Raw genomic sequence first — 114,137 nt, forward strand, 5'->3', positions numbered from 1 at the left:
ATGCGCTGCAGCGGCGTATCTTCCTCGAACCAGGTCACCAGCGTGACCGATTCCAGTGCGGCGATGACCGCCAGACGATCAGGCAAATCATTCACCGGACGATCGATGCCCTTTCCCAGGCGCTTGACCGACGCATCGGAGTTGAGCGCAACAATCAGCGCGGCGCCGAGGGCGCGGGCTTCGGCAAGGAGGGTGACATGACCGCGGTGCAGGATGTCGAAGCAGCCGTTGGTAAATACCAGGGGCGAAGGCAACCCGAGGACCCGCCCAGCGAGTTCAGCGGGCGCACTGATCTTGCTTTCAAAAGCCGGGCGCGGGACTGGCGATTGGCGTGTTGCGTCAGGCATCGGTCACTCCATCTAGGGCCTTTATCGTACAGGCTTTTCGCAATGGGCGCGAAGGCCACCCCCGACTGCTCGGGCGACGCGCCAGGATTCTCGCTAGGCCTGCGGGGCACCTCGTGAAACCCCGGCCACCCACGAAGGTCCGGATTTTCGGTATCGTTAGGTCACTCCAGACCGCCACGAGGCCAAGTCCATGCGCCGCCATTATCCATTGCATATCCACATCTCGACGCTGTTTCTGACGCTGATTCTTCTCGTCTGCGGCGTTCTCGGGAGCATTGGTTACAAACTCAGCACTGGTCTGCTGGAGGAGTCCGCCGCCGACCTGACGGCGGGATTCGGCCGCGAGGCGCTGCTCGAGATGCGCCGGATCATCGAACCGGCCGAGGTGGCCACCCGTCTGTTGAGCCTGCAACCGGTGACGACTGCCAGTTCGCTCGGGGAACGTCTCGACAGCCTGCAGTTCCTGCGTCAGGCGCTTGACAGTTCGCCGGCGCTATCGTCGCTCTACATTGGTTACGATAGCGGCGATTTCTTCCTGATCGGGCGCATCGGCCACGGTAGTGCGGCCGAAGCCTCGAGAGCACCGGATCGGGCGACCTACGTCGTGCAGAGCATCGAGCGGGCCGGGCCCGAGCCGCGTGGCCGCTTCATCTATCTCGACGCGGATCTGAAGGTCGTGCGCGAGGACGAGCGGCCCGACTATGCCGTGGCCTACGATCCGCGGCAGCGGCCGTGGTTCAAACAGGGATCGGCCTCGCCGACGCAGGTGAAGACGGCGCCCTACCTTTTCTACTCGAGCCGGAAGGTCGGCACCACGCTGGCCAACCGCGCCAGCAACCGGCGTGCCGTGGTGGGAGCGGACATCCTCCTGCACACGCTTGGCGAGACTCTGGCGAGACAAGCAGTGACGCCGGGGAGCGAGATGGTCCTGGTCAATCCAGAGGGCTATGTGCTGGCATACGGCGACGCCTCGAGGATGGTGCTGGCGCCTCCTGAAGGCGACGGTAGCCCCGCGCTGGCGCGAGTCGACGAGCTGGGCGTGCCGGCGCTGGTGCCGCTATTGCCAACGGTCATGAGCATGAGAGGCAAAGTGACGCAAACGCTGCGCGTCAAGGTCGGGGACGATGACTGGCGAGCCTCGGTCACCCCGCTGCTGCTCGAAGGCGTGCCGCCGCTGTACATCGTCACCGCGATTCCCGAACGCGAGTTGATGGCCGGGGCCCTGCAATTGATCCACCACTCGGCGATCAGTACGCTGCTCGTTCTGCTGTTGACGATTCCCCTCACCTGGCTGCTGGCGCACAGCATTTCACGATCGCTGGGTAGTCTGGCCAGCGAAGCGGAGGCGATCCGCCACTTCGAATTCTCGCAGCCGATAGTGATCGAGTCTTCGATCAGGGAAGTCACCGAGCTTGCGCAAACGATGGACGGGATGAAGCGCACGATCCACCGTTTTCTCGAGATCAGCCAGGCGGTCGCTGCCGAGCAGAATTTCGACCAGCTCCTGCCGCGGCTGCTCGACGACACCCTCACGGCCTCCGGTGCCCGTGCCGGTGTGCTCTATCTGGCCGAGGAAAGACAACTCAACCCGGCTGCGGCTCGAGACAATACCGGCTTGGCATTGGCCGGCGAGTTACCCTCTTTCAACCTTGGCCACGCCGGTCCTTTGCTCGGCGCAGCGCTTGCCGCTGGCCTGCCGCGTGTCGGCTGCCTGCAGCCCGAGGATGTGGTTGCCCTCGGGCTGGCGACTGCTGGCATGGCGGCGGCGAGCCACGCCATCGCCGTTCCGCTGCTCAACCGACAGGGCGAGCTGGTCGGGGCCATGCTTCTCATCGGTGACAGTGAAACCGACAGCCGCCGCCTGAGCTTCGTCAAGGCACTTTCCGCCTCGGCGGCGGTATCGCTGGAAAGCAAGGCGCTGATCAAGGCGCAGAAGGACCTCTTTGAAGCCTTCATCAAGCTGATTGCTGCGGCGATCGATGCCAAGAGTCCCTATACCGGCGGCCATTGCAAACGCGTGCCTGAACTGACCAAGATGCTGGCCGAAGCTGCCTGTGCGGCGACCAGCGGTCCTTACCAGGACTTCACGATGACCAGCGATGACCGGGATGCGGTGCACGTCGCTGCCTGGCTGCATGACTGCGGCAAGGTCACGACGCCCGAGTACGTGGTGGACAAGGCGACTAAGCTGGAAACTATTTACGACCGGATCCATGAAGTGCGGATGCGCTTCGAAGTGCTCAAGCGTGACGCCGAAATAAGCTGTCTGAAGGCCATTGCCAGCGGCGAGATCGAGGAAACTGCGCGCGCCCGCCTGGCTGCCGAGTGGCAGCAGATCGACGCGGATTTCGCTTTCGTCGCCAGTTGCAATGAGGGTGGCGAATTGATGGCTCCGCAAAGGATCGAGCGCCTGCAATCGATCGCCCGGCGAACCTGGTTGCGCACCCTTGACGACCGCATCGGCATTGCGCAGGAGGAGAAATTGCGCAAGGCGCGAGCACCTGGTACCTCATTGCCGGTGGTCGAAGCTTTGCTGGCCGACAAGCCGGAACACCTCTTGCCGCGACGGGCGCAGGATCAGATGCCCGAAGACAATCGCTGGGGCTTCCGGATGAATATCCCGGTACTGCTCTATAACCGCGGCGAACTTTACAATCTCGCCATAGGACGTGGGACGCTGACTGACGAGGAGCGTTACAAGATCAACGAACACATCGTACAGACGCTTATCATGCTTCAGGATCTCCCCTTCCCCAAGCCGCTGCGGGCAGTGCCGGAAATCGCTGGCGGTCACCACGAGAAGATGGATGGCAGCGGCTATCCGCGCGGACTCAGGTGCGAAGAAATGAGCCCGCTGGCGCGCATGATGGCGATCGCCGACATTTTCGAAGCGCTGACCGCGATTGATCGGCCTTACAAGCAGGGGAAGACCCTGTCGGAGGCTGTTGCCATCATGTCCCGAATGCAACAGGAACAGCACATCGATGGCGACCTGTTTGCTCTCTTCCTGCGCTCGGGGGTGCATCTCGAATACGCTCGACAATTCATGAAGCCTGAGCAGATTGACGCAGTGGACGTCGATGGCCTGCTCGAAGCCACGCTTCGCCCGGGTTCTCCAGGCTGATTCGGTGCGTCGCCATCGCGCAGCGCGGTTCGGCCAAAGCGCCCGGACCCGGATTGGCGTTCCTTTCCCATGCCCAACACTGTCAGGATTCTTTACAGCCAACGCCCCTTGACCGGCAAGTCCACCGACCCCCACGAGCTAAGCCGTTGAGAAATAAAGACAGCTTATATCAAGGCATAGTCTTTGCTTATGTCTTATTTACTTGTCGGGTGTTCTTTCAAGCAGGGCGAATCCAATGCCGAGCCGAATAAAGGCGCTTGCGGGTGCTCCCGGTTAGCTGCGCAACATCCTCAGACAGCTTCTGGTTTGCCGATGAAGTCCGCATCAACTAATTGATTTTCTATCAGTCTATGGATTTCGGTCACTTGCTGTAACGCTTGGGAATTGATCTGCGGGAAGCATGACACCCGAACGCTAGCCGCGCTGAGAGGACAACAGTCACTCGGGCCATTCGCCGGAATTACCGATCAATAGTCTTGCTCGCTTATCGAATAAATTGTTTATATTCTCATGAACACGAAAATCTGCGTCAAGTGCAAGCAACAGAAATCCGTACTCGAGTTTCACAAGAACTCACGCAGTGCGGATGGCTTGCATTCCTATTGCAAGGAGTGCAACAAGGCTCAGGCCCTTGCCCACATTCGCGCTGAGAAAGCCAGGAAAGCCCTGCTGAGGGCTGCCCGGAAAGCCGCCAGTACCACCGCTGGGTAAGCGGCAGGCAGGCGGATGCCTGCAGTTTCGGGTTCAGTCGCCAATTTCCCAGTACTGCGAATCACCAAAGGTGGTCTTGAGCTGATCGATGAACAAGCGAACACGCAACGGCAGATGCCGGCGCTGGGGAAAGACGGCATAGATACCCACCGCTGGCGCGGCATGGTCTTCCAGCAGAGAAACAAGCCGACCGCTTCGTAGATCATCACCCACTTCCCACATCGATCGCCAGGCCAGGCCCTTGCCGGCCAAAGCCCATTCGTGCAAAACTGCGCCATCGTTACACTCAAAGGTGCCCGATACCTTGCGGCTCGCCACTTCGCCACCGGGTGTCTGGCGCAGCGTCCAGCCACGCTGCTGGCCCAGCGACAAGCAGTTGTGGGCTGCCAGTTCGGCTGGGTTCTTCGGCATCCCGTAGCGTGCGATGTAGTCGGGACTGGCCACCACCAGTCGACGCATTTCCCCGAGCTTGCTGACCGCCAGACTTGAATCGGCCATTTCGCCGATACGCACCGCACAATCCACGCCCTCGTTGAGCAAATCGACCAGTCGGTCGGTCAGATCGAGGCGCACGGTCACGTCGGGATTAGCCTGCATGAAGGCAGCCACCTGCGGCGCCACATGACGGCGCCCGAAGCCGGCCGGGGCCGATACTCTGAGGTGACCGCTGGCGCGGATCCCTCCCAGAGAAACAGCCGCCTCTGCGTTCGAGAGGTCGTTGAGTATACGCTGACAGTCTTCCAGAAAAGCCTGCCCTTCGAAAGTCAGGGACAGCTTGCGGGTTGTGCGCAGCAAAAGCTTGACGCCAAGGCGCGCCTCGAGCGCATCGAGCCGGCGCCCGATCACTGCCGGGGTGACGCTTTCCACCTGTGCCGCCGCCGACATGCTGCCGCGGGTTGCCGAATGGACAAAAGCTTCGATTTGTTTGATATGGTCCATCGTGCCGATTCGATACCAATAGTAAAAAATAATTTGATTTTATTCGCTCTTATCTTTCGCAGAAGCATCGAATAGAATTCGTGCACTGCATCATAACCTACCGACAGGAGCCATAGCATGAGTCTCAACCTGCCCGCCGGCATGCAAATCAACGCGCCGATCCAAGCTGCTTACGAAACCATCCTTACTGCTGAGGCGCTGGCTCTGGTGGCCAAATTGCACCGCGCCTTCGAAGGTCGCCGCCAGGAATTGCTGCAGGCCCGTATTGCGCGTCAGGCACGAATCGACGCTGGCGAGATGCCCGACTTCCTGCCTGAGACGCGACTTATCCGTGAAGGCGACTGGAAGATTTCTCCACTGCCCAAGGCGCTTGAGCGTCGCCGGACCGAAATCACCGGCCCGGTCGAAGCCAAGATGATCATCAACGCCTTCAACTCGGGCGCCGACTCGTACATGAGCGACTTCGAGGACTCGAACAGCCCGAAGTGGGACAACCAGATCCAGGGGCAGGTCAACCTCTATCAGGCCATTCGGCGCCAGCTGTCCTTCACCAATGAAGCCGGCAAGGAATACACGCTCAACGACAGGATCGCCACCTTGCAGATCCGTCCGCGTGGCTGGCACCTTGATGAAAAGCACGTCACCGTCGACGGTCAGCGTGTTTCCGGCGGCATCTTCGACTTCGGACTCGTCTTCTTCCACAATGCGAAGGAGCAGATCGCGCGCGGTGCCGGCCCCTTCTACTACCTGCCAAAGATGGAATCGCATCTCGAGGCACGGCTGTGGAACGATATCTTCATCATGGCGCAGGAGCACATCGGTCTGCCGAGGGGCACGATCAAGGCAACGGTGCTGGTCGAGACGATTCTCGCCACCTTTGAGATGGAGGAAATCCTCTACGAACTGCGTGAGCACTCGGCGGGCCTGAACGCCGGCCGTTGGGACTACATCTTCTCCTGCATCAAGAAGTTCAAGAAGAATCCAGACTTCTGTCTTGCAAACCGCGGTGCGATCACCATGGAGGTTCCCTTCATGCGCAGCTATGCGCTGCAACTGGTTAAGATCTGCCACAAGCGCGGTGCGCCTGCGATGGGCGGCATGAGCGCACTGATTCCGATCAAGAACGATCCGGTCGCCAACGAGAAGGCGCTGGCGGGCATCCGTCACGACAAGACGCGCGACGCCAACGACGGGTTCGATGGCGGCTGGGTGGCCCACCCCGGCCTAGTGTCGATCGCCGGTGAAGAGTTTCAGAAGGTGCTGGGTGATCGCCCCAATCAGTGGGAGAAGCAGCGCGACGAAACCTTTACGGCCGCTGACTTCCTCAACTTCCAACCCGCGCAACCGATTACCGAAGCAGGGGTGCGTAACAACATCAATGTCGGCATTCATTACCTCGGCAGCTGGCTTGCGGGTAATGGCTGCGTACCGATTCACAACCTGATGGAAGACGCAGCGACGGCCGAGATCTCTCGTTCGCAGGTGTGGCAATGGGTGGTTTCCCCGAAAGGCGTACTCGACGATGGTCGGAAGGTGACCGCCGAGATGGTGCGCGGCATGATCGCCGACGAACTGCTCAAGGTCAAAGCCACGGTCAGCGCCCAGGGTGAAGATACGGCTACCTATGATCAGGCCGCGGCTATTTTCGACAAGATGTCTTTGACGCCCGAGTATCCCGAGTTCCTGACCCTGCCGCTGTACGAAGCGATGGATTAAGGTCTGTCGCCTGCTGGCGTGTTGGCGCCGGCAGGCGCAGAAGCGCATTGGCCGGTGGCAAACGACGCCAGAATGATCCGCTGCGCCGCTTTGACGGTGGTCAACCCACTACTTTGATGCTGAACACCATCGGGTATCCCAGCGAATCGCCCCAGCGCGTCAGGACGACGCTCCCAGGGCGCGTGCGCGCAGGGCGCTGAGTTCCAGACTGGCCGGGTCGGGCGCCTCTCGCGTTGGCCAGCCCTGAAGGTGACTGGCGGCAAGTTCGGTCAGGGCTCGTATCCAGTCATCACGCTCATTGAGGCAGGGAATGTAGAGGTACTCCCCGCCGCCAGCCTGAAGGAACTCGGCTTTGCCTTCGATGGCAATTTCTTCGAGAGTCTCAAGGCAGTCTGCGGGAAACCCCGGGCAGATCACATCGACCCGCTGTAGTCCCTGTTTGCCAAGCCCCTCGAGAGTTGCCGCAGTATAAGGCTGCAGCCATTCAGCACGGCCGAAACGCGACTGAAAACAGATCTGGTAGTGTTCCTGATCCAGGCCCAGCGCCTCGGCAAGCAAGCGACCGCTCTTGTGACATTCGCAGTGATAAGGGTCGCCCTCGTCCAGCGTGTAGCGTGGCAAGCCGTGAAAGCTCATCACCAGACGATACGAACTCGTGGGTCGACCATGGGTCATCCAGTGCTCGCGCACACTGGCGGCCAGCGCTTGGATGTAGCCCGGGTGATCGGCAAAACTCCTGACGCTGCGGATTTCGGGCTGGTTGCGGATGCCCTTCAGCCAGGCGCCGACCGCATCGAAGGCGGTGGCCGTCGTGCTGGCAGCATATTGCGGGTAGAGGGGTAGCAGGAGAATGCGTGTGCAGCCCTCGGCCTTGAGGCGCGAGAGCGTCGCGGCAATCGACGGCTGACCGTAACGCATGGCGTAGTCAACCCGCACCCGATGTCCGGCCTGACCAAGGAAACCGCGCAGCAGTTTTGACTGACGTTCGACATGAACCTTCAGCGGTGAACCTTCGGTGGTCCAGACCGACGCATACTTCTCTGCCGACCGTCGCGGCCTGACCTGGAGGATGATGCCGTTCAGAATTAGCCACCAGAGCGGGCGTGGGATCTCGACGACCCGCGGGTCGGAGAGGAACTCGCGAAGGTAGCTGCGTACGGCCTTTGCCGTCGGCGCGGCTGGTGTCCCCAGATTGATCAGCAGAACGGCGGTCAGCGTCGGCGAACCATGGCGGTAGACTGGCTCCGGGAGATAGCGTGGCATCAGCACTTGGCCTGGTAAGTCAGTGCGGACGAAAGCAGTTTGGCGGTGATGTCCACGATCGGGATGACGCGCTCGTAGGCCATTCGGGTGGGACCGATGACGCCAACCGAGCCAACGACCTGACCATCCACTTCATAAGGCGCTGTAACGACGCTGCATTCATCCAGTGGGGCCAGTCCCGATTCGCCACCAATGAAGATCTGCACGCCGTCGGCACGCTGCGAGAGATCAAGTAACTGCATCAGCGAGGTGCGCTGTTCGAAAAGGTCGAACAACTCGCGCAGACGCTTCATGTTTGATGAAAACTCCTCAACCTCCAGGAGGTTGCGCTCACCCGAGATGACATATCTTTCGCCGGGGCCCTTCATGGCCTCGTCGCCGGCGGCCAGCGCCGCGGCCATCAGCGCCTGCAGATCACCTCGCAGCTCATGCAGCTCTTCCTGAACGCGGGAGTGAATGTGCTCGAAATCGTGGCCGACAAAATGCTGGTTGAGGTAGTTGGTTGCAGTGACCAGTTCCGATGAGGAATAGGCGCGTGCAGTGAACAGCAGTCGATTCTGCACGTCGCCGTCTGAAGTGACCAGGATCAGCAGAACGCGCCGCTCGGAAAGACTGACGAACTCCATCTGGCGAATTTTCGGTGTCAGGCGGCGAGGTGTCAGCACGATGCCCGCAAAACGGGTCAGCCCCGACAGCAGATACGACGCATTGCTGATCAACTGCCGCGGCTGCGAGGGGAGCAATTGCCCCTCGATGGCATCGAGCTTCTCTTGCTCGATTGGCTTGACGGTCAGAAGGCTGTCGACGAAAAAACGGTAGCCACGTGCCGTAGGGATCCGTCCGGCCGAAGTGTGCGGACTCGCGATGAGGCCAATGTCTTCGAGGTCGGCCATGACATTGCGCACGGTGGCGGCCGACAGGTCCAGGCACGAGTACTTTGACAGCGCGCGCGACCCTACTGGCTGTCCTTCCGCAATGTAGCGTTCGATCAGGGTTTTCAGGAGGGTTCTGGCACGGTCGTCGAGCATGGGTCCGATTCTACAAAAAATCCTTCACGCACGGGGCGCCATGGAAAGCAAGCTGAATTGTGGTTTAATTCGCCTCATGAACAACGCGTTTCCCCAAGAGTCGGCTGATTGCGCGCCACCACCCCGGACGATCGCGCTGATTGGAAAGTACCACAGTCGGGAGATCGCTGAGTCAATTCGCTTGCTGGCCAGATACCTTCATGAGCGTGGCATGACGGTTCTGATCGAGGAGGAGACGGCGTCCAACGTGGTCTCCGGGCTTGGCCTGGGAAGTTGGGCAAGCGGCAGTTTCTCGTGGCTCGGTGCGCACGCGGATCTGGCGATCGTCGTCGGCGGCGACGGCACCATGCTCAATGCCGCACGGCAACTGGCACGTTATCGAGTACCCCTGGTTGGCGTCAACCAGGGGCGCCTTGGCTTCATGACGGATATCGCGCGCGCCGACATGCTGCCTTGTATGGATGACCTGCTCGACGGCAAGTTCGTCCCCGAAACGCGCATGCTCCTGGACGCTGAAATCGTGCGCGGCGAGCGCAGCGTCGTTTCGAATCTCGCGCTTAACGATGTTGTCGTTGATAAGGGTGCGATCGGACGGATGATCGAGTTCGAGCTTTTCATCGACGGCGAGTTTATCTATCACCTGCGCTCGGATGGCTTGATCGTAGCCACGTCTACCGGTTCGACGGCCTACGCTCTTTCGGCCAATGGCCCGATCCTGCATCCGCAGGTAGCAGCCATCGCCCTAGTACCGCTTTGCCCGCACGCGCTGACCAACCGGCCGATCCTGGTGGGTGACCGCAACGAGATCGAGATCCGAATCGTCCACGCTACAGACTCGCGCGCCCATTTCGATGGTCAGGTGACGGTCGATCTAAGGAACGAAGATTCCGTACGTATCCGGCGTTCCGAATACTCGATCTGCCTGTTGCACCCGCCAGGCTACAGCTATTTTGCCATGCTCCGTGAAAAGCTGCATTGGAGCGAACGGCCCAAGGAACACTAGACCCTCCTCGTGGTGACGATATTGAGTTCCCTCGCATGCTGTGCCGTTTGACGATTCGCGATTTCGTGCTGGTTGACCGACTTGAACTCGATTTTCAGGCTGGATTTGGCACGCTGACCGGCGAAACTGGCGCTGGCAAGTCGATTCTGGTCGATGCACTGGCCTTCGCTCTCGGTGAGCGGGCTGATGCTGGTCTCATACGGACGGGTTGCGAACGCGCTGAAGTCAATGCCGAGTTCGATCTCGAAGGGGCGCCCGCGGCTGCGGATTGGTTGCTTGCGCACGATATGGATGGCCAGGGCGCCTTGTTGCTGCGGCGAGTGGTCGACGCCAACGGTCGTTCGCGGGCCTATCTGAATGGTTCGCCAGTGACCGTTCAGCAACTGCGTGAGGTGGCTGAATCATTGGTTGATATTCACGGCCAGCACGCGCATCAGTCGCTGCTGCGGGGCGAAGCGCAGCGCGCACTGCTGGATGCGCACGCCAGACTGCAGCCGCTGCTGGCGGACGTCGCCGCCGCGTGGCGTAGCTGGCGTGAAGCCAGGACGATGCTTGACACCGCCAGCAGCGGACTTGAGGCCTTGGCTATCGAGCGAGAGCAACTGGACTGGCAGGTACGCGAACTGCATGCTCTCGGTTTTTCGGCCGAGGAATGGCTGGTGCTTAACGAGGAGCACAAGCGTCTGGCCCACGCCACAAGCCTTGTCGAAGGTGCCCAATTCTCCTTGCAGGTGCTCGCCGAGGGCGATGCTGCCTGTGAGGCTCAGGTTGCTGCCGTAGCCAATCGCCTTGAGGGCCTCTCCGAGTACGACCCGGCCTTGTCAGAAGTTGCCATTCTCGTGGAGTCAGCCCGGACAGAACTAAGCGAGGCGATCTCCGCGCTGCGTCGTTACGCCGACCGCGTCGAGCTGGATCCGCGTCGCCTGGCAGAACTCGATCGCCGAATCGAAGCGGTCCTGGGCGTCGCACGGAAGTTTCGCTGCGGCCCCGAAGACTTGCCCGGTTTGCTGACGCGCTGGCAGGAGAGGCTGGCCGTTCTCGGTGACGCGGCAGATATCGCCGGTCTGACGGCGCGCGTGGCCAGCACGCGGCAGCAATACGAACAACTCGCGCAGCGTCTATCGGGCAGTCGCGCCATGGCAGCCGACGGGCTTGGCCGAGAGGTCAGCCAGGTCATGCAGCAACTGGCGCTCGGTGGCGGTCGCTTCGAGGTCGGCTTGCTGCCGGTTGACGGCGGTAATGCTGCCGGGTTCGAGCAGGTGGAGTTCCGCATTGCCGGACTGGCGGGCAGCGAACCGCGGCCCTTGGCCAAGGTCGCGTCCGGTGGCGAGATCTCGCGCATCAGTCTTGCCATTCAGGTGGTCACCAGTCAAGCGGCACGAGTACCAACGCTTATCTTTGACGAGGTCGATGTCGGTATCGGTGGCGGCGTGGCCGAGGTTGTCGGTCGTTTGCTGCGTGAGCTGGGAGCCGAACGGCAGGTCCTCTGCGTCACGCATCTGCCACAGGTGGCTGCACGTGCCAACTGGCAATGGCAGGTCAGCAAGATTTCCAAAGTCGGGTACGTTCACAGCCAAGTTGCCGTGCTTGATGCCGAGGCGCGGGTCGAAGAAATCGCCCGCATGCTTGGCGGCATCGAGATTACGGCACTCACCCGTCAGCACGCGAGGGAAATGCTGAGGCTCTCTTGATCGCTTGATCGACGCCAACGCTGGAGCCTCGTCGGGTCCTCCCGCCGCGCGCACCGATCCTGCAGCCGAAAGGCCACTCGTCTGGATCCGAGGGGAATGTTCGACGACGCGGGGTTGTTGCGCGGTCTTCCTTGGACGTGGGCGAGCGCCTGTTTGCCACTACTCACCCATTTCCAGCACCACAGGATAAACGCCGTCGCGCAATTTCAAAAAAGCACTGCGCGTTTCAGGCCATGGAACCCGGAGTGGTGTTGAGGCGCAAGCAGATCGCTCACAAGCCCTTTGGAATACTTGTACCCGCTCAAGCAGGCTTCTTGAGCTTGCTCTTGGCAGCCTTCCTGAGGGTCTTGAAAAGCTCTGGGTCTTCCGCTTTGAGGTATTCGACAACCTCGAAGTCTTCCCGTTTGAGCCGCTGAATGTCGATCTGTTCAACATGCACGAGGCGTAGCAACTCACGCACCGGCTTGGGCATGTTGCGGCCGCTTTCATAGCGTGAGCCGCCGCTCTGAGTTACACCGATCTTCGACCAGAACTGCTGCTGATTCAAACCAAGCTTGCGGCGAATCTCGCGGGGATCAACCCTTTCGACAACTTTGACGGTGCTCATGAGTGTCCTTTCTTGCAAATACGCCACGCGAACCGACAGGAATCCGGCTTCCTGCGACAGATCGACACGATATGACTTTGGTAAAACACGGCACACTATAAGCGATTCGTCCAGAATTGCAAGTGGCATTCCAATAGAACATCAGTCTAATGCCGACAGGCTTGGCACTGTTCGACGCCTTTTGCTCTTGCGTCGGTTGTTGCTTTAGAATGCGAGCGTTTTGGTCTTTATTCTGGATAGGGAATGGCACTGATAGTTCAGAAGTTTGGCGGTACTTCTGTTGGGTCAATCGATCGTATCAAGAACGTGGCAAAGCGCGTCGCCCGCTGGCGGGCGCAAGGGCACGAAATCATTCTGGTTCCGTCGGCCATGGCCGGGGAAACCAATCGCCTGATCGGCCTGGCCAAGGAGATTTCGCCGCTACCTGACCCGCGTGAACTGGATGTCATTGCCTCCACCGGGGAACAAGTGACCATCGCGTTGCTGGCCATGGCCATGCATGCCGAGGGTATCAAGGCGAAGAGCTTTACCGGTTCGCAGGTTGGAGTGTTAACTGACAGTACTTTCACCAAGGCGCGGATTCTGAAGATCGACCAGGAACGAATACGCAAGGCACTGGCCGATGGCAACGTGGTGGTTGTCGCCGGTTTTCAGGGAGCCGACGAGGACGGCAACATCACCACGCTTGGCCGTGGAGGCTCAGACACCTCGGCAGTGGCGCTGGCCGCTGCGATGAAGGCCGACGAGTGCCAGATTTACACTGATGTAGACGGTGTCTACACTACCGACCCGCGTGTCGTTCCGGAAGCGCGCAAACTCGACACGATCACCTTCGAAGAGATGCTGGAGATGGCCAGTCTCGGCTCCAAGGTGCTCCAGATCCGATCGGTCGAGTTCGCCGGCAAATACCAGGTCAAGCTCCGTGTGCTTTCCAGTTTCGAGGATGAGGGCGAAGGCACATTGATCACTGTTGAGGAAAAAGGGAACATGGAACAACCGATCATCTCCGGGATCGCTTTCAATCGTGACGAAGCCAAACTTACCGTCCTGGGTGTCCCGGACCGCCCCGGTATTGCTTACCAGATCCTGGGGCCGATCGCCGAAGCGAACATTGACGTCGACATGATCATCCAGAATATTGGCCGCGACGGGACGACCGATTTTTCCTTCACGGTCAATCGCAACGACTACGGCAAAGCGCTCGGCATTCTCGAAGGCGTCAAGGAGAAAATCGGCGCTCGAGATCTCACCGGAGACAACACGACCTGCAAGATTTCTGCTGTCGGAGTCGGGATGCGCTCCCACCCGGGGGTTGCGAGCAAGATGTTCGGAGCACTGGCGAAGGAGAACATCAACCTGCAGATGATCTCTACCTCGGAAATCAAGATCTCGGTGGTCATCGAGGAGAAGTACCTGGAACTCGCCGTGCGCGTCCTGCACAAGGCCTTTGGCCTGGAGAAGCCCGCGAAGGCCAAGTTGGGTTTGACCGGTCGTGGCGAAACCGATATCATCACGCCGTCTTAGGAGACGTGGCCGAGAGGTCGAAGGCACTCCCCTGCTAAGGGAGCATGCGGGCATAAACCTGCATCAAGGGTTCGAATCCCTTCGTCTCCGCCAGTAACATCATCAAAGCCCATGATTCTGTGGGCTTTTTTGTTTTTACGGCATTTGCGACTATCAAAACCACTATCGATTAGTGGCTCGGTTGGAGTGTTGTACGCCGTCTCGCCAGCGCCGACTTTCTGCATTTTGCGAAACAGATTTAGCGGTCGTCGAGCAGGTCATCGAGACCCACTCCCAACCTTCCGAACTTGCGCATCATCCCCGCCAGCGACGCATTGACGAAATCGTTGTGCTCGGCGTGTAGCCGATTGAAGGTGCGCCAGTGCATCCCTTTGGGCTTGTCGCCTTCGCCGTTCAGGATGCCCGCCTCCCAGCCAAGGCGATCCCTGATCCTGTCGGCTCGTCGTGCTGCACGATCATCGCCGGTTTCCCGCTGACTGGCATAGGCCAGCTTGTAGCAGTGCCGACACGCGAAGATGCCGGAGCCACCGATATACAGCAGGGCCACGCGCCGCCCACATCCTCGTGCCGGGCAGAGTAACCAGGCACGTCGCCCGCCCAGCGTGCAATCCGTCCATGCCAGTCGCACCGGGTAGTCCATCGGTTGCCAGTCGCTGCCGCCGCTTTTGTGACGGTAGTTCAGAATGATCCGGTCGGTCTCCGCCCGCACCTGGATAGAAGCCACCGTTTCGCCGTCGCGTGTCCAGTTCCAGCCGAATGACCGCCCCGGTGTCAGCAGGCCATCGCGTTGCAGCCGTCGCACATCGAGCGCACGGTAATCGCTGGTGGTGTCTCTGCCGCTCTGCCCGCGTCCGCTTCCCCATCCGCCCATTTCTTTTCTCCCCAGGATTTGCCGAAATCATCAGGCAAGTTTGCAATAGTGTTTTCATTGAAACTAGCCGAAAGCCACAGCCTGACTGGCTTTGCGCCAGTTCAAGCGATATTGCATTCACCCGCCACGAAGCGATTTCAGCTTCAAAAGCATCGCCAATGTGCGCTCGAACTTGCGATCCAGATGCGTTTCGTAGCGGTTCAGCTTCTCCAGCATGTGCGCTCGCAGCCCTTCGCCCACGGTTTGTGCCTTGATCGCCGGGGTAAACCGCGCCTCTTGAACCATGCGATAGCAGATCGGTTCCAGCGAAACGCGGATGAACTCGGCCAGCCCTTCGGCGGTGGCCGGGTGTTCCTCATCGGCGACATGCTCATCCCACCAATCCCGCGACTCTGGAATCAGCGCCCGGCGGGCTTTCTCGTAGGCATTCGCGCCGCCCTTGCGCAGGATCGCCGCCGCCTTCTGACCCGCAGCAAGATCAAGCTCGGCGCTCTTCAAACTCTCGGCATTGTCTTCCGGCGTGGAATCGAACAGATCGCGCAGGTCGGTGTTCTCACCCGACAGGCCACGCTGAAACGGTGCCGCCGACGGCATCACGGACTTCGGACTGCTCAAGGTGCTTTTCAGCCCCTCGTTGATCTTCGCCCCTTCGGCCAGCAACACCCGCCGCTTGCGCCAGATGATCGTGGCAAGCTCTTCGATCAGGTGCCGCTCGGTCATGCCTGCCGGTTGATGTTCATCCAGTAGCGCGGCCAGCAGGTCACTGAACTCGGTCTGATCTTCATGCGCCAATACCGCCAGGCGGGAAAGAATGCCGTGCTTCATGGCGTTGAAGCGCACGGCCTCGTAACTGGCGCTCGGCGCTCGCTGTCGGCGCTCACGCAGGCCACCGCTGTGGAATCGTGTTCAAGCGTTTGCATGTTCATCTCCTGTATGTTTTTCAATCAGTTCCAGCAGCGCAAAGGCGTCGTAGTACGCCTGCGGAATGTTCATCTCGAAGGTGGCGACGTTGCGGATGCCGATGGAGACGATGACCGGGTCGGTGTTCGCATCCACCACCTCGATGGCGTAGCGGACGCCGGGGTTATCGCGCAACATCGCCAGCACCTTGGCGCGGCGACGTTCAAGCTGCAACTCGGCGATGATCGCGGCCTTGCTTTGCTTGATCGCCGGCAGCCAGCGGTCAATGGCTGACTGATCGCCCTTTGCGGAAATGCTGCCCGAGGGCGAGAGCGCGAGCAGCACACCCTCCTCGGTTGCCCGTTCGATGATCTCGGCGGGACTCATATTTCCACCTCGACTTCTGTTTCCGCTGTGGCGTGACAGTTTTCTCAACCGGCGGGGTGAAAGGCGGTGAAGGCGTTAAAGGAGGGTGATTTCACCGCCATCACACGCCAGGCCGTGCGACCATCGGCCTCCGCTTGCTGAAACTCAAGCCGCCGACAATCCGGTTCGCATTCTTTTTCAGCAGCCAGCCCAGCTTCGAGCGATTGATCTCGCCGCGTTCTTCCACGGGAAATTCGCGCATCGCATCGAGCAGGTTGGGCTGGTTGTAGTCGGCCGTCTCAACGGCCTTGCGCACCGTCGTCGGTGTCGAGCCAAATGCACGCTGCCACTCGGTCATCAAGCCGCTGAGTGCATCGCCATCGGGGTCATGGCGGACCTGCTCCAGCAGCGCCGTAGCCGGGTCAGGCTGCCCCAGCCACATCAACGGATACCGGCAATAGTCCGACCACGCGCCGCCGAAGGTGACAATGCTGTCCGCCGCGCGCGGGCATCCCGGCCTTGCGCCATGCCTGGATGATGGTCAGCACCGCCGCCACATAACCCCCGGCGCTGGCGCACCTTATCCACCGGAAAGCCCTTGTAGGTCATCGTCGCCGGTGTCGCACAGCGCGGGTCGATATGGATCGTCAGCACGCGCCGCAGCAGATCGCGTATCGGCCCGACGTTATTGCCCGAACCCAGAAACAAGGTGCGCGTGCTCACCGTCGCCGTCTTGCTCACGCCCAGAATCCGGTCGGTGATCTGCTCCGCCGTCAGCATCCGCTTGATGGTGCCGTGCGGTATCCAGTCGGTGTCCATGTCGTCGAACTCGATGACTGCGGGCTGGTCAGCAGCAAGGACAGAATCACCTTGGTGGCTTCCTCCGAAGTCGTCGGATAACTCACCTTGGCATTGCCGGCCGGCCCGGCAAAGGCACCGATCAGTTCGCACAGATAGGTCTTGCCGCTGCCGAACACCGGCGCTCGCACATGAAACCCCGGCGCATGCGGCAGCGACGGCCGCACCACGGCGGTGAAGATCGCCGACAGCGCAGCCGCTTTATCGGAGGCCGCGACGAAGTGGAACTCGGTGAGCAGGTCTTCCAGCAAGGCCAGCGCCGCCCGTGCCGCATCCGGTGTCGGGTCAGGGATAACAAACTGCCGCGCATCGAACACGCCGAAACGCTGCGCCGTCTTGTCGTAACCGGCCTGCGTGATGAGTTCGCCGTCCGACTCGCGGAAGTACGGTTGCCGCGCCACGCCGGCCAGCGGTGGCAGGTAGCGAAAGCTCTGCGCATCGTAAAGAATCGCCGCGTGCCGCGTCGGCGGATCGCAGCGCACCCAGTCTTCCGCCCGCCCGTCGTATTTCTCCCAGGTCGCCGCCACCGACAGTTCCCGCGTCAGCGCCGGTGCGCTGGTTGGCACAATCGACGGATCGCCGCTGGTCGGGTCGGTCGAGACCGAGACGATCAAGCCGCCCGCCTGATAGTGCCGCCCACGGTTCGCCAATTCTTTCTCCGCCGCATCCACCACGCGGTGCAAGTCACCGGCCACCACGCGGATCACCGGCTTGTGCCGCGCCTCGGCATTGCGCACACCAAGGAATTCGAGCAAGGCCGGATGTGGTACTTGTCGCGGTGCGAGTGCTGGCAGCAGAAGCCGCCCACCGAATAGAACTCGTCCGGCTCGAAGTAGGCCGCACCGGTATCCAGTCCGTCGGTATGCTCCTGCACCCACGGGCAGGTCATGTCGTGCTTGCCGGAACCCAGCGGCGTCTTGTACAACCCACGCGCCTTGAGTGCCGCGACCACCGGGTTCTCCGCCGCTCTGGGTGTCAGTACATCGTCGGCGTCATTGCCGATGCTGCGCGAGATAGTCATCGGCAGCAACGCGTGCCGAGGGCTTGGCAGTTTTCTTCGGTCGCCCAGCCGGAGCAAGTTCCAATTGCAGGCGATCCACAATCTCTTGTGGCGTATAGCGGGCGTCAGGTCGCCATTCGATCAGGCGACACTGAAACGGTGCACCGGCTTCGTCCGCATATTTTGGTTTGCCATTGATCGCCACCGGCAGCCGCGCCCAGCGACTCAATGGCCCGGTCGCCCCCGCATCGCACAGCCCCGAGTCGATCACCGCGTTGAGCAGTCGCACGGCCAGCCGAACCATCGGTCAGCGGTTCGGCGAGGATGATCCCGCCCTGATGATTGCCGGGGCTGGTCTCGATCAGCCAGGACAATTCAAAACCGGCCAGCCGCTCCAGCGGTACCTTGGTGCCCAAGTCATCGAGCATCAAGAAATGGCAGGCGGCAAACTGCGTCTTGCGCGCCTTGAATGAACCATCGTCGCCGGGATAGAAGCTCGCACACCCGATGTAGTTGTTGTTCGCGGCAGAAAGATTGGCTGGCCACCTGATCGGCGCGACTGGCTGACCATCCGCCCAGGCCGGGGTCGCCGCTCTTTGAGCACACCGCCGCGAACGCGCCCTCGGGCAGAGCGGAAACACCGCCGCCACAAAATCGGCATTGGTTATCTGAAAATCACCGCCTTCGCCGCCTTTACCGGCTTCCAGCGGTTCGGTTATGGAATCTGTCAGCACATTGGGAGTCATGGCCGCCGCTCCTCAAGATGCTGCTTTGCGATTCTTGAAGTCGCCGGCAATGCGCGCTGCCTGCCAATCCGCGATGGCCGCTGAATCCCACGCTACGGCACGCGCGCCCAATGGAGATGGGTGCAGGAAATTCGCCCCGACGGATTGCCTCGTAAAGCCAGCTACGAGACATACCGGTGGCGGACTTGACTTGCTTGAGACGGAGAAAAGATCGGAGTTGCTCAGCCATGTTCATTTCCTTACGAACAAGGCCGGGTGCTCCGCGTTGCTAGAGCGGATCACCTGGCAAGTATTTTGCGCGGGCAAAAAAACAGGCGTAAGCCGAATGGCCCCGCCTTAATCATTGAAAAACAATAGGTTAGATGGGCAAAAAAGGCAGTCGGGCAGCCGTCCCGACAATCACCACTGCTTGCGGATCCGCCGCTTAACGGTCCCCACGTCCATGTTCTCCTTTGGGGCCAGAATACCCGCCACCCTATCGCGCGTAACGAAAGAGCGGCGATTCTTCTTCAGCATGTCCTGAGCAATCGCATTGGCCTTCGCCTGCAAAACGGGGTCATGGTTCAAGTGGTCAGCAGGTTTGGCATCGGGCACCGGCGGCGTGCCGATCCCAAAATCCTCCGCTTCGATCTCCTTCACGTGCGAGAGCGCGAACAAACCACTCTCCAAAGGATCAGAGGATTCCTGCACGAGCCAGGTCGGTCGCGTTCGCCCCCAACCGGGGTGCAGGTCGAGCAAGCGCGACTCTCGGATCTTCGCCAGCACGAAGGCCCTGGGGTCGATGTCCGGATGCTGGCCCCATCGTTCAATCAAGACCCTGCCGGTGATGTAGCGCTCATCGGGCTCAAATGCTTCAATGTCGCCCCGCCGAAACCAGCATGCCATCAACGGGGATACGTAGTCGTCGCCCTCCGTGTCGCTGAATCCAAACTTCGGTGGTGGATCCAGTTCGTTCGCATTGGTATACGCGACCAGACCACCCGGCATCTCGCCCCAGAACACCCACGCGGCGACTTCTTCCGGCTTTGCGCCCAATCGCTCGCGCAGTCGCTTCATGGCCAGCGGGTACGCGATGTACTCAGAACCCTCATCTGTGGCCGCCGACTCGTCTGGAAGATCGCCTCGCCTCACTGTTCCACTGCGTTTAATGCCGAACATGCGCTTCTCCGCCAGATCGATCGTCGCAAACCTCTTCTCTCAGTTCGGCCAGTCGCGCCTCTTTCGTAGCCAGGTCCCCTGCCGTCCCTGCGCCGACGAGTTCCCACTCTCGTATCTTGGCTTTGACTTCCCACCTCCGGGCAACCAAGTCCCACCCGGCTTGGCGCTGCGCCGCCGTGGCTGGGTCGTTCTTATAATCCCACTGCTGTGCGAAATCGCGTCGTTGGTCGGGGCTCAGAAGGTCCCAGCGGAAAGGGAAGAACTCCTCCGCCACTCGCTGCCGCAGGGCTTCCGGCAGATCGGTGAGCGAATGCGCAAACCATTCCTTTAGAGCCTCGCTCAGGCTCTCAAATCGCCCTTCCATCACGACAGCAGATGCGCTCTCGCGCCTGCCCTAGAAAACAGACCACAGTCATTCATCATCAACATGGCTTCCACTTTGGCTTATGCTGGACACTCGGGTACATTATCGCACTGCGCCGGGCGGTTCCGAGGGGGGCCCATAGCGTCGTTGACGTTGGCGTGCTTACGCACGCTGTGAACCAGAACTGACGAGGTAGTGGCCACCACCGGATTGACGAGCACCGCTCCATCGCCAACTTGATTGCGGTGATAATGCCACGAATATTCGACAACATAAATAAATCGCTCCTGCCGGCCTTGGAGGAAACGCTGCAAGTCGCCGAAAGGGCTGATTTCTGTGTCGGATATTTCAACCTGCGCGGCTGGCGGCATCTTGCCCAGCACGTTGATCGCTGGTCGGGCGGTGATGGTCGGTGCTGCCGCCTGCTTGTCGGCATGCACGTCACGCCTACCGACGAGTTGCGCCGCGCGTTGCGCTCTCACGAAGAGGACGCGCTGGACAATCAAACCGCCATGCGCGAAAAGCGCCGTATTGCCGAGGAGTTCCGTCAGCAACTGACTTTCGGCGTTCCCACCAATGATGATGAGGCGGCACTACGCGAACTGGCCGAGCAAATTCGGACGAAGAAGCTGGTCGTCAAGGTCTATCTGCGCCACCCGTTGCACGCCAAGCTTTATCTGCTGCACCGGCAGGACGCCAACAATCCGGTCACTGGTTTTCTGGGCAGCAGTAACCTCACGCTGGCCGGCCTTGCCAAGCAGGGCGAACTGAACGTCGACGTTCTTGAGCATGACGCCTGCAACAAGCTGGTCGATTGGTTCGAGGATCGCTGGCGGGATCGCTGGTGCATCGACATATCGAATGAACTGGCTGAGATCATCGACGAAAGCTGGGCGGGCGAACGCCTGGTGCCGCCGTATCACGTCTACCTCAAGATGGCCTATCACCTGGCGCAGGAAGCGCGGGCCGGCCTTTCCGAGTTCCGTATCCCCGCTGTTTTCGGCAATACTTTGTTCGACTTTCAGATTGCCGCCGTCAAGATCGCAGCACACCACCTGAACAAGCGCGGCGGCGTGCTCATTGGCGACGTGGTGGGCCTTGGCAAGTCCATGATGGCCACGGCACTGGCCAAGGTCTTCGAGGACGACTACCACACCGAAACGCTCATCATCTGCCCGAAGAACCTGGTGCCGATGTGGGAAGACTATGTGCATCGCTACCGGCTGCACGCCAAGGTCTTGTCACTCTCCAGGGTATTGAATGAGTTGCCCGAGAAGACCCGCCGCTACCGGGTCGTGCTGATCGACGAATCGCATAACCTGCGCAACAAGGAGGGCAAGCGCTGGAAGGTCATCCGCGAATACATCGAGCGCAACGAAAGCCTCACCATCCTGCTGTCGGCGACGCCCTACAACAAGACCTATCTCGATCTGTCGGCCCAGCTTTCGCTGTTTCTGCGTGAAGATGCCGACATTGGTGTTCGCCCCGAGAAGCTGCTGGCGGTACTTGGGGGCGAGCACGAGTTCATCCGTCGCCACCAGTGCCCGGTGCGTTCCCTGTTGGCCTTTGAGAAGAGCGAAGACCCCGACGACTGGCGCGACCTGATGCGCCTCTACATGGTTCGCCGCACGCGCGGCTTCATCATGCAGCACTATGCGCAGGAAGACGAGCGCGGCCGTTACCTGCTGTTTGCCGATGGGCGGAAATCCTATTTCCCGACGCGGGTGCCAAAGAATCTGAGTTTCGTGATCGACGATGCCGATCCGGCCGATCCCTACGCCCGGTTCTACTCCGACCACGTTGTCGGCACGATCAACGCTCTCGCACTGCCCAGATACGGGCTCGGCAACTACGTTGTCGGCAAGCCGAAAACCCCGCCGACACCGCAGCAGGCCAAGACTATCGAAGGCTTGTCGCGAGCCGGCGAGCGGCTCATGGGGTTCTGCCGCACCAACCTCTTCAAGCGTCTGGAAAGCGCCGGCCCGGCTTTTCTGCTGTCCATCGAGCGGCACATCCTGCGCAACTTCATCGTCCTGCATGCGATGGAGCAGGGGCTCGACATTCCGCTCGGCACGCAAGGCGCGGAACTACTCGATACCCGCTACTACGACGAAGACCCCGAAGACGCAATGGCGGCAAGCGGTATCGACATTGGCGACGATGAAGAAATCATCGATGATCCCGAAGTCGCTGCCGCGACGACCAACGGCCTGCGCACCGAAGCCGATTTCCGCGCCCGTGCCGCCAAGGCGTATACGGCCTACAGCGGCCCCTTCAAGAATCGCTTCAAGTGGTTGCCCAGCAGCCTGTTCTTGAAAAGCCTGGCCAACGATTTGCAATCCGATGCGCTGGCACTTATCGACGTGCTCAAGGCTTGCGGAGAATGGGATACCAATCGGGACGCCAAGCTGGCGGAACTGGTCAAGCTCATCAAGACCCACCACGACAAGGACAAGCTGCTGGTCTTCACACAGTTCGCCGATACCGCCCGCTATCTGAAATCCCAACTTGCCGCGCTTGGCATCAAGAACGTGGAGGAAGCCACCGGCGAGAGCGCCGACCCCACGGCGCTGGCGTGGCGCTTTTCGCCAGAATCCAACGGCAAACGCGACAAGGTACGGGCAGCGGATGAACTCCGCGTGCTGATTGCGACGGATGTGCTCTCCGAGGGCCAGAACCTTCAGGACTGCGCCATCATCGTCAACTACGACTTGCCCTGGGCCATCATCCGCCTGATCCAGCGTGCCGGCCGGGTCGATCGCATCGGCCAGCAATCGGACAAGATTCTCTGCTATTCCTTCGTGCCGGCGGATGGCGTCGAGCGCCTCATCCGGCTGCGTGCCCGCGTGCGCCAGCGCCTGGTTGAGAACAAGGAAGTCGTCGGCTCCGACGAAACCTTCTTCGACGACGACAAGGACGACGAACTCATCCGCGATCTCTACACCGAGAAGAACGGCATCCTCGATGACGATGGCGACACCGAGGTCGATCTGGCGTCCTATGCCTACCAGATATGGAAGAACGCCACCGATGCCGATCCCGTCGCTGGTGGCAAGAATCGAAACCATGCCCAACGTGGTGTTCGCCACCAAGGCGCATGCGCCGTCACCCGCCGCGCCGAACGGGGTGCTGGTATATATGCGCACCGCGCAGGGCAACGACGCGCTGGCCTGGATCGACGAAGCAGGCAAGCCGGTCACCCAGTCCCAACTCACCATCCTGAAAGCTGCCGCCTGCTCGGCGGCAACTGAAGCACTTGCCGCGCACCGAGCATCACCACACGCTGACCAGCGCCGGGCTGGCCCATATCGTCGAGGAAGAAAAATCCTTCGGCGGTGCGCTGGGTCGCCCCTCGGGTGCACGCTTCAAGACGTTCGAGCGGCTCAAGCGCTACCGGGAAGCTTCGGCGACAAGCGCGATCTGTTCATTACCGACGACTACGTTCGGCGCATCGACCGGGCGCTGGAAGAAATCTATCGCTATCCGCTTTACCAATCGCCACCGACACGCTGAACCGCCAACTCAAGGCCGGCATCAGACGATCACAAGCTCGCTGAACTGATCGCTGTCCCTGCGCGAAGATGGTCGCCTGTGCGTGATCGACGAGCAGGAAAACCAGCGTGACACCGAAACTCATCTGCTCGATGGGCCTTGCCTGAGCACCCACGCGAGAAAAAATGTCCATCGAACCCTCCCGCTTCCGCAAACTGCTCGGCGAAGTCAAGCTCGAACAACTCTTCAACGAACTAGGCTGGGATCAGGCCAGCCTGCGCCCGCTGGACGTCGTTGCCGGAAGGTGAGCGCTACACGCTCACGAGCATCGCCCAGAAGCGCGGCGTTGTGGTGTTCCGCTGTTCGCCCGACGCCAGCGGCAATATCCCGCCCCGCGCCAGCCTGCTGAAGATCGAGAAGGAAGTCACCAAGCTCGCCCACGAGCACCTGCTGGTGTTCGCCAATGCGGCACAAACGGCTGACCTGGCTATGGGTTGGTCGCGTCCCCGGCCAGCCTAACGCCACGCGCACACACACCTGGCACAAGGGCGCCAGTGGCGAATCGCTGCGGCAAAAGCTGAGCGAATTGTCTTTTCGCTGGATGAAGAAGAAGGACTCACGCTCAACTGTGTGATCAGGACTTGCGATGCGCCTTTGACCGCGACCGCGTTTCCGAGCTTTCTACGACCGCTTCAAGGCCGAGCACGGAGCATTTTCCGCCTTCATCGACGGGATCGACGCCGCCACCGATCAAGCCTGGTATGCCTCGCTGATGCTCAACCGCTGATGTTCGTCTACTTCATCCAGCAAAAAGGCTTCCTCGACGGCAACCCGAACTATCTGGCTGACCGCATGCAAGCCGTGCGCGAGCAAGCCGGCAAAGGGCATTTCCATACCTTCTACCGCCAGTTCCTGCGCCGCCTGTTTCACGAAGGCTTGGGGCAGCACAAGAAGGCGCGCGTGACTGATCTGACCAGCCTGATCGGCGACGTGCCCTACCTCAATGGCGGCCTGTTCGATGTGCATGAACTTGAAGTCGCCCACCCCGACATCGACATCCCAGACGAAGCCTTCGAGCGCCTGTTCACCTTCTTCGACGCATACGACTGGCACCTTGACGACCGGCCGCTCTCATCGGGCAGCGAGATCAACCCCGACGTGCTCGGCTACATCTTCGAGAAGTACATCAACCAGAAGCAGATGGGGGCGTATTACACCAAGGAAGACATCACCGAGTACATCAGCAAGAACACGGTCATCCCGCATCTGCTGGAACAGGCGCGCGAACGCTGCAAGGTCGCGTTCGATGGCGATGCGTCGGTATGGTCACTGCTCAAGGCCGACCCCGACCGCTACATTTACCCGGCCATGAAAACCGGCGTCATCGATGCCAGCGGCAAAGTGGTGCCGGTGTCCGTGCTGCCGGATTTTGTGCAAACGGGGATGAACGATCCCAAGGCGCGCATGTTCGAGCGCCGCTACAACCTGGGCGAAGCCGTCTTTCACGTTGCCGCCAGCAATGGCCAGACTCAGCGCGGCACACTGCCCACCGAAACCTGGCGCGAGTATGTCGAGCGCCGTGGCCGCTGCCTGGCGGTGCGCGACAAGCTGGCCAGCGGTGCGGTAAAGAGCGCCGACGATCTCATCACCCTCAACCTCGACATCCGCCAGTTCATGCAGGACGTGATCGACACCTGCACCAGCCCCGACCTGTTGCGCGCGGTCTGGCAGGCCATCGTTGGCCGCATCCCGGAAAGGGCGAAAGCCAATGAAAAGTTCGCCACGGCATCGCCATCCTCGACCCCACCTGTGGCTCGGGCGCTTTTCTCTTCGCCGCGCTCAACGTGCTGGAACCGCTCTACGAAGCCTGCCTCGACCGCATGGAAGGCTTTGTCGAGGATGCAAAGAAACTCGGCAAGCCGGGCGAAGCCGACTTCATCAAGGTGCTGGAGGAAGTCGGGCACCATCATTCGCGCGCTACTTCATCTACAAGAACATCATCCTGCACAACCTCTTCGGCGTGGACATCATGGCCGAGGCGGTGGAAATCTGTAAGCTGCGCCTCTTCCTCAAGCTGGTGTCGCAGGTGGACGCCGGGCGCGAACTGGAGCCGCTGCCCGACATCGACTTCAACATCCGCGCCGGCAATACGCTGGTCGGCTATGCCACCGAGGCGCAGTTCGACGCCGCCAACACGCTCGCCAGCGACCAGACGCCACCGCGCCGAAATCAAGGCCAGCACCGCCGACCTGGCCGATGCCTTTGATTTCTTCCGGCAGCAGCAGACCGTGCACGGCGGCAAGGTCACGGCGGAAGACAAGCGCAAGCTGCGCGACAAGCTGAACGGCCTGAGCCTGGAACTGGATCGCTACCTTGCGCAGGACTACGGCATCAACCCGAAGAAGAAGGAGGAGTTCGCCGCCTGGCGAGCCAGCCACCAGCCGTTTCACTGGTTCGCCGAGTTCTACGGCGTGATGCGTGGATCGGGGTGGGTTCGATGTGGTGATTGGGAATCCGCCGTATGTTCCATTCAGCGAGATAGCGTATGGAACAGGTTCACCTCCGCCTTGATGAGATGGAATGCTGAAGAACGAGAAGCTTTGTTTCAAATAATTCGCTATGCCCCAGTATTGGCCGCTATTTCATGAAGGGTATCCCGAAACTCGGCTCAGTTATCCAGGCAGGGGTGTTTCAGAAACTTTTTGCGAATGGTCACAGACTTGGAGAAGACTTAAGGCATTCATTGCCCTTCTCTTCTCTCGCGGCATCTGCACCAGACTTTCCTCAAAATTCGGTCTTCGTCGGTGGTGTTGCTTACAACTGGTTTCCCGCTTGGCGCAGCATACCTCCAACCACTACACCAGATGGAAGCCCTTCGCTGCCCGCAAGAACAGCCGGTTTCAGATTCACGGATGCAGCCGATGCCGATGCCGTATTTGCCATGCTTTGCAGCTCCCTCGGCTATTGGTGGTGGGTGACGGCATCAGATGGATTCAACCTCAAAAAGTGGTTGCTTGATCGATTCCCTCTTTCCCTCCGAAGCGTCTCTGCGGTTGGCAAGAAGGAATTAACATCGTTGGGGAAAAAACTTTCCATGGAACTCGAACAACAGTATGTCTACAAGGACAACAGAGGAAGGATCGGGAACTATTTTCTCCCAGCATGTCAGTTAACTATCGATGAAATCGATTCGTGCCTGGGGAAGCACGTCGCTGCCTTGTCTCAGCAATTCTTCTTGGATGTTCGTGACTTCAACGCGTCCTTTTCAACAGCGCAGATTGAAGAAGAGGTTGCTGACGAAGACGAATGAAGGCCGCGCCCCTCACCCTGCCTGCCCTCTGCGCCCAGCGTGTCGGGCCTGAATTCGCTACGCGAATAGTCGGCGCTGGTGAGACGGCGCTGCTCGACGAACCGCTGCTTGGCCTCATCGCCTCCGCGAATGCCCCGGCCATGTTCTGCTCGAAACTCTCGACCGCGTGCCGGAATGGGTCAAGGCCGGTCGCGTCATCGTCAGCGGCTTCCACTCGCCGCTGGAGCAACAGGTGCTGCGCTCACTGTTCCGGCGTAATGGGCCGTGCAATCAAAGTGCTGGCGCGCGGCTTTGGCGGCCAATACCCCGACTACCGCCCCACACCCGAAGAACGCGAACCCCTCGCCAGTGGCCGCATGCTCGTTATCAGCGCCTTCGCCCCGACGTGCCCGCACCACCCGTGCCACCGCGCTGACACGTAACCGCCTGGTGCTGGCGCTGGCCACCGAGATCGTCGCCCCTCATGTCGCCGTCGGCAGCCCACTGGCCACAATGCTTGCCGAGGCAAGAACATGAACGAACAAGCTGATAGTCCCATTGCGCTGATCGAGCCTCCCAGCGGTTACGCCGATTGGCTGGCCGAGTTGAAGACCCGCATCCACACAGCCCAGCAGCGCGCGGCGCTGGCGGTGAATCGCGAGTTGGTCCTGCTCTACTGGCAAATTGGGCATGACATTCTTGAACGGCAAGCCAAGCAGGGCTGGGGCGCCAAGGTGATCGAGCGGCTGGCGCACGATCTGCGCACGGCATTTCCGGGCATGAAGGGCTTTTCCCGCGCCAACCTGATGTATATGCGCGCCTTTGCCGGGGCCTGGCCCGACGCCGAAATTGTCCAACAGGCTGTTGGACAATTGCCCTGGGGCCATAACCTGGTGCTTCTCACCCGGCTGAAAGACCCGGCAATGCGCCTGGCCTATGCGCAGCGTGCTATCCAGCATGGCTGGTCGCGCAACGTGCTGAATATCCATATTGAAACCCGGCTGCTGGAGCGAGAGGGCCAGGCCGTCACCAATTTTGAAGCGCAATTGTCTGCACCACAGTCCGACCTGGCCCGCAACACGTTGAAAGACCCCTACCTTTTCGATTTCCTCGGAGTGGGCAAGGAGGCTGACGAGCGCGAGATCGAGTCCGCCATCGTCCAGCACATCACCCGTTTCCTGCTTGAACTCGGCGCCGGGTTCGCCTACGTCGGTCGGCAGGTGCATATCGAGGTCGGCGGTGACGATTTCTTCATCGACCTGCTGTTCTATCACCTCAAGCTGCGTTGCTATGTCGTGGTGGAACTCAAGGCGGGGGACTTCAAACCCGAACACACCGGGCAACTGAATTTCTATTTGAGCGCGGTGGATTCACTGATGAAGTCCGAACAGGACAATCCCACCATCGGCCTGCTGCTGTGCAAGAGCCAGAACCGGGTGGTTGCGGAATATGCGCTGCGCGACTCAAACAAACCTATCGGTGTGGCCGAGTATCAGCTTGTGGCAGCATTGCCGGCCGAATTGCAAACCAGCCTGCCGAGCATCGATCGGATCGAGCGAGAATTGGAAAGTGTAGAGGACGCATGAGCAAAATTAACAAGACGATTGTCGCTTGGGGCATCGACCTGGGCACCACCAATTCGACGCTGTGCCGAGCAAGCTTGCCCGCAGGCGCGACATCACCCACCGAGCCGGAAGTCGTATCGCTGCGACAATCCACGCCAGCCGGTGAATTCACCGGCACATTGCTGCCCTCTATAGTGGCGACGCATCAGGGCCGTGAGTTTGTCGGCCAGGGCGCCAAGGATTTGCGGGCACTGATGGCCGATACCTCAAAGGGTATCTCGCGCAATGTCAATTTGTTTCACGATTGCAAGAATGAGATTGGTACTTCCCGTACTACCCCAATGCCCCGGAAGGCTATCGCAGTCCGACCGACATCGCGGCGCGCATTGTGTTACCTGCAGCACGAGGGCATCGGCGATGCAGCTCAGGCAATGTGGTTGTCACCGTTCCCGGCGTCTTTTCAGACCGCCCAGCGTGCTGAAACGGCGCGCGCTTGTGCCTGAGTGCCGGTCATTGACGTAAGCGGTGGCCGCTTGCTGGATGAACCGGTCGCCGCCTTCATTGACTATGCCTATCGCTATGACCCCAGCTCTGCTGGAGTCCGTCACTGGCAAGAAGAACTTGCTGGTTTTCGATTTCGGTGGCGGCACCTGCGACATTGCGCTCTTTGAACTAGCGCACACGCGACTGCGGATTCGCCCGTGCAGGTCGCAACCCGGTCAGTTTCCCGTTTTCATCGCCTTGGAGGTGGCGACATTGATCTGGCCATCCTGCATCGGGTGCTGGTGCCGCAACTCTGCGAGGAAAACGGCCTTCCGGAGTTTGAACTGTCCTTCCAGGAAAAAACCAGGGTGATTACGCCGGCGCTGATCGCAGTGGCCGAGGCGCTGAAGATTCAAATCTGTAACGAAATCTGGCGCTTGCAGCAATTCGGCAAGCTGGATTCAACCCCGCGCGACGAGATTGTTGCCCGCTATCCGGCGCAGGTATCCATGCGCCAGGGTGAGCGCATATTGAAGCTATCGACGGCGACGATCACTGCGGCACAGTTCGACGCGGTGCTGGCTCCGTTCCTGAATACAGAGCACCTGTTTGCACGCAGCACGGAATACCGGCTGGAGAATTCGATCTTTGCGCCCGTTGCGGATGCGCTTGATCGCGCCCAGATCTGGAACCCGCTGAAATCGACTTTGTGCTGGCCGTAGGCGGCAGCGCTGATTCCGCAGGTGATCGATGCACTGCATGGCTACTTTCCACGTGCGCGCATGCTGCAATATGAAGACCGCAAGGATGCTCAGTTGGCGGTGGCGCGTGGCGCCAGTCTTCATGCTCTGGCGTTGGCGACCAGCGGGCGGGGCGTCATTGCCCCAGTGGTGCAAGACGACATCTATCTGGTCACCCAAAAGGTGATCTTCAAGTTGGTGGCCCAGGGTACTCCGCTGCCTTTCCCTGTCGAAGGTGTCTCTGCCAACGACAGCCTGTCCGTGCCGGAGGATGCCTTCGAGCAAGCCCTGCGGCTGTCGGTTGAGCTGGTGGCCGGCGCAGAGCGCCGCCCGCTGTTTCGAGATCATTGGGACATGACTATGGTGCGTAAGGGGAGCCCGCTGCGCCTGGAGTATGCCTACGATGAAAATCAGGTGTTCCACCTGGAACTCAAGCTGGCCGATTTTCCGGAGTCCGTGGCTTTCAAGGCCAGCATCGAGAAACCCGCTCTCCCATGTAGTTAACCCGAACCAACAGCAGGAAGAGATCGACCGCCTGGAGGAGGAGTATCGTCAAGACCCGCGCCAGGCCGAGGAGTTGATGCCGCGTATCGCAGAGCTTTGCGCTGATCTGGGGCAGCATGAAAAAGCCATCGGCTTGGTGCGCGCTCTTTTGCGACAGGCCAACCGACCGGTAGCCTGGCTGCTGAATCGACAGGCAATGTATGAAGATGCGCGCGGCAATCAGTCTGCCGCTATACAAGGCTATGAAGAGGCAGGCAAGGCCAGTCGTGACTGGGGTGGACCCCTGTTTAACCTGGCGTTGCTGTATGACGAAGCAACGCAACTACGATGCTGCACTTCGCGCCATCGACCGCGCATTCAACGGAAGATTCACCGCCTACCAGATCTTGAAGCTGCGCATTCGCAAGCACCTGAAAGCCAACGTGGAGACTAAGTCCAAAGCTGTCCTCATTCTTAAAGACTTCGGTGATCCGGTTAATCTTGATGACTGGGAACTGGGCTGGTTTATCGCTGCCGCCGATCTGGCAGGTGATAAACACGCCAGCGAGGCGGGCAGGAGGATACGTCAATCCAGAAAGAGCGCCGGCCCAGTCGATAGCGGTGGTTTACGACCGGACATGACCGGGAAACGGGAGTAGGACATGGCCTGGCTGATTCCTTTTTCAAGCCTTACCCCAGCTCAACAGGATGCTGTCCAGATGGACACCCGGGGCCATAAGGCCATTGTCGGTGGGCCAGGCGCGGGCAAGACACTGGTTCTCCTGCATCGGTTGAATCTGCTATTTCATCGATCCGGGAAAAATCCCGATGCGGTCAGATTGTTTGTCTATACCAACACCCTGAAGCAATTCATTCGGGCAGGCAACGACATGCTGGACGTGCCGGACGAGTGCATCTCGACCTTTGACAAGTGTTGCGCCGATACTTACAGAAAGTATATCAATGAACAGTTACCCAGAAAGGATGGCAAACCTGATTTTGAAAAGATTCGTACCGATGTATTTGGCGCTATTGATAGTGGCAAGCTGCCAACGCCGCTGTTCGACTGTGCCCTGATCGACGAAGCGCAGGACATGGACATTGGCGCAATTGAGATACTGAAGCGCATGGCACGTCATATAACGGTTTGCATGGACGGCAAGCAGCAACTCTACGACGGACGAATGACGGAACCCGAGGCGCTGTCACGGCTCGGACTTTCGCACCACAATACGGCCCTGCTGGCGGCCTTCCGCTGCAACCCGATGGTGACGGAACTGGCCGCACAGTTCATCCCTGACGAAGCAAGGCGGCAGGAGTTCATGCGGCAGGCATCCAACCTTGAGATGGATCGCTCGCGCCCCTTGTTTTTTGTTGCGGACAGCTTCCCGATGAAGTCGCACATCTGATCGAAATGGTCAGGCTGCGCCTTAGCTACGGCGATTCGATTGCAGTGCTGTTCCCCCAGCAGCGTCAAGTGCACGGATTTGCCAAGGGATTCAATGAAGCGGGAATTGATGTCGAGGTTCAACAAAGGGATGCGCCAATCGACTTTTCCAATCCGATTCCCAAGCTGATGACCTACCACCAGGCCAAGGGCTTGACCTTTGATAGCGTATTTCTGCCCCGCCTTAATCAATCCTCATTCCCCGGCAGGATGAGCGAACGCATCGGACACCTGTGCTTTGTCGGGGTGAGTCGTGCCGTGAAGTGGGTCTATATGAGCGGGAAAACTCAGGCATTGATTGCGCCCATGCAGGAACTCGGGCAGAACAATGCGCGTCGATTCATCGAAACCATGATCAGCAGTGAAGCCGTCGGGTTACTTGGCCCCAGACCGGTGGACAATCATCTCGACGGTGCAGGCGATGCTTTTGGACTGGATTGAATGCTGATGGCCTCGATGACCCCGCCACGGCTTTACCTTACTCTAAATCGCCGCACCAGCGCCAACTCTGTGTCGATTACGCCGCGCCACGAATCGGCTTGACCACCGCATCGGTCTGCACCGTGGCGCAATACGCCGCCCACTCCGCCATCAATGCGGCGCGCTTGGCGAACTGCGAACCTCGCTGATAGGCACGCTCGACGGCATCCGGCAACTGGTGCGCCAGCGCGTGCTCGGCGACCTCGCGCGGGTAATTGGTGGTCTCAGCCGCCCACATACGGAAGCTGCTGCGGAAACCGTGCACGGTGATGCCGTCGCCGTTGGCATCCACCCACGACGGCTTGTCGTCGCCGTTCATGCGGCGGATCACGGCGGTCAGCGACATATCCGACAGGGGCTGGTTTTTCGTGCCGGCAAACACGACTTCAGCATCGTCGTCTTTAGGTATCGATTCCAGCACCGCCAGTGCGGCATCACTCAACGGCACCTGATGTTCACGTTTGGCTTTCATGCGCTCGGCCGGGATTGTCCAGATCCTTGCCGGCCATATCGAACTCGGCCCATCGGGCGCCACGCACCTCGCCCGACCGGCACGCGGTCAGGATGGCGAACTCGACTGCTCGGGCGGATACGCCTTCACGCGCACGCAAAGCCGACATGAACGCCCCGATGCGCTGCCACGGTAGCGATGGATGATTCTTCGTCCGACTGGACTTGCTGATAGTGGCCAGCAGGTTTTCAAGGTGACCTTTCCAGCGGGCAGGATTCTCGCCGGTGCGGTAGCCACTGGTGGTGGCCCAGCCCAGCACGGACTCGATACGACCGCGCACGCGACTGGCTGTTTCGGTCTTGCTCTCCCAGATCGGCGCAAGACATTTCACGACCAGGCCGGTGTCGATCTCGGCCACGGGTAAATTGCCGAACACCGGACTGGCGTAGGTGTTGAGCGTGTTCGTCCATTGGTCGCCATGCTTGGCGTTCTTCCATCCCGCCTTGTGCGCAAGAATGTAGGCCTCGGCACACTGATCAAAGCTCATCATCTTGGCGTCGGCCAGCGCGGCAGCGATCTGGTGCTGCTTCTTGGCCGCCAAAGGATTGATGCCATCGAGTAGCAGCTTCCGCGCATCCAGCGCCTTCTGCCGCGCCTCGGCCAGACTCACGGTATGCGTCGGCCCCAATCCCATCCCGAACGGCTTACCCGCGACCATGTAACGGAACAGCCAGGACTTCGCGCCCGTGGCAGTGATCTGGAGCGTCAAGCCACCGCCGTCGCCGTACAGCCCCGGCTTGGTAAGCTTGCTGACTTGCAGTGCTGAAAGTCGCTGTTGTTGGCGTGCCATGCTATCCGCTCCACTATCAAAATGACTATCAAACTATAGCCGGATTTGAAGGGGATTGTATAGGACTATCTTGGACGCCGATGTTATTTAAATTACTGTTATTATGATGCGACTTTATGGACACTACGGGATTCTGCTGGACCACTATCAGGCGGACTTCGTCTCCGCCAGGACATCGGCTGTAAACTCTCTGCAGCAAAAAACGAAGACCCCGCTAAACGCCATGTTTTGCGGGGTTTTTGTGTGATGAATCTCCTGACTTCGCAAATTTGATGCAGTTTGTTCAAGTGGTTGTTTGGAGGTGACTGTTGGAGAAACGGGGACGGCTTGCGGTGGCGTATTCTTTGGTTTCATGAGATACGTGAAATATGCCAACGTGAAATGTCTGGTTGGTGTGATCTGCACTATTCCTGACGACCGCCAACCCCAAACCTCGTCTAGGATTTGAACCGATTCGTGGCGGACAATGTCGGCGTCCGGTTAATCGATGGATTCAAGACTACTCTCCGTTGGCTCGCGATCGGCCCCTCTTGCGAGCTCGTTGATGGATTGCCTCGATTAGCTTCCATAGTTAGGGTCACTGGACACGCAGGGAAAGCGTCGATCGGTTGTATGCGGCACACCATGTACACGCGTTGGCGCGATTGCTTACCCTTACCTAAGTTGACCAGCGTCATGGATTAGGCACGCAAGTCTGCAGTAGGTTGTGAAGGAGTAAGCGCTCGCACGTGGCCAAACCGGCCGCTTCGAGCTGGTTTCCTGCGACGATCAACGACAGAGCCTTCGCCCGGGTGTTGTCGCAGAGCAACAGATCGCCCTGTCCGGCTTGGCGGATCAGTTCGCCGAAAACGGCGCGAGGCGCCGGCACGGCCTGAACCACGGGGTCCGATTGGGTGGCATTCGGCAGTAGAACGTTGAGACTTGCCTGCAACCCTTCAATGCGGCGTTACGGCAGACCTCTGCCGTAACGCCGCAGGGCGAACCGGCTGGCACAGCGGGCGGAGCAGATGTTGCAGATGGTAGATCGTCGCCTTCATCGGCGGCGAACCCCGATCTCGTCGAGAGTCGCTTCTGGTCCGTCTGTGGCCCATGACCGGTTTCCCTCCGGCTTATGCTCCACCAGTGGAGCTTTCAGCCGCTGCAGCCTATAGAAAGGGCGTGAGCCGGGGGTAGAATCGCCCATGTCCCCTTCCGGGCACCGGTTCAGTTCACAAGGTCGATCTCCCGAGTCCTCCGGCGTGTTGCGATGGATAAACCCGATTCGTCAGGCCCTCAGGACGCACAGTTCATGCCCATCACCTCATTCCAGGCGCTTGCCTGCCCCTTGGACGGCGCCCCTCTTCACAGCAACGGGTCGATGTGGCGCTGCGCCGCTGGTCATGGCTTTGACATCGCCAGTCAGGGCTATACCCACTTGCTTCCGGTTCAGCACAAGCGCTCGCGCGATCCGGGCGACAGCAAGCTGATGGTCGCTGCCCGCCAGCGCTTCCTCAATGCCGGCCATTACCAGGCGATTGCCGCTGCGGTAAGCCGGGCGGTACTGGCGGGTCTGCCACCCAGGGGAATTGCCAGTTGCCTCGATGCCGGTTGCGGCGAGGGTTACTACCTGCGTCAGCTGGCCGCTGCGACCCGTGGCGGCCAGTCCCTGGCGCTGCTTGGGCTGGATATCTCCAAGTGGGCGGTCCTGTCGGCAGCGAAACAGGACAGGCTGCCCACCTGGGTTGTGGGCAGCAACGCCAACCTGCCCGTGCAGCCAGGCACGCTTGATCGGGTGCTGTGCATTTTCGGGTTTCCGGTCCATGCCGAGTTTGCCCGTGTGCTCAAGCCGGGCGGCCAGCTGTTGCAGCTTGATGCCGGGCCGGACCATCTGCGGGAACTGCGCGAGATAATCTACCCCACGCTGAAGCCGGGGCGTGCGGCCGACGGCCGGGAGCCGCAGGGCTTTACCGGCGTCTCCAACGAAACCGTTCGCTACCACCTCGACCTCGCGGGCAGCGAGACGATTGCCGATCTGCTCGCAATGACTCCACATCTCTACCGCGCCAGCGCCGAGCGCCGTTCGAGGGCCGCAGCGTTGACAGCGCTGTCGGTCACCGTGGATGTGCGCCTGGCGCTTCTTGCGCGGAACGCCATCCGCTGATCAATTCTGCCATTCAGTGGGTCACCGACGGACGCCAGATCGGTGCGCCCGAACAAGACACGGGCACCTTGGCTGTCGAAATCACGTTGAGCACGCTGCCAATCGGGCAGAATGGCCAAGAGTCACCTGAGCCAGCGTATCATCACGCTAGTGAGGTCTGCACGCAGCCAGAAACCACTGGCTGTCCGTCAGCAATGCATCATCACAATCCAGTAGCGGACTCTTCCAGCCAACCAGAAGGAGGTCAGCATGAATGCACGCACTTGTCGTATCGCAACCGCAGGTATCCTCATCGTCGGTCTCTTGCCCTTCACGGCCGCACACGCGCAGCTTGGGGACCTGATGAAACAGGGGGAAAGCAGCGGATTGTCCGGCGGACTCGGGAACCTGGGTGGCGTCGGCGACGCGCTTTCCGGACAGTCCATCACCTCTGGCAGCACAAGCAACGTCGCCGGTCTGCTGGAGTTCTGCATCAAGAACAATTATCTCGGGGGAAAGAACGCGGCCTCGGTCAAGGACTCGCTGATGAGCAAGCTGCCGGGTGGAACCTCGTCATCCGACAGTGGCTACAGCAGCGGTGCCAAGGGCATCCTGAGCGACAGCAAAGGCAGCCAGTTCGACCTGGGCAGCATGAAGAAAAAAGTCACGAAGCAGATCTGCGACAAGGTTCTTGCCCAGGGCAAGTCGATGCTTTGAGCGGGCCTCGTGGCAGGACTGTTTGGCCGAAGCACGGCGGCCAGGGTCTGCCGAACCCTGCCCCGACGACGAGGTTTCGGGGAAGGCAGTCTCATCTACGACAGTGAAGTCCCCTGGAGTCACCGCATGAACGTTTCGGTGGTCGACAAGACCGCAAGCGCCAAGCTCACCTGGTGGCTCATTGGAATTGGCCTGGGCGGCGTGCTCTGGATAGCCGTCTACAGTCAGCTGACCGCTCTTGCCGACGCGGTCGTCAGCGCCGTTGGCCTTTCCCGTGGGACGCACCTCGGTGAAGCCGTCCATTTCTTCTTCTACGACACACCCAAGGTGCTGCTGCTCCTGACCGGAATCGTCTTCGTCATGGGCGTCATCCAGACTTTCTTCTCGCCGGAGCGTACCCGGGCGCTGCTTTCCGGCAAGCGGGAAGGCATCGGTAACGTGCTGGCGGCCACCCTGGGTATCGTCACACCGTTCTGCTCGTGCTCGGCCGTGCCCCTGTTCATCGGTTTCCTCTCGGCAGGTGTGCCGTTGGGGGTGACCTTCTCCTTCCTGATCTCGGCCCGATGGTCAACGAAATTGCCTTGGTGCTGCTCTTCGGCATGTTTGGCTGGAAGGTCGCCGCTCTCTACCTCGGCATGGGGTTGCTGGTGGCCATCGTCGCCGGCCTGGTGATCGGCAAACTGCGGATGGAACGTCACCTCGAGGACTGGGTGCAGAAGATCCTCGCCGGCCAGGTGGCTCAGGTGAACGGTGAGCAGCTTTCCTGGTTGGAACGCTTGCAGGCCGGCGGTGCGCATGTGCGCGAAATTGTCGGCAAGGTGTGGCCCTACGTCCTGGTGGGGATTGCCCTGGGTGCCGGCATCCACGGCTATGTGCCGGAGGATTTCATGGCCTCGTTCATGGGCCGTGATGTCTGGTGGGCCGTACCCGCCGCGGTTCTGCTCGGGGTGCCAATGTATACCAATGCCGCGGGAATCATCCCGATTGTCGAAGCCCTGATCGGCAAAGGCGCGGCCCTTGGTACGGTCCTGGCTTTCATGATGGCCGTGATCGCGCTCTCGGCGCCGGAAATGATCATTCTGCGGAAAGCGCTCAGGCCGACCCTGATAGCGACCTTCGCCGGTGTCGTGGCGACCGGCATTTTGCTGGTCGGCTACATTTTCAACTGGCTGCTGTGATTCATTTCTTCATCAGGTAAGAGGAATTCCCATGAAAAACATCAAGGTTCTCGGTACCGGCTGCGCCAACTGTCGCACGACCGTCGCCCTCGTCGAAGCGGTTGCCAGAGAGAAGGGTGTCGAGATTTCGCTCGAAAAAGTCGAGAACCTGCCGGACATCATGAGCTATGGCGTGATGTCCACGCCCGGCGTGGTGATCGACGGGCAGGTGGTGCATGCCGGCGGTGTGCCTGCACGCAGCAAGGTGGAAGGCTGGCTGTGAGATGTGCACTCCGGTGACTTCGGCGGTCAGTCCGAAAGCCCGCCATCTGGTCAAGGGGATTTTCGTCGACTTGCTGAGCCGTCCGGGGAGCCGGGATTGCTTGATATCACTCACCCCGAGTGGTCTGCTGGGCGGCTACCTCCGGGTTTTCAGGCGGATGGGCGGGATGACGATGGTACTCAGCGACACGCCAGACAACAGCTCCTGCGGAGAATCTGCTTCTTCGATATCGACTCACAGCCGACCGAGGAGAATCTGACCCCGGAGGAGCAGCGCTGGTACCGACGAGACATTCAGAAGGACACTACCCGTTTCGGCAAGAGCTACCGCCGTGCTGACTTGCAGGTAGACATCGCTGGACTGAACGTTCTGCAGGCGGCCGGTAAGCTCCGGACGCGCGCTTCCGCGCCCCGTTTCGGTGCCAGTCGAGCTCCTTCCCGCGTTTTTGCCAACATAAAACAGACGGTGCTTGACGAGTCGCTGCACGCCGGAGATACTTCCACTGAATCGGGCGTCTCGGCGTCCGTTTTGCCCTCGCTTCTCGATCCTCTCGACCCTCTCGATCAACTGAATGTGGAAAAATCAATCATGAGTGCAACACAAATCAAACCTGGCGTCGCCACTGGCGACGAGTTGCAAGCGATTTTCGATCTGGCCAAGGCCAAGCATTTCGCGCTGCCGGCGGTCAACGTCATCAACACCAGCACAGTGAACGCGGTCATGGAAACCGCCAAGGAGCTGAACTCCCCGGCGATCATCCAGTTCTCCAACGGCGGCGCGCAGTTCTTTGCCGGCAAGGGCCTCGACAACACCAACCAGCGCTCTTGCATCGCCGGTGGTATCTCGGGCGCCCATCACATCCACCAGCTCGCCGAGCTGTATGGCGCGACGATCATCCTGCACACCGACCACGCGGCCAAGAAACTGCTGCCCTGGATCGACGGCCTGCTCGACGCCGGCGAGAAGTACTTCAAGACGCATGGCAAGCCGCTGTACAGCTCGCACATGCTCGACCTGTCCGAAGAGCCGATTGAAGAGAACATCGAGATCTGCAAGCGGTATCTCGAACGGATGAGCAAGATGGGAATGACGCTCGAGATCGAACTCGGCGTCACTGGTGGTGAAGAAGATGGCGTCGACAATTCCGGCGTGGACAGCTCGAAGCTGTACACGCAGCCAGAGGACGTCTCGCAGGCTTACGAGGAACTCTCGAAGGTCAGCGACCGCTTTACGATCGCCGCCTCCTTCGGCAATGTTCACGGCGTTTACAAGCCCGGCAACGTCAAGTTGCAGCCGATCATCCTCAAGAACTCGCAGGAATACGTGCAGAAGAAATTCGGCACCAAGCCTCATCCGGTCAACTTCGTCTTCCATGGCGGTTCCGGGTCGACTCTTGAGGAAATCCGCGAGGCGATCTCCTACGGCGTGGTCAAGATGAACATCGACACCGACCTCCAGTGGGCGTTCTGGGATGGCGTGATGGGCTTCTACAAGAAGAACGAAGGCTATCTGCAAGGCCAGATCGGCAATCCGGAAGGTGACGACAAGCCGAACAAGAAGTTCTACGATCCGCGCGCCTGGTTGCGCAAGGGCGAAGACGCTTTCCGGGCCAGGCTGAAGCAGGCATTTGCCGATCTTAACAACATCGGCACGCTGGGGTAATTGACCGGCGGGGCATCAAGACGGGCTGGCTCAGATCTGGGCTGGCCCTTTTTTGTGTCTGCGGAGGCACCCACCAACGGGCGTCAGCCCGGGCCAGCAGTTGACTCCCGCCAAGTCAGGCACGCTTTGCCCCGACTCTCCACACGCCATCGAAGGATGATCCAGCGCCAGTCCTGTCGCCGCAAGAAGCCCTCCGTGGCCCCGCTGCAGGGCCGTTGCCTGCCGGCTGCGCCGGCGCGTTGCCTGGCCCGTTTCCAACTGCCAATTTTTGTACACCGAGGATCAAACCATGAGTACCCTGGTAGAACAGCTAATCAACACCGAAGCACACAAATCGATTTTTGAAACCGCCGTACGCCAGAATCCCCTGCCGGTCTGTGCCGCGTTCGGCTCGTCGAGCAGCCCGCAGCCGGTCAGCTTCAGCAACACCGGCCGCGTCCTGAGCACCAAGGACAGCGACGGCGTGCGCGCACAGTTCCCGCAAACCGTCGCCGCCTCCGGCAATGTCGTCCTCACTTCTGCCGGCGCCAGCAGCGCCGGGGTGCAGGGCAAGCGCGTCGCCGTGCTGTTTTCGGGCGGCCCCGCTGCCGGTGGCCACAACGTGGTCTGCGGTCTCAAGCGCGTTCTCGGCGCCGGCAACACCCTTTTCGGCGTAAAGGCCGGCCCGAAAGGCCTGCTCAAGGGTTCGCTGTTCGAGATCACTGACGCCAACGTCGACTTCATCATCAACACCGGCGGCTTCGACTTTCTTGGCTCGGACCGGACCAAGATCAAGAGTGACGAACAGTTCGCGCAGGTCCGCGAGACGTGCATCAAGCATCAGCTCGACGCGATTGTCGTCGTTGGTGGCGACGACTCCAACACCAATGCGGCCGTGCTCGCCGAATCGCTGTTCACCGGCGTCAAGGCCGACGGCTCCGGCGTACAGGTGATCGGCGTGCCGAAGACCATCGACGGCGACCTCCAGGTCGGCGACCTGCTGTCGATTTCGTTCGGCTTCGATACCGCCACACGCATCTACAGCGAAATGGTCGGCAACATCCTGCAGGACACCAGTTCCTCGCTGAAGTACTGGCACTTCGTCAAGCTGATGGGCCGGTCCGCCTCGCACGTCGCACTCGAAGTTGCGCTGCAGACCAAGCCGGCGATCGCCCTGATCTCGGAAGAAATCGCCGCCAGGAAAGAGTCCCTGGCAAGCATCATCGACCGCGTGGCGCAGGTCATCGTCGATCGCTCGCATCGGGGAATGAACTATGGCGTCCTGCTGGCGCCGGAAGGCCTGATCGAGTTCATCCCGGAAATGAACGCGATGATCGCCGAACTCAACGACGTTCTGGCGCACAACGTGGCCGAGTTCGCCGCGCTGGCCGACGAGGCCAAGCCGGCTTTCATCGAGAGCAGGCTCAGCACGGACAACGCCCATCTGCTGGCTTCTCTGCCGCACTACATCGTGAACATGCTGCTCGCTGAGCGCGATTCCCACGGCAATCTGCAGGTCTCGCTGATCCCCACCGAGCAGTTGCTGATCGACATGGCCAAGAAGCGGGTCAGGGAACTGGATCCGCAGGTGCCGTTTGCCGCGCACAGCCACTTCCTCGGCTACGAAGGCCGTTGCGGCGCGCCGACCCTGTTCGATGCTGCCTACACCTACAACCTCGGCCTGACTGCCGGCTCGCTGATCCTCGACGGCCGCACCGGCTACATGGCGACGATCACCGGCCTGACCAGTGGCGGCACGCCGCAGGCGATCCCGCTTGCCGGCCTGCTCAACATCGAGCGCCGCCATGGCAAGGACGAGTTCGTGATCGAAAAGGCATTGGTCAAGATGGATTCACCGGCCATGCAGTACTTCGCCTCGCGGCGCGACGAGTGGGCGGCGAAGGACCTCTTCGCCTCGCCGGGTCCGCGTCAGTTCTGGGGGCCGACCACCCACCAGTTGCCGATCACTGTCGCACTCAACTCCGGCGCTGAATCGCTGATGTTCAAGATCGGCTGAGGGCACGGCTCGTCCGGATGAGCAGGGGCCATCGGCGACGGTGGCCCTTCTTTTTTCCGGTAGCTGGATTGACCAACGAGAGGATGCCTTTGCGGCGCGCAGGCGGATTGCGGTCAAGCGCTCCGCAACGAACTTTTGAGGTCGGTGGCCGATCCTTGGCGGCCAATGGCCAGCAGGCGATGGTGAGGTGACGAGGCGATCGAAAATCTTGCCGTTGGGGCGGTCCCCTTTCTAGCTGCAACCGGCCCGGATCGGGTGCTGAGCAAGGTCCTGTCCCGAGAAACCAGGAGACAGGAATCTCGCCAAAAGCCTGTCCGCGGTCAGCTTCAGGACTTACTGGTCGCGGAACTGCGCCGCCGCTGACAAGCCAGGCCCACGAGCCCGATGCTGATCAGGAGCAGCGTGCCGGGTTGAGGGATCTGGGGTGGGGGAGGGTCGATGCGTTGCTCCAGGGCATTCATGGTGAAGCCTCCGCCCGAACTCGCCCCGACGCCGATCACGTTGACCACGCGGATGGTGGCGTCCCGGGGCGAAAAATCGGACCAGCTGTCAAACTGGCTGAACCGAATAATCCCGCCCGGCGACTGCACACCGAGGTCCAGGGTGACGTTCAGGATGGCATTCAGAATATCGTTGCTGTTCGGATCCATGATGAATTGAAGTGCGAAGCCGGCTGCTACATCGGGCAACTCGACGGGAGGGACGAGCTTCAAGATGTCGGGTCCGACGGCATCGATAGTGGAGATCTGGCTGATGTCAGCACTGCTGATCTTCGGAACCCCGGTCTTCTTGACCTCATAGGCAAAGGCGGAAAGCTGGTCGGAAGCGATATTACCCGCAGTTACCGTCCATTCACCGGCACTGTTCAGCCTGAAGCCGGGATCCACACCCGCTGTCGCACCATTGTCGGCCAGAATAACAAAATCGATGTTTCCGGCATCGGCAGCCCTGGCGTTGCCCCAGCCATGTGAGAACTTGCCGGCCGCGAAGTCCAGGGCCTGGACATTGAATAAAGCCAGCGGGTCTTTCTTGAGCAGATTCTCCAGATCCTGGCCCGCCGGGAACGCGTTGGCCAGGACCGGGGCGAAATTCGAGAATACAAGACCGTCCTGGGTAAAGGTTTCACCGGTCTTGAACATGTCCTGCAAGCTGGTGGCGGATACTGCTCCTGAAAATCCGAGCAGCAGCCAAAGCGCGGTTGCGCCAATGATTGGTCGTCTGGCACGCAGGCTGTCGAATGCGATGCTGTTGATCATTCCCGTTCTCCCAAGAAGCGTCAGAAACAGAAGCGCCGACCACCAGGCTCGTACGTCTTTCGCCAGGCGCAATTGGCGTAGATATGTAGCAAGTTTCCTGCCGACTGCGGGCCACCTTCTGATCTGCAAGATGGCTGTCACCGCTTGCTGTTCCCTCCCGACGCCAACCACTCCGACGCGAAAGCAATGAAATTCGACTTCTCCCCGCAGTCGCCCCTCCGTGGTTCGGACCCGAGTAGCCCGGACCAAAAAATCCAACCCTGCCATCAAGAACAAATGAGCCCCGATCCAAAGGATAGGAAATCGCACGAGCGGCGTCAACCTCGCATTTGGTTCGGGAAGTCCTTGAAAAATCGTCTGAATCCCGCTTCAGTCGGCGGCTGAGCCGCCTGCGGGTCGCCGGCCGCGGCTGCCGGATCGTGTTGGCAACGCATCAATGCGGCAACCGTTTCTCTTGCAGCCTCGCCGCCAGGCGCGAAGTCTTGAGCAGGAGCCCGACCAGTCGGCTGCTCGGGTCGCCCGCGTCAACCCGGCACATCAGATCTTAGGATGGCTGCACCTGCTCCCGGTTACCCAGTGCAGGGAAGTCGCGCACGACAATGATACGAAAGCCCCGCACCTCGGTGCGGTGGAAGCGAAGGCGTTCGGGGTAGAGCATCCGCAGATCGAACGTGCCGGCAAAAATCTCCGCGATCTTGGCCGGTTCGCGGCGCCGCCGACAATCCTCGGCTTAGGCAATTCGTCCGAACGGGTCATCGGGAAAGCGCCGCACCGTTTCCTCCATCGCGCGTGCAGCCTCGGCGTGCTCATCCAGGTCGTAACGAGCGATATATAGATAGTTGTGCAGTTGCGGGATGTCGGGATGCGGTGCGAAGTTCAGGTCTCGCGCATAGTCAACGGCGCCCTCGACGAGATTGGGAAGGTAGGAACTGCGAACCGCGCCCTTCGTTGAGGCGACCGGGTGCCGGCGCGCACCACGATAAGGCGCTAATCCCGGCAGATCCGCCGCCAAACCCACCGGGCTGACGATTCATGGACATGGCACGTCTGTTGCTTAACACACGCTGGAGCCATCGCCATGAGCTGGAAAGGAAAATCCATCTGTTCTGCGGCGGTGTCCATTGCATGCCTCGGGTCGACCGCGCCAAGATCGACACCAACGCGTGCCTGTGCAGGTCGCCGTCAGCAGCCCTCCATAGGCAGACGCTGCTGCGGAAAAACCGGAAATGCGCTACCTTCCGTGGCTCGCGCCTGCCGGCGATCGGGCGGGTTGTTTCAACTCGGGCACTGTTCGCCGGCGACGCAGCGGTGGTCTGACGATACCAGGAGATCGAATGGATTTCGCTTCTTATATCAGAGAGATCGGTCGTGGTGCGACAGGTGCGCGCGACATGTCACGGCGAGAAGCGCAGGATCTCTACACGGCGATGCTCGACGGGACTGTTCCCGACCTCGAACTGGGCGCGATTGTCATCGCGCTGCGCGTGAAGACCGAGACGGTGGACGAAATGGTCGGATTTCTTGCGGCGGCGAATGAACGTTTGCCAGTCCTGCGCCGCCCGGCGGGACGCATTCGCCCGGTCGTCATTCCGACCTACAACGGTGCACGTCGCGCCGCCAATCTGACGCCGCTGCTGGCGCTGCTGCTGCAACGCCACGGCGTGCCGGTACTGCTGCACGGCGTCGGCGACGATTACGGACGGGTCACCAGCGAGCAGGTCCTGCGCGAGTACGGCCTCCAGCCCAGCAGCAGCCTGCAGCAGGCGCAGCTCCTGATGGATCAACATGGCCTCGCTTACCTGCCGCTGCCGCTGCTTTCGCCGGGGCTCGACCGACAGCTTGCCTTGCGCACCCGGCTCGGCTTGCGCAACAGCGCGCACAGCCTCGTCAAGATGCTCGATCCCTTCCAGGGCGACGCCCTGCTGCTGGCGGCAGCGACTCACCCTGATTACCTCAGCAGCATGCGCACTGTGCTGACCAGCGTCGGGGCGGACGCGCTGCTGCTGCGCGGTACCGAGGGCGAACCCTTCGCCAATCCGAAGCGCCGGCCGATGATCGAGCACATTCACGGCGGCGTCAGCGACATCCTCTTTGAAGCCGAGCACGACAGCCTCAGGAATCTGCCGCAACTGCCTGAAAACTGCGACGCACAGGCGACGGTTGCCTGGATGCGCCGCGTCCTTGCCGGCGAAGTCTCGCTGCCTCTACCAATCGCCAACCAGCTGGCTTGCTGCCTCTATGCCTGCGGCCGGGCCACCGACTTCCATCAGGCAAAGGCGCTGGTCGCGGTCGAAAGCAACGGGCTGGCGATGGTCTAGGTCATCTCTCCTTTGCACGCGAGGGAGTGCGCTCGCATGGTCGACAGCCGCGTTGCCGGGAATTGCCCGGCCTGACGAGGCCAAGCCTGGGCAATCTCGGCGCTGCGCGGGCAGTGCTGCAGAAAAGACGGAAATGCGGTACCTTCCCCGGCTCCTGACCAGCGGTCCCGGCCTGGCAGGTGCCCCGAGTGCCCGGACGCGACTGACAGGCGACCGAAAGCGAACATGAAGCGACAGAGAGCCACCATCATCGTCGAAGTCGATCAACGCATCCTGCTGGTGGAAAACCGGGGGGGACTCGTGTTGCTGCCAGGCGGCGGCATCAACCCGGAGGAGTCACGACTGCAGGCAGCGGTACGCGAGCTCGCCGAAGAAACCGGCCTGATCGCCGAGTCGATGCTCTTCCTGTTCAGCCACGAGTCGGCGACAAATTGCCACAATGTTTTCTGGGCTGCCGCATCGGGCGCTGTGCTCGCCGGCGATGACGCCACCGCGCTGCATTTCTTCGATCACGGCAGCCCGCTCCTCATCGGCAGGATGTCAAGGGCAAGCCGCCAGATCATCGACCGTTTCCTCTCGATGCGTGGCGAGACTGCCGTTGCCTTGGCATTCGGGGTTCCAGGCGCTGCAGCAGCGGTGGACAAGAGTGGCAGCGGCGCCGAGGCCTGGCCCGGCGCTTACATCTGATGTCGCCCGGGAGTTCTTGAGGCGGCATGCGAACGATCGGCCTCGCGGCGGTTGTCCAGTCCGGATCAAGGCCCATCATCGATCAACAGTGGAATCAACGGAGGGAGCAATGCATACACACCGAATGGGCCTTGGGCTGGTGTTGATCACCACTCAGATGGTTCTTGCCTGTGCGACGGTTGGTTCAGCCGGCAGCGGCGATGCCTTGACCGACACGGGTTGGAAGCTGTCGGCCTTGCCCGGGCAAACGTCACTCACCGGTCGGCCGGCAACATTGCATTTCTCCGAAGGCCGTGTTCACGGCAGCGATGGCTGCAACCGCTACAGCGGCACCTATAATGCTGCCGGCGAGAAATTCAGTATCAGCGAGAACCTGGCGTCGACCAAGATGGCTTGTCCCGAACCGCTCATGCGGCAGGCCGAGGCCTTTACCCGCGCCCTGACCAAGGCCAGCGCATGGCGCAAGGAAGCCGGGCACCTGGTGCTGCTCGACTCCGGCGGCAGGGAGTTGGCAATTCTTGCCGCGCAGCCGCAGGATCTTGCCGCAACCTCCTGGCGGGTGACCGGCTACAACAACGGCAAGCAGGCAGTTGTGGGCATCCTGGCCGGTTCCGAACTGACGCTGGCTTTTGCTGCTGATGGAAAGCTTGCCGGGGCGGCCGGTTGCAACAACTACACCGCTTCCTATACGACTTCCGGTGAGCGCATCGAGATTGGGCAGGCCGCCGCCACCAGGAAGGTGTGCTCCCAGCCGGAAGGCATCATGGAACAGGAAGACCGCTTTCTCAACGCTCTGGCCAGCGCTGCCACCTGGCGGCTGGACGGGGACCGGCTCGAGCTTCGGACCGCCGCCGGGGCGCTGGCCCTCAGCCTGTCGGCAGCTGACAGCGCCGCAGTTTGGACGACGGAACCGCGCCGGGCAGCGCTCCCCAGTCAGGTCTTTCTTTGTGGCGACCTGCGTGTGCTGCTGACGCATCACGGCGAAAGGATGCAGCTGAGTGTCGGCGGCGAGATCTTCGCCATGCAGCAGATCGAAGCCGCATCGGGGGCCAGATACGTTGCTGTCGACGACGCAACGACCTCGTTCTGGTCGAAAGGTGACGCAGCGACCCTGGTTATCAGGGGGCAGGCCTACCCCAACTGCATGCAGGTGACGGCGAAGGCCAGCCCATTCCGCACGGTCAGCAGGCATCCCGGCTGACCCCTGCCGGTCAGCGATGGCAGGCTGTGATTCGTTGCCGATGGTTGGCGGCAGCGTCGGCTTTCGTCCTCGGGAGCACTTGCCCACCCGGTCCTCACTGCCGTCCTCAGGCCTCCTGCGCAGCCGTTCTGACTGGCCCTGAGCTCCTGCGGTAGAGGAGCACGCGATAGCAGCCCAGGCAGATCAGCCAGGCAATCAGACCGGTGGCAACGGTATGTGAAAGGAAGTGCGCGCCCTGGATCATCCGCCCCAGCGCCAGAAGGCTGCCAAATGTCAGCACCCCGATGAGGACGCGTCGTGCGAGTTGCGGGCGTCGGTCGCGAAGAAAGAAAAACAGCGCGAACAACGAAAAACCGGTGGCCGCGTGACCGGCGGGCCAACACCTGCCTCGGGGTTCAGCCTCCGGCTTGTGGTCCAGAATATGCACATAGGTGTAGGGGCCACCAAATTCCTTGATATCCCAGGGGCAGTGAACGCCGGTGAGGTCCTTGAGGTGGGTGACAATGCCGGTGGAAAGACCCATCGCCAGCACCAGGTAGCCGAGCGGCCGGCGCCACTGCTGCCACTGGCGACGGCTGAAGCTGACCATCCAGCCAAGCAGCGCCAGCAGCGCAAAAACGATCACCGCCTTTTTCAGGAAGTCGTGCATGAAATCTTCGAGTACCCATGCGTGCTTGCCGATGAAGCCATCGCCGGCGGTATAGAACCAGCCTTCGACTGCAAAATCGACAGCTGAGGTATCGACCAGTACCAGTGCCATCAGGACCACGGCAGGAACGATGGCCAGCAACGGCGAAAGGGCGCGGGAGGAGGGGGTAGGGGCCTGGATCATCGGGGCTTTCAGGGCAGGTTGGCGTTCAGATGCGACATTCCGGATCTCACGGCCGGCAAGGTCAGCACTGCCTGCAAGCCACCGAGCGGCGAATCGGCCAGTCTGAGTTCGCCGCCGTAGAGCTGCGCCAGATCGTCGACAATCGACAGGCCCAGCCCGGATCCCGGCACCTGCTGGTCGGCGCGACGCCCCGGCAGAGTACAGCATCGCGGGCTGCAGCGGCAATGCCCTGGCCATCATCGTCCACGCGGATCATCAGGTTTTCTCCATCGACGCTGGCCTGAATCTCGACGCGGGCGGTAGCCCACTTGCAGGCGTTGTCGAGCAGGTTGCCGAGCATCTCCTGGAGATCCTGCTCCTCGCCGCGGAAGGCCAGGGATTCGGCAAGTGGATGCAGGAGCAGTTCGAGCTGCCGCCCGGCGTGGATTCGCCGCATTGTCCGCAGCAGCCTCTCGAACACCGGTCGCAGCGCGGTGCGCGCTCCCGGCAGCCGCCTGGGCCCGCGCCAGGTGGTAGTGCACCTGTTCTTTCGCGGCATCGACCTGGGGGCGATCACCAGCCGGGCGAGTTCGCCGTCCCCGCCGGCGGCGGCATTGGCGAGAAGGCTCAGCGGTGTTTTCAGGGCATGCGCCAGATTGCCCGCCTGCGTTCGCGCGCGTTGGACGACCTCGGCGTTCTGCTCGAGCACGCTGTTGAATTCCCCGACCAGTGGCGCAATTTCGACCGGGAATTCACCTTCGAGACGCTGCGCATCGCCATTGCGCACCCGACCGAGGGCGGCGCGCAGCGTGCGTAGTGGTGAAAGCCCGACGAACACCTGCACCAGCGCGGCGATGACCAGGCCGGTGGCGAGGACGCCGAGGGCCAGCCAGAGCGCGCCGTTGACGCGCGCTGCCGGTTCGACCATCAGGCGCTCGTCGGCGGCGACGATCAGGCGGAATTCGCGGGCGGCAACCTCGGGGCGGTCGTCGAGGCGCACGCTGCGCTCGATGATGCCGAGCATCGTGCCCGCCGGACCCGACAGCCTGTACCGGTGGACCTCCCCGTCGGCGGGAGCGTCAACGGGCGCGGTCAGCACGTAGTCCCAGAGCGGACGCGAGCGCAGCGTCCCGACCGCCGCCGCACCCGCTCCGGCGAGATCGTCGATCTGCCAATAGAGGCCCGAATAGGGCCGATTCAGGCGCAGGTCGCTCAACGGCATCGACAGCGTTGGGCGCCCCTGTTCGTCGAGTGCCAGATGCGCGGTGAGTTGATCGAGGTGAGTTTGCAACTCGGCATGAAACTGCTTCGCCACATGCTGGCGAAACAGGCTGCCCAGTCCCCAGCCGGCCACGATGATCGAGGCAGCCACCCAGAATACGGTGCCAGCGAGCAGCCGGATGCGCAGCGAGCCGCGCAACGCGAGACGATTCATCGCGGTGCGGTCAGCCGGTAGCCCAGGCCACGCACGGTTTCGATCAGACCCGGCGGCAGCTTCTTGCGCAGACGGGCGATGAACACTTCGACGGTATTCGAATCGCGGTCGAAGTCCTGGGCATAGATGTGCTCGACCAGGTCGCTGCGCGAGATCACTTCCTCGCGATGGTGCATCAGGTAGGCCAGCACCCGGTATTCATGGTTGGTCAGCTACAGCGCCTGGCCCCCGACTGTCGCGCGGCCGTTGCGGGTGTCCAGCGTCAGCAACCCGCAGGCCAGCTCGGCGCTGGCATGCCCGCCGGCGCGGCGAGTCAGTGCGCGCAGGCGGGCGAGGAGTTCCTCCATGTGGAAGGGTTTACCCAGATAGTCGTCGACGCCGTTGGCCGCCGAATCGGCGACATAGCCTGCCGCCTGCAGTCCCCGGGTCAGCTGGCTGCGCAGGATGTCCTCATCTTCGACAATCAGGATGCGCATCAGTGTTCCTCTCCGCTCCGGCCGCCTGGGGCACGCTTTCCGCCGGCCTCGCGCGTCCACTTTCAGCTTGACCAGCGAACCGCCGCTGCGCAGAGTCCTGATTTCGTACGCCCAGCGACCGCCGTCGCGCTCGAGTTCCACCTCGAGCACCTGCCCGGGATACTCGCGCTCGACGCGATCGAGGATCGTCCGCAGCCGCAGTACCTCACCCGCTTCGAGCGCATGACGGGCGCGATCATGGTCACCACCGCCGCGCCCGTCACCGCCGGCGCGACTGCTGCCGGCCCAGAACACCGACGAGGTCGCGACCAGGCAGACCAGCAGACCCCGTACGCCGGGTATCATGCAGCTGTTCGTGCTCACTGCGTGGCGCTGGTAGGACCCATGCCCTGTCCCGGCCCTCGCCCCTTCGGCCCGGCCGACCGATGCGCTGCGAACTCGGCGCGGCTGATCGAGCCATCACCATCCCGGTCGATCTCGGCAAACGACGGGACGCCGGCCAACCCGCGCATCGGCCGGCCCTCGTTGGCCCGCTGCGCGATTCGTTCGCTGCGCGTCGCGTCGAATTCCTGCTCGCTGATCCGGCCATCACCGTTGCGGTCGAAATCGGCGAACGTTGCCCTGTTCATCCCCGGCCCGCCGGGCGGACGACTCCCCGCGGTCGTCGGCGACGCCGGCGCCGGCGTGATCGTCTGACTGTCGGCGCCAGGATCAGCAGCCGTCGCCAGCCCGGCAGTCAGGCACAGGCTGCCGGCGAATAGCCAGCAGGTCTTGTTCAACATGTTCATCTCCTTGGCTTGATGGAGAAGGCGAGCGGTCCGGCCACGCCGCCGCGTTGGCGACGGCCGCGCATCATCCGTCCCATTTACGCCGGAATTGCTGAACGTAGCATGAACACGCGCTTCAGCAATCGTTCAGCGACAGCAGGGCAGAGTGGCGGCATGTCCACCACCGAGGGCTTGACCATGCCCATCCAACAGTCCCGCAACTGGCCCTGGCGATCACGCAGGTGCTTGCCGCCACGACGGCCACTGCGACCGCCTCCGCGCGCGATGAACTGGTTACCGAGTATGCCACCACAGCGAGCAGAGAGGCGCCGGCGTTTGCCGGATTCGCAGCTGCGCGCGGCGAAAGCTTCCATCGCAAATCGTTTGCCGGCGGCAACCCGGATCGGGAGTGGCAGACGGCGCGCACCAAGGCCAACTGCCGTGCCTGCCACGCCGATGCCGAGCGCGGTGTGTCTACGACGATTAGACGAGCACGCAGCATCCGCCCGTGTCCGCCGCCGGCGGCCTGCTGACCGAACCAACCCGAGTTTCCCGCCATGAAAACCCTTCTTGCCTTGATCATCACCCTCGTCTCGCTGGCCTGGGGCTGGCATGCCCTGGTCGTTGACACTGCGGCCGGCGCCGCCCCCCTGTGGATTCTGCGTTAGCAGGGGCTCTACCTCAGCGGGCTGCTATCGATCGCCCTGATGTCGCTGGTGCTGGCGACACGTCTGCCGTGGCTCGAAGCGCCGCTTGGCGGCATGGACCGGGTCTATCGCAGCCACAAGTGGGCCGGCATTCTGGCCTGCGCCTTCGCCGCGCTGTACTGGCTGGTCGAGATGTCGAGCGACCTGCTGAAGGCCGTCATCGGTCGTCAGGGACGCGTGCCGAAGGAGAAGTTCAACGGCTTGCTGGAGGTCCTGAGCGAAGTGGCGGAAGACCTCGGCGAATGGGCGATCTACGTTCTCCTGATGATGCTGGTGATCACGCTCTGGCAGCGCTTCCCGTACCGGATGTGGCGATTCCTGCATCGGCTGATGCCGATTCTCTACCTGACACTCGCTTTTCATGCCGTTTTTCTTGCACCGGCGGCGTACTGGACCCAGCCGGTCAGTGGCCTGCTGGCGCTGCTGATCGCTCGCGGCAGGTGCAGGGGACAGTCCTTGCCGTCGGCCAGCCGGCTCCCGATGTCGTCGCCGTGCGCTGCCGCCTCGATCAGCGCCCTTGGCGACTACACCCCCAGCCTTGGCAAGCGTCTTGCACCTGGACAGCCGGTGCGTGTCGAGGGGCCGTACGGGCGTTTCGACATCGGGCGCCAGGACCGGCGGGCGCAGCAGTTGTGGGTCGCCGGCGGGATCGGCGTCACGCCCTTCCTGGCTTGGCTCGAATCACTGCAGGCGTGGCCCGATGACGCCCCAGCTGCCGAGCTGCACTACTGCACCGGCGACCGCGACGCCGACCCCTTCGTTACCCGGCTGGAGTCCTTGTGCGCGCCGCTTGCCGGCATCCGGCTGCAGGTGCATGGCGCGCGCCTGCGAGCGGCCTGGCGCGGGCGCCTGACTTTTCATCAGGAGGCGTTTGTCATGCGCTAGGGTGGCTGCCGCTTTGCCGCAACCGAAGCCGGAAACCGCATTTCACGGCGGGTGCACGGCTGGTGTACCAATAGACAGTTTCACCTGCAGTCGAATTGCCGCAGAATGGCGCCGCGTGACTGGCTGCCGAACGCGACCTGGACGCCGCGTCGCGGCGTCCAGGTCCGGCGGTTGCCTCGTCGCCGGCCGGGATGTCCGGTGGTCCGAGGCTTGGCACGAGAAAACGGAGGATTCAATGCGCGTGGGTGGATGGTTGCTTGTTTCGCTGGTGATGAGTGGCGCGGCCTGGGCCGACGAGCTTGCGCCGGCGCCAGAGATACCGCAGACGCTCGAACAGGCGAGTGCGCAGCGGGCGCGGGCGGCGGCGATGCGCGACGAAGCCGAGCGTCGCCACGAGGCCGAGAAGAATGCTTGCTACAGCAAGTTTCTGGTCAACGACTGTCTGGCAGACGCCAAGAAGCGCTATACGGCGACGATCGTTGAAGCGCGCAGACTGGACCAGCCGGCGCGGGATTTCGAGCGCGAGGCGCGGCGGCGTGATGTCGAGGCCGAGGAAGCGCAACGACTGGCCGACCAGCCCGCGCGCGAGGCCGAACAGAAGGCGAGTGCCGAGCGCTTCCGTGCCGAGGAAGCAGCCAAGGCGAGTGCGCGTCAGCAGAAGCTTGCGGAAAAGGCCCGGCAGGCTGAAGAAGGACGCCAGAAGACGGCCGCCGAACAGGCCAGGAGGCAAGCCAAACTGGAGAAGCGAGCCCGGCAGGACGCCGAGCGCGAGGCGAAAAAGGCTGCCAGGCAAGCGGGGTCGCCAGCGGCCGGCGCCGGCAACTGATCGCACCCCTGGGCTTTCCAGAGGGGCCAGGTTGGCCGCCGGCGTCCTGTCAGAGGCTGTTAAAGATTGATGCAGCGCCAAGAAACCGTCATTCCCGCGCAAGCGGGAATCGGGTTCATATAACCAATTTCTCTCAAAAACAATCAGATAAACCAAGTGGATTCCCGCTTGCGCGGGAATGACGGCTAATATCACGCTTGCCAGCTAAAAAATTCACAAGCGCTCAGCCAGGGGCTACTGGCTGCCGCCGAGCCAGATCCCACGCCGGGCGCCCCATTTCAGGCGATCCCCTGGCTCGCCAGGTACTCTTCGTAATTGCCGAGGTAGTTGACGACCTTGCCGTCGCTGCCGATTTCGAGGATGCGGGTGGCCAGTGACGAGACGAATTCGCGGTCGTGCGAGACGAAGATCAGCGTGCCCTTGAACTTCTCGAGCGCGCTATTGAGCGACTCGATCGATTCCATGTCGAGGTGGTTGGTGGGTTCATCAAGGACCAGGACGTTCGGCCTCATCAGCATCAGCTTGCCGAAAATCATCCGGCCCTGTTCTCCACCCGAAATCACCTTGACCGCCTTCTGCGCTTCGTTGCCCGAGAACAGGAGGCGTCCGAGCGTGCCGCGGATCAGCGTTGACAGGTCTTCACCGTCGCTGGTGCCGTCGCGTGCGTAGCCGGCGATCCAGTCGGCCAGGCTGACATCACTGTTGAAATCCTGGGCGTGATCCTGGGCGTAGTAGCCGGGGCGTGCCTTCTCCGCCCACTTGATGCTGCCGCGTTGCGGTTGCAACTCGCCCATCAGCAGCTTCAGCAGGGTGGTCTTGCCGACGCCGTTTTCGCCGATCACCGCCAGACGGTCGCCGCCATTGATCGACAGGTCCAGCTTGCTGAAGATTTTCTGCTCGCTACCGTGATAGCCGAAGCTCAGGTTCTGGATTTCGACCGCCTGGCGATGAAGCTTTTCCTTCTCGTCGAACTCGAAACGGATCCAGGGGTATTGGCGAGACGAGGGCTTGACGTCTTCCGGTTTCAGTTTGTCGATCAGCTTCAGGCGGGAAGTCGCCTGTTTGGCTTTCGAGGCGTTGGCCGAGAAGCGGCGGACGAAATTCTGCAGCTCGGCAATCCGCTCCTTGGCTTTCGCGTTGGCGCTCTGCTGCCGCTCGCGCGCCTGCGTCGAAGCTTCCATGAAGTCATCGTAGTTGCCCGGATAGACGGCGATCTTGCCGTAGTCCAGGTCGGCCATGTGCGTACACACTTGGTTGAGGAAGTGCCGATCGTGAGAGATGATGACCATCGTGCTGTTGCGCTCGTTGATCGCGTTTTCCAGCCAGCGGATGGTGGCAATGTCGAGGTTGTTGGTCGGTTCGTCGAGCAGCAGGATTTCGGGGTCGGCAAACAGCGCCTGGATCAACAGGACGCGCAGCTTCCAGCCCGGTGCGACATCACTCATCGGGCCAAAGTGCTGTTCGGCCGGGATGCCGACGCCGAGCAGCAGTTCGCCGGCGCGCGCCTCGGCGGTGTAGCCGCCGTATTCGGCGAACCGGGCCTCGAGGTCGGCGGCGTGCATGTAGTCGTCCTCGCTGGCATCAAGGTTGGCGTAGATGGCGTCCTTCTCGAGCATGCAGGCCCACATCTGCTCGTGCCCCATCATCACCACGTCGATGACGCGCTGCTGCTCGAAGGCGAACTGGTCCTGACGCAGGTAGGCCAGGCGTTCGTGCGGGTCTTTCGAGACGTTGCCGGCGGTGGGTTCAAGTTCGCCGGCGAGGATCTTCATGAAGGTCGACTTGCCGGAGCCATTGGCGCCGATCAGGCCGTAGCGATAGCCTTCGCCGAACTTGACCGAGACGTTTTCAAAAAGGGGCTTGGCCCCGAACTGCATGGTGATGTTGTTGGCGACGAGCACTCAGAAACCTCGGTAAAATCATCAAGTTGCAAGAGGGCGCTATTGTACTCCAGGCGTCGGCGATGTGTTTCCGCTTCGGCACCCTGAGCGACATCGTTTTCGGTTGCACCGAGGGGGCTGGTTTCTGGTCGCAGACCAGACCTCAATCGACCACGGGTTGCCCCGCGCCAGGCAATGGCATGGCTCGCCGAGCCGGCGTCAGCGATTGTCCAGCGCCAGCTTGACACCGAACCCGAGCAGCGCGCCGCCTGCCAGGCGGGTCGCCAGCTTGCGCGCGAAGGGCAGGGACGACAGTTTGCGCGCCACCGCGTTGCCAACGAGCACCAGACCCGCCTGGTAGAGAAAGCTGAGGATGGTGACGTGCGCCATCATCACCGCCAGCGTCAGCGACGAGGCGTTGGCGTCCAGGAAGAGCGGAAAGAAGGCGACAAAAAAAAGCATCACCTTCGGGTTGGTGAGGCTGACGGCAAAGGCCTGTCGGAAGTACACCCAGGCGCTTTTCCTTGCTTCCTCGGCGGCACTGGCGGTGGGGACGGGCCTGAACAGCAGTTGCAGTCCCATCCAGCCGAGGTAGGCGGCGCCGAACCACTGCAAGCCCTGGAAAAGCACGGGGTGGGCATTCATCACCGCGGCCAGACCGACGATCGCGGCGACCATATAGACCATGTCACCCAGCAGCGTACCGACGACAGCGCCCAGCCCCGCGCCGATGCCATTGCGCGCCGTGGCATTGAGAATGGCCAGCGTACCGGGACCCGGGATCAACTGGAAGACGATGATGGCAGCAACGAAGCTGGCGTAATTCTGGATTTCAAACATCGGTCACTCTCCGTTCAGCAAGGCATCAAGTTCGCGCCACAGGGGCTCACAGAGGCCCTCGCGGTATGCGGCGCGCCGGAAGCTGGGGTGCTCCTTGCGGTACACCTCCAACAGACCATGGTACTGATCGATCAGGCAGCTTCTGACGTTGGCTAGCCGGTCGGCGGCTTTGACGACCAATGCCAGCTCGGCGGGACCAGCGACCGTCGCCAGTCTGGCGTAAGTCCCAGCCTTCCGCTCGGCGCGGCTGGCGCCGGGGGAGTCGGTGAGCAGGCTGACGCACTCGGCAATCCGTCGTCCAAAGCGCGCCAGAACCTCGTCCTCGGTGACCCGAGTGTCCTCGATCACGTCGTGGAGATAGCCGACGATCTGAGCGTCGGTGCCGTAGCCCGACAACAGGCTGACGACCGCTTCGAGATGGAAGGCATAGGGCCGGTCGCCATACATCTGGCTGCCATGGGCTGTCAGCGCGAAGGCTCGGGCTTCATCGAGCATGGCTGTTTGGCTTTCCATAATCGCCAGTGGGGCTGGTCTGCTGCACCTGGCGTGAATGCGCGCGGAAAGCCGCTGCCAGCGCGCAAAGGCCCTCGTATTGCTGTCGCCAGAAGCCGCTCTGCGCGGCCGACTCGGGCAGCGGCCCATGCCTGAGGCCACAGGCGGGCATTGCCTGTCCACGATACTGGGTCGCAAAGAGTTGATCCCAGATCGGAAAGAGGACCGCAAAATTGCAGCCGTAGCGGTACTGGCGGCCGCCCGGGAGGTCGAGCGCATGGTGCCAGCGATGGTAACGCGGGCTGACCAGCAGCAATTCGCCAAGGCGTCCGAACGAAAGCCGGGCATTGACATGTGACAGGTTCTCGATCGTCTTGACGACGATCAGCAGGCCGATGAAATGTCCCGGCGGTACGCCGACGAGCAGCGCGACGACGGCAAACCAGAAGCCGCCAATCAGGTCGTCGAGCAGATGGTTGCGGCTGTCGGTCCACAGCGTCATCTGGCGCTGACTGTGATGGATCGCGTGCAGCGCCCACCACCAGCGAAAACGGTGCGACAGGCGGTGGCGCCAGTATTCGGTGAAGTCCAGGATCAGGAGATAGATCACGAAACTGAGCAGTGGCCGCGTCTCCAGCGAAGGAAAGAGGTCTTCGAGTTGTGGGGGGATGATGTCGTTGAAGCGTAGCCAGCTGTCGACGCTCGCGAACAGTGGCGCCAGTAAGGCAAAGACGAGGAGCGGTATGATGCCCAGCCGGTCGAGTAGCGAATAGAGTACGTCCACCCGCACCGCTTGGCGGTCCCGCCAGACCTCGATCGGCCGCAGGGCCTCCAGGGGGCGCAGCAGGAGGTAGGCGGCGCTGATCTGCAGGACCCCGCAGAGGAAGAACTCGATGCCGTCGAAGGCCATCTCCAGGTAGCTGCCCAACCCCATGGCCAGCAGTGGCGGCTGGATCAGGCGATCGAGCAGCCAACCCTGAAGGGCGACAAAGGCTTCAACCAGGGTGTCGATCATGGCTGCGCGCGCCGCGCCGCAAAACAGAAGCCCTTGCCTTTCAGGCCGGCGATCAAGGGGTCCAGCATCGGCGCAAAAGGATCCTTGCGCGACCAGATGCCGAGATGCGCCATGATGATGTCGCCATCCTTCAGACGATCGAGGGCGCGCTTCAGCAGTAGCGAGTTGGGGTAGGTCTCGGAGGGCAGTTCATCACCCAGGAAACCCGCTGCCGCCCAGCCGACATGGCGGTAGCCACAGGCCTGCGCGGCGGCCAGCGTGTTCGGCGTCGTGCGACCGCCGGGAGCGCGCCAGAGGGGATCGAGCCGACGGCCGGTCAACTCCTGGAAGCGCGTATCCGGGCGCTGCAACTCTGCGCAGACGGCGCGCGCGTCCATGCTTTCGCTGCCGCCATCCGGCAGCCGGTAGCGGACCTGGTTGCCGATGTCCTCACGGAAACTGCCGTGTCGCCAGGTGTGGCTGCCAAAAGCGTGGCCTTCCGCAACGCGCGCCTGCCAGTAAGGCGCCCAGCTGGCGTCGAGCGCATGGTCCCCGCGAAGGGTCTTTTCCTGGGCGAGAAAGAAGGTCGCCTTGACGCCATGCCTCGCCAGCGTCTCGGCGATCAGGTCGGCGTGGCGCATGTTGCCGGTGTCAAAGGTCAGGTAGAGCGTCCCCTTGCAGGCAGCAGAGGGCGTCGCGGCAGGCGTGGCGAGTGCGGTTGCGCAAGCGGTCAGCAGGCTCAGGCCAAGCCCCAGGTGGCTGATCAAGGCGTTCATCTGAGACCCGCGTGATTGAGGAAGAAGACCCCGTGTGGCGAACTGCCGACCGGTATCGACCGCTTGAGCGTACCGGTGGCGAGGTCGATGACCTGCACCTTGCGGGCGAAGCGGGCGGTGGCCCAGAGTTCCTTGCCGTCGCCACGTACCATCATGTCGTCCGGGCCGCCTGGCACCTCGTACTTGCCCACTACCGCCATGGTCTGCGTATCGAGCAGCGAGATGCTGCCATCGACCGAGCGGTTCGAAACGTAGAAATGCCGTCCGTCACCCTTTGGCTGCAGATTGTGCGCCGCAGGGGCGGTGGCCACCTTTTTGACGCTCTTCCGGTAGCGCCACTCAATCACCTCGACGACGCCGTCGCCCATGCAGGCGACGAGCAGATGGCGGTTGTCGGGAGACATGACGATTCCCGCTGGCGTCGCGGCGACTGGCATGACCCAGGCGATCTTCTGCGTCGGCAAGCTGATCGCCATCACCTCGTTCGAGTCCTGCAGGGTCACGAAGACAAACTGGCTGGCATCGTCGAAAGCCATGTGCGAAGGGGTCTTCGGTGCGGGCAGGCGGGCGATGAGCCGGAAGTCCTGTGGATCATAGATATCGACCCGGTCAAGGCGCAGCGAAGTGGCGACGAACCATTTCCGGTTCGGCGAGTAGCCCAGTTGATAGGGGTCGGAAATGTTGCGAATGCGCTTCTGCTCCTGCCCGGTGTGCGGGTCAAAGAAGACCAGCTGGTTGGCGGCTGCGCAGGCGACGATGACCGACTTGTCGTCGGGCGTCGGCATCAGGTGATGCGGCTCCTTGCACACGTTCGCCTTGCCGGTGACAGCGTAGGTTTCCGTGTCGATCAGGCTGATCGTGCCGTCGGCCGAATTGAGCGCAATTGCCAGGCCGGCAGGGGCGTCACCGGTCGCCAACAGGGTCAGGGCAACGATCAGAGATGTGGCCAGGCGGTGGCCGGAGCTTGCGAGGCGGCGGAGCAGCATGGCTTTGTTGTACCGTTTGAACACGTTGGAAAGGTCTCGCCCGGGGCGAGACGTGGCTCGGCAGGATCCGGTTGACGGTTGCAGACACTGTGCTACGCGGGCTGCAGAATCGGTCGGAGCACGATTCTGCAGGCCTCCTCTTACGCCAGGCTGACTATCCGCGGCTCGCCGAAGTAATCGATGAGAATGCCCCGCTTCACGCCTTTTTCTGGATCAGCTCGATCTTGTAGCCGTCGGGATCCTCGACGAAGGCGATCACCGTCGTGCCGTGTTTCATCGGCCCGGCCTCGCGCACGACCTTGCCGCCGCGCGCCTTGATCTGCTCGCAAGCGGCGTAGGCGTCGGCGACCTCGATCGCCACATGGCCGAAGCCGCTGCCGATGTCGTAGGACGACGTGTCCCAGTTGTGCGTCAACTCAAGAACCGCCCCTTCGGATTCCGGGCCGTAGCCGACAAAGGCCAGGGTGAAGCGACCTGTCGGGTAATCCGTGCGCCGCAATTCACGCATGCCGAGGATTTCGGTGTAGAAGGCCAGCGAGCGACCGAGATCGCCGACTCGCACCATCGTATGCAGGATTCTCATGCCATTTCCTTACCAGTTTGGACAATGGGCGGCGCGCCGTTTAAGTGCTTCGCGTGCCGCCCGGAATCGGGACACAGCTGCGTAACGATCGCCGAGAAGCGCGGGCTGTGCTTCATTTTGCAGGGGTGACATGCACGGGGCTGCATGGCGATATAGAGTCCTCCACAAATCAATTCCTTGGCGGGATTCTCGCTGGTATGCAGATCGTCCTGCATGCACGAGGATGCACGTCTGACCCCGTAGATGGCCCTTACACACCGATTGACCGGTCAGGAGAACCGCCCTTGCCCACCTCAAGAGTCGGTCTTACAGACGCAATCGTAACAGCTATCGAGCCACCCGAAACGTCGGAGCTCTTCGTCTGGGATTCCGTGCGCGCGGGCCGCGCTGGCTGCTCGTCAGTTCGCTCGTGGCCGGTTGCCGTCACCGAAGGACGAAAACCCAGTAGCCGCTTATGCTCTGAAGCAGGCAGCCAGACGAGGAACGGCAGAGGCCGAGAGCCAACGGCCGCATCGCACGCACCCGGCGTGATGCTCAGATCAGGCGCGCCTCGCCCTGCACCAAGGAGTGATTCGCCATCAGCGGATCGACACTTCAACCCGTCGGTTCTTCGGCTCCCATACGTTGTCGGGCGTGGCGACCAGCAGGTTGCGCTTGCCGTGCGATTCCACCGTCAGGGCATGAACCCGGACGCCCTTTTCCTTGAGCAGTTGGGCAATCGTGGTGGCGCGCTTGAGAGAGAGTTGCTCGTTGTAGTCCGTCTTGTAAACGGTGTCCGTATGGCCGATCACTGAAATATCGACCGCCGGCCGGCGTGCCGTTTCGGCAATGATCTTCGGGATCAACGCTTCGGATTCTGGAGTAAGCGTGGTACCGCTCTTGAAGTAGAGCAGATAGCGCACGGGGATTTTCGGCTGCGCCGCCATGGCGTCGGCAAAGTCTTTCGTGATCTGGTCTGTCTCGACGGGCGCAGCCGGCGCGGAACCGTCGGTCGGTGCTCCCTGTCGTGCCTTGCTGATGAGTTGCTCGCCTTTCTGGCCCTTGATGACCACCTGGCCTGTGGAACCGTCGGGGCTTTCGAGCAGGACGACATAGGACTTCGGCGCGCAGCCGGCCAGTATCACCGCGACAATGGTGACGAGAAGAAGGCGGTTTGCCGGATGGCGAGGGTGAATTGGCTTCCGTGTGGCAGGACGCATGACCTATTCTTCCACCTTGACGACAAACTGCGTACCGCGCACGCCGATGGTGCCACTTGGTGTCCTGACAGTTACGGCATCTGGCTGGAGTTTGGCGATGACGCCCGAAACGTAGTTGAGACTACCCTTGGCCAGCTTGCTGCCGAGCTTGAGTTTAGCCTGTACGGGGACGTAGAGGTACTCATCCACGACAAACTCGGTATCCGGGCCAAAGGACATCACCGTTTCATCCTTGAAGGTGACACCCATACTGCTCCTCGGACCGGTCTGCAGCACACTTCCCTGGTGCACGGCTGAACCGACCTCGGCCTTGAACCTCTTGCCGCCGTTCGTCACCGAGGCTTCCCCGGTGACATTCTTGACGTAGCCGATCGACGTCTCGTCGGCCCATACGCAAGTGGTCAGCAGCAGGGCACAAATCAAGGTCAATCGAGTCATTTCGCTCTCCTCCATAATGTCTGTCACGGGGATCGTGCAACGTTGACTTCAGCAAGGCGCCGACGACATGGCCAGTTCATCTTGCACAAACTCCGTACAAAGCGCATCAGCCAATTCGCGCAACAAACGGCCCACGTGCGAGACTATACACTACCCTTTGCAGACGATCCCTTGTCAGGGATCACCCTGACCATGTCTCCACTCGGAAGTTTCCCGCTTTGTGGGCGACATGCGAACGACGTACTATTTGTCCTCTGGAGAACGCTGCTCTTCGGATCGGATGCGTTTCGACGAAAATTAACCGATTGGTCGAAGACATGAAGAGTACCTCTCTGAAGCACCTGGGCGCTTTTCTGCCAATCATTCCGGTTGTGCTTGGGCTGGCGCTGCTGCTGCTCGACCCATTGTCACTGCAAGCCTTGCGCCACAATCTGTTCGACCAGTATCAGCGTTGGCATCCACGCGAGTATACGGAGGTGCCTGTGCGCATCATCGACATCGATGAGGAAAGCCTGGCCCGCGTGGGCCAGTGGCCGTGGCCACGCACGCGGCTTGCCGAACTTGTTGACAAGCTCAATGCGGCGGGCGTCGCTGCCATCGGCTTTGACGTGGTGCTTGCCGAGGCCGACCGCACTTCACCGCGAGCAATGGCCGCGTTGTGGTCACTGCAAGGCCCGTTGCGCAACGCCATTGAAAACCTGCCCGATCATGACCAGGTACTGGCGCAAAGCCTGAGCGGGGCCCCCGTGGTACTTGGCTTCATTGTCCAGCGTGGCAAGACGCAAGACAGCGCGACCGGGGACCATGCCACAACAACCCCAGCAGCCATACTGCCGGCCAGACCATTCCGGTACATCAGTTCAGGGGAGCAACCGGGGCGCTGGCTACATCGCTTCGACAGCGCAATTTCGGCCCGGCCCGAGTTGGCAAAGGCCGCCCAAGGCAACGGCGCACTGAGTTTCGTGCCGGATGGCGACGGCGTGGTCCGGCGCGTTCCGCTGGTGCTGCAACTCGCAGGCGAGCCTGTTCCGACACTGGTCGCGGAAACCCTGCGGGTAGCCCAGGGTGAGCGAAACTATGTGCTGAGAACGCAGGGCAGCGACATCGGTCTCGAAGAGATCCGGATCGGCCAGTTCAGGATTCCGACCACGGCGGAGGGCGAGATCTGGGTGCATTACTCGCCCGAGGTTGCCAGCCGCTACCTTCCGGCCTGGAAGGTTCTTGCCGAGACGATCCCGGGCGCGATGCTCGATGGCCAGCTGGTACTCATCGGCAGTTCTGCCGAAGGGCTGATGGACCTCCGATTCAGTCCGCTCGGCCGCATCATGCCCGGTGTCGAAGCGCACGCCCAGGCCCTCGAACAGATTCTTTCCGGTTACATCTTGCGGCGCCCGGGCTGGGCCCGAGCCGTGGAAAGTATCGCCATCATCATAGGCGGGTTCGCCATCGGGTTTGTCGCCATCCGGGCCAGCGCGTTGACCGCAGCCGGCACGACTCTGATCTTGCTGAGCGTGGTACTCTTCGGCGGCTGGTATGGCTTCCGCGAACACGCGCTGCTCCTCAACACCGTCACACCGGCCCTGACCTTCGCCTTGGCTTTCGTTCTTGGCAGCCTGCTCCACCACTTCATCAGCGAGCGAGAGCAGCGCCGGATCAGGGATGTCTTTTCCCGTTACGTTTCGCCGAACCGCGTCCGCTATCTGGTCGACCACCCGGAGGCCATGGAACTAGGTGGTTGCCGGCAGGAATGCAGTTTCATTTTCACCGACCTGGCTGGCTTTACCACCCTGATGGAGACTATCGACCCCGGCGAGGCTGTGTCCCTGCTCAATGCTTACCTCGACCAGATGATCGGCATTGCCTTCCGCCACGAGGGCACTCTTGATCGCATCGTCGGTGATGCGGTGGCGATCATGTTTTCCGCGCCAGTGCTGCAGGCCGACCACCGTGCCCGCGCCCTGGCCTGCGCCCTGGAGATGGACGCTTTTGCCAGCGACTACGCTGCAGAACTCAACGCCAGAGGTGTCGCCTTCGGTGAGACGCGCATAGGGATTCACTCCGGAGAAGTGATTGTCGGCAATTTCGGGGGCACGACCATTGCCGATTATCGGGCACTGGGAGACCCGGTCAACACGGCCGCTCGCCTGGAAAGTGTCAACAAGCGGATCGGCACGCGCATCTGCGTCTCAGAAGCGACCCTGGGTGGCTGCCCCGACGCCCAGGCGCGCCCGATTGGCCGGCTGCTTCTCAAGGGAAAAAGCCAGGCGCTGCAGGTCTTTGAGCCTCTTGACGGCGCCCGGCTGCGGAAGTACGCGCCCCTCGAAGAATACCGGGCAGCTTACCGTTTAATGGCCAACGAAACGCCGACTGCAGCCGCCGTCTTCCGTGACCTGGCCACACAGTATCCGGATGACCCGCTTGCGGCCCTGCACCATCGCCGGCTCGCCGAAGGATCCCGGGGAGACCTCATAGTGCTGACCGAGAAGTAGCGAGGGGAGGAAGTGACCGCCCATGACGGCAGCGCGCTGCCGGCGCAGGCCTTTTCGATAAAGTTGAAATGCGCGGGGCGCTGTTGGAGTGGACCTCGATGGCGAACCGGTCTTTAGGGGTGGAGACCGACCGCGAATTGCTTCGGCGCTAGTTGCGTCCCAGACGGACCGTTGCCGTTTCGGCGACTTGAGCTTGCAGGTCCGGGTTTCGGGCAAGCAGGCTGGCAAAGTCGCCTGCTGTCATGACCAGCACTTCGCAGAATGCCAGTGCGATCACATCGGCAGCGCGGGGCGCCTGGGTCAGCAACGCGAGCTCGCCAAAGAAATCACCCGAGCCGAGCCTTCTCGGTCCGCTGGCAAGCTTGACCTCGACGGCACCCGATGCCAGGAAAAACATCTCCCGGCCTTTTTCGCCCTTGCGGATGATGGTCTCGCCAGGCACGATGAAACGCGGCCTCAGGAGCGGGACGATGGACTCGAGGAAGGCTGCATCAAGTCCGTGAAAAAAAGGAAGCCTGACCAGCAGTTCCGTGGGGCTCAGCTTGAGGTCGAGAGGCGGACGCTGATTGGCAGACTGCCAGCGGACGTCGAGGTCGCGCAGCAGATCCTTGAAGACTTCACGGCTGATTACGGCCTCGTCGACAAGCCTCTGATATTCAGAGTTTTCGATGCGCAGTGCGGCACGCTCGAGGTAGCGCACCTGCATGACTTCGGCGAATTCGCCGTATTGAAGGCGCAGTGCGGCAAGTGCCTTCTCGATGGCCTCCAGGCGTCGCTGCAGCACGATTGCCAAGGAGTCGGCAGCCTGGGCGCCGAGCATTTCCGGAATGCGCTCCGCGGCGAATTGCAGCAGGCTATGGGTGGTGGCCCGGCCGACGAGAAGGGACTCCTGGCGGTCGGCCAGGGCTCTTGCCAGGAGAGTTGAGCTTCCGAAGCGCCGCTGCAGTTCGGCGGACAGCCGGAAGGGTAGGGAGAAGCCCAATTCTTCACGTGCGGCAGCTTCATACCCTGCCTGCCCCTCGGATTTCGCCCGGTCTTCAAGATCGTACGCGCGTGCCACCAGGTTACGCACGATCCGGCCCGAAACGATGCGCTCGTGATAGTTCTGGAAGTGTAGCAACTGCTCGCGTTGCGCCGTCGTGACCAAGGCTGAACGCAGGCGCTCGCCCGGAGATGGCACATGGTCGGCCTGCAGCACGGTTTCCGCTTCATTCATGCGCACCGAGTATTGTTCGGCCAGGCGTTCGCGGGCTGCGGGTTCGATATGGTATCGGTCGGCGGCGACCACGAGCCGGTCCTTGACCATCCCGAGACTATGCGCAATCGCGCGGCCGCGGAGGAATCGGTCAATCGGCTCGAGGCGGTCGATGCCGAGAATCCGGATCAGCGGCCGAAGGGTGAGGCCATTGACGAAGAGAGTGATCAGTACGAACGCGGTGACAAGGGTGGCCACCAGATGCTTGACGTCTGCGGGCACCGCAGGGTGCTCGACGACGGCGAGGGCCAGGGCAAGAGAAATGGCACCCCGCAGCCCCCCCCACAGGATGACCAGACGCAGGTCGGAATTCACCTTCTGGGCGAGGCCCACGGCACTCATCATTGGCATGAGGAAGTACAGAACGAGTCCGCGGGCAGCCAGGGCGCAAAGCAGGAGTACGGCGAGCAAAAAAATATCCGCCATGCCGACATCGGCCAACAGGCCGGGAATACGCAGGGCGGCGAGCAGGAAGATCAACCCGCTCGCCCAATAACCCAGCTGTTTCCAGGTTTCGACCAGGAAACTCCAGGTCTTCGGCGAGACCCGGGTTCTCCCGTCATAGGCAAAGACGAGCGCAGCGACGACCACGGCGACGACACCGGAAAAATGGAAGCCGTATTCGCCGATGGCGAAGGCAAGATAGGCGACAACGACCGTCACCGTGACCTCCGCCATGCGCTTGCCGGGAAGAAATTGAAGAAGCTGAGTGGCCAGGATGGACAGACTGAATCCGACGAGAAAGCCCCCGGAGAAGCCGCGCAGGAATGCAAAGATGGCATCGCTTGCATCGCCCGAGCCGACGGTCAGCATGGTCATCAGTACCGAGAACAGCGCGATGGCGGCTGCGTCGTTGAAGAGGCTCTCGCCCTCGACCAGAAGGGTTAGCCGGTGCGGAACGCTGATGTCCTTGAACAAGGCCACCACGGCCACGGGATCGGTAGTCGAAACGATCGCTGCCAGTAGCAGGCAGGCAACCAGGGAATACGACGAGAAGTTGGCAAGCCCGAAGCCGATGACCAGCGTTGATGCCATCACGGCGACGACGGCCAGGAGGAAAATCGGCACGACATCCTCGAGCAGGCGACGGACATCGATCTCGATTGCAGTTTCAAACAGCAGTATGGGTAGAAACAGGTAGAGAAAGGCTTCGCTGGACAGCGACAACGAAGCGCCCAGAGGATGGCTCGAGAAATCCATGGCGAAGCCCGCGGCCGCGCCGAAGATCACCAGCACAAGGGACAGCGGCAAGGCCAGGCGGCGGGCGACAGGCTCCATCGCCACGACAACTGCCAACAGCAGGGCTACACCAAGGACTGAAATCGGGATACTGGCCATTCACTGCTTCCCTTTCGTTTCAATCATCTCGTCGAAATTGACGATACCGGCTGGCATATGCTTCGGGACAGTCAGGCCAGGGCTGCAATCCATTGGGTCGCCCGCCGCAGGCTTTCGGCCATGTCGCGGGAAATGTTTTCGAGCAGGACGATCCTGAGCGTTGGAGCCTCTCGCGCCAGGCGGTCGATGTCGTCGGCTTCCAGTACCCAGCAACTGACCTCGCCGTCGGCAACGACAGTCGCGCTTCTCGTCGTTTGTCCGAGCAGGGCCATCTCGCCGAAACTCATGCCCGGGCCGAGCGTGGTGATGCGCTGATGGGCCCCGTTCTTCAGCGGGACGAGAATGCTCACGTGTCCATCTGCAATGAAAAAGACACGGCCGTCACCGGCCTGGCCGGTAGTCAGTATCGATTCGTCCTGGCGATAGTGCTGCACGGTGGCTGCCTTTTCGACCTGCGCCAGCAGTTCGGGCGGCAAGCCACGCAGGAGTGGGCAGTCGGCGAGCGAAATCGGGTCGCGCGTCGGCATGGCCAAATCGCCCAGAAGATGGTTCTCACACCACTCGACCGCCAGGTCGTTATCTTCGAAGCTCAGGTATCCACGATCATTCTTCGGTGATGTCGTGCTCAGGAAATGCTTGATCGCGTGGCGCCGGTGAATTCTGGAAAAGACGACGGCTATGTTCTCGCCAGCAAAGCGCAGGCGGGCATCGTTGAGCAAGCGGGCTGCGCTTTCCGAGAGCCCGTCCACCTGATGCATGTCAAGAATGAAGCTGGAACTGTCCGCTGCCATCTCGATCATCCGGCGGATGACATACTCGATGCCGTCGACGGCAAGAAAGCCGTGCAGGCAAAGGTACTTGATCCGGTGCGCATTGTCGTTCAGGTAGCTGCGCATCGTCGGCGATGGTTGGCGCTTCGAGGGTGCCTGGTCAGCCGTATAGATCCGGCCAAGCGCCATACTGGGATCGCCGGCCCGGCTGAAGACATGCAGGCCGAAGTCTCGCGAGAGATGCCGGCAAACCTCGATGCCACGCACGCTGTTCCCTTTCGGGTCCAGGCGCGGGGAGAAGACGCCGATGCCGAAGCGCCCGGGAAGGACTGCAATGATGCCGCCGCCGACCCCGCTCTTGGCCGGCATGCCTACCTCGTAGACCCAACTGCCGGCAAAGTCGTACATGCCGCAAGTGGCCATCACGCTCAGCACGCGCTCGACGTGCTCCAGGGGCAAGGCGCGGCGGCCGGTGAGCGGATGGACGCCGCCATTCGCCAGCGTCGCGGCCATGAAGGCGAGATCCCGGCAGTCCACAAGGATCGAACACTGCCGGAAGTAATTCTCGAGCGAAGCCATTGGCTCGCCGTCGATGATGCCGAAATTCTTGAGCATCCAGGCAATCGCACGGTTGCGGAAACCTGTGTCGCTTTCCGAACGATAGACATCTTCGTCGATATCCAGATCCCGCCCAATGAAGGTGCCGATCGAATCGACGATCCTTTGCCATTGTGCTGCGGGTGTCGCGCCTGCGACAAGGCTGGCCGTAGCGATTGCACCAGCATTGATCATCGGATTGAGCGGCGCACCAGTTTTGGGATCAAGGCTGATGGAGTTGAAAGCGTCGCCGCTCGGCTCGACGCCAACTTTGCCGGCGACGAATTTGACGCCGCGGTCGGCCAGTGCCGTGGCATAGACGAACGGCTTGGAGATCGACTGGATAGTGAATTTCTGCGCTGAGTCACCCGTCGAATAGACCGCACCGTCCATCGTGACGAGGCAAATGCTGAACCAGGAAGGGTCTGCCTTGGTCAGTTCAGGGATGTAGTTGGCCAACTCGCCGCCCTGCATTTCAGCGACTCGCGCATGAAGACCATCCAGATAAGCTTGTATCGGAGATTGCATACCCGGTTCCTGTGAAGTTGAATGATCTGCCTTACAAGCACGTACCGTACCCGCGACCCCGCAAATGGATGGAGCCCTGCGCGGAACCGCCGAGTCAGCAGGATTGAACCGATTGGCCCTGAGCGCGTGGTCAGCCCAAGCACAACATCACCCTGAAACCCTTGCGTATCACAATGGATTCGGCCACTTCAAGCCAGTCCGCGCAGTCCGTAGATGCCTCTTACGTCAGGTTTGGCAGTGTTCTGCTTCGCTGCCGCAACTCGGCCCGCAACGCCTGCCAATCTGGGCAAGCGCCTGCGGCGATTGCTTACCGCCGTTGCGCAATTTACCCAGGATCGATGCAGAAGAAATTGCACGCCGTATTGACGAGCAGCGTAACGGCTGGAAGGCCAGCTGATGCGCCGCGCCTATGCCGCCATGATGCGTCGGACCTCAAGTCACGCGAAACGGATTCCGAATCCGCAGCGACCGCTCGATGAGCAGACCATCCTGCATGTCCTCGGAAAACAGCGTCGTGCAGCCGGCGTCCAGTGCGGCGGCGGCGATCATGCCGTCGTAGATGGACAGGCGATAGCGCTCCGCGAGGTGCACGCCCAGTTCATGCGTGACCTCGGTCAGCGCATGAACCTGACAAATCGCACGGATGGGCGCCAGGACGTCGCGTACTTCGGCGTGGGTCATGTCCAGCTTGCGCGTGGCAACCGAGGCGAACTCGTTGAGTACCTGCACGCTGAGGTGCCCCCCCTCACCAATCAACGCCTCCGCCGCGTCGGCCTTGGCATCATCACCCGAAAGAAGATAGAGCAGGATGTTGGTGTCGAAAAAATGCTCAGGAACGCTCATGCGCTTCGAGCCGGTCGAATTTGAAACCGGCGGGCAGGCGCCCGCGATATTGCCGCAGGCGCGCCAGCAACTCGCGCGGTGGCGTAGCGCGCTGCACGTCGAGTTGCCGCTCACCCACAACATGGATTTCGATGTCGTCTCCGGCTTTGAGCTGCAAGGCTTCGATCACCGCTGCTGGCAGCCGGACAGCCAGGCTGTTTCCCCATTTGGCAATTTGCATGATGTTTCCTTCGATTGAAGATATACAGGCTTAAATTGTATATCTTTCTTCTCTGGGGACAAGAGCTACACCATAAAGAGCTAAAGGGGCCGAATTAAATGTCTTACCTTGCCGTTACTGCTATCCGCCTTAGGCAGTCTGGATAGCCGCGCACCGCGAGTGACCGCCACGTTGAACGTCTGCTTTCCTCGGCGCCGGCAGTCGGCTATGGGTCGGTTGCCGACAGAAAACAACGAAAACTCGGTAGCCGCTTATGCTCTGGAGCGGCCCGCCAGACGACCAGCTGCTGGAGTTGAGCCCGAACGACCGGATCAGATTGACAGCAGTCGTTCGGGTTTTCCTGGCAACTGGCAGCAACCGACCTTCAGCTGCCATACGCTGTGTCAGAGGTTCTATGGCCGGTGACTGAGTGGAGCCGCCGTTCATGACGACTGATCACCGACAAGTCGTCGGCCACAGCCGACCGTGGGCCAGTGGTCAGACGCCGGCGGCAATACGTCGATAACCCCCCGTACAACTGGGGATCGCGTCCTACGACCGCTTTCCCTTCCGGCGAACTCGTTCTTTCGACCCTCTCCGGTCATTCAAATTTTCCGGGGGCGGACACCGAAGCCAGGCCGTGGAGGCTCCGCGATGCGCACGCCGAAGGGGTTGATCTGGACGAATCGCGCTGGCGAACCGGGCGCGATTCTGTTATGTTTTCGGCGGCACGCTCGACCCGGTCGCCGAAAATTGCTCACGCCCAGGAGACACCCAAGATGAAATCAATATCGAGGCCATTCCTCCACACGCTCGCTTTGTGCGCCGTCACCGCCACTTTGATTGCAGGTTGCGGCAAGAAGGATGAGCCCGTCGTTCAGGTCGAAAAGAAGGAAGTCACGAAAGACGTCGTGAAGAGTGTTGCCGCACCCACCATCGAGCAAACCAAGGCAATCGCCGAGGAGGGTTTCATCTACGGATTACCGCTGGTGATGAACTATGCTGTGATGAACGCGTTCGCGGTGAACCGCGACTCCGGACAGTTCAAGGCGCCGTTCAACCAGATCCACTGCGAGGCCAACGTTTTCACGCACGAGAACACGGCCGTCGTCACTCCCAACAGCGACACGCCCTATTGTCTTCTCTGGGTGGATTTGCGCGCCGAACCTATGGTGGTGTCCGTCCCGGCAGTGCCGAAATCGCGTTATTACTCCTTGCACCTGTGCGACGGCAATACGTTCAATTACGGCTTCATCGGTACGCGAACGACAGGTCCGGAAGCCGGCGATTTTCTGATTGTGGGCCCCGACTGGAAAGGCGAAACCCCGGCGGGAATCAAGAAGGTATTCCGTTCTTCAACACAGCAGTCAATCGTCATCTTCCGGACCCAGCTCTTCAGCCCGGCCGATCTCCCCGGCGTGGCCAAGGTCCAGGCCGGCTACAAGGCGCAGCCACTGTCTGCGTTCCTCAAGCAGCCGCCGCCGGCGGCTGCACCCGCGATCGATTTTCCGAAGATCGACGATGCGATGCTGAAGGCCAACTTCTTCGACTATCTCAATTTCGTGCTGGCGTTCGGGCCTCCCGGCCCGGAAGAGAATGAGATTCGCGCCAAGCTCGCCAGCATCGGCGTCGGTCCCGGCAGAACGTTCGATTTCAAGGACCTTTCTCCAGAGCACAAGGCTGCCGTGCTGCAGGGAATGAAGGATGGCGACGCGAAAGTAGACCACGCTGTGGCTAACTTCGGCAAGAACATCAACGGCTGGAATGTCGGTTCGGCCCAAGGGGACCGGTCCTACTTCGATGGCAACTGGTTGCTGCGCGCGGTCGGTGCCCGCGCCGGGATTTACGGCCTCGACGCCGTCGAGGCGACGTATCCCATGACTCGGGTGGACGCCGCCGGGGAACCGCTCGACAGCAGCAAGCACACTTATACGCTCACTTTTGCGCCGGGCAAGCTGCCGCCCGTGAATGCGTTCTGGTCGATCACGATGTACGACGGCACAAGTCAGTTGTTGGTCAAGAACGCGATCGGCCGCTATCTGATCAACTCACCGATGCTTCCAGGAATGAAGAAGAACAAGGACGGGTCGCTCACGCTGTACATCCAGAAGGATTCGCCCGGCAAGGCAAAGGAATCGAATTGGCTGCCGTCACCGAACGGCCCCATGTTCGTCGTCATGCGGCTGTATTGGCCGACGGAAACGCCACCGTCGATCTTCCCGCTCGGCGAAGGCACTTGGCCACCACCGGGAATCATTGCGTCCAAATAGCGCCGTAAGCTTCCCGCCAAGTCGACAGTTTCGAAATGGAAGTCTGCTTTGCTCGTCGCCTGTGGTCGCCTATCGGTCGGTTGCGGACAGCAAACCACGAAAACTCAGCGGCCGCTTGTGGCCCTGGAGCGGCCAGCTCGACGGGAAACCGCCGAGTCCGAGCATCAACGGCCGCCGGATCAGACTGGAAGCAGCCTCTAAGGGACTTCCTGTCAACCCCGCGGTTTTAAGACCGGCCGTCAGGCCAGTTCGTCGTTGATCAAGATGTATTGATGTACATGGTTGTTCTCATTCCGCTTCCGGATCGCGCATTGCTGGCAGTAGTGTTGTGCTGGACAGGAACAGAGCAGACTGTCATCCCTCTAACCGGCCGTTCAGCGCACGCATGCGCTGGGCCATGCAATAAACCGCTCCGGTGGGCCTCAGTCGTTCATCGTCACGACCCGGGATCGGAGGATCAATCCTTGCCCGTAAATGGTCGGCTCAGGCTGCTTTTCAGGCTCTCCACCGGCGGGTCTGACCTGTGGTGTCTTGCACTGCACTTATGCAGTCGTTCGCGCTCCGTTTCTTTCAGTAGGTTTTGGTTTTTCGATCGGTGACTTGCGGCGCCACCGCAGACTTATCCACGGGCGCGCTCGCCAAAGCGCGCCTCATACGCTGGCGGCGGCGAGCGCGACGGTGGGTAAGTCGTCATCACAGGCCTTCTGTCTATCACCCGGACAAACCGTCGCGTGGGCCGCTTCCCAGTCTTTATAGGCATCAGCGTTGTACGCCTCGCCGTGGGTGATCATGGCCCATACCTGCCGCGCATGCTTGTTCGCGATGGCAACAGCCGCCTTGTGATAGCCAGCCCGGTCATTGAGCTTGACCATCCACAACTGAAGTCGATTCAGCGTATCCGGCTTGTTCTTGTGCAGACGAAGCGCGGCTTGCAGAACACAGCGCGCACCCTGAACAAGAAGACTGCGCAAATACGAATCGCCGCGCCGGGTGATGGCTCCCAAATGCGTCTTGCCGCCGCTCCCGTGTTGGCGCGGCGTAATCCCCAGACTGGCGGCAAACTGACGACCATTCTTGAACTGACGCGCATCACCCACCGTGGCGATAATCGCATCGGCTGTGAGCGGCCCAATCCCAGGGCGACTGCGCAGGCGAATTACGGCCGGGTCACTCTTGCTTTGCTGAGCAATTTGTCGTTCGCATTCTCCAAGACGTTTGTCCAGTACGCCGACTTGCTCACGGACGCTTTGCGCCATCAACTGGATGCTCTGCGGATAGGCACTGTCACTTTCCAATTCCGCCAATTTGCGCCGGATCTTGGTGGCGCCGAGTTCCACGACGAGGCCAAACTCCGTGAGCAATCCACGAATGCGGTTGAATAACGCGGTTCTCTCCGCCTTCCACCCTTCGCGCAGGCGATGCCAGGCCAAGCGTTGCTGTTGTTCCTCGGTCTTGATGGTGACAAAGCGCATTCCTGGCGCATGCAATGCCGTGAGAACGGCTTCAGCATCACGCGTATCGTTCTTGACGCGTTTGTTCTTTCGGTACGGTCGCACGAACTCGGCGGCAATAAGCGGGGGTTCGAGACCCAATGCCTGCATCGTACGCCCCCAACTGTGCGCAGAACTACAGGCTTCCATCGCCACGATCGTGCCCGCTGGCAAGGTACCCAGCCACTTCAGAAACGCGCCACCTTTCAGCAACGATGAGCGGCCAGCATGACCACGGCTATCTCCCTCGCAAATGGCAAAAACGGACTTTGCCAAGTCAATTCCTACTGTCGTAACATTCATTTGGACTTCCCCTTTCTGCGTTTCAGATTGATGGATAGAAACTCAATCTTGGCACATCGATGCCGGTTGGCTTACGCCACCTGCGGAATGTGGGAAGTCCTCTTTATAGTGGTTCAGATTATTTCGGCCACTGGCTGCCACCGACCCCAAGCGGAAGTACAGATGCAGTACGGTGACTGTCTCAAGCCGGGCTGCTGTGCGCTGGCGTGTGCTACGGCAGCGCCGGCGTGACGGAAGAGGCTGCGGGCGACCGACCTCCATGCTTGCACTATCCACGCCATGCGCCTCGTCGGAACGGTAGGCTATTGAGGCGGAGTTGGGCGCCTGCCCGAGGAATTGGATATTGACGACCGCGTCATCTGCGAGGTTGCCGACCGGCTGCTGCTCCGGGTCGATCTCGGCCAACTGCTGCCGGAACCGGCCGGACAGTGGCTGCAGGCCTACGGCGCCAAAATCCACCTGAGCACTCGCGTCAGCCAGATCAAAAAAGCTGAAAACGGCTTCGCTATCGACGGTGAAACCTTCGCCGCCGCCATCATCGCCAGCGCGCCGCAACATGTCGGCGCCCTGTGGCCGCCTGCCGCCACGGACCACACCTACGAACCGATTGCCACGGACTACCCCCCCGATTGCCGGACGACTGACCCGCGAGTCATTCTTGCCGGCGACTACAGCTGGGCGGATTAGCGGCAGCGCATGAAGGCACTGTCCGTAGCGGTCGACGCGCGGCGCAACTGGCGCTGGCAGTCTCGATGCAAGACTGTCGAAGCCTGCCCCCATTCGAGGCGCGCTTGAGACGCACGAACGCGGAACATGCAGCCCCGAATGAGAATACCATGGCCTGGTTTCCGTGATGGATGCACCGATGAGACCACCGCTGATTCGCAAGTCGCCGGTTGATTCGCCCTCGACAGCAAATGGCGCCACGTTTTCATGGGCACTGATCGGCCGCGAGCTCGGCGGATCCTCCGATGGCACCATCAATATTGCCCATCTGGCTGTCGACCGCCATGCCCGTTCCGCCCGTGCCGAGAAAACTGCCTTCCGGTTTCTGGGGGAGGATGGCAGCACCCGCAACGTCAGCTATCGCGAACTCGCCGGCCTGACTGACCGCTTCGGGAACACCCTCAAATCGCTGGACGTGCAGAAAGGGGACCGCGTGTTCGTGCTGTGCGGCCGCATCTGCGAGCTTTACGTCGCGGTACTCGGTGCGCTCAAGATCGGCGCCGTGGTCTCGCCGCTTTTTCAGTCCTTCGGTCCCGAGCCGATCCGCAGCCGCATCGCCCAGGCGGCCGGCAAAGTGCTGGTGACGACGGCCAGCGCCTATCAACGCAAAGTTGCCGCACTGCGCGCCGAACTCCCCTCCCTCCGGCATGTCCTGCTGATCGACGATCTCGGCGCCGGCTTCATTATGGACACCCTGGACCTGCATGCCCTGCTGCGCGCCGCCCCGGAAACTCCGGCGCTGGTGCCAACGGGCCCCGAAGACCCGGCCCTGCTGCATTTCACCAGCGGCACGACCGGCCTGCCGAAGGGGGCCATCCACGTCCACGGCGCCGTCCTGACGCATTACGCCACGGCGCGGATCGCCCTCGACCTGCATCCGGATGACGTGTTCTGGTGCACGGCCGATCCGGGCTGGGTGACCGGCACCTCGTACGGCATCGTCGCGCCTCTGGTCATCGGCGCCACCTGCATCGTCGATGAGGCAGACTTCGACCCACTGCGCTGGGTCCACATTCTCGAAAGCGAGCGGATCAATGTCTGGTACACCGCGCCGACGGCGATCCGGCTGCTGATGAAGGCCGGCCCCGAACTGTTTGCCGGGCACCGTTTTCCCGGCTTGCGCTTCATTGCCAGCGTGGGCGAGGCGCTCAACCCGGAAGCGGTGTGGTGGGGGCAGGATGTCCTTGGGCGACCGATCCACGACAATTGGTGGCAGAGCGAAACCGGCGGCATCATGATTGGCAACACCGCCACCCAGGACATCAAGCCCGGCTCGATGGGTCGCCCCCTGCCGGGCATTGCCGCCCATGTCGTCCGCCACCAGGAGGGCGAACCTGTCACGGTGATCGAGGCGCCCGATACGATCGGCGAACTGGCGCTGGAAATCGGCTGGCCGTCGATGTTTCGCGGCTATCTCGACCAGCCGGCGCGCTACCGCGAGTGCTTTGCCGGCAATCTCTATCTCACCGGCGATCTGGTGCGGCGTGATACCGATGGCTACTACTGGTTCGTCGGCCGCAGCGACGACGTGATCAAGTCATCCGGCCATCTGATCGGCTCGTTCGAGGTGGAGAGCGTGTTGATGGAGCACCCGACGGTTGCCGAGGTAGGCGTCATCGGCAAACCCGATGAGCTGGCCGGCGAAGTGATAAAGGCCTTTATCGTGCTCAAGCGCGACATCGAACCAAGCGAAGGCCTTCGCCTCGCGTTAATGGCCCACGCGCGTCGGCGTCTCGGCGCAGCCGTGGCACCGAAGGAAATTGCATTCGTGCCGGCACTGCCACATACTCGTAGTGGAAAAATCATGCGCCGGCTCCTCAAGGCAAGGGAACTCGGACTGCCCGAAGGCGACCGTTCGACGCTGGCGCAAGGGGAGGAAATATGACTCAGAAGCACGAACAAATCCGCACGGAAGTTCTCGCCATCGTCAGGCGGTTGGCCCCGGAAATCGATCCGGCGCGGATCGTCCCCGATAAACCCCTGCGCACCCAGATCGACCTCGATTCCATGGACTGGCTCAACGTGCTGGCGACCATCCACGAGAAACTGGGGGTGAATATCCCCGAAACCGACTACGGCAAGGTTGTGACCCTGGATGGCATCGTCAACTACCTGGCCGAGAAGATACCAGCCGCCCCGGAGGAGTGAATCGTGGCCGACTATCCAGCCGAACTTGTCCGCGAGCGTACCCTTTTCGACGGCAGCCCGGTCACCATCCGCCCGATCCGCGCCGAAGACAAGCCGCTGGAACAGGAGTTCGTGCAGCATCTTTCCGCCGACTCGCGCTACAAGCGCTTCATGTCCACACTGAAGGAACTGCCACCCGGCAAGTTGAAGTACCTGACCGAGATCGACTACGTACGGCACCTGGCGCTGGTGGCCATCATCCAGCGCGACGGGCAGGACGTCGAGATCGGCGTGGCGCGCTATATCGCCGGCCCGAGTGGCGACGAATGCGAGTTCGCCATTGCCATAGACGATGAATGGCAGGGCAGCGGCGTCGCCGGCATCCTGATGCTGGAATTGATCGACGCGGCCAGGGCGCGCGGCATGCAGAAGATGGAAGCCTTCATCCTTGCCGCCAACAACAACATGATCAAGTTCGCCCACCAACTCGGCTTCGCATTGCACAGGGACCCTGACGACCCCGGCATGTTCCATGCTGTGCGTTCGCTGTAGTAGATCCGCAAACGAGCCTTGAACGGCGCTGTGGCCCACCGATCGTGCCGAGCGCCATGAAGCAGCAATGAACCGATTGGCCCTGAGCGTGTGGTCAGCCCAAGCACAGCATCACCCTGAAACGCTTGCGTACCAATCGATTCGGCCACTTCACGCCAGTCGACGCAGTCCGCAGATGCCTCTTACATCAGGTTTGGCAGTGTTCTGCTTCGCTGCCGCAGCTCGGCCCGCAACGCTTGCCAATCTGGGCAAGCGTCTGCGACGATTGCCCAGAAGCGTGGGCTATGGTTCATTTCATGCAGATGCGCCAGTTCATGGACCACGACATAGTCGATCACTGGCAGCGGAAAGTGGATCAGCCGCCAGTTCAGGCGAATGCCGCTGCGTAGGCTGCAACTACCCCAACGGGTGCGGGCAGCCGACAGCGAGAGACGCGGCAGATCAACGCCGAGTGGTGGTGCGTGCTCGGCAAGACGCTCGATGAACAAGCTGCGGGCGCTTTCTCGCAATGCCTTTTCGAGCAGCCTGGGTGCTTCGGCCGGCGAACGCAGGCAGAGGGTCAGCGTCTGCCCGGAAGCCTGCAGGTTCCAGACGCAGCGATTACCGCCGAGGGCGAGACGGATCGTCAGCGGCCGGCCGAGCATCGGCAACTGGACGCCATCGGCGATTCGCAGTGGCTCCGGCTGACGGCGAGTGCGCCACTCGTCGAGCTTCCTGCCGACCCACTCGCCGTGTTGCCGGATCAGCGACTCGACCTCGCGCAGTGTGGCGCGCGGCGGCGCGCCGACGCGCAGGCCGCGATGATCGATGGTCAGCCCAATGGTCCGCCGTCTCGCCCGACGCAACACATAGGAGACGGTGCGCTCGCCGAGTTCGATGGTGCGCGTGGTTTCGCCAGCCGTCAGCGGCTGTTCGCCCGGAAGCAGCGCCTCAGGCAGGCACGGCATCGGCAGCGGCCGGGTAGAGATGGGGCGACAGGCGGCGCATCTCGGTCTCGATCCAGGCCGCGGCCAGGGTATTGATCTTCGCCGCGGTCTTGCCGGCCGGATCGATCGGTGGTCCGATACTGACGGTGATCAGGCCGGGGGCGATGGTGAAGCGATCCTTGCGCCAGAATTCGCCGGCGTTGTGCGCCACCGGCACGACCCTGGCGCCACTGCGCACGGCAAGGTGGGCGCCACCGGGTTTGTAGCGGGCGGTCTCGCCGGGAGCGACGCGGGTTCCTTCGGGGAAGATCACCACCCAGTAGCCGGCAGACAGGCGCTCGCGCCCCTGGTCGAAGACCTGCTTCAGCGCATCCTTGGCGGCCGCCCGGTCGATCGAGATCATCTTCATCGCCGCCAGGCCCCAGCCGAAGAAGGGCACACGCAGCAGTTCCTTCTTGAGGACAAAGACCAGCGGCGGGAAAACTTCCTGCAGCGCGACCGTCTCCCATGCCGACTGATGCTTGGCCATGACGACCGCCGGGGCTGCCGGCATGTTCTCGCGTCCCAGGACACGGTAGCGGATGCCGAGCACGTAGTGGCAGAGGGCCATGAAACCGCTTCGCCAGAGCGCGATGATTCGGTAACGCGTGGGCATCGGAAAGATGATCGCCAGGGTGACGAGGACGCCAAAAGGGATCGTCCACAGCCCAACCAACAGCATGAAGGAAGCCGTGCGCAAAGCGGCCATCACGCGAGCACGATATGGTCGGCTGCTGCCGCGAGGTCAGCGAAGATCAGTGTGCCTTCCGGCAGGCCGCCTTCGGTCTGCGTCAGCACACCCTTGCCGGTCATCACCAGCAGCGGCTTTGCCCCGACCGCGGCGGCGGCCTGCAGGTCGCGCAGTGAATCGCCCACCGCCGGCGTGCCCGGCAGATCGATGTTGAAGCAGTTGGCAATGCGTTCGAACATGCCGGTTTGTGGTTTGCGACAATGGCAGCCGGCGTCGACCGCGTGCGGGCAGTAGAAGATGGCGTCGATGCGTCCTCCTGCCGCCAGCACGGCGCGGTGCATCTTGTCGTGGATGGCATTCAGCGTATCCATATCGAACAGGCCGCGACCAATGCCGGACTGGTTGGTCGCCACGACCACCCGATAACCGGCCTGGTTGAGCCTGGCGATGGCCTCGAGACTGCCCGGGATCGGTCGCCATTCCGCCGGCGACTTGATGAACTGCTTGGAGTCGTAGTTGATGACGCCGTCGCGGTCGAGAATGACGAGTTTCATACGGCCAGCTTCGAAATGTCGGCGACCGCGTTGAGCTGGACGTAAAGCGCTTGCAGGAGGCCCAGGCGGTTGCCGCGCAGCAGCGGTTCATCGACGTTGACCATCACCTCTTCGAAGAAGCGGTCGACCTCGCTGCGCACCGAGGCGAGCACCTTGAGGGCATCGGTGTAGTCCTCGTTGGCGACGTGTGACCTGACCAGCGGCGCCATCAGGACGACACGCTGGAAGAGGGCTTTCTCTGCTTCTTCCTCGAGCAGGGCGATGTCGGGTTCGGGCAGGTCCTCCGGCGCCTTCTTCAGGATGTTACCGATACGCTTGTTGGCCGCTGCCAGTGCGAGGGCTTCGGGCAGCTTCTGGAACTCGCTGACCGCTGCCAGTCGAGCGGGAACCAGGTCGATGCGGGTTGGCCGCTGTGCCAGGACGGCCTCGATCACGTCGATCGAATGGCCAGCATCCTTCAGCATGCCGCGCAGGCGGTCCAGCATGAAGCCCAGCAGAGGCTCATCGACCGCTTCGAGCAGAATTCCCTGCATCAGCAGCGCATTTTTTGCGTCGGCGATCAGTTCGCCGAGATCGAGCGGCAGCGGCGTTTCCATCAGGATGCGCAGGACACCGAGCGCGGCGCGCCGCAGGCCGAACGGATCCTTGTCGCCAGTTGGCAGCTGGCCGATGCCGAAGAAGCCGACCAGCGCGTCGAGCTTGTCGGCCAGCGCGGCGGCACAGGCAATGTTGCCTGCGGGCAGTGCGTCGCCGGCGAAGCGCGGCTGGTAGTGCTGTTGAATGGCGTCGGCGACCACCGGCAGGCCGCCTTCATGCAGCAGGTAGTAGCGGCCCATGATGCCCTGCAACTCGGGGAATTCGCCCACCATGTCGGTCAGCAGGTCGATTTTCGAGAACAGCGCCGCGCGCTCGGCGAGGTGCGCTTCGGCGCCGAGTTTTCCCGCGACGTGGTGCGCGATGCGGCCCAGACGCTGGGCGCGGTCGCCCAGCGAGCCGAGCTTGTGGTGATAGACCACCGCGCCGAGGCGAACGACCCGGTTGGCAAAGCCGCTCTTGCGATCCTGGTCGTAGAAGAAGCGCGCGTCCGAAAGCCGTGGACGCACCACGCGCTCGTTGCCCCGGATGATATTCGCCGGGTCGTCGACCTGCATGTTGGAGACGATCAGGAACTTGTTCAGCAGTTTCCCGCTCTGGTCGAGCAGCGGGAAGTATTTCTGGTTCTGCTGCATGGTCAGGATCAGGCACTCCTGCGGCACCTCGAGGTACTCGTGCTCGAACTCGCCGACATAAACCGCCGGCCATTCGACCAGCGCGGTCACTTCGTCGAGCAGTCCCGCGGCAGGGTTCAGGCTGGCGTGGAGTTTCCTGGCAGCCGCGTCGAGTTGCGCCGCGATCGACGCCCGCCGCTCGGCAAACGAGGCGATGACCTTGCCCGCAGCCAGCCGGGCAACATACTCGTCCGGGTGGCCGATGGCGATCTCGCCGGCCGACAGGAAGCGGTGACCCATGGTCGTCCGGCCGCTCGGCAGCCCGAGCACCTCGCCGGCAACAACACGGTCGCCGTGCAGGAGGATCAGGCCATGCACCGGGCGCACGAACTGGTGCTCGGAGTCGCCCCAGCGCATGACTTTTGGAATCGGCAGCTTGCGCAGCGCCTGCGCGACGATCTCGGGCAGGTGCGCAGAGAGCTCCTCGCCCTTCTTTTCGCGTCGGGCAACGAAGTACTCGCCCTTGCCGTCAGCCACCTGGTGCAGTTGTGCGAAAGTCACGCCGGCAGCGCGCATGAAGCCCTCGAGGGCTTTGGTCGGGTTGCCGGCTGCGTCGAGCGCACCGGCAACCGCCGGGCCCTTCTTTTCCAGCACGCGGTCGGGCTGCCGGTCGGCAACCCCGGTGATCGTCAGCGCGAGCCGCCGAGGCGTGGCGTAGGGCGTGCACACGCTGTCCGAAGCAATGAACTCCTGCGCTCTGAGGGCGGAAAAAACGCCGTCGGCGAAGGCTTCGGAGAGCAGATTGAGCGATTTCGGTGGCAACTCTTCACTGCGCAGTTCGATCAGGACGGTATCGTTCATCTCAGTGCCCCCCCTTGGCTGCGCCCACCTTGCACATCGGAAAACCGAGTGCCTGGCGGGAATCGTGGTAGGCCTGGGCGACTTCGCGCGCCAGGGCACGCACCCGGCCGATGTAGGCGGCCCGCTCGGTCACCGAAATGGCGCCGCGCGCATCGAGCAGATTGAAGGTGTGCGAGCACTTCATCACCATCTCGTACCCCGGCAGCGCGAGGCCAGCGGCGATCAGGCGCCGGGCTTCCGATTCATGTTCGCCGAAATGGCGGAACAGTAGGTCGACATTGGAATGTTCGAAGTTGTACTTCGATTGCTCGACTTCATTCTGGTGATAGACGTCACCATAGGTTACCCGGTAGCCCGGTCCCTCGGCCCAGACCAGGTCGAAAACGTTCTCCACCCCTTGCAGATACATCGCCAGTCGTTCGATGCCGTAGGTGATCTCGCCGAGTACCGGTTTGCAGGGCAGCGAGCCGACTTCCTGGAAGTAGGTGAATTGCGTCACCTCCATGCCGTCGAGCCAGACTTCCCAGCCGAGTCCCCAGGCGCCGAGCGTCGGGCTCTCCCAGTCATCCTCGACAAAGCGGATGTCGTGCTGGCTGGTATCGATCCCGAGTGCGCGCAGCGAGTCGAGATAGAGATCCTGGATGTTGGCCGGCGACGGTTTCAGGACCACCTGGTACTGGTAATAATGCTGCAGGCGGTTTGGGTTTTCGCCGTAGCGTCCGTCCTTCGGCCGGCGTGACGGTTGCACGTAGGCGGCATTCCAGGGTTCAGGGCCGATCGCGCGCAGGAAAGTCGCCGTGTGAAAGGTGCCGGCACCGACTTCGATGTCGTAAGGCTGCAGCAGCGCGCAACCCTGTTTGTCCCAGAACTCCTGGAGACGCAGTATGACTTCCTGAAACGTAGGCATGGGAGATTGTCGGACAGGACGAGAAGCCAGGATTTTACTTGGTTTCTCGCCCCACAAGAACCTGCTTCAGACCATCCCCGTTGGGCAACTCGCAGCCAGTTGAGAAATCACCTCCGGTAGGCTTCGCGGAAGCCGGCCCGCCGTTTCCAGTACCATCAAGGGCGGGGACCCGGCCGGCAGGCTCAGAGTTTCTTGCCGGCGCCCGTCTTGCACATCGATCCCGGGGTCATCAGCATCGACTTCGGGGTAGTCAGGCTTGCCTGATAGGCGGAGATGGCGAGCAACTGGTCATAGTTGTAGTTCTTGGCCGCCTGCACCATCTCCGGGTGGGCGTTGGCGCGCTTGCCGTCCCTGATATCAGTCATCTGGCGCAGCAGATAGCCATAGTGCTGGCCAGCGAGCACCGGGTAGAACTGGTCCTTGGCACCCTCGCCGTTCGGCTGGTGGCATTGACTGCATTGCTTCTCGTAGAGCAGCTTGCCCCCCGCCAGCATCTCGGCCGCATCAGGACCGGCATACCTGCCGGAACCAAGCGGGATGCAGAGGGTTTGAATGTACGCCGCGACGTTCGCCAGCGCCTGCGGGTTGGCCAGCTTTCTGGCGAACGGGTACATCGTCGGGTTGTAGCGCCGCCCGGAGCGAATGTCGGCCAGTTGCTTGATGACGACGGTGCTGTGCTGGCCCGCCAACTGCGGGATGCTGCCATCGGGATTGCCGCCGCCGGTTGGCAGGTGGCAGGCTTCGCAGTACTCCTGGTAAGCTGCCTGACCTGCCTTGACATTGCCCTTCAGCTTGAGCGCCTCGTCCCTTTCGCTGGCCGACGTGTTGCCTGGGTAGTCCCTGACTTCGATAGTCGCCTTTTTTTCAGCCGGCGGCTGGGCCACCGCGAGGGCGGGGAGTAGTGCGATTGAGACAGCAACGGTCAGTGCCATTTTCTTCATGATTGTCTCCTCCTGACTTTTTAAGAACGGGCATCGAAACAGCATGCCAAGGCAGTATCGTCGGTGCCCACCGCCGGGTCAAGCACTTACCCGCAGGCCGCGGCAGACTGCGGTGGGCCGAGACGGACCAGATCCGTATGCCCCGGCGGGACGGGATCTGGGCAGCGCCGCTTGACGGAGAAGATCTGGCCGCGTTCAGACCGTTCAGGATGCCTTGCAGAATCGTGGCTGGGTGGACCATTGGCGCTGCTGTGTGATCAGCATCGCCTGATAGGCGGCGATGGCGACCAGCTGAGCATCGTCGTACTTCGCGATGACCCTGGTCATGTCCGGGTGGCTGTTGCGGCGCTTTCCATCACGGATGTCGATCATCTGGCGCAGCAAGTACTGGTAATGCTGACCGGCGACGACCGGGTAGAATTTTTCCCTGTTGCCGTCTCCGTTCGGCTGGTGGCATTGAACACAGTCCTTCTCGTACAGCACCTTGCCGTAGGCCATCAGTTTGGCCGCATCGGGCCCCTCATACTTGCCCGAATCACGCGGCACGCAGAGCGTTGCAATATACGCGGCGACGTTTGCCAGTGCCTGCGCATCCGCCAGTTTCCGGGCAGACGGATACATCGTCGGGTTGTCACGCAATCCCGATCGAATATCGGCCAGCTGCTTGATGATTACCGTCGGGTGCTGGCCTGCCAACTGCGGAATGGCGCCATGTGGATTGCCGACGCCCTGCGGCAGGTGGCAGGTCTCACAGTAAGCCTTGTAGTCCGCCTCTCCCGCCCCGGCATTACCCTCGAGCCTGAGGGCCTTGATCTTCTCGGGATTGTCCTGCACGTTCCACCTGTACTCCTTGCTCTCGGTACCGACGGGCTTTGCCGCGAGTGGTTCGGCGAGGGCGCAGGCGGCGGTCAACGATAGAGTCACAGCAACGGTCAGTGTCTTGTACATGGGGTCGTCTCCTCTCAGCTGTTTTCTTATGAAGTCGTATTCCAGACGGCAAATGGACGCTAGCCAGTTTCCGTCGTTACTGACAGCGGGTCAAGGAGTCGTTGCGGTCATCGAACCACTCGTCGGCGGCTCACGCCGTTCGCGCTGCCGCCGGGCGGCGCTTCGCCAGGGGAATCAGCAGCAGAGCGAGAGCGATGAGCGGCCAGTTACCCCAACGGACATAAGGGGTTGAGCCGGAATGGCCGCGCACTTCGCTGACCAGCGCGCCGCGGGTGAAGGGCGGCAATACCGACAGCACGCGGCCATCGACGTCGACGATGGCAGTCATGCCGGTATTGGTGGCGCGCAGCATCATGCGGCCGGTCTCGAGGGCGCGCATCTGGGCAATCTGCAAGTGCTGCGCCGGTGCCAGCGAGTCGCCGAACCAGGCGACGTTGGAAACGTTCACCAGTAGCGTCGCAGCCGGCAGGGAAGCGATGATTTCATCGCCAAAGGCGTCTTCATAGCAGATGTTCACGCCGACGCGCTGGCCGGCGAGGCGCAGCGGCGCCTGTATGGGCGAGCCGGCGGTGAAGTCGGACATCGGGATGTGGGCCATCGCCATGAACCAGGCAAAGCCCGGTGGTACAAACTCGCCGAAAGGCACCAGATGCACTTTGTCGTAGCGCTGGCGGCCCGAGGCACCCAGGCTGACCGCCGCATTAAAGTACTGCCTGCCATCGGCGACCGGAACCCCGAGCAGCAGGTCACCCTGACGGCGCAGCGCCAGTTGTTGCAAGGCGTCGAGATACTCCTCCGGAATCTGGTCAAGGAAAGCGGGCAGGGCGGTTTCGGGCATGACCGTCAGCTGCGCCGGATTTTCCAGCGCCAACTGGTAATAGGTGCGCAGCGAATCGGCAAAGCGCTCGGGCCGCCATTTCATCTCCTGCGCCACGTTACCCTGCAGCAGCGCGACTGACAGCGGTTCGCCGTGCGCCTCCGTCCAGCGCAGTTCGCGCAGGCGGTCGCCGGTGACCAGGATTGCGGCGATGGCAAGCAGCGGCAGGACCGGACACCAGCGCCGCCAGCCGCCGGCGCCGCAGGCTTCGGTTGACAGCCAGCGCCTGCCAACCTCGAAAATCAGTCCTCCGAGCAGCGCGGAAAACAACGACACACCATGGACGCCGAGCAGCGGCGCATAGCCGGCGAGGGGACTCGGTGGTGTCTGCGAGTAGCCGGCGGACAGCCAGGGAAAGCCGGTGAAAGCCCAGGCGCGCAGGCACTCGGCTAGCACCCAGAGGGCAGCGAAGAGCAGCGTGCGCCGCAGCCAGTCGGCAGCAGCAAGGCGAACGAACAGCGCCCCGGCGAGCGCCGCGAAGAGTGCGAGCACGGCGCAGAAGAGGAGCGTCGCCAGGCCGGCCACCGCTGCCGGCATGCCGCCAAAGACGCTCAGGCTGACATAAATCCAGGAAACGCCGGTGAGGAACAGGCCGAACGCATGGCTCGCGCCAATCAGCGCCCCGTGCCACGGCCGCCGATCGCCGTCGGCCTCTGCGACGAGCAGCGCGAAGAGTCCGCCGAGGCTCAGCCAGTTGAGCGGAAACCAGCCAAGCGGCGCGAAGCCGGCGACGCCTGCGGCGCCGAACAACAGCGCACCGAGGCAGCGCCAGCGCAGGGTCTTATGCAGGATCGCCCGTCGCCGGTGCATCGGCGACGACCAGGGTGTAGATGCGGCGGCTGTCAGCGCGCAAGACCAGGAAACCCGTTCCTTCAATGACGATCGTTTCGTTGACCTGTGGTACGCGGCCAAGATGGTTGAGGATCAGGCCACCGACCGTATTGCATTTCTCGTCGCTGAAGTGGGTGCCAAATGCGTTGTTGAAGTCCGCTACCTCGGTATGCGCCTTGACGCGATAGCGACCATTCGGATCGCGCTGGATGTTGTCGTCGGCTTCGTCAAAATCGTACTCGTCCTCGATTTCGCCAACGATCTGTTCGAGCACATCCTCGATGGTGATCAGGCCGGCAATGCCGGCGTATTCATCGATGACGATCGCCATGTGATTGCGCGAGACACGAAACTCGCGCAGCAGGACATCCAGGCGCTTGAACTCCGGGATGAACACCACCGGTCGAACCCAGTCACTCAGGGCGAAGGCCTCGTCGCGCCCGACCCGCAGCAGGTCCTTGGCGAGCATGATGCCGAGCACATTGTCCGAGCTGCCGTTGATGACCGGAAAACGCGAATGGGCGGTGGTGTTGACGCGGGCGATGACCTCCGCCAGCGAATCGTTGATGTCGACCACCTCCATCAGCGGCCGCGGCACCATGACGTCACGGACGCTCATCTCCGATGCCGCCAGGGCACCTTCGATGATGCCCAGGGCGTCGGCATCGACGAGCTTGCGCTGGTGTGCTGAATGCAGCAGTTGCATCAGTTGCTCGCGATCCTCCGGCTCGCGCATCAGGAGCGAGGAGAGTTGCTCAAAGAAGCGAGGTTTGTTGCTTGTTCGCTGGTTATCCATGGGGATTTTGAAAAAACTGGTCTTCAGTGACCGCCGGCAGGGTCTTCGGAGTTTGTGCTGGCGGTGGCGACAAGAGTGCGAGCGGCTTCTTGAGTTGGCTTGCGACCTTGCTCCCAGCCGTACAAGGTTGGTACCGAGACTCCATCAGTGCTTCGAACTGTGATGGAGGGAGCCCGACCATTCTCAAGACGGAGCCGTGCGAAGAGTTCCTCGGCAGAAATATCTTCCTCGCGTTCAGCCTCGTCAAGAAGCCTTTCGCTGCCGGCGCGGCAAACGACGAGGCATGGTCAGTTTCGCCCTCGGAGCGGCAACCAGTAGCCCGTTGCCCGACCACCATGGACGGCGAGTGCCGGCTTGTTGTCGTCCAGAAACGACACGGGATCCGTCAGTCCCTCAGCTACTGCCAAACCTGCCAGCTTGCGGAAAGATTGCGGACCCCGTGACGTAGTTCATAACGCCCAGCCGGCTCGCCGAGAGACACTGCGGCCTGAAGTCAAGTCAGGTTTCTCGATTCGCCTTCAACGGTTCAAAGAGCCTTTTGCCACCCGGCCCGGCTCCAGAAGCAGATGCACGTCGCGCGACCAGTTGGCACGGCAATGATTCGCGGTCATTGCCTCACCTGTGCAGCCTGGATACTCGACCTTGCAACCACCCTTACAACTGACTAGCGGAACAATCTTACCATGAAAACAACCCTTCGCAAGACCGGTGGTTCCTCGAACCCACCCTTCCGTACCCCCGTTGGCAGACGTTTCGGATCAACCCTGTTGGGCTGCCTTGTCGCTCTGGCAATCGGTACGTCGAACGCCAACGCGGGCACCCTTTACAACGGCTGGAACTACGCCATCGACTCGTTCAGTGATGGTTCGCCTGCGGCTGGTGGGCAATATGAACAATACGGCCTCGCTTTTCGCCAGAGTGGTATGACCGGCTACTTCGCCATCAACGGCAACATGCCGTTGACCGGCATCGGCGTTTCCGGTGCGAGGAATGGCAGCGTTGCCCATGGCGACCTGTTCCTGAACTTCTCGGGCCAGGATCTCGACAACCAACCGGCGTTCTCCCAAGCAGGCGTATTCGCCATTCGCTTCTCCAGCGTCAACGACTCGCTCAACAACACAGGAGCCCCTCCGAACGGTACCCTTGGACTGTTCTCGAACCTGCAAGTGGCCAGCCTTTCCGGTGTCAACAGTGGCTACGCCTCACTCAAGCAATACTACGATTCCGGCTGGGGGAAGCCGAACGCCATGGGAGACCTGCAGACGACCGCTGAAGTCATCGACTACCTCAGCATCGACTCCCAAGGCAACGGACCGATGTATGCAAATATCACGCAGGGCACCAAGCTGTCGGAAATCGCCTTGCTGGACAAGAATGCGCTTGGCAGCCTGGGCCTTGACTTCGCTCACTTTGGCACCGTTGGTTCGGAGCTCTTCGGCTTCTCGGTCGACCTCTCGGCCTTGCCTCGCGGCCAGTTCACCGCGCATTTCCTGGAGGAATGCATCAACGACGGCGTCGCGCTGAAAGCGGAGATTCCCGAGCCGGGGACCCTCGCTCTGCTCGGTCTGGCCCTCGCTGGCGTCCCGTTCCGCCGTCGCCGCTAAGCGTGCCACGGCAGACCGCACGCCCGGTTCGAAGGTGGGCGTGCCGAACTGCCAGGGAGCGGCAACATCGCAGGCAAGGCCAGGAAGAGTCCTGCCAGGGGCTCATCTTGCGCTCCGCCCTTCATTGCTCATCCCGGTAGGGGTCTGGATAGCCCAGCGCCGCCAGTATCCGGCGCTCGTGGTCTTCCATTTCGCGGGCTTCCATTTCGCCGGCTTCATGGTCATGCCCCTGCAGATGGAGCACGCCATGGACGATCAGGTGGGCGTAATGTGCCTCGAGTGACTTCCCCTGGGCGGTTGCCTCGCGTGCGACGACCGGCGCGCACAGCACGAGGTCACCGCTGAGCAAGGGTTGCTGCTGGTAGGGAAAGGAGAGTACGTTGGTGGCGTAGTCTCTGGCCCGGTAGTCGCGGTTCAGGCGGCTGCCTTCGGCGCTGTCTACGAAACGCACGGTGATCTGTCCGCCACGGCCGGTGGCAGCGGCGGCCGCGGCGCGTGCCCAGGTACGGACCTGTGACCTGCGGGGGAGACCAGGCCAGTCACCGGCGCGTTGCACGCTGACCTTCAGTCGCTGCTTACCCCTCGCCATGTTTGGCCGGCCTGGCTGCGGCTTCGCGCGCTTCCAGCGCAGCGGTATGCGCTTCGTAGGCCGAGACGATACGCGCCACCAGCGGGTGGCGTACGACGTCTTCCTTGAGGAACTCGGTGAAGGCGATGCCGCGCACTTCCCTGAGAATCTGGCGTGCCTCGATCAGGCCGCTCTTCTGGCCGCGCTGCAGGTCGATCTGGGTGACGTCGCCGGTGACCACGGCCTTGGCGCCGATGCCGATGCGCGTGAGGAACATCTTCATCTGCTCGGGCGTCGTGTTCTGCGCTTCATCGAGGATGATGAACGCGTGGTTGAGGGTGCGGCCGCGCATGTAGGCCAGCGGCGCAATCTCGATGGCCCCGCGCTCGAAGAGCTTGCCGACGCGCTCGAAGCCCATCAGGTCGTAGAGCGCGTCATAGAGCGGCCGCAGGTAGGGATCGACCTTCTGCGCCAGATCGCCAGGCAGGAAACCGAGGCGTTCACCGGCCTCGACGGCCGGCCGGGTGAGCACGATGCGCTGCACCAGCTCGCGCTCAAAGGCGTCTACCGCGGATGCCACGGCAAGGTAGGTCTTGCCGGTACCGGCGGGGCCGGTACCAAAGGTGATGTCGTGCTCCTGGATGTGCTTGAGGTATTCGATCTGCCGCGGCGTGCGGCCATGCAGTTCGCTCTTGCGGGTCATCAGGGCCGGCGAGACACCGCCGCCGGACGAGATGCTGCGCACCGGCCGGTTGAGCAGTTCGATCAGGCCGAGCTGGATCTCATCGACCGACAGCGTTTCCTTGGCCTGGGCGTAGAACTGTTGCAGTGCCTCCGAGGCGCGCGCCGTTTGCGCTGGTTCGCCGCGCAGCGTAAAGCGCTCGCCGCGGCGGGCAATCGAGACATCGAGCGCGGTTTCGATCTGCCGCAGATTCTCGTCGAGGGCGCCACACAGGTTGGCCAGCTGTTTGTTGTTGACCGGCGACAGCAGCAGTTCGATGGCCCGGCTTTTCGCAATGGTGGTGTTTGCAGTCATGTGGGTCGGTTCACGATTTCGCCACGCAGCGAGTGCGGCATGGCCGAGGTGATGCGCACGTCGAGGAAGCGATTGAGCAGCGCTGTGTGTTCGGCAGCATCGCTCGCGAAATTGACGACGCGGTTGTTGTCGGTGCGCCCGGCCAGTTCGTCGCGGTCCTTTTTTGATGCGCCTTCGACCATCACGCGTTGCACGGTGCCGACCATGGCCACGGAAACGGCCTGTGCCAGTTCGTCGATTCGCTTCTGCAGGCGCAGCAGCCGTTCCAGCTTGACCACTTGCGGCGTTTCGTCGGTGAGTTCGGCGGCAGGGGTCCCGGGACGGGCGCTGTAGAGGAAGGAGAACGAGGCGTCGAAGCCGACATCGTCGATCAGCTTCGTGGTCTTCTCGAAATCGTCGTCCGTTTCGCCCGGAAAACCGATGATGAAATCGGAAGACAGCGACAGGTCGGGACGCGCCGCACGCAGCTTGCGCACCAGGCTCTTGTATTCGAGCGCCGTGTAGCCGCGTTTCATCGCTGCCAGGACGCGGTCGGATCCCGACTGGACCGGAAGGTGGAGATGCGACACCAGTTTCGGCACCCGGGAATAGACGTCGATCAGACGCTGCGACACCTCGCGCGGGTGCGAGGTGGTGTAGCGGATGCGCTTGATGCCGGGAATCTCGGCGATGTATTCGATCAGCAGCGCCAGATCGGCCGCTTCGTCGCCCGCCAGCGCCTGCCCGCTGCCGGCCATCGCGCCGCGGTAGGCATTGACGTTCTGACCGAGCAGGGTCACCTCCTGGACGCCTTGTGCGGCCAGACCCGCCACTTCGGTCAGGACGTCGTCGAAGGGACGCGACACCTCTTCGCCGCGCGTGTAGGGAACGATGCAGAAGGAGCAGAACTTGCTGCAGCCCTCCATGATCGAGACAAAGGCGGAGGCGCCTTCGACTCGCGCCGGCGGCAGATGGTCGAACTTCTCGATTTCCGGAAAGGAAATGTCGACCTGTGACTTGCCCAGGCGACGACGGTCGGCAATCAACTGCGGCAGGCGATGCAGGGTCTGCGGGCCGAAAACGACATCGACGTACGGTGCCCGTGCGACGATCGCCGCCCCTTCCTGGCTCGCCACGCAGCCACCGACGCCAATCACCAGGTCAGGCCGGGCGAGCTTCAGCAGGCGTACCCGTCCGAGGTCGTGGAAAACCCGCTCCTGCGCCTTTTCCCGCACCGAGCAGGTATTGAAGAGAATGATGTCCGCGTCGTCGGGGGTATCGGTCTTGACGATTTCTTCGGCGGCAGCGAGTACGTCGGCCATCTTGTCCGAATCGTACTCGTTCATCTGGCACCCGAAGGTGCGGATGAACAGTTTTTTGGCCATCTTTTACCTGGTTGTTTTAGCGTGGGCGCGAAACCGACGCTTCGCTCGGCGTTAGCATCCAGACGCGATAGATTGCGCCGGAAGCGTCAGTCAGATAGACGACATCGACCGGGCTCTGAATCGTCATCGGCATCACGATCAGGTTCTTCCGGCTGCGGATCTGGGCGGTCGGGGCGAGCGGCCATTGCCGTCCGTTGATCGTCAGGAAACCGTCGCCCGCCGGTGGCTGCATGACCCCCTGCTTGGCCTCCTCGGGCAGTGGGCGGGCAAGAGCCGAGCTTTCGTACGGTATCGGCGGTTCGGGAGAAGGCGCCAATGCCGCCTCGGCAATGGCGCTGATGATGCTATACAAAAGCGTGGCGGGGATGTCCATGGCTCCATTATAGACAAGCAAGCGCACCGATGTCAGTCCATCTGGGTCAAGCGTTGGTTCTTGCCCCTGCCGGCCTGGTGCCCTTGCAGTACAATGTTGCTTTTGCTGCTGAACTCCCTCTGAGAAAGGACGTCGCCGTGCTGGAATCCTATCGTGCCCATGTCGCCGAGCGCGCTGCGCTTGGTATTCCGCCTTTGCCGCTGACTGCCCAGCAAACCCAGGCGCTGGTCGGGCTGCTGAAAAGCCCGCCGGCAGGCGAGGAGGCCAATCTGCTTGAGTTGATCACCTACCGCGTGCCGGCCGGGGTTGATGATGCAGCCAAGGTCAAGGCCGAGTTTCTGGCCCGGGTCGCAAAAGGCGAGGAGAGCTGCGCTCTGGTCTCGAAGGAAAAGGCGACCGAGTTGCTCGGCACCATGCTCGGCGGTTACAACGTCAAACCCCTGATCGACCTGCTCGCCGGCCCGACTGGCACGATTGCCGCAGCAGGTCTCAAGAAGACGCTGCTGGTGTTCGATTTCTTCCACGACGTCAAGGAACTGGCCGACCAGGGCAACGCCAATGCCAGGTCCGTGATGCAGAGCTGGGCCGATGGCGAGTGGTTCACCTCGCGGCCGCAGGTGCCCGCGTCGCAGAAGCTGACGGTATTCAAGGTGACCGGCGAAACCAACACCGACGACCTGTCGCCGGCCCCCGATGCCTGGTCGCGCCCGGACATCCCGCTGCACGCGCTGGCCATGCTCAAGAACCCGCGGCCGGGAATCGATCCCGACAAGCCCGGTGAGCGTGGTCCGATCAAGCAACTCGAAGCGCTCGCCAGCAAGGGCAATCTGATCGCCTACGTCGGTGACGTCGTCGGCACCGGTTCGTCGCGCAAGTCGGCGACCAACTCGGTCCTGTGGTTCACCGGTGAAGACATTCCCTACGTCCCGAACAAGCGTTTCGGTGGCGTCTGCCTCGGTTCGAAGATCGCCCCGATCTTCTTCAACACCATGGAAGACGCCGGTGCACTGCCGGTCGAGATCGATTGCGGCCAGATGGACATGGGCGACGAGATCGAACTGAAGATCGACGCCGCCACCTCGAAGGTCACCGCGCTGAAAAACGGCGCCGTGATCGCCGAGTCGCAACTGAAAACGCCGGTGATCCTCGACGAGGTGCGCGCCGGTGGCCGCATCCCGCTGATCGTCGGCCGCGGGCTGACCACCCGGGCACGCGAGGCGCTCGGCCTGCCGCCGTCCACGCTGTTCACCCTGCCGCAGAATCCGGCCGATCCGGGCAAGGGTTACTCGCTGGCGCAGAAAATGGTTGGCCGCGCCTGTGGTCTGCCCGAAGGCAAGGGCGTGCTGCCCGGTACCTACTGCGAACCGCGGATGACCACCGTCGGCTCGCAGGACACCACCGGCCCGATGACGCGCGACGAACTCAAGGATCTTGCCTGCCTCGGCTTCTCGGCCGACATGGTGATGCAGTCCTTCTGCCACACAGCCGCCTATCCGAAGCTGGTCGACGTGCGCATGCACCGCGAACTGCCGTCGTTCATCAGCACCCGTGGTGGCGTCGCGCTGCGTCCCGGCGACGGCGTCATCCACTCCTGGCTCAACCGCCTGCTGCTGCCCGACACCGTCGGCACCGGTGGCGACTCGCACACGCGTTTCCCGATTGGCATCTCGTTCCCGGCCGGCTCCGGCCTGGTTGCCTTCGCCGCCGCCACCGGCGTCATGCCGCTTGACATGCCGGAATCGGTGCTGGTGCGCTTCAAGGGCTCGCTCGCCGAAGCAGGCAAGCGCGGCGTCACGCTGCGCGACCTGGTCAACGCAATTCCCTACTACGCCATCCAGGCCGGCCTGCTGACCGTCGAGAAGAAGGGCAAGAAGAACATCTTCTCGGGCCGCATCCTCGAAATCGAAGGGCTGCCCGATCTCAAGGTCGAGCAGGCCTTCGAACTCTCCGACGCCGCGGCCGAGCGTTCGGCTGCCGCCTGTGCGGTGGCCTTGAACAAGGAACCGATCATCGAGTACATGCGCTCGAACATCACGCTGATGAAGTGGATGATCGCCAACGGCTATTCCGATGCGCGTACCCTCGGCCGCCGCATCAAGGCGATGGAAGCCTGGATCGCCAAGCCCGAGCTGTTGAGGGCCGACGCCGACGCGCAGTACGCCGCGGTGATCGAGATCGACCTGGCCGACGTTCTGGAGCCGCTGGTCGCGTGCCCGAACGATCCGGACGACGTCAAGCTGCTCTCCGCAGTCTCCGGCACCAAGATCGACGAGGTCTTCATCGGCTCGTGCATGACCAACATCGGCCACTTCCGCGCCGCCGGCAAGGTCCTCGAAGGCAAGACCGACATCCCGACCCGCCTGTGGATCGCTCCGCCGACCAAGATGGACGCGATGATCCTCAACGAGGAAGGCTACTACGCGATCCTCGGCAAGTCCGGCGCGCGCATGGAAATGCCCGGCTGCTCCTTGTGCATGGGTAACCAGGCACAGATTCGCAAGGGCAGCACGGCGATGTCGACCTCGACGCGCAACTTTCCCAACCGGCTCGGCATCGACACCTTCGTGTATCTCGGCTCGGCCGAACTCGCCGCTGTTTGCGCGCTGATGGGCCGGATCCCGACCCCGGCCGAGTATCTCGAGCAGGTGCAGGCGGTCAATGCCAAGGCGGCTGACGTCTATCGCTACATGAACTTCGACCAGATCAAGGAGTTCAGCGAGGTGGCGGATACGGTGACGGTGTAGGGGCTAGGAAGTCAGCATAGCTGAACACCCCGCTAGGTGGCGGGCGGGGTGTCTCTCGTTCGGAGTTATCAGCGACGCGGCTTTCGGTATCCGCGAGTCCTCTGCCAGGTGCTTCCTGCTGATGCGCTCACACTTCACTCTGAAGGATCTGGCGGCTGAACACGCCGTCTCCGGCGGCGCGTTCGAGCGTACGGCCGTGATTCCGACGCAGGGCGAGTATTTGAGAGACCACGGCTGGCGGCGTGGAAACCTAGCCCAGGTATGCGACATCGTGGGTGCTGTCAATGGCGCTATCAGGGGCAACAGTTGATTATTGAAACTCTCGATGCTGCCTGCACGCACTTCGAAAATCTCGTTGAAACAACTTGTCGCATCACCGTAGCGCCTCTCGCTGTCGACCGTCAAGGGGCTTAGTGACGTGACAGGGCCAGCCCCTTCGAAACAATGAACAAGCCGTCGATTGCGCGCTTTGCAGAGAGTGTCCAGGAACTCTACAAGAACAACCGGGCCGTGGTCTTCTTGTGTGGACCCACCCTGAAGGACGCCGCAACTAATAGTGCCGCAGCATTGCGTTTACGAATCCGTGATGCCCTGGTTGCGGAAGGCTTTGAGGTTGTACTCGGCGAAGACGATGGACTGGAAGACGTACGCCTCAACGTATCTGACGGGTACGCGCACGACAACGAGCTTGAGTTCGTCCAGCGTGAGTGCAGCGCCATCGTCTTGGTGGCGAATAGCGTTGGCTCGTTCTGCGAGCTAGGTCTGTTCGTCCATTGGCTTGCTGGAAGCGCGGATCGAACCTGCGATCTCATACTGTTGGCCGACCAGCAATACGAGAATCACCAGTCGTACTTTAACGAGGGGCCGGCAAGGGCCGCTGCGGATTTTGGAAAGGCGATGTTCGTTGATTTCGCTACTGTAGATATCGCACCTATCGTGAAGCGCTTGAAAGGCCGACGCTCGACACACTTCTGTCACGGTCGTGGCCGCCCTGCGGGAATGACTAAACCGTGAGCGTCGGAGTCAATCAATCGTTTGTAAGGCTCGCACTGGGCTGCATTCAGCCAGCTTCAGCCGAACAGATTGCGGCGTTCATCAGCAGTTCGCTTCCCACTGGAGCCCACCCATTGCATGCTGAAAAGATTCGGGAGGTTCTCGACGGTTGGGCATCTAGCGGTGACATTCTTTGCGTGCACAAGCGCTATCTGCTCTATTCGTTGACACGGCAAGGTGATGGAAAACTCTCTGCGCCGGAGCGAAAGGTGCGCGATCGCACGCGGATGTTCTTGCTCAAAGACCTCCGCAGTGCTAGCCTGCGAGCGTCAGAGGTTTGGGGTATCGAGCAGGCTGATGATTCGTCGGCCGTATCCCATGGAATGGCAGTGCAAGAGGACGAGCGGCCAATAGGCGCGGCCGTCTCTCCTCGTAGGAGAGACGGCCGCGCCTATTGGCCGCTCCTCTCAAAGCAGCTTTTAGTTGGCTCTTCTTCCCCCTCCTCTGACACCCGCTTCAGATTCCTCTCGTTCTCGTCCGTCAGGAGCTGCTCGCAGGCTTGTGGGTATGCGGACATACCCGAAGGCGGCATCGGTCTCAATGAGATATCTCTCGCGCTGGGAGTAAGCCCAAGAATCGTGGGCTTACTCCTGCGTCGCCCTGAGAGTCACTATCGCCTCTTCCAGATTCCCAAGGCGGGCGGGGGACTCCGGGAAATCCATGCGCCGCGGACGTTCATGAAAGTCACGCAGCATTTTATCCTGGATTACCTACTGCGACGATTGAAGGTACACCCTGCGGCAACGGCATACAGTATAGGCTGCTCCATACGACACAACGCGGAGATTCATGTGCGAAGGCGGTACGTCGCCAACATAGATGTGACGAACTTCTTTGGATCTCTGTCGACTTCGGTCGTCTACGATCGACTGATAGCGGTGGGTCTGATGAAGAACACCGCTGCCTTCATTGCTCGGATCTCTTCGTTCATGGGTGGTCTCCCACAAGGTGCTCCGACTAGCGCTGCGCTCTCGAACATCTGCCTGTATGCAGTAGACGATGTGCTGCAGGCCGAGTCTACTGTTCGGCAGGTTACCTATTCTAGGTATGCTGATGACATAACATTTAGCGGCGACGACCTCGGCGCTGTGCAAGCGTGCATGGCAATCGCCAGGCGAGAGCTTTCAGCCTTGGGGTTGACATTGAACACCGACAAGACCCGGGTATTTGGGCCATCGAGTCGACAGGTTGTAACTGGAGTCGTGGTCAACGAACATGCCCAGCCCGCGAGGAAGGAGCGCAGGCGATTGCGCGCTATGCTCCACCATGCAGGCACCGCGCCAGACGAGTTCGTCGCCCAGTTCGATATCCTTCAAGGCAAGTCCAGTTACATGCTGTCGTATTCGACGCCTGAGCGTGGGATCGGGGCCCTGCCTGAGAAGTACGTAGAGGACGCTCTGGCCGCAGTGCGCGCCGCGCGCAAAAAAGGTCTGCCTGCGGCTGACGAAAGCAGTTTGTCTAGCGCCCCGTTCGATAACGAAAACAGGGGGCGTGACGCGATATCTTAAGTTTCGGCACTCACGATCGCGGGCGGATGCCGGAGGTATTTGGGCCGCGCGAAAAATAGTTTCAATAATGCAACAAGAGACTTGGTATGAGGACGGAATCGCGCGGCGACCACATAGGGATCGTTTTCGATCCCGGACTTTCCCTCATGCCTCTCGCTGCCAACGTTTGCTTGCTGCTCTAGGAATCGATTTCCTTTCTCTTGGTGGCCCGTGCCACCGCATTCCCGCCGGGCATTTCGTCGCACACCTGACCCGTTGCCTGCTCAACCGGAAGGTCTGGGGCACGCGGGTCATAGGAGCCCTTCCCCGAGAGGCGTACTAGACCACCCATTACAAGCTGATCGAACGGGCGCAGGTGTCGGTCACCGAACTGTCGCTCCATTTGTTGCGACTGACAGTGACGGTGTGCCCGACCCAACTGATGACCCTGATCCTCGACGATACGATGGTTCCGCGCCGCGCGAAATTCGGGCCGGAGATCAGCACCCGGCACGCTCTCTGCAACGACTTCAGGCCAGTGAGCCAGCGCGAAGGCCGGGCGAGCGCAATACCGTAGTAGGCTGTCCGAGCGTGGCGGTCGCCGCCGAGAAGCTGTCTGATTCATCGCAGGTTGCCGTCGCCTCGCCGTCTACGCGCTCGACCACCGTGCCAAGTTAGCGCACGCTGCAAGCGGCGGACTTCGTCGAGCGAGTCTTGATGAGTGGCGCAGCTTTCATGAGATGTCGCTCGCCCGGCTGATCAAAGCCATTCAGGCGTGACGATGCTCGGCCTCCCATCCCTTGCAGGCGAGGCCGACCATGCGTGGAATCAGATAGCGGCCGGCTTCGTAATAACACACCATGCGTCGCGTAATGCCGAGCGCCAGCGCGGCATCGGACAGCGACAATCGGTTGCGGGCGCGCCACGCGGCAAATTCTTCTATCGGTGTTGCCTCTCCAGCCTGTTCGCGCGCCATTCGCCAAAGGGTGTCGGTACCGATTTCCGCGCCACCGGGCCAGATCAACGACCAGCCATCTTCACCGACGGCGACGGCGCTGAAGGTATCGGCATCGTCCAGGGTGGACAGCCCGGCCAGATTGGCGATCAAGGTGGATAGGTCGACGCGATCCATCTTGCCGCTGGCCCATTCAATTTCAAGCGTATGCCCGCGTGTGCCGGCGATGGTCTTGATGTTCCGTTCTTTCATCGCTTCAGTCCTCGTTCGGTCCATGTTCGCATGATGGATTCCCGGTTGCTGACAATCCACGCCTTGGCTTCTGCTACGGCGCTTGGCTCGGCGCGGCCTTTCGTTTTCAGGGTCGCCACTTCAATCGAGACCTTGAAACCCGGCCCGAGCAGATGTACATGCGCGGGAGGATGATCGCCAAAAAACATGGCGATACGGGCATTCCTGAAGCGGTGGATCGTGGCATCCATCCGCCGCAGTCTAGTGAAGGTCCTTCATCGCGTCAAGCTGGAGTTCAGCGAGGTGGCGGATACGGTGACGGTGCAAGCGCCAGCGCAGCAGATCAACCCAACTTCCTGCTGACCGGTGCGGCTTCCGTCGCAGCCTACAGGTGCGAGGCCGGAAATGCTATTACCTCCGGCAGCGAAGCGGCGCCGATGGCGAGCATGACCAGGCGGTCCAGTCCGAGCGCCACGCCGCTGCAATCGGGCAGGCCGAATTCGAGCGCTGCAAGGAAACGCTGGTCCAGCGGGATTGCCGGCAGCCCAAGCCTTTCGCGCTCGCGCAAATCGGCTGCAAAGCGGGCGCGCTGTTCGTCAGCATCAAGCAGTTCGTGATAGCCATTGGCCAGTTCGACGCCGCGATGATAGAGCTCGAAACGCGATGCCACCTTCTGGCCTTCGGCGTCCACGCGCAGGCGGGCGAGGGCGGCCTGTGACGGCGGATAATCCACCACGAAGCTCAACTCGTCGATGCCGAGTTCCGGTTCGATGACGTGACTCATCAACAGTTCGAGCCAGGTGTCGCGGTCGGCATCGGCGAAGGCGAGGTCGAGATGCCTCCTGGCCGCGGCGCTCAGGGCATCGATGGGGCAGCATAGGGGATCCAGATCGAGATGCGCACGAAAGAGGTCGCGATAACGATGGCGCACGGTTGTCGTTTCACCGAGCGCGATGCACGCGATGGCAGCCACTTCGTCGATCAGCTGATCGGGCGTGAAGCCCAGCCGATACCACTCGAGCAGGGTGAACTCGGGGTTGTGCCGTCGCCCCACTTCCCCGGCGCGGAAGACCCTGGCGATCTGGTAGATCGAGCCACTGCCCGCCGCCAGCAGGCGCTTCATGGTGTATTCGGGCGAGGTCTGCAGGTAACCGTAGCCGGGCACGCCAATGCTGCTCAGGTGCGGATCGGTGACGGTGGCAGGGCAGAGCTGTGGTGTTTCCACTTCAAGCACGCCCTGCGAGGCAAAGTGGGCACGAATCTGCGCCAGGATCTGCGCGCGGTGGCGCAGGTTGGCAAGTGAGGCGCTGGGTTGCCAGGCGAGTGCTGGCATGATGGGCCTCGCTCCCCCGCTTGCCACGGCCGGTCCGGCTGGGGGATGCCTCGGTGACGCGACCGCTTACGCCTTTACACGCGATACATACTCACCCGAGCGCGTATCGCATTTGACGATCTCGCCCTGATTGACGAACAGCGGAACCTTGACCGTGGCGCCGGTGGAGAGGCGCGCCGGTTTGGTGCCGCCGGTGGCGGTGTCACCGCGTACACCTGGCTCGGTCTCGATGATTTCGAGTTCGACGAAGTTCGGTGGGGTGACGGCCAGGGGGGCGCCGTTGTACAGCGTGACGGTGCAGGTGTCCTGCTCTCTGAGCCAGAGCGCCGCGTCGCCGACGGTACTGCTGCTGGCCTGGTGCTGCTCGAAGTTCTCAGGTTCCATGAAATGGAAGAACTCGCCGTCGTTGTAGAGGTACTGCATGTCGCGGTCAAAAACATCGGCCCCTTCCAGCGAGTCACCGGACTTGTAGGTCTTTTCCCATACACGGTTGGTTTTCAGGTTGCGCAGCTTGACGCGGTTGAAGGCCTGGCCCTTGCCGGGTTTGACGAATTCGTTCTCGAGGATGATGCACGGATCACCATCCAGCATGACTTTCAGGCCCGATTTGAATTCGTTGGTAGAATAGCTTGCCATTGCATCCTCTCGTGAAACAGTCGACAAAATGAAGGCCGCCATGATAGCGCGAAGCCCGGCCGATTGGCAGGCCAAAGATGCGCAGGCTGAACCCTGGCAGCTGGCGCTGCAGAAGGTGATTACCGACAGTGACGAGCTGTTGGCGCTGATCGACCTGACGCCACAGGCGTTGGCCATCGATCGTCGCCAGACCTTCCCCCTGCGCGTGCCGCGAGCGTTTGTCGCCCGCATGCAGCCCGGCAGGGCAGACGACCCCTTGCTCAGGCAAGTGCTGCCGGCACTGGCCGAGCGGAGGCTGCTGCCCGGCTTTGGCAACGACCCGCTGGCAGAGGCTGAAGCCAACAAGGTGCCAGGGCTGATCCACAAGTACCACGGCCGCGTCCTCCTGATCGTCACCAGTCATTGCGCGATTCACTGTCGCTACTGTTTCCGCCGCCACTTCGCTTACGCCGCCAATCAGCCGTCGCGCGCGGACTGGTCACAAGCCTTTGATTACATTCGCGGCGATGACTCGATAAGGGAAGTGATCCTGTCCGGCGGTGATCCGCTTTCGGTACCGGACCGACACCTGCAGTGGCTGATCAGCCAGATCGAGGCGATCCCCGCTGTCAGTCGTCTACGCATTCACAGCCGTTTGCCGGTGGTCGTGCCACAGCGCATCACGCCGGCGCTGGTCGCCCTGCTTGCCGGCAGCCGTCTGCAGGTGAGCCTGGTGCTTCACGCCAACCACGCGCAGGAACTCGATGATTCGCTTGCCACCGCGCTGCGGCCCTTGCGCCATGCCGGGATAGCATTGCTCAATCAGGCGGTGCTGCTGGCCGGCATCAATGACGAGGTGGAAGCGCTGACGGAACTCTCGGAGCGCTTGTTCGCGATCGGTGTGCTGCCCTATTACCTGCATTTGCTCGATCGCGTGGCTGGTGCCACGCATTTCGAGGTGGTGGAAGAGCGGGTTCACTTGCTGCGGGCAGCGATGCTGGCGCGCCTGCCCGGTTATCTGGTCCCGCGATTCGTGCGTGAAGTGGCGCGGGCGGAGTCGAAGGTGCCGCTGTCACCGGTGCCGATCTGAGGCAGGTGGTCGTCAGTGGAAGGGGCAGGCTGACGATCGCTCAGCTGGCGTACAGGGAGGAGAGGGAATGCGTTGGAATCCGGTCGTTCAGGCGCTGGCGTGGGCTGCTCTGGCCAGCCCGGCGCTGCCGTTGCCGGCAGCAGAGCCGCTGCCCTTGTTGCTGGCAGAAACCGAACAGGGTCAGGCCGATGTCGCGCTCTATCTGGTCAGCGAGAAGCTCGACGGCGTGCGCGCTTACTGGGACGGGCAGGCGCTCCGCACGCGCAACGGTCATCCGATCCATGCGCCTGCCTGGTTTGTCGCTCCCTTGCCGCCGCAGCCGCTCGACGGCGAGTTGTGGATTGGGCGCGGGGAGTTCGAACGGCTCTCCGGGATCGTGCGTCGGCAAACGCCGGACGACGAGCAGTGGCGGCAGGTGCGCTACCTGGTCTTCGAGCTGCCGCAGGCGCCCGGCACTTTTCGCCAGCGGGCCCAGGCCTTGCGCGAGTTGACGACGACGCTGGCGCTGCCGTGGTTGCAGGCCGTCGAGCAATGGGAGTTCGGCTCCCGGCAGGCGCTAGACGAGAGGCTCCTAGGGGTGTCCCGGGCCGGCGGTGAGGGGCTGATGCTGCATCGCGCTGACGCCCTGTACGTCACCGGCCGCAGCGATGTGCTACTGAAGCTCAAGCTGTGGCGGGATGCCGAGGCGATGGTGATCGGCCATCAGCCCGGCCGCGGCAAGTATGCCGGGATGCTGGGCGCCCTGCGGGTGCCTACGGACGATGGCGTCGAGTTCCTGCTCGGCAGCGGCTTCAGCGACGCCGACCGTCGCCAGCCGCCGCCGATAGGCAGCCTGATTACCTTCCGCTATCGTGAACTGACCGCTCGCGGCCTGCCTCGATTCGCCAGTTACTATCGTCCGCGCGATCTGTAGCCGGAGGAGAATCGGTCGGTCGGCGATCAGAGCACGGGAAAGACGGTATCGCTTCGGCTTCGCGTAGTGGCATGACGCCAGGTGAGTGGGCCAGCCCGGCTAGACGTTGAACAGAAAATTCAATACGTCGCCGTCCTTGACCACGTACTCCTTGCCTTCGGCGCGCATCTTGCCGGCTTCCCTGGCACCCTGCTCGCCCTTGTAGGCGAGGAAGTCGGCCAGGGCGATCGTTTGCGCGCGGATGAAACCTCGTTCGAAGTCGGTATGGATGACGCCGGCGGCCTGCGGTGCGGTATCGCCGACGTGGATGGTCCACGCCCGGACCTCCTTGACGCCCGCCGTGAAGTAGGTCTGCAGGCCAAGCAACTGATAGGCGGCGCGGATCAGGCGGTTCAGCCCGGGTTCTTCAAGCCCGAGGTCGGCGAGGAAAACGGCCTTGTCTTCGTCGTCCAGATCGGCGAGTTCGGCTTCGATCTTGGCGCACAGGGCGACTACGGGCGCGCCTTCGGTGGCGGCGTGCTGGCGCAGACGGTCGAGGTGGGGGTTGTTCTGGAAACCGTCTTCGAGCACGTTGCCGACGTACATCATCGGCTTGATGGTCAGCAGGCACAGCGGTTTGAGCAGCCCCTTTTCGTCGGCCGACATGGGCAGCGTGCGCGCGGGCCTGCCTTCGTTGAGATGGGGCAGCAGGCGTTCGAGCACCGCAACCAGTTTCTGGGCGTCCTTGTCGCCGGCGCGGGCTTTCTTGCTCTCGCGATTGAGCGTGCGCTCGACCGCGGCTAGGTCGGCCAGCGCCAGTTCGGTGAGGATCGTTTCGATATCGGCCAGCGGGTCGACGCGCCCCGAGACATGGACGACGTTGTCGTCCTCGAAGCAGCGGACGACGCTGACGATGGCGTCGGTTTCACGAATATTGGCCAGGAACTGGTTGCCCAGGCCTTCGCCCTTCGAGGCGCCGGCAACCAGGCCGGCGATATCGACGAACTCGACGATCGCCGGCTGGATGCGCTGCGGTTTGACGATGGCCGAGATCTGCTGCAGGCGGGGATCGGGCACTTCGACAATGCCGACGTTGGGCTCGATGGTGCAGAAGGGATAGTTCTCGGCGGCGATGCCGGCCTTGGTCAGGGCATTGAAGAGGGTGGACTTGCCGACGTTCGGCAGACCGACGATACCGCATTGGAGGCTCATGCGCAGATTCCGATAATTAGGGGGTCTTGAGGTGCAGTTGCCGCTGGGCGGCAGCGTAATCGCCAGCGGCGAGCAATGGCCAGGCGAGCAGGCAGCGGTCGATGGCCGGGTCGATCAGCTCCTGCTCTTCGCGCCGCGGGGCCTTGAGGACGTAATTGATGACTTCGGCGCGCTCGCCCGGATGGCCGATTCCCAGCCGCAGCCGCCAGAAATCGGGTGTTGCCAGGCGGGCCTGGATGTCCTTCAAACCATTGTGGCCACCGTTGCCGCCGCCCTGCTTGAGCCGGATGGCCCCTGGCGGCAGATCGAGGTCATCATGCACGACCAGTGTTTCTTCGGCGGCGATCTTGTAGAAGCCGGCCAGGGCGGCGACCGCCTGTCCGGACAGGTTCATGTAAGTCATGGGCTGCAGGAGCCACAGATCTCCCTGCCGCCCGACCCGGCCAAGGAACTTTCCTTGCGGCGTCAGCGGCACCTGCAAGTGGCGTGCGAGCTGGTCAATAAACCAGAATCCTACATTGTGCCGGTTGTCTGCGTATTCGCCGCCGGGGTTGCCGAGGCCGACGATCAGGCGGGGTGGTGACATGACATCGATTGCCTTGCGACAAAAACAAGCCGCCACCGGCACGGGGTGCCGGATGGCGGCCTGGTGTATGGCAGGCGGGTTCAGCCGGCAGCCGCTTCGCCCTCGTCAGCCTCGGCAGTAGCCTTCTTGGCGGGGATCGATACCACGACGTAATCGTCTCCGTGCACCACCGGCTTGACGCCCGCCGGGAAGATGAGCTCGGAAGCATGGATCGCGTGGCCGGCTTCGAGGTTCTGGAGGTCGACTTCGATGTAGGCGGGCAGGTCCTGCGGCAGGCAGCTCACCTCGATGTCGTTGTGCGTGTGCGAGACGTTGCCGCCGCTGATCTTGACGCCCGGTGCGATGTCGGCGTTGATGAAGTGCAGCGGCACCCGCTGGTGAATGGCATGCACGGCGTCGACGCGCTGGAAATCGCAGTGCAGGATCAGCGGCTTCCACGGGTGCCGCTGCGAGTCTCGCAGGACGACGCTTTCGGCAACGCCGTCGATATTCAGCGTCAGGACGGACGCGTGGAACGCTTCCTTGCCGAGGTTCAGCAGGATCTCGTTATGATCGATGTCGATCAACTGCGGACCAGCCGCGCCACCGTAAACGATGGCCGGGACCCTTTTTTGACGACGCAGGCGGCGGCTCGCTCCGGACCCCTGCAAGATGCGCTTGCGCGCTTCAACTTGAAACTTCATGGACGACTCCTGGTGTGAAACAAACCCCGCCCGCGACCAGGCGAGGGGTTGAGAAAATCAGTACAGCGGGCGACCGGCGCCCTACTCGATGAATAGTGAGGAAACGGAGTCCTCGTTGCTGATCCGGCGAATGGTTTCGGCCATCACTTCGGCCACCGACAACTGACGGATGCGGGGGGAATTCCGTGCGTCGTCGCGCAGTGGAATGGTGTCAGTCACCACCAGTTCGTCGAGATCGGAACTGTTGATACGCTCGACGGCATTACCCGAAAGAACCGGATGCACGCAATAGGACAGTACTTGCCGTGCGCCATGTTCCTTGAGTGCGGTCGCCGCCTTGCACAGGGTTCCTGCGGTGTCGACCAGGTCGTCCATGATCACGCAGGTCCGTCCTTCGACCTCGCCGATGATGTTCATCACCTCGGATACATTGGCTTTCGGGCGGCGTTTGTCGATTATCGCCAGGTCGCATTCGAGCCGCTTGGCCAGCGCCCGCGCCCGAACCACACCGCCAACGTCGGGTGAAACGACCATCAGGTGGTCGAAGTCCCGCTTCCAGACGTCGCCGAGCATGATCGGCAGCGAGTAGATGTTGTCCACCGGGATGTTGAAGAAACCCTGAATCTGCTCGGTGTGGAGGTCCATGGTCAACACCCGGTGCACACCCGCAGCGGTGAGAAGGTCCGCGACCAGCTTGGCGGCGATCGGCACTCGCGCCGAGCGCACCCGGCGATCCTGGCGCGCGTAGCCGAAGTAGGGGATGGCGGCAGTGATCCTGGCAGCCGAGGCGCGTTTGAGCGCGTCGGCCATCACCAGCAGCTCCATCAGGTTCTCGTTGGCTGGTGCGCAGGTCGACTGGAGAATGAACACGTCCATCCCGCGCACATGCTCCTGAATTTCGACGCTGATTTCACCGTCGGAAAAGCGCCCGACGTGGGCGCGGCCAAGCGAGATGTTGAGGCGCTTGACGACGTCGGCAGCCAGGGCAGGGTTGGCGTTGCCGGTGAATACCATCAGGCTGTCATAGGCCATGGTGCGCTTCCCGTGGCGCCGGAAGCATCGGCGCCGTATAAAGCAAGACCGGCAGGTGAGGCTGCCTGCCCGCTTTGACAGAGATTGAGTGGCTGGGGAGGAAGGATTCGAACCTTCGAATGCCGGAATCAAAATCCGGTGCCTTAACCAACTTGGCCACTCCCCAGCGGTCGCTCGCATCGCCTGGATGGCGAACGAGGCGCGGATTATACCGGGGATTCGTCAGGAAAAAAAGCGCAACGAACAACAATCAGTGTCGTCAGGCTTGTCCAGTCAGTCCGCCAGTTCGAGCAGCGGATGTCGATCCAGACCCGCCGTCGCCCAGCCACGCATCCCCTCGGGCAGTTGCCGCAGGGCGGCTCCGGCTTCTTCGCGGCCTGCGAACTCGGCGAAAACGCAAGCCCCGGAACCACTCATGCGTGCAGGAGACGGCGCCAGGGAAGACAGGCAGGCAATGTGCCGAGCAATTGAAGGAAAGCGGGCGCAGGCCACGGCTTCGAGGTCATTGCCGCCGACTCCGGGGCGCCAAGCCTGAGGTTCAATCGGCAGCGAATCGCGCTTTAGCTCCGGCGCGCCAAAAATGGCTGCTGTCGGAACCTGCAGTGGTGGCTCGAGGACCACATACCAGCGCGGAGGAAGTTCGACCGCTTGCAGTTTTTCGCCGACGCCCTCGGCAAAAGCGCTGTGCCCGAAAATGAACACTGGCACGTCGGCTCCGAGAGCGAGGCCCATTTCCTGCAGGCGCCAGCGGGGCAAGTGAACTTGCCAGAGATGGTTGAGTGCCAGCAGTACGGTTGCCGCATCGGAACTGCCGCCACCGAGGCCGCCGCCGAGTGGCAGACGCTTTTCGATACGGATATCGACACCCGCCCGGCACGCCGTCTCCGTCTGCAGCAGCCGAGCAGCACGCACGGTCAGATCCTGCTCCGCCACTACTCCCGGAAGCGGCGTGGTCAGGTGTATCAAGCCGTCAGCGCGTGGCGAAAAGCGCAATCGGTCGCCGTGTCCGAGAAAGCGAAACACGGTTTGCAGCAAGTGGTAACCATCGGCACGTCTGCCAATGACGTGCAGAAAGAGGTTGAGCTTGGCTGGCGCCGGATAGATGCTGTGCCAGCCCCAGGCGCGACGGTTGGAGGTCACTTGGCAGAGTCACCAGCGGTGTCGGCAGGTAGCCGCTGCCACTGATCGATGCGCAGCCGCAACGTGAAGCCGCCTTCGCGCTCGACAAACAGGCGGCCGGGCAGTGCCTGAGGGTCATCGCTGTCGTAGTCGTAGTCGATCCGCCAGTCCTCGTGACTCAGGTGCAGCGGGCGTCCCAGGGCGTCGCGCACCATTTTGCCGTGATCAGGGTTCCGGCCGCGCAGCCAGTAGAGCAGCTGGCTCAGGGACAAGGGATAAGCAAGAGCCGACTGCAACAACTCGTCGGCATTGGCTGCCGTTTGTGATCTGCCGTCACTGCCGGTTAGCCGGGCGCCGCCAGAGTCGCTGATGATTTCGGCCAGACCTTGACCGAGCGGCGACGAAAGTACCAGTTCGTTGTCGGCGCCGTCATGGCGCCAGGTTAGCTGACCGACGTAGCTCTTGCCCTCGTGGCGCATCGAAAAGCGGCCGCTCAGCGAAAAGGCGTCGAGGCCGTTTCGCTCTACGGCGATCGGTACGGGAACGCTGGCCGGTAGTGGCGGGGTCACGCAGGCAGACAGCACGAGCACGCCGACCACGTAAAGGCACGAGCGGTGGCGCTTCAAGCCGACGGCACGCCGAGGGGGCTGCTGGCTCAGGGGGCGAATCGCTTGATCGCTTCCGTCAGTATCTCGCTTGACGGGTCTTTTTTCTGCGCCTCGCGCAGGGTGTGCCGTGCCTCTTCCTTACGCCCCAGCATCCACAACACTTCGCCGGTGTGCGCGGCGATCTCCGGGTCGGGTCGCTGGCTGTGGGCGCGCTGGAGGTAGCCCAGCGCCCCTTCGAGATCGCCTTGACGGTACAGCACCCAGCCCATGCTGTCGAGAATGAAGGGGTCGTTGGGTGCCAACTGGAGCGCCTTTTCAATCAGCTGACGTGCCTCTGGCAGCCGAATGTTGCGATCGGCGTAAGAGTAGCCAAGTGCGTTGTAAGCCTGTGCACTGTCCGGCTGCAGTTCGATCAGCTTGCGCAGGCGGCTTTCCATCTGTTCCACTCGTCCGAGCCTTTCGGCCAGCAGCGCAGACTCGTAGAGCAACTCGGGTTGCTCCGGTTGCTTGCCGAGTTCCTGCTCCAGCAGTTCAAGCGCTGCTTCGTTCTGCTTGGCATCGCGCAACAGGGCTGCTTCGGCAATGGAAAGCTGGACACCGAGTTCGGGGCTCCTGTTGGCGGTCGCGCGAAGTTGCTTCCTTGCCTCGTCGAGTTTTCCCGAACGAGAGAGGATGGCTGCGCTGCGCACCTGCGCCGGGAGATAGTGCTCACCGGGGCCAACCTGCTGGTAATAGGCCAATGCTTCGTCACTGCGCTTACCCTCCTCGGCAATCTGACCAAGGTAGTAATAGGGCGCACTCTTGTGCTGGAAATCAAGCGTGACCAGGTGTTTGAGCTGTTTCTCGGCGAGTGCCGTATCGTTTTCCTGCAGTGCCAGGATGGCAACCGGGAAAACCACGTCAGGATTGTCCGGGTAGGCGAGCAGCAACTGCTCGAACTGACGCCTGGCCTCGCTGTAACGCTTTTCAGCCACCAGCACGCGGGCGAGTTGCAGTTGAGCGTCGCGCGCACCCGGATGACGTTCGACGAAACGCTGCAGCGATCTGATGGCCTCAGCGGGAGACTTTTTGGCCAGTATTTGCGCCTCCAGCAAGGCGGCAGCCTCCCAGTCCGGGCGTTGCGCGAGCGCCTGGCGTGCTTCAGCGAGAGCCTGTTCCTGCTGGTCCGCAGCGCTGGCAGCCACGGCGACGGCGTAATGGGCTTCGGCGAGACCGAAGAATGGCTTGCACGCCTGGCTGATCAACTGCAGGACCGCCTGCCGATCCGGGCTGCGGGCAAACATCCGGTTGAGTGCCAGGAGGTTGGCAGGCAACGCATCCTTGTCCGCGTCAAGCAGGCGAATCAGCTGCGGTGCCAGCCCCTCCAGCTGATTGGACATGATCAGGACACCGACCAAGACTTGCTGCGCGCGCTGGGAGTCGGGCTCGACCTCAACCCACAGGCGGGCGAGTTCGAGCACCAGGTCCAGACGACGCGCGTGACCGGCCACCTCAATGGCCCGTTGCAGGATTGCCGGGTCTCGGCTGCGCACAGCCAGATCCGCGTAGGCCTGGCTGGCGAATTCTGTCTTGCCTCGCTGCAGGGCCATTTCGGCAAGCAGGACCTGATAGACCACCTGTCCGCTCAGCTCGCTGTAGTCCTTGGCGTCGGGGGCTGCCTCGGGCTTGGCGGTTCTTGACTCACGCGTCGTCGCCCTGAGCTTCTTGGCTGCCACTTCTTCGCCCAGCGCCGGCAGGCCGAAGGTCAGCGCCAGGGCAGCGCAGAGGAGGGTCGTCTTGATCGGTTTCATGGTTTCCTTGCCTGCGGCAAACAGTTGCCGGATCTGCCTGGGGAGTTTGCGTCATAATCCGTTTGCGCATGTTATGGACTTTTCGCGGTAGCAGCAATGCCAGAACTCCCGGAAGTTGAAGTGACCCGTCAAGGATTGCTTCCTTACTTGTCTCAACAAAGTATCGTCGGCGCCTTGGTGCGTACGCCGAGACTGCGTCACGAGATTCCGGCCGGGCTACAGGCACGGCTTGCCGGGCTGCGGGTAGACGCCATCCTGCGGCGCGGCAAGTATCTCTTGTTTGACTGCCAGAGCGCGTTCGGGGGCGGCTGGTTGCTGCTTCACCTGGGGATGTCCGGCAGTCTGCGGCTGGTACCGCCGGATACGCCCGCCGGAAAACATGACCACGTCGACCTGGTGTTCGCGCAGACGGTTCTCCGCCTGCGTGATCCCCGCCGCTTCGGGGCCTTGCTCTGGCACGAGGGTGCCCAGGTGGAAAGCCATCACGTGCTGGCCGGGCTGGGCATTGAACCGCTGTCCGACGGCTTCAATGGTGACTGGCTGTACAGCGCGACGCGTATTCGCCGGGCACCGATCAAGCCATTGCTGATGGATGCCCGGCTGGTGGTTGGCATCGGCAACATCTACGCTGCGGAAAGCCTGTATCAGGCGGGCATTTCCCCGCTACGCAAGGCAAACAGGATCAGTCGTGAGCGCTACCACGTACTCGCTGATGCCATCCGCGCAACGCTGGCGGCGGCAATCGCGGCTGGTGGCAGCACGGTACGCGACTACGTCCATAGCGATGGCGGTGCCGGCTGCTTCCAGCTTTCGTGCGCCGTCTACGGTCGTGCGGGCGAGTCGTGTCCGAGCTGCACCCGGCCGGTGCGCGCCATCCGTCAGGCGGGCCGATCGACTTTCTACTGTCCCCATTGTCAGCGTTGAACCGTTGTCCCATGTTGCTGATTGAACGAGAGTTTGTGATAAAGTGAAAATTACTGCCTTGTGCTGGAACCTGACATGACGCTTGCCCAACATTTCGCCGCCTACAGCCAATGGCGTGCGCAGATCTCGGGGGTTCTCGAGAAGTTTGCTGACTGGCTGGTCCAGAACGAACTGACTGACGCCCAGACTGACCGCCGTATCGTCCAGTTGCTGGAGAAGCTGCGCGAGGACCGTCTGCATGTGGCATTCGTCGCCGAGTTCTCGCGCGGCAAGTCGGAACTGATCAACGCCATCTTCTTTGCCGGCTACGGCAACCGCATTCTTCCCTCGACAGCCGGCCGCACGACCATGTGCCCGACCGAGTTGATGTTCGACAAGTCCAAAGCCCCGTCAATCGAGTTGCTGCCTATCGAGAGTCGCGAATCCAACGCCAGTATCAGCGAATACAAGCGTTTTGCCGATGAGTGGCAAGTAGTGCCGATCGACACCACCTCGGCCGAAGCCATGCAGGATGCTCTGCGCCACGTCAGTGACGTCGTTCGCGTTGATCGTGCGACCGCCGAGAAACTCGGCTTTGCCATCGGCGACAGTGACTCTGCAGTCCTGCGCGTTGACGGCGACGGTACCGTTGAGATCCCGCGCTGGCGCCATGCCGTGATCAATTTCCCGCATCCCATGCTCGAGCAAGGACTGGTCATCCTCGATACGCCTGGTTTGAACGCAATCGGCACCGAACCCGAACTGACGCTGTCACTGCTACCCAACGCGCATGCCGTGCTTTTCATTCTGGCCGCCGATACCGGCGTCACGCAGTCCGATCTGACCGTCTGGCGCGAACATATCGGCACCGCGGGCGGGCGCAAGAAGGGTCGCATTGTCGTTCTGAACAAGATCGACAGCTTGTGGGACGAACTCAAGTCAGCGGCAGAAATCGACGCCGAGATTGCCAGGCAGGTTGATACTTGCGCGTGGACGCTCAATCTGCCTGAGGACCAGATTTTTCCGGTTTCGGCGCAGAAGGCGCTGGTTGCCAAGATCAACGATGATGCGGAATTGCTCAAGCGCAGCCGCCTGGCGGATCTCGAGTACGCATTATCCGAAGAGGTGATTCCGGCCAAGCAGGAGATCGTCCGCGACAACACCGACGCCGAGTTTACCGATTGCTACCAGCGCACCCGCAGCCTCCTTGATTCGCGGCTCGTCGGCCTGCGTGAACAGGTCACCGAACTCACCGAGCTGCGCGGCAAGAACAAGGGCGTCGTCGAATACATGATGGGCAAGGTGCGTGTCGAGAAGGAGGAATTCGAATCCGGCCTGCAGCGTTACTACGCTGTGCGCAGCGTCTTTTCGCAACTGACCAACAATCTCTTCGCTCACCTTGGACTTGATGCCCTTGGTTTGCTGAGCAGCACGACGCGAGAAGCAATGGTCAACGCGACCTTTTCCGCGACGCTATCCGGCGCGATGAAGCATTTCTTCGATGTTGCCCGCGGCAATCTCGCCAGATCCCAGGGCGAGGTAACAGAAATCCTCACCATGATGGAGGCCATTTACAAGAAGTTCGCCGTTGAACATGGCCTCAAGCTGGGTGCGCCGATCGGCTTTTCGCTGATGCGCTACGAGCGGGAGATCGACCGCCTTGATCACTGGTGCAGCACTCACATCAACACCATGTTCCAGTTGCTGACGCACGAGAAGAGTCAGGTCACGCAGCGCTTCTTCGGGGAGGTGGCGGTGCAGGTGCGAAAGGCTTTCGAACGCGCCAACCGCGATGCCGAATCATGGCTCAAGGCGATCATGGCACCGATGGAGATTCAGATTCGCGAGCACCAGATTCAGCTCAAGCGTCGTCTCGAGAGCATCAAGCGGATTCACCAGGCGACCGATACGCTTGAGGAGCGTATCGAGGAGCTGCAGCATGTCGAGGAGAAACTCGTCCTGCAAGTGCAGGCGCTCGGCAAGATCGGTCAGAGCTTTAACGATGTTCTGGGGCAGACGGTGAGCGGCGAGGGTTTGCGCAGCGCCGCCTGAGACCGCCGCTGGCTGATCAGTACTGACGGGTCGCCTGGCAGGCCTCCTCTGGGGAGGCGCTGAGGGCTAGCCGCTCAGGTCTTCGGCCGGGTGTACGGGGCGAGAGCTTCGCCGCGCAGACGGTAACCAGAAACGCCCATGCCGGTTTCGGAACGATCGAGTTTGAGCGTGCCACTGACCCACATTGCATCCATGGTGCGCATTCCGGTGACGGGTTTTTCTGGGATGACGTGAATGATCTGGTTGGCTGGCGGTGGCGGCACATGGATGCAGGCACCGAAGTACGGCACCAGCAGGAACTCGAGGATCTGTTCTCCCTTGCGCTCGAGAGGAACGACGAAACCGGCAATGCGCACTCGTTGTCCATTCAGTGCCGTCTCGACCGGCGCCTGATCCCAGGCCGATCTCATTTTTTCGAGTGCTTCCTGCGCTTTCGGGTCATTATCCTTTAGGCGGGCGAGGTCGAGTCCCTTGAAGGCAGCCATCGGGTCCCAGCCCTTCGGGATCAGGTCGTCCCATTCGATCTGACGGTAGGCCTGCGAGGCGGCCTTGTCCTTAGCCAGTCGATCGCCAACGCGGTATTCGGCAGGCGATTGTCCCTTGCTTTGGGCATGGGCGACATTCGGACCCGGCAGCGCAGCGACCAGCGCGAAAAACGAGACGACGAGAGACAGTTGCATCGGCTTCTCCTGGATTACCGTGGCTGGCCTGCATGGCCTTTCTATGCCTGCGGACGGTCTTGTTGACCTGCTGCGCGGTGTCCTGCGCAGCAGAGTAGGGGCCTTCGCTCAGAGTCTCCAGTCTACTTCCGTGTTTCGACCATCACCAGTGGCTCGTCCGGAATCGCCGCCGGGGCCCGCCTGCGGCGTGGGGCGGGCGCCGCCTGGTTGTTGCCGAATTCCTGAGGCAACGGCTGCGCCTTGTCCCGGCTCGTTTCCACCATGATCAGGCCGCTCTCCTCGAACGTTTGCTGGCGGCTGATCGATGACGTACTGACGGCAACGGGATTGAAAGTCTGGGCAGGTTCCAGCGGCGGCAGCTGGTCGACGACTGCCGCGGCTTCGCCGCTTGCCGGTGTTTCGGCAGCCTGGGCTTCGACCACTGGCTGGGCGTCGGCTACGACCGGGGTCTCTGTGGCGGCCGATAGAGCTACGGGCGCCTCGGTTTCCGGGGCTCCTGGCAGCTCGACCATCGTCAGCGGTTCGATCAGGACGACCGGAGCGATGCCTGCAACTGTACCTTGAGCTTCGTCAGAAGTGGCAAGAACTGGAGAAGCCGCAGCGCTGGCGGCATCCGGTGACGCGTTGTCTTCCTCAGGGCTGGCTGCGACCGGCGTTACTGCACCGCTTTCCACTTGGCCGCTGCTGCTCAGGTCAGTCACCGCAGCTATCGCGCCGCTCTGGGCGGCGAGTGGGGTCTCGGTCCTCTCGCCGCGCTCGCGGCGGCCGCCCCGACGCCCACGGCGACGGGGGGTGTTGCCGGACTCTTCGCTGGTCTGCTCGGACGGGTTTGCCGGAACTGCTGCGGGGGCAGTAACCGGTGGAAGGATGGTGCTGTCTGCAACGACGGGTGCGGGCGTTTGTGGTTTGCGCTCGGTGCGCGGTTCCGCTCGCGGGCGACGCGGCTCACGTGCGACAGAAGGCTCCCGCGCCGCCCCTGTTTCGCGCGGCTCGCGGGGTTCCCGAGGTTTCTGCGCCTCGCCGCGGGCCGGTGCTGCGGTCTGTGGCGCTTCGTTCTGCGCGCGGTTGCCGCGCGTCTCTGGCAGCTCACGCGTCTCGTCGCGGCGAGGGCCGCGAACACTGCCCCGGCGCGGGTCGCGCATCGCGTCACGGGCAGGTGGCCGGGCGCGTGGTGTCGGCGGGGACTCGGCAGCGGGTTTGGGTGCCTCCTTGTGGCGGAACCACGAAACGATCCTCTTCAGAAAGCGGCTGGCAGCGGTATCAGGTGCCGCCGCCTCAGGCGCTGGCTTGTCGGCTACGATCGGTGCCGGTTGCGATGGCGTCATGCCCTTGATTGCCGCCTCCGCTCGTGGTGTCTTTGTCTCACCAGCTGGCGTGGTGTCCTTGCTCTCATCCTCTGTTGGCAGCGCAACCATCCGGTAGGATGCCGGCGGCAGACTTTCCGGGCCGGTTTCGTCCTGCCGCAGGCGGACAAAGGTGTGCTGGGGCGTTTCGAGGTGGATATTGGGAATCAGGACGATGGTGACCTTGTGCCGGAGTTCGACCGCCTGGACATCAGTACGCTTTTCGTTGAGCAGGAAGGTCGCAACGTCAACCGGTACCTGCGCATGAACGGCGGCCGTGTTGTCCTTCATTGCTTCTTCTTCGAGAATACGCAGGATGTGCAGCGCGGCGGATTCGGTGCTGCGGATGTGGCCGGTGCCCGAACAACGCGGGCAGGGGATGTAGCTGGTTTCAGCGAGTGCCGGACGCAGGCGCTGGCGCGACAGCTCGAGCAGGCCGAAGCGACTGATCTTGCCCGTCTGGACGCGGGCGCGGTCATACCGCAACGCCTCGCGCACGCGGTTTTCGACTTCGCGCTGATTGCGCTGATTCTCCATGTCGATGAAGTCGATGATGATCAGGCCACCCAGATCTCGCAGGCGTAGCTGCCGGGCGACTTCTTCGGCGGCCTCAAGATTGGTCTTCAGCGCCGTCTCCTCGATGTCAGCGCCGCGCGTCGAGCGGCCCGAATTGACATCGACCGAAACCAGTGCCTCGGTATGGTCGATGACGATTGCGCCACCCGAAGGGA

General features: G+C 61.9%; 106 protein-coding genes, 2 tRNA genes and 7 pseudogenes (1 of these 115 running past the window's edge). 49 read left to right on the top strand and 66 right to left on the bottom strand.

Annotated elements, in window-relative coordinates:
- Positions 1-347: adenylyltransferase/cytidyltransferase family protein (locus V5B44_RS00005; protein ID WP_332357087.1), on the bottom strand; the 347-nt coding region annotated here is incomplete at its 3' end.
- 190 nt (positions 348-537) lie between these two features.
- Between V5B44_RS00005 and V5B44_RS00010 the strand changes: the two genes are divergently transcribed.
- A complete protein-coding gene (locus V5B44_RS00010; RefSeq protein WP_332357088.1) occupies positions 538-3,471 on the top strand; it encodes an HD domain-containing phosphohydrolase in 2,934 nt (977 codons plus the stop codon).
- 744 nt (positions 3,472-4,215) lie between these two features.
- Here V5B44_RS00010 and V5B44_RS00015 read toward each other — a convergent pair.
- The gene (locus V5B44_RS00015; protein ID WP_332357090.1) at positions 4,216-5,121 is read right to left on the bottom strand and encodes a LysR family transcriptional regulator; all 906 of its coding nucleotides are present in this window, start codon (positions 5,119-5,121) and stop codon (positions 4,216-4,218) included.
- A 117-nt stretch (positions 5,122-5,238) separates the two neighbouring features.
- Between V5B44_RS00015 and aceB the strand changes: the two genes are divergently transcribed.
- Entirely contained in the window at positions 5,239-6,837 is a 1,599-nt protein-coding gene (gene aceB / locus V5B44_RS00020) for a malate synthase A (RefSeq protein ID WP_332357092.1), read from the top strand.
- Positions 6,838-6,996: 159 nt separating this feature from the next.
- Here the strand turns inward: aceB and hemH are convergent, their stop codons facing one another.
- Together hemH and hrcA are read right to left on the bottom strand one after the other, a co-directional pair.
- Positions 6,997-8,100, bottom strand: a complete 1,104-nt coding sequence (gene hemH / locus V5B44_RS00025) for a ferrochelatase (RefSeq protein ID WP_332357094.1) — start codon at positions 8,098-8,100, stop codon at positions 6,997-6,999.
- Positions 8,100-9,128 (bottom strand): heat-inducible transcriptional repressor HrcA, encoded by a 1,029-nt coding sequence (hrcA, locus tag V5B44_RS00030; protein WP_332357096.1) that lies wholly within the window; start codon positions 9,126-9,128, stop codon positions 8,100-8,102. Before hrcA ends, hemH begins: the two co-directional genes overlap by 1 nt.
- Positions 9,129-9,204: 76 nt before the next feature.
- On the opposite strand from hrcA, the gene V5B44_RS00035 reads away from it, so the two are divergent.
- Both V5B44_RS00035 and recN read left to right on the top strand, forming a co-directional pair.
- Complete coding sequence (locus tag V5B44_RS00035; protein WP_332357853.1) at positions 9,205-10,131, top strand: NAD kinase; 927 nt, start codon at positions 9,205-9,207, stop codon at positions 10,129-10,131.
- Between the two features lie 35 nt (positions 10,132-10,166).
- On the top strand, positions 10,167-11,822 hold the full coding sequence (recN, locus tag V5B44_RS00040) for a DNA repair protein RecN (RefSeq protein WP_332357097.1): 1,656 nt from the start codon (positions 10,167-10,169) through the stop codon (positions 11,820-11,822).
- Between the two features lie 301 nt (positions 11,823-12,123).
- Here recN and V5B44_RS00045 read toward each other — a convergent pair whose 3' ends face one another.
- Positions 12,124-12,429, bottom strand: coding sequence for a helix-turn-helix domain-containing protein (locus V5B44_RS00045; protein ID WP_332357099.1), 306 nt, complete (start codon positions 12,427-12,429; stop codon positions 12,124-12,126).
- A gap of 243 nt (positions 12,430-12,672) precedes the next feature.
- On the opposite strand from V5B44_RS00045, the gene V5B44_RS00050 reads away from it, so the two are divergent.
- Positions 12,673-13,953: an aspartate kinase gene (locus V5B44_RS00050; RefSeq protein WP_332357101.1), complete on the top strand. Its 1,281-nt coding sequence runs from the start codon at positions 12,673-12,675 to the stop codon at positions 13,951-13,953.
- Positions 13,953-14,046 (top strand) — tRNA-Ser (locus V5B44_RS00055). Before V5B44_RS00050 ends, V5B44_RS00055 begins: the two co-directional genes overlap by 1 nt.
- A 145-nt stretch (positions 14,047-14,191) precedes the next feature.
- Here V5B44_RS00055 and V5B44_RS00060 read toward each other — a convergent pair.
- The 7 genes from V5B44_RS00060 to V5B44_RS00090 form a co-directional block, all read right to left on the bottom strand.
- Entirely contained in the window at positions 14,192-14,824 is a 633-nt protein-coding gene (locus V5B44_RS00060) for a hypothetical protein (RefSeq protein ID WP_332357103.1), read from the bottom strand.
- Positions 14,825-14,941: 117 nt separating this feature from the next.
- Positions 14,942-15,664: a hypothetical protein gene (locus tag V5B44_RS00065; protein WP_332357105.1), complete on the bottom strand. Its 723-nt coding sequence runs from the start codon at positions 15,662-15,664 to the stop codon at positions 14,942-14,944.
- A 66-nt stretch (positions 15,665-15,730) separates the two neighbouring features.
- Positions 15,731-16,069 carry a hypothetical protein gene (locus V5B44_RS00070; protein ID WP_332357107.1) on the bottom strand — a complete coding sequence of 113 codons (339 nt, stop codon included), beginning with the start codon at positions 16,067-16,069 and terminating at the stop codon, positions 15,731-15,733.
- Between the two features lie 142 nt (positions 16,070-16,211).
- On the bottom strand, positions 16,212-16,532 hold the full coding sequence (locus tag V5B44_RS00075; RefSeq protein WP_332357109.1) for a hypothetical protein: 321 nt from the start codon (positions 16,530-16,532) through the stop codon (positions 16,212-16,214).
- The gene (locus tag V5B44_RS00080; protein WP_332357111.1) at positions 16,532-16,909 is read right to left on the bottom strand and encodes a hypothetical protein; all 378 of its coding nucleotides are present in this window, start codon (positions 16,907-16,909) and stop codon (positions 16,532-16,534) included. Before V5B44_RS00080 ends, V5B44_RS00075 begins: the two co-directional genes overlap by 1 nt.
- Positions 16,864-17,703, bottom strand: coding sequence for a hypothetical protein (locus V5B44_RS00085; protein ID WP_332357113.1), 840 nt, complete (start codon positions 17,701-17,703; stop codon positions 16,864-16,866). Before V5B44_RS00085 ends, V5B44_RS00080 begins: the two co-directional genes overlap by 46 nt.
- A complete protein-coding gene (locus V5B44_RS00090) occupies positions 17,652-17,969 on the bottom strand; it encodes a hypothetical protein (RefSeq protein ID WP_332357114.1) in 318 nt (105 codons plus the stop codon). Before V5B44_RS00090 ends, V5B44_RS00085 begins: the two co-directional genes overlap by 52 nt.
- Before the next feature lie 173 nt (positions 17,970-18,142).
- Between V5B44_RS00090 and V5B44_RS00095 the strand changes: the two genes are divergently transcribed.
- Positions 18,143-18,421 (top strand): hypothetical protein, encoded by a 279-nt coding sequence (locus V5B44_RS00095; RefSeq protein ID WP_332357115.1) that lies wholly within the window; start codon positions 18,143-18,145, stop codon positions 18,419-18,421.
- Between the two features lie 220 nt (positions 18,422-18,641).
- On the opposite strand, the gene V5B44_RS00100 is transcribed toward V5B44_RS00095, so the two are convergent.
- The 3 genes from V5B44_RS00100 to V5B44_RS00110 all read right to left on the bottom strand — a co-directional run bounded on the left by V5B44_RS00100 (position 18,642) and on the right by V5B44_RS00110 (position 20,770).
- A complete protein-coding gene (locus V5B44_RS00100) occupies positions 18,642-18,929 on the bottom strand; it encodes a helix-turn-helix transcriptional regulator (protein WP_332357116.1) in 288 nt (95 codons plus the stop codon).
- A 164-nt stretch (positions 18,930-19,093) separates the two neighbouring features.
- Positions 19,094-19,852 carry a hypothetical protein gene (locus V5B44_RS00105; RefSeq protein WP_332357117.1) on the bottom strand — a complete coding sequence of 253 codons (759 nt, stop codon included), beginning with the start codon at positions 19,850-19,852 and terminating at the stop codon, positions 19,094-19,096.
- Positions 19,853-20,296: 444 nt separating this feature from the next.
- The gene (locus V5B44_RS00110) at positions 20,297-20,770 is read right to left on the bottom strand and encodes a hypothetical protein (protein WP_332357118.1); all 474 of its coding nucleotides are present in this window, start codon (positions 20,768-20,770) and stop codon (positions 20,297-20,299) included.
- On the opposite strand from V5B44_RS00110, the pseudogene V5B44_RS00115 reads away from it, so the two are divergent.
- From V5B44_RS00115 to V5B44_RS00185, 14 genes and pseudogenes are all read left to right on the top strand, one after another.
- Positions 20,729-23,875: pseudogene (locus V5B44_RS00115) on the top strand (helicase-related protein). The gene V5B44_RS00110 and the pseudogene V5B44_RS00115 overlap by 42 nt on opposite strands.
- 18 nt (positions 23,876-23,893) lie before the next feature.
- Positions 23,894-24,016 carry a hypothetical protein gene (locus tag V5B44_RS00125; RefSeq protein ID WP_332357121.1) on the top strand — a complete coding sequence of 41 codons (123 nt, stop codon included), beginning with the start codon at positions 23,894-23,896 and terminating at the stop codon, positions 24,014-24,016.
- On the top strand, positions 24,003-24,227 hold the full coding sequence (locus V5B44_RS00130; protein WP_332357122.1) for a hypothetical protein: 225 nt from the start codon (positions 24,003-24,005) through the stop codon (positions 24,225-24,227). The genes V5B44_RS00125 and V5B44_RS00130 overlap by 14 nt, the downstream gene beginning before the upstream one ends.
- 267 nt (positions 24,228-24,494) lie before the next feature.
- A complete protein-coding gene (locus tag V5B44_RS00135) occupies positions 24,495-25,763 on the top strand; it encodes a hypothetical protein (protein WP_332357123.1) in 1,269 nt (422 codons plus the stop codon).
- The gene (locus tag V5B44_RS00140) at positions 25,738-25,974 is read left to right on the top strand and encodes a hypothetical protein (protein ID WP_332357124.1); all 237 of its coding nucleotides are present in this window, start codon (positions 25,738-25,740) and stop codon (positions 25,972-25,974) included. The genes V5B44_RS00135 and V5B44_RS00140 overlap by 26 nt, the downstream gene beginning before the upstream one ends.
- A 22-nt stretch (positions 25,975-25,996) precedes the next feature.
- A complete protein-coding gene (locus V5B44_RS00145) occupies positions 25,997-26,356 on the top strand; it encodes a hypothetical protein (protein WP_332357125.1) in 360 nt (119 codons plus the stop codon).
- Positions 26,353-27,018 (top strand): hypothetical protein, encoded by a 666-nt coding sequence (locus V5B44_RS00150; protein WP_332357126.1) that lies wholly within the window; start codon positions 26,353-26,355, stop codon positions 27,016-27,018. Before V5B44_RS00145 ends, V5B44_RS00150 begins: the two co-directional genes overlap by 4 nt.
- A gap of 512 nt (positions 27,019-27,530) precedes the next feature.
- Complete coding sequence (locus V5B44_RS00155; RefSeq protein WP_332357127.1) at positions 27,531-28,583, top strand: PDDEXK nuclease domain-containing protein; 1,053 nt, start codon at positions 27,531-27,533, stop codon at positions 28,581-28,583.
- Positions 28,580-29,065 carry a hypothetical protein gene (locus tag V5B44_RS00160; protein WP_332357128.1) on the top strand — a complete coding sequence of 162 codons (486 nt, stop codon included), beginning with the start codon at positions 28,580-28,582 and terminating at the stop codon, positions 29,063-29,065. Before V5B44_RS00155 ends, V5B44_RS00160 begins: the two co-directional genes overlap by 4 nt.
- Positions 29,066-29,263: 198 nt before the next feature.
- Positions 29,264-29,767: a hypothetical protein gene (locus V5B44_RS00165; RefSeq protein WP_332357129.1), complete on the top strand. Its 504-nt coding sequence runs from the start codon at positions 29,264-29,266 to the stop codon at positions 29,765-29,767.
- 21 nt (positions 29,768-29,788) lie between these two features.
- Positions 29,789-30,289: a hypothetical protein gene (locus tag V5B44_RS00170; RefSeq protein WP_332357130.1), complete on the top strand. Its 501-nt coding sequence runs from the start codon at positions 29,789-29,791 to the stop codon at positions 30,287-30,289.
- Positions 30,290-30,594: 305 nt separating this feature from the next.
- Entirely contained in the window at positions 30,595-30,927 is a 333-nt protein-coding gene (locus tag V5B44_RS00175) for a hypothetical protein (protein WP_332357131.1), read from the top strand.
- 3 nt (positions 30,928-30,930) lie between these two features.
- Positions 30,931-31,677, top strand: a complete 747-nt coding sequence (locus tag V5B44_RS00180) for a UvrD-helicase domain-containing protein (RefSeq protein ID WP_332357132.1) — start codon at positions 30,931-30,933, stop codon at positions 31,675-31,677.
- A 5-nt stretch (positions 31,678-31,682) separates the two neighbouring features.
- Positions 31,683-32,156: a 3'-5' exonuclease gene (locus V5B44_RS00185; RefSeq protein ID WP_332357133.1), complete on the top strand. Its 474-nt coding sequence runs from the start codon at positions 31,683-31,685 to the stop codon at positions 32,154-32,156.
- Positions 32,157-32,232: 76 nt separating this feature from the next.
- On the opposite strand, the pseudogene V5B44_RS00190 reads toward V5B44_RS00185, so the two are convergent.
- Positions 32,233-33,496, bottom strand: a pseudogene (locus V5B44_RS00190) (tyrosine-type recombinase/integrase).
- 1,288 nt (positions 33,497-34,784) lie between these two features.
- Here V5B44_RS00190 and V5B44_RS00195 point away from each other — a divergent pair.
- The 6 genes and pseudogenes from V5B44_RS00195 (at position 34,785) to V5B44_RS00220 (ending at position 41,430) form a co-directional block, all read left to right on the top strand.
- The gene (locus V5B44_RS00195) at positions 34,785-35,636 is read left to right on the top strand and encodes a putative RNA methyltransferase (RefSeq protein WP_332357134.1); all 852 of its coding nucleotides are present in this window, start codon (positions 34,785-34,787) and stop codon (positions 35,634-35,636) included.
- Between the two features lie 249 nt (positions 35,637-35,885).
- Positions 35,886-36,332: a DUF2501 domain-containing protein gene (locus V5B44_RS00200; protein WP_332357135.1), complete on the top strand. Its 447-nt coding sequence runs from the start codon at positions 35,886-35,888 to the stop codon at positions 36,330-36,332.
- Between the two features lie 126 nt (positions 36,333-36,458).
- Positions 36,459-37,510 (top strand): annotated as a pseudogene (locus tag V5B44_RS00205) (permease).
- A gap of 31 nt (positions 37,511-37,541) precedes the next feature.
- A complete protein-coding gene (locus V5B44_RS00210) occupies positions 37,542-37,772 on the top strand; it encodes a thioredoxin family protein (protein WP_332357136.1) in 231 nt (76 codons plus the stop codon).
- Positions 37,773-38,360: 588 nt separating this feature from the next.
- Positions 38,361-39,434, top strand: coding sequence for a class II fructose-bisphosphate aldolase (fbaA, locus tag V5B44_RS00215; protein WP_332357854.1), 1,074 nt, complete (start codon positions 38,361-38,363; stop codon positions 39,432-39,434).
- Between the two features lie 289 nt (positions 39,435-39,723).
- Positions 39,724-41,430 (top strand): diphosphate--fructose-6-phosphate 1-phosphotransferase, encoded by a 1,707-nt coding sequence (locus tag V5B44_RS00220; RefSeq protein WP_332357137.1) that lies wholly within the window; start codon positions 39,724-39,726, stop codon positions 41,428-41,430.
- 326 nt (positions 41,431-41,756) lie between these two features.
- Here the strand turns inward: V5B44_RS00220 and V5B44_RS00225 are convergent, their stop codons facing one another.
- Together V5B44_RS00225 and V5B44_RS00230 are read right to left on the bottom strand one after the other, a co-directional pair.
- Positions 41,757-42,686: a PEP-CTERM sorting domain-containing protein gene (locus V5B44_RS00225; protein WP_332357138.1), complete on the bottom strand. Its 930-nt coding sequence runs from the start codon at positions 42,684-42,686 to the stop codon at positions 41,757-41,759.
- Between the two features lie 730 nt (positions 42,687-43,416).
- Complete coding sequence (locus tag V5B44_RS00230) at positions 43,417-43,704, bottom strand: hypothetical protein (protein ID WP_332357139.1); 288 nt, start codon at positions 43,702-43,704, stop codon at positions 43,417-43,419.
- A 20-nt stretch (positions 43,705-43,724) separates the two neighbouring features.
- Between V5B44_RS00230 and V5B44_RS00235 the strand changes: the two genes are divergently transcribed.
- The 4 genes from V5B44_RS00235 to V5B44_RS00250 all read left to right on the top strand — a co-directional run bounded on the left by V5B44_RS00235 (position 43,725) and on the right by V5B44_RS00250 (position 46,892).
- Entirely contained in the window at positions 43,725-44,003 is a 279-nt protein-coding gene (locus tag V5B44_RS00235; protein ID WP_332357140.1) for a hypothetical protein, read from the top strand.
- Positions 44,004-44,020: 17 nt separating this feature from the next.
- A complete protein-coding gene (gene ybiB, locus V5B44_RS00240) occupies positions 44,021-45,004 on the top strand; it encodes a DNA-binding protein YbiB (RefSeq protein WP_332357141.1) in 984 nt (327 codons plus the stop codon).
- Between the two features lie 225 nt (positions 45,005-45,229).
- Entirely contained in the window at positions 45,230-45,691 is a 462-nt protein-coding gene (locus tag V5B44_RS00245) for an NUDIX domain-containing protein (protein WP_332357142.1), read from the top strand.
- 109 nt (positions 45,692-45,800) lie between these two features.
- Positions 45,801-46,892, top strand: coding sequence for an META domain-containing protein (locus V5B44_RS00250; protein WP_332357143.1), 1,092 nt, complete (start codon positions 45,801-45,803; stop codon positions 46,890-46,892).
- 106 nt (positions 46,893-46,998) lie between these two features.
- On the opposite strand, the gene V5B44_RS00255 is transcribed toward V5B44_RS00250, so the two are convergent.
- From V5B44_RS00255 to V5B44_RS00280, 6 genes and pseudogenes are all read right to left on the bottom strand, one after another.
- Entirely contained in the window at positions 46,999-47,724 is a 726-nt protein-coding gene (locus V5B44_RS00255; RefSeq protein WP_332357144.1) for a phosphatase PAP2 family protein, read from the bottom strand.
- A gap of 8 nt (positions 47,725-47,732) precedes the next feature.
- Positions 47,733-47,894 carry an ATP-binding protein gene (locus tag V5B44_RS00260; RefSeq protein ID WP_332357145.1) on the bottom strand — a complete coding sequence of 54 codons (162 nt, stop codon included), beginning with the start codon at positions 47,892-47,894 and terminating at the stop codon, positions 47,733-47,735.
- A 95-nt stretch (positions 47,895-47,989) separates the two neighbouring features.
- Positions 47,990-49,138, bottom strand: a pseudogene (locus tag V5B44_RS00265) (ATP-binding protein); the annotation flags it as partial.
- Positions 49,135-49,518, bottom strand: a pseudogene (locus V5B44_RS00270) (response regulator transcription factor); the annotation flags it as partial. The pseudogenes V5B44_RS00265 and V5B44_RS00270, both read right to left, overlap by 4 nt.
- A 159-nt stretch (positions 49,519-49,677) precedes the next feature.
- Positions 49,678-49,959 (bottom strand): annotated as a pseudogene (locus tag V5B44_RS00275) (PepSY domain-containing protein); the annotation flags it as partial.
- Between the two features lie 14 nt (positions 49,960-49,973).
- The gene (locus tag V5B44_RS00280) at positions 49,974-50,396 is read right to left on the bottom strand and encodes an EF-hand domain-containing protein (RefSeq protein ID WP_332357146.1); all 423 of its coding nucleotides are present in this window, start codon (positions 50,394-50,396) and stop codon (positions 49,974-49,976) included.
- A 227-nt stretch (positions 50,397-50,623) separates the two neighbouring features.
- Here V5B44_RS00280 and V5B44_RS00285 point away from each other — a divergent pair, with 227 nt between their 5' ends.
- The 3 genes from V5B44_RS00285 to V5B44_RS00295 all read left to right on the top strand — a co-directional run bounded on the left by V5B44_RS00285 (position 50,624) and on the right by V5B44_RS00295 (position 52,799).
- A complete protein-coding gene (locus V5B44_RS00285) occupies positions 50,624-50,914 on the top strand; it encodes a hypothetical protein (protein ID WP_332357147.1) in 291 nt (96 codons plus the stop codon).
- A 165-nt stretch (positions 50,915-51,079) separates the two neighbouring features.
- Positions 51,080-51,973, top strand: a complete 894-nt coding sequence (locus V5B44_RS00290) for a ferric reductase-like transmembrane domain-containing protein (protein WP_332357855.1) — start codon at positions 51,080-51,082, stop codon at positions 51,971-51,973.
- Positions 51,974-52,208: 235 nt separating this feature from the next.
- Positions 52,209-52,799, top strand: coding sequence for a hypothetical protein (locus V5B44_RS00295; RefSeq protein ID WP_332357148.1), 591 nt, complete (start codon positions 52,209-52,211; stop codon positions 52,797-52,799).
- A 278-nt stretch (positions 52,800-53,077) separates the two neighbouring features.
- Here V5B44_RS00295 and V5B44_RS00300 read toward each other — a convergent pair whose 3' ends face one another.
- From V5B44_RS00300 to V5B44_RS00345, 10 genes are all read right to left on the bottom strand, one after another.
- Positions 53,078-54,700: an ABC-F family ATPase gene (locus V5B44_RS00300; protein WP_332357149.1), complete on the bottom strand. Its 1,623-nt coding sequence runs from the start codon at positions 54,698-54,700 to the stop codon at positions 53,078-53,080.
- A 198-nt stretch (positions 54,701-54,898) separates the two neighbouring features.
- Positions 54,899-55,519: a LysE family translocator gene (locus tag V5B44_RS00305; RefSeq protein ID WP_332357150.1), complete on the bottom strand. Its 621-nt coding sequence runs from the start codon at positions 55,517-55,519 to the stop codon at positions 54,899-54,901.
- A 3-nt stretch (positions 55,520-55,522) separates the two neighbouring features.
- The gene (locus V5B44_RS00310) at positions 55,523-56,014 is read right to left on the bottom strand and encodes an HD domain-containing protein (RefSeq protein WP_332357151.1); all 492 of its coding nucleotides are present in this window, start codon (positions 56,012-56,014) and stop codon (positions 55,523-55,525) included.
- Positions 56,004-57,026: a sterol desaturase family protein gene (locus tag V5B44_RS00315; protein WP_332357152.1), complete on the bottom strand. Its 1,023-nt coding sequence runs from the start codon at positions 57,024-57,026 to the stop codon at positions 56,004-56,006. The genes V5B44_RS00310 and V5B44_RS00315 overlap by 11 nt, the downstream gene beginning before the upstream one ends.
- The gene (locus tag V5B44_RS00320; protein ID WP_332357153.1) at positions 57,023-57,781 is read right to left on the bottom strand and encodes a polysaccharide deacetylase family protein; all 759 of its coding nucleotides are present in this window, start codon (positions 57,779-57,781) and stop codon (positions 57,023-57,025) included. The genes V5B44_RS00315 and V5B44_RS00320 overlap by 4 nt, the downstream gene beginning before the upstream one ends.
- Positions 57,778-58,791 carry a YncE family protein gene (locus tag V5B44_RS00325; RefSeq protein WP_332357154.1) on the bottom strand — a complete coding sequence of 338 codons (1,014 nt, stop codon included), beginning with the start codon at positions 58,789-58,791 and terminating at the stop codon, positions 57,778-57,780. Before V5B44_RS00325 ends, V5B44_RS00320 begins: the two co-directional genes overlap by 4 nt.
- Positions 58,792-58,963: 172 nt before the next feature.
- A complete protein-coding gene (gene gloA / locus V5B44_RS00330) occupies positions 58,964-59,350 on the bottom strand; it encodes a lactoylglutathione lyase (RefSeq protein ID WP_332357155.1) in 387 nt (128 codons plus the stop codon).
- Positions 59,347-59,565, bottom strand: a complete 219-nt coding sequence (locus V5B44_RS00335; RefSeq protein WP_332357156.1) for a hypothetical protein — start codon at positions 59,563-59,565, stop codon at positions 59,347-59,349. The genes gloA and V5B44_RS00335 overlap by 4 nt, the downstream gene beginning before the upstream one ends.
- Positions 59,566-59,928: 363 nt before the next feature.
- Positions 59,929-60,549 (bottom strand): OmpA family protein, encoded by a 621-nt coding sequence (locus tag V5B44_RS00340; protein WP_332357157.1) that lies wholly within the window; start codon positions 60,547-60,549, stop codon positions 59,929-59,931.
- Between the two features lie 3 nt (positions 60,550-60,552).
- Complete coding sequence (locus V5B44_RS00345) at positions 60,553-60,987, bottom strand: FecR family protein (protein ID WP_332357158.1); 435 nt, start codon at positions 60,985-60,987, stop codon at positions 60,553-60,555.
- 317 nt (positions 60,988-61,304) lie between these two features.
- Between V5B44_RS00345 and V5B44_RS00350 the strand changes: the two genes are divergently transcribed.
- A complete protein-coding gene (locus V5B44_RS00350; RefSeq protein ID WP_332357159.1) occupies positions 61,305-63,476 on the top strand; it encodes a CHASE2 domain-containing protein in 2,172 nt (723 codons plus the stop codon).
- A 148-nt stretch (positions 63,477-63,624) separates the two neighbouring features.
- On the opposite strand, the gene V5B44_RS00355 is transcribed toward V5B44_RS00350, so the two are convergent.
- From V5B44_RS00355 to V5B44_RS00370, 4 genes are all read right to left on the bottom strand, one after another.
- Positions 63,625-66,069, bottom strand: a complete 2,445-nt coding sequence (locus V5B44_RS00355; protein WP_332357160.1) for a cation:proton antiporter — start codon at positions 66,067-66,069, stop codon at positions 63,625-63,627.
- Positions 66,070-66,140: 71 nt separating this feature from the next.
- Positions 66,141-67,964 (bottom strand): glutaminase A, encoded by a 1,824-nt coding sequence (glsA, locus tag V5B44_RS00360; RefSeq protein ID WP_332357161.1) that lies wholly within the window; start codon positions 67,962-67,964, stop codon positions 66,141-66,143.
- 432 nt (positions 67,965-68,396) lie between these two features.
- On the bottom strand, positions 68,397-68,807 hold the full coding sequence (locus V5B44_RS00365; protein ID WP_332357162.1) for a PIN domain-containing protein: 411 nt from the start codon (positions 68,805-68,807) through the stop codon (positions 68,397-68,399).
- On the bottom strand, positions 68,794-69,027 hold the full coding sequence (locus V5B44_RS00370) for an AbrB/MazE/SpoVT family DNA-binding domain-containing protein (protein WP_332357163.1): 234 nt from the start codon (positions 69,025-69,027) through the stop codon (positions 68,794-68,796). The genes V5B44_RS00365 and V5B44_RS00370 overlap by 14 nt, the downstream gene beginning before the upstream one ends.
- A 758-nt stretch (positions 69,028-69,785) precedes the next feature.
- On the opposite strand from V5B44_RS00370, the gene V5B44_RS00375 reads away from it, so the two are divergent.
- Positions 69,786-71,276, top strand: a complete 1,491-nt coding sequence (locus V5B44_RS00375) for a DUF1254 domain-containing protein (RefSeq protein ID WP_332357164.1) — start codon at positions 69,786-69,788, stop codon at positions 71,274-71,276.
- Between the two features lie 752 nt (positions 71,277-72,028).
- Here V5B44_RS00375 and V5B44_RS00380 read toward each other — a convergent pair.
- Positions 72,029-73,069: pseudogene (locus tag V5B44_RS00380) on the bottom strand (IS110 family transposase); the annotation flags it as partial.
- Between the two features lie 336 nt (positions 73,070-73,405).
- On the opposite strand from V5B44_RS00380, the gene V5B44_RS00385 reads away from it, so the two are divergent.
- The 4 genes from V5B44_RS00385 to V5B44_RS00400 all read left to right on the top strand — a co-directional run bounded on the left by V5B44_RS00385 (position 73,406) and on the right by V5B44_RS00400 (position 76,474).
- On the top strand, positions 73,406-73,756 hold the full coding sequence (locus tag V5B44_RS00385) for a hypothetical protein (protein WP_332357165.1): 351 nt from the start codon (positions 73,406-73,408) through the stop codon (positions 73,754-73,756).
- Between the two features lie 178 nt (positions 73,757-73,934).
- Positions 73,935-75,680 (top strand): acetate--CoA ligase, encoded by a 1,746-nt coding sequence (gene acsA, locus V5B44_RS00390; protein WP_332357166.1) that lies wholly within the window; start codon positions 73,935-73,937, stop codon positions 75,678-75,680.
- The gene (locus V5B44_RS00395; RefSeq protein WP_332357167.1) at positions 75,677-75,943 is read left to right on the top strand and encodes an acyl carrier protein; all 267 of its coding nucleotides are present in this window, start codon (positions 75,677-75,679) and stop codon (positions 75,941-75,943) included. Before acsA ends, V5B44_RS00395 begins: the two co-directional genes overlap by 4 nt.
- Before the next feature lie 3 nt (positions 75,944-75,946).
- Positions 75,947-76,474 (top strand): GNAT family N-acetyltransferase, encoded by a 528-nt coding sequence (locus V5B44_RS00400; RefSeq protein WP_332357168.1) that lies wholly within the window; start codon positions 75,947-75,949, stop codon positions 76,472-76,474.
- A 182-nt stretch (positions 76,475-76,656) separates the two neighbouring features.
- Here the strand turns inward: V5B44_RS00400 and V5B44_RS00405 are convergent, their stop codons facing one another.
- The 9 genes from V5B44_RS00405 to V5B44_RS00445 form a co-directional block, all read right to left on the bottom strand.
- Entirely contained in the window at positions 76,657-77,421 is a 765-nt protein-coding gene (locus tag V5B44_RS00405) for a M48 family metallopeptidase (RefSeq protein WP_332357169.1), read from the bottom strand.
- On the bottom strand, positions 77,405-78,148 hold the full coding sequence (locus V5B44_RS00410) for a lysophospholipid acyltransferase family protein (protein WP_332357170.1): 744 nt from the start codon (positions 78,146-78,148) through the stop codon (positions 77,405-77,407). The genes V5B44_RS00405 and V5B44_RS00410 overlap by 17 nt, the downstream gene beginning before the upstream one ends.
- Positions 78,148-78,684 (bottom strand): D-glycero-beta-D-manno-heptose 1,7-bisphosphate 7-phosphatase, encoded by a 537-nt coding sequence (gene gmhB, locus V5B44_RS00415; RefSeq protein ID WP_332357171.1) that lies wholly within the window; start codon positions 78,682-78,684, stop codon positions 78,148-78,150. Before gmhB ends, V5B44_RS00410 begins: the two co-directional genes overlap by 1 nt.
- Complete coding sequence (gene glyS / locus V5B44_RS00420; RefSeq protein WP_332357172.1) at positions 78,681-80,753, bottom strand: glycine--tRNA ligase subunit beta; 2,073 nt, start codon at positions 80,751-80,753, stop codon at positions 78,681-78,683. Before glyS ends, gmhB begins: the two co-directional genes overlap by 4 nt.
- A gap of 1 nt (position 80,754) precedes the next feature.
- Positions 80,755-81,660, bottom strand: coding sequence for a glycine--tRNA ligase subunit alpha (gene glyQ, locus V5B44_RS00425; protein WP_332357173.1), 906 nt, complete (start codon positions 81,658-81,660; stop codon positions 80,755-80,757).
- A 182-nt stretch (positions 81,661-81,842) separates the two neighbouring features.
- A complete protein-coding gene (locus V5B44_RS00430) occupies positions 81,843-82,601 on the bottom strand; it encodes a c-type cytochrome (RefSeq protein WP_332357174.1) in 759 nt (252 codons plus the stop codon).
- 204 nt (positions 82,602-82,805) lie between these two features.
- Positions 82,806-83,549: a c-type cytochrome gene (locus tag V5B44_RS00435; RefSeq protein WP_332357175.1), complete on the bottom strand. Its 744-nt coding sequence runs from the start codon at positions 83,547-83,549 to the stop codon at positions 82,806-82,808.
- Between the two features lie 130 nt (positions 83,550-83,679).
- Positions 83,680-85,236: an apolipoprotein N-acyltransferase gene (gene lnt / locus V5B44_RS00440; RefSeq protein ID WP_332357176.1), complete on the bottom strand. Its 1,557-nt coding sequence runs from the start codon at positions 85,234-85,236 to the stop codon at positions 83,680-83,682.
- Complete coding sequence (locus V5B44_RS00445) at positions 85,208-86,053, bottom strand: HlyC/CorC family transporter (RefSeq protein ID WP_332357177.1); 846 nt, start codon at positions 86,051-86,053, stop codon at positions 85,208-85,210. Before V5B44_RS00445 ends, lnt begins: the two co-directional genes overlap by 29 nt.
- 683 nt (positions 86,054-86,736) lie before the next feature.
- On the opposite strand from V5B44_RS00445, the gene V5B44_RS00450 reads away from it, so the two are divergent.
- Positions 86,737-87,657, top strand: a complete 921-nt coding sequence (locus tag V5B44_RS00450; protein ID WP_332357178.1) for an XDD3 family exosortase-dependent surface protein — start codon at positions 86,737-86,739, stop codon at positions 87,655-87,657.
- 121 nt (positions 87,658-87,778) lie between these two features.
- Here the strand turns inward: V5B44_RS00450 and ybeY are convergent, their stop codons facing one another.
- Genes ybeY through V5B44_RS00470 form a run of 4 tightly spaced genes read right to left on the bottom strand, consistent with a single transcriptional unit; the run spans position 87,779 to position 90,998 of the window.
- On the bottom strand, positions 87,779-88,246 hold the full coding sequence (gene ybeY / locus V5B44_RS00455; protein ID WP_332357179.1) for an rRNA maturation RNase YbeY: 468 nt from the start codon (positions 88,244-88,246) through the stop codon (positions 87,779-87,781).
- Positions 88,233-89,261 carry a PhoH family protein gene (locus V5B44_RS00460; protein ID WP_332357180.1) on the bottom strand — a complete coding sequence of 343 codons (1,029 nt, stop codon included), beginning with the start codon at positions 89,259-89,261 and terminating at the stop codon, positions 88,233-88,235. Before V5B44_RS00460 ends, ybeY begins: the two co-directional genes overlap by 14 nt.
- A complete protein-coding gene (gene miaB / locus V5B44_RS00465) occupies positions 89,258-90,625 on the bottom strand; it encodes a tRNA (N6-isopentenyl adenosine(37)-C2)-methylthiotransferase MiaB (RefSeq protein WP_332357181.1) in 1,368 nt (455 codons plus the stop codon). The genes V5B44_RS00460 and miaB overlap by 4 nt, the downstream gene beginning before the upstream one ends.
- A 16-nt stretch (positions 90,626-90,641) precedes the next feature.
- The gene (locus V5B44_RS00470) at positions 90,642-90,998 is read right to left on the bottom strand and encodes a hypothetical protein (protein ID WP_332357182.1); all 357 of its coding nucleotides are present in this window, start codon (positions 90,996-90,998) and stop codon (positions 90,642-90,644) included.
- Positions 90,999-91,135: 137 nt separating this feature from the next.
- Between V5B44_RS00470 and V5B44_RS00475 the strand changes: the two genes are divergently transcribed.
- From V5B44_RS00475 to V5B44_RS00490, 4 genes are all read left to right on the top strand, one after another.
- On the top strand, positions 91,136-93,742 hold the full coding sequence (locus tag V5B44_RS00475; RefSeq protein WP_332357856.1) for a bifunctional aconitate hydratase 2/2-methylisocitrate dehydratase: 2,607 nt from the start codon (positions 91,136-91,138) through the stop codon (positions 93,740-93,742).
- A gap of 444 nt (positions 93,743-94,186) precedes the next feature.
- On the top strand, positions 94,187-94,756 hold the full coding sequence (locus tag V5B44_RS00480; RefSeq protein WP_332357183.1) for a hypothetical protein: 570 nt from the start codon (positions 94,187-94,189) through the stop codon (positions 94,754-94,756).
- Entirely contained in the window at positions 94,753-96,303 is a 1,551-nt protein-coding gene (locus tag V5B44_RS00485; RefSeq protein ID WP_332357184.1) for a reverse transcriptase domain-containing protein, read from the top strand. Before V5B44_RS00480 ends, V5B44_RS00485 begins: the two co-directional genes overlap by 4 nt.
- Positions 96,304-96,658: 355 nt before the next feature.
- Positions 96,659-96,859: a hypothetical protein gene (locus tag V5B44_RS00490; protein WP_332357185.1), complete on the top strand. Its 201-nt coding sequence runs from the start codon at positions 96,659-96,661 to the stop codon at positions 96,857-96,859.
- 192 nt (positions 96,860-97,051) lie between these two features.
- Here V5B44_RS00490 and V5B44_RS00495 read toward each other — a convergent pair whose 3' ends face one another.
- The 4 genes from V5B44_RS00495 to efp all read right to left on the bottom strand — a co-directional run bounded on the left by V5B44_RS00495 (position 97,052) and on the right by efp (position 99,437).
- Positions 97,052-97,489, bottom strand: coding sequence for a hypothetical protein (locus V5B44_RS00495; RefSeq protein WP_332357186.1), 438 nt, complete (start codon positions 97,487-97,489; stop codon positions 97,052-97,054).
- Positions 97,486-97,719, bottom strand: coding sequence for a DUF4160 domain-containing protein (locus V5B44_RS00500; RefSeq protein ID WP_332357187.1), 234 nt, complete (start codon positions 97,717-97,719; stop codon positions 97,486-97,488). Before V5B44_RS00500 ends, V5B44_RS00495 begins: the two co-directional genes overlap by 4 nt.
- 134 nt (positions 97,720-97,853) lie before the next feature.
- Complete coding sequence (gene epmA / locus V5B44_RS00505) at positions 97,854-98,801, bottom strand: EF-P lysine aminoacylase EpmA (protein ID WP_332357188.1); 948 nt, start codon at positions 98,799-98,801, stop codon at positions 97,854-97,856.
- A gap of 66 nt (positions 98,802-98,867) precedes the next feature.
- Positions 98,868-99,437 (bottom strand): elongation factor P, encoded by a 570-nt coding sequence (gene efp, locus V5B44_RS00510; RefSeq protein ID WP_332357189.1) that lies wholly within the window; start codon positions 99,435-99,437, stop codon positions 98,868-98,870.
- 40 nt (positions 99,438-99,477) lie between these two features.
- On the opposite strand from efp, the gene epmB reads away from it, so the two are divergent.
- The gene (gene epmB, locus V5B44_RS00515; RefSeq protein ID WP_332357190.1) at positions 99,478-100,506 is read left to right on the top strand and encodes an EF-P beta-lysylation protein EpmB; all 1,029 of its coding nucleotides are present in this window, start codon (positions 99,478-99,480) and stop codon (positions 100,504-100,506) included.
- Between the two features lie 67 nt (positions 100,507-100,573).
- Positions 100,574-101,419, top strand: coding sequence for a DNA ligase (locus tag V5B44_RS00520; RefSeq protein WP_332357191.1), 846 nt, complete (start codon positions 100,574-100,576; stop codon positions 101,417-101,419).
- Positions 101,420-101,518: 99 nt separating this feature from the next.
- On the opposite strand, the gene ychF is transcribed toward V5B44_RS00520, so the two are convergent.
- The 8 genes from ychF to V5B44_RS00560 all read right to left on the bottom strand — a co-directional run bounded on the left by ychF (position 101,519) and on the right by V5B44_RS00560 (position 108,428).
- Entirely contained in the window at positions 101,519-102,610 is a 1,092-nt protein-coding gene (gene ychF / locus V5B44_RS00525) for a redox-regulated ATPase YchF (RefSeq protein WP_332357192.1), read from the bottom strand.
- A gap of 16 nt (positions 102,611-102,626) precedes the next feature.
- Positions 102,627-103,196, bottom strand: a complete 570-nt coding sequence (gene pth / locus V5B44_RS00530; RefSeq protein WP_332357193.1) for an aminoacyl-tRNA hydrolase — start codon at positions 103,194-103,196, stop codon at positions 102,627-102,629.
- An 80-nt stretch (positions 103,197-103,276) separates the two neighbouring features.
- Positions 103,277-103,879 (bottom strand): 50S ribosomal protein L25/general stress protein Ctc, encoded by a 603-nt coding sequence (locus V5B44_RS00535; RefSeq protein ID WP_332357194.1) that lies wholly within the window; start codon positions 103,877-103,879, stop codon positions 103,277-103,279.
- Between the two features lie 81 nt (positions 103,880-103,960).
- Complete coding sequence (locus tag V5B44_RS00540; RefSeq protein WP_332357195.1) at positions 103,961-104,911, bottom strand: ribose-phosphate pyrophosphokinase; 951 nt, start codon at positions 104,909-104,911, stop codon at positions 103,961-103,963.
- A gap of 89 nt (positions 104,912-105,000) precedes the next feature.
- A tRNA-Gln gene (locus V5B44_RS00545) sits at positions 105,001-105,077 on the bottom strand.
- 107 nt (positions 105,078-105,184) lie between these two features.
- Positions 105,185-106,051 (bottom strand): 4-(cytidine 5'-diphospho)-2-C-methyl-D-erythritol kinase, encoded by an 867-nt coding sequence (gene ispE, locus V5B44_RS00550; protein WP_332357196.1) that lies wholly within the window; start codon positions 106,049-106,051, stop codon positions 105,185-105,187.
- On the bottom strand, positions 106,048-106,656 hold the full coding sequence (gene lolB / locus V5B44_RS00555) for a lipoprotein insertase outer membrane protein LolB (protein ID WP_332357197.1): 609 nt from the start codon (positions 106,654-106,656) through the stop codon (positions 106,048-106,050). Before lolB ends, ispE begins: the two co-directional genes overlap by 4 nt.
- A 29-nt stretch (positions 106,657-106,685) precedes the next feature.
- The gene (locus V5B44_RS00560; RefSeq protein WP_332357198.1) at positions 106,686-108,428 is read right to left on the bottom strand and encodes a tetratricopeptide repeat protein; all 1,743 of its coding nucleotides are present in this window, start codon (positions 108,426-108,428) and stop codon (positions 106,686-106,688) included.
- A 96-nt stretch (positions 108,429-108,524) separates the two neighbouring features.
- On the opposite strand from V5B44_RS00560, the gene mutM reads away from it, so the two are divergent.
- Together mutM and V5B44_RS00570 are read left to right on the top strand one after the other, a co-directional pair.
- Positions 108,525-109,352, top strand: a complete 828-nt coding sequence (gene mutM / locus V5B44_RS00565; RefSeq protein WP_332357199.1) for a bifunctional DNA-formamidopyrimidine glycosylase/DNA-(apurinic or apyrimidinic site) lyase — start codon at positions 108,525-108,527, stop codon at positions 109,350-109,352.
- Positions 109,353-109,427: 75 nt separating this feature from the next.
- Positions 109,428-111,383 carry a dynamin family protein gene (locus tag V5B44_RS00570; RefSeq protein ID WP_332357200.1) on the top strand — a complete coding sequence of 652 codons (1,956 nt, stop codon included), beginning with the start codon at positions 109,428-109,430 and terminating at the stop codon, positions 111,381-111,383.
- Positions 111,384-111,457: 74 nt separating this feature from the next.
- Here the strand turns inward: V5B44_RS00570 and V5B44_RS00575 are convergent, their stop codons facing one another.
- Together V5B44_RS00575 and V5B44_RS00580 are read right to left on the bottom strand one after the other, a co-directional pair.
- A complete protein-coding gene (locus tag V5B44_RS00575) occupies positions 111,458-112,063 on the bottom strand; it encodes a DUF3299 domain-containing protein (protein WP_332357201.1) in 606 nt (201 codons plus the stop codon).
- Positions 112,064-112,185: 122 nt separating this feature from the next.
- Positions 112,186-114,137: the 3' portion of an Rne/Rng family ribonuclease gene (locus tag V5B44_RS00580; RefSeq protein ID WP_332357202.1), read on the bottom strand. 847 nt of this gene lie beyond the right edge of the window; 1,952 of the gene's 2,799 nt are visible here — the last part of the coding sequence; the start codon falls outside the window, past its right edge; it ends in the stop codon at positions 112,186-112,188.

Source organism: Candidatus Accumulibacter necessarius (assembly GCF_036625085.1).

Excerpts from the sequence above, each read along its gene's own strand:
- V5B44_RS00010 (WP_332357088.1), top strand. The coding sequence starts at position 538 with ATGCGCCGCCATTATCCATTGCATATCCACATCTCGACGCTGTTTCTG.
- V5B44_RS00015 (WP_332357090.1), bottom strand. The coding sequence starts at position 5,121 with ATGGACCATATCAAACAAATCGAAGCTTTTGTCCATTCGGCAACCCGC.
- aceB (WP_332357092.1), top strand. The coding sequence starts at position 5,239 with ATGAGTCTCAACCTGCCCGCCGGCATGCAAATCAACGCGCCGATCCAA.
- hemH (WP_332357094.1), bottom strand. The coding sequence starts at position 8,100 with ATGCCACGCTATCTCCCGGAGCCAGTCTACCGCCATGGTTCGCCGACG.
- hrcA (WP_332357096.1), bottom strand. The coding sequence starts at position 9,128 with ATGCTCGACGACCGTGCCAGAACCCTCCTGAAAACCCTGATCGAACGC.
- V5B44_RS00035 (WP_332357853.1), top strand. The coding sequence starts at position 9,205 with ATGAACAACGCGTTTCCCCAAGAGTCGGCTGATTGCGCGCCACCACCC.
- recN (WP_332357097.1), top strand. The coding sequence starts at position 10,167 with ATGCTGTGCCGTTTGACGATTCGCGATTTCGTGCTGGTTGACCGACTT.
- V5B44_RS00045 (WP_332357099.1), bottom strand. The coding sequence starts at position 12,429 with ATGAGCACCGTCAAAGTTGTCGAAAGGGTTGATCCCCGCGAGATTCGC.
- V5B44_RS00050 (WP_332357101.1), top strand. The coding sequence starts at position 12,673 with ATGGCACTGATAGTTCAGAAGTTTGGCGGTACTTCTGTTGGGTCAATC.
- V5B44_RS00060 (WP_332357103.1), bottom strand. The coding sequence starts at position 14,824 with ATGGGCGGATGGGGAAGCGGACGCGGGCAGAGCGGCAGAGACACCACC.
- V5B44_RS00075 (WP_332357109.1), bottom strand. The coding sequence starts at position 16,532 with ATGTGGCTGGGGCAGCCTGACCCGGCTACGGCGCTGCTGGAGCAGGTC.
- V5B44_RS00080 (WP_332357111.1), bottom strand. The coding sequence starts at position 16,909 with ATGGACACCGACTGGATACCGCACGGCACCATCAAGCGGATGCTGACG.
- V5B44_RS00090 (WP_332357114.1), bottom strand. The coding sequence starts at position 17,969 with ATGACTATCTCGCGCAGCATCGGCAATGACGCCGACGATGTACTGACA.
- V5B44_RS00100 (WP_332357116.1), bottom strand. The coding sequence starts at position 18,929 with ATGAACATGGCTGAGCAACTCCGATCTTTTCTCCGTCTCAAGCAAGTC.
- V5B44_RS00105 (WP_332357117.1), bottom strand. The coding sequence starts at position 19,852 with ATGTTCGGCATTAAACGCAGTGGAACAGTGAGGCGAGGCGATCTTCCA.
- V5B44_RS00125 (WP_332357121.1), top strand. The coding sequence starts at position 23,894 with ATGTCCATCGAACCCTCCCGCTTCCGCAAACTGCTCGGCGAAGTCAAG.
- V5B44_RS00135 (WP_332357123.1), top strand. The coding sequence starts at position 24,495 with ATGTTCGTCTACTTCATCCAGCAAAAAGGCTTCCTCGACGGCAACCCG.
- V5B44_RS00140 (WP_332357124.1), top strand. The coding sequence starts at position 25,738 with ATGGCCGAGGCGGTGGAAATCTGTAAGCTGCGCCTCTTCCTCAAGCTG.
- V5B44_RS00150 (WP_332357126.1), top strand. The coding sequence starts at position 26,353 with ATGAAGGGTATCCCGAAACTCGGCTCAGTTATCCAGGCAGGGGTGTTT.
- V5B44_RS00155 (WP_332357127.1), top strand. The coding sequence starts at position 27,531 with ATGAACGAACAAGCTGATAGTCCCATTGCGCTGATCGAGCCTCCCAGC.
- V5B44_RS00160 (WP_332357128.1), top strand. The coding sequence starts at position 28,580 with ATGAGCAAAATTAACAAGACGATTGTCGCTTGGGGCATCGACCTGGGC.
- V5B44_RS00175 (WP_332357131.1), top strand. The coding sequence starts at position 30,595 with ATGACGAAGCAACGCAACTACGATGCTGCACTTCGCGCCATCGACCGC.
- V5B44_RS00180 (WP_332357132.1), top strand. The coding sequence starts at position 30,931 with ATGGCCTGGCTGATTCCTTTTTCAAGCCTTACCCCAGCTCAACAGGAT.
- V5B44_RS00185 (WP_332357133.1), top strand. The coding sequence starts at position 31,683 with ATGGTCAGGCTGCGCCTTAGCTACGGCGATTCGATTGCAGTGCTGTTC.
- V5B44_RS00195 (WP_332357134.1), top strand. The coding sequence starts at position 34,785 with ATGCCCATCACCTCATTCCAGGCGCTTGCCTGCCCCTTGGACGGCGCC.
- V5B44_RS00200 (WP_332357135.1), top strand. The coding sequence starts at position 35,886 with ATGAATGCACGCACTTGTCGTATCGCAACCGCAGGTATCCTCATCGTC.
- V5B44_RS00210 (WP_332357136.1), top strand. The coding sequence starts at position 37,542 with ATGAAAAACATCAAGGTTCTCGGTACCGGCTGCGCCAACTGTCGCACG.
- fbaA (WP_332357854.1), top strand. The coding sequence starts at position 38,361 with ATGAGTGCAACACAAATCAAACCTGGCGTCGCCACTGGCGACGAGTTG.
- V5B44_RS00220 (WP_332357137.1), top strand. The coding sequence starts at position 39,724 with ATGAGTACCCTGGTAGAACAGCTAATCAACACCGAAGCACACAAATCG.
- V5B44_RS00225 (WP_332357138.1), bottom strand. The coding sequence starts at position 42,686 with ATGATCAACAGCATCGCATTCGACAGCCTGCGTGCCAGACGACCAATC.
- V5B44_RS00235 (WP_332357140.1), top strand. The coding sequence starts at position 43,725 with ATGGCACGTCTGTTGCTTAACACACGCTGGAGCCATCGCCATGAGCTG.
- ybiB (WP_332357141.1), top strand. The coding sequence starts at position 44,021 with ATGGATTTCGCTTCTTATATCAGAGAGATCGGTCGTGGTGCGACAGGT.
- V5B44_RS00245 (WP_332357142.1), top strand. The coding sequence starts at position 45,230 with ATGAAGCGACAGAGAGCCACCATCATCGTCGAAGTCGATCAACGCATC.
- V5B44_RS00250 (WP_332357143.1), top strand. The coding sequence starts at position 45,801 with ATGCATACACACCGAATGGGCCTTGGGCTGGTGTTGATCACCACTCAG.
- V5B44_RS00255 (WP_332357144.1), bottom strand. The coding sequence starts at position 47,724 with ATGATCCAGGCCCCTACCCCCTCCTCCCGCGCCCTTTCGCCGTTGCTG.
- V5B44_RS00280 (WP_332357146.1), bottom strand. The coding sequence starts at position 50,396 with ATGTTGAACAAGACCTGCTGGCTATTCGCCGGCAGCCTGTGCCTGACT.
- V5B44_RS00295 (WP_332357148.1), top strand. The coding sequence starts at position 52,209 with ATGCGCGTGGGTGGATGGTTGCTTGTTTCGCTGGTGATGAGTGGCGCG.
- V5B44_RS00305 (WP_332357150.1), bottom strand. The coding sequence starts at position 55,519 with ATGTTTGAAATCCAGAATTACGCCAGCTTCGTTGCTGCCATCATCGTC.
- V5B44_RS00310 (WP_332357151.1), bottom strand. The coding sequence starts at position 56,014 with ATGCTCGATGAAGCCCGAGCCTTCGCGCTGACAGCCCATGGCAGCCAG.
- V5B44_RS00315 (WP_332357152.1), bottom strand. The coding sequence starts at position 57,026 with ATGATCGACACCCTGGTTGAAGCCTTTGTCGCCCTTCAGGGTTGGCTG.
- V5B44_RS00320 (WP_332357153.1), bottom strand. The coding sequence starts at position 57,781 with ATGAACGCCTTGATCAGCCACCTGGGGCTTGGCCTGAGCCTGCTGACC.
- gloA (WP_332357155.1), bottom strand. The coding sequence starts at position 59,350 with ATGAGAATCCTGCATACGATGGTGCGAGTCGGCGATCTCGGTCGCTCG.
- V5B44_RS00335 (WP_332357156.1), bottom strand. The coding sequence starts at position 59,565 with ATGCAGGACGATCTGCATACCAGCGAGAATCCCGCCAAGGAATTGATT.
- V5B44_RS00340 (WP_332357157.1), bottom strand. The coding sequence starts at position 60,549 with ATGCGTCCTGCCACACGGAAGCCAATTCACCCTCGCCATCCGGCAAAC.
- V5B44_RS00345 (WP_332357158.1), bottom strand. The coding sequence starts at position 60,987 with ATGACTCGATTGACCTTGATTTGTGCCCTGCTGCTGACCACTTGCGTA.
- V5B44_RS00350 (WP_332357159.1), top strand. The coding sequence starts at position 61,305 with ATGAAGAGTACCTCTCTGAAGCACCTGGGCGCTTTTCTGCCAATCATT.
- V5B44_RS00355 (WP_332357160.1), bottom strand. The coding sequence starts at position 66,069 with ATGGCCAGTATCCCGATTTCAGTCCTTGGTGTAGCCCTGCTGTTGGCA.
- glsA (WP_332357161.1), bottom strand. The coding sequence starts at position 67,964 with ATGCAATCTCCGATACAAGCTTATCTGGATGGTCTTCATGCGCGAGTC.
- V5B44_RS00365 (WP_332357162.1), bottom strand. The coding sequence starts at position 68,807 with ATGAGCGTTCCTGAGCATTTTTTCGACACCAACATCCTGCTCTATCTT.
- V5B44_RS00370 (WP_332357163.1), bottom strand. The coding sequence starts at position 69,027 with ATGCAAATTGCCAAATGGGGAAACAGCCTGGCTGTCCGGCTGCCAGCA.
- V5B44_RS00375 (WP_332357164.1), top strand. The coding sequence starts at position 69,786 with ATGAAATCAATATCGAGGCCATTCCTCCACACGCTCGCTTTGTGCGCC.
- acsA (WP_332357166.1), top strand. The coding sequence starts at position 73,935 with ATGAGACCACCGCTGATTCGCAAGTCGCCGGTTGATTCGCCCTCGACA.
- V5B44_RS00395 (WP_332357167.1), top strand. The coding sequence starts at position 75,677 with ATGACTCAGAAGCACGAACAAATCCGCACGGAAGTTCTCGCCATCGTC.
- V5B44_RS00405 (WP_332357169.1), bottom strand. The coding sequence starts at position 77,421 with ATGCCGTGCCTGCCTGAGGCGCTGCTTCCGGGCGAACAGCCGCTGACG.
- V5B44_RS00410 (WP_332357170.1), bottom strand. The coding sequence starts at position 78,148 with ATGGCCGCTTTGCGCACGGCTTCCTTCATGCTGTTGGTTGGGCTGTGG.
- gmhB (WP_332357171.1), bottom strand. The coding sequence starts at position 78,684 with ATGAAACTCGTCATTCTCGACCGCGACGGCGTCATCAACTACGACTCC.
- glyS (WP_332357172.1), bottom strand. The coding sequence starts at position 80,753 with ATGAACGATACCGTCCTGATCGAACTGCGCAGTGAAGAGTTGCCACCG.
- glyQ (WP_332357173.1), bottom strand. The coding sequence starts at position 81,660 with ATGCCTACGTTTCAGGAAGTCATACTGCGTCTCCAGGAGTTCTGGGAC.
- V5B44_RS00430 (WP_332357174.1), bottom strand. The coding sequence starts at position 82,601 with ATGAAGAAAATGGCACTGACCGTTGCTGTCTCAATCGCACTACTCCCC.
- V5B44_RS00435 (WP_332357175.1), bottom strand. The coding sequence starts at position 83,549 with ATGTACAAGACACTGACCGTTGCTGTGACTCTATCGTTGACCGCCGCC.
- lnt (WP_332357176.1), bottom strand. The coding sequence starts at position 85,236 with ATGCACCGGCGACGGGCGATCCTGCATAAGACCCTGCGCTGGCGCTGC.
- V5B44_RS00445 (WP_332357177.1), bottom strand. The coding sequence starts at position 86,053 with ATGGATAACCAGCGAACAAGCAACAAACCTCGCTTCTTTGAGCAACTC.
- V5B44_RS00450 (WP_332357178.1), top strand. The coding sequence starts at position 86,737 with ATGAAAACAACCCTTCGCAAGACCGGTGGTTCCTCGAACCCACCCTTC.
- ybeY (WP_332357179.1), bottom strand. The coding sequence starts at position 88,246 with ATGGCGAGGGGTAAGCAGCGACTGAAGGTCAGCGTGCAACGCGCCGGT.
- V5B44_RS00460 (WP_332357180.1), bottom strand. The coding sequence starts at position 89,261 with ATGACTGCAAACACCACCATTGCGAAAAGCCGGGCCATCGAACTGCTG.
- miaB (WP_332357181.1), bottom strand. The coding sequence starts at position 90,625 with ATGGCCAAAAAACTGTTCATCCGCACCTTCGGGTGCCAGATGAACGAG.
- V5B44_RS00470 (WP_332357182.1), bottom strand. The coding sequence starts at position 90,998 with ATGGACATCCCCGCCACGCTTTTGTATAGCATCATCAGCGCCATTGCC.
- V5B44_RS00480 (WP_332357183.1), top strand. The coding sequence starts at position 94,187 with ATGAACAAGCCGTCGATTGCGCGCTTTGCAGAGAGTGTCCAGGAACTC.
- V5B44_RS00495 (WP_332357186.1), bottom strand. The coding sequence starts at position 97,489 with ATGAAAGAACGGAACATCAAGACCATCGCCGGCACACGCGGGCATACG.
- V5B44_RS00500 (WP_332357187.1), bottom strand. The coding sequence starts at position 97,719 with ATGGATGCCACGATCCACCGCTTCAGGAATGCCCGTATCGCCATGTTT.
- epmA (WP_332357188.1), bottom strand. The coding sequence starts at position 98,801 with ATGCCAGCACTCGCCTGGCAACCCAGCGCCTCACTTGCCAACCTGCGC.
- efp (WP_332357189.1), bottom strand. The coding sequence starts at position 99,437 with ATGGCAAGCTATTCTACCAACGAATTCAAATCGGGCCTGAAAGTCATG.
- epmB (WP_332357190.1), top strand. The coding sequence starts at position 99,478 with ATGATAGCGCGAAGCCCGGCCGATTGGCAGGCCAAAGATGCGCAGGCT.
- V5B44_RS00520 (WP_332357191.1), top strand. The coding sequence starts at position 100,574 with ATGCGTTGGAATCCGGTCGTTCAGGCGCTGGCGTGGGCTGCTCTGGCC.
- ychF (WP_332357192.1), bottom strand. The coding sequence starts at position 102,610 with ATGAGCCTCCAATGCGGTATCGTCGGTCTGCCGAACGTCGGCAAGTCC.
- pth (WP_332357193.1), bottom strand. The coding sequence starts at position 103,196 with ATGTCACCACCCCGCCTGATCGTCGGCCTCGGCAACCCCGGCGGCGAA.
- V5B44_RS00535 (WP_332357194.1), bottom strand. The coding sequence starts at position 103,879 with ATGAAGTTTCAAGTTGAAGCGCGCAAGCGCATCTTGCAGGGGTCCGGA.
- V5B44_RS00540 (WP_332357195.1), bottom strand. The coding sequence starts at position 104,911 with ATGGCCTATGACAGCCTGATGGTATTCACCGGCAACGCCAACCCTGCC.
- V5B44_RS00560 (WP_332357198.1), bottom strand. The coding sequence starts at position 108,428 with ATGAAACCGATCAAGACGACCCTCCTCTGCGCTGCCCTGGCGCTGACC.
- mutM (WP_332357199.1), top strand. The coding sequence starts at position 108,525 with ATGCCAGAACTCCCGGAAGTTGAAGTGACCCGTCAAGGATTGCTTCCT.
- V5B44_RS00570 (WP_332357200.1), top strand. The coding sequence starts at position 109,428 with ATGACGCTTGCCCAACATTTCGCCGCCTACAGCCAATGGCGTGCGCAG.
- V5B44_RS00575 (WP_332357201.1), bottom strand. The coding sequence starts at position 112,063 with ATGCAACTGTCTCTCGTCGTCTCGTTTTTCGCGCTGGTCGCTGCGCTG.